The 115,343-nt window shown below is 70.3% G+C and carries 103 protein-coding genes, 2 tRNA genes and 2 pseudogenes (2 of these 107 running past the window's edge); 59 read left to right on the forward strand and 48 right to left on the reverse strand.

The features are described 5' to 3' along the window. The 3 genes from ACWEFB_RS19505 to ACWEFB_RS19515 form a co-directional block, all read left to right on the forward strand. Positions 1–1,220: the 3' portion of a PAS domain-containing sensor histidine kinase gene (locus tag ACWEFB_RS19505; RefSeq protein ID WP_326561787.1), read on the forward strand. The gene continues 241 nt to the left of window position 1, outside the view; 1,220 of the gene's 1,461 nt are visible here — the last part of the coding sequence; the start codon falls outside the window, past its left edge; its stop codon occupies positions 1,218–1,220. Between the two features lie 76 nt (positions 1,221–1,296). Next, positions 1,297–1,707: an ATP-binding protein gene (locus ACWEFB_RS19510; RefSeq protein WP_452287432.1), complete on the forward strand. Its 411-nt coding sequence runs from the start codon at positions 1,297–1,299 to the stop codon at positions 1,705–1,707. Positions 1,708–1,807: 100 nt separating this feature from the next. Then, positions 1,808–2,734: a DUF5926 family protein gene (locus ACWEFB_RS19515; protein ID WP_452287226.1), complete on the forward strand. Its 927-nt coding sequence runs from the start codon at positions 1,808–1,810 to the stop codon at positions 2,732–2,734. Positions 2,735–2,772: 38 nt separating this feature from the next. On the opposite strand, the gene ACWEFB_RS19520 is transcribed toward ACWEFB_RS19515, so the two are convergent. Next, on the reverse strand, positions 2,773–3,981 hold the full coding sequence (locus ACWEFB_RS19520) for an arginine deiminase (protein ID WP_452287228.1): 1,209 nt from the start codon (positions 3,979–3,981) through the stop codon (positions 2,773–2,775). Between the two features lie 159 nt (positions 3,982–4,140). Here ACWEFB_RS19520 and ACWEFB_RS19525 point away from each other — a divergent pair, with 159 nt between their 5' ends. The 5 genes from ACWEFB_RS19525 (at position 4,141) to pheA (ending at position 7,632) form a co-directional block, all read left to right on the forward strand. Beyond that, positions 4,141–4,881 (forward strand): hypothetical protein, encoded by a 741-nt coding sequence (locus ACWEFB_RS19525; protein WP_326561790.1) that lies wholly within the window; start codon positions 4,141–4,143, stop codon positions 4,879–4,881. Between the two features lie 183 nt (positions 4,882–5,064). Further along, a complete protein-coding gene (locus ACWEFB_RS19530; protein ID WP_326561791.1) occupies positions 5,065–5,526 on the forward strand; it encodes a PAS domain-containing protein in 462 nt (153 codons plus the stop codon). 75 nt (positions 5,527–5,601) lie between these two features. Continuing rightward, positions 5,602–5,991, forward strand: a complete 390-nt coding sequence (locus tag ACWEFB_RS19535) for an ACT domain-containing protein (protein WP_326561792.1) — start codon at positions 5,602–5,604, stop codon at positions 5,989–5,991. 86 nt (positions 5,992–6,077) lie between these two features. Beyond that, positions 6,078–6,665 (forward strand): hypothetical protein, encoded by a 588-nt coding sequence (locus tag ACWEFB_RS19540; protein WP_326561793.1) that lies wholly within the window; start codon positions 6,078–6,080, stop codon positions 6,663–6,665. A 10-nt stretch (positions 6,666–6,675) separates the two neighbouring features. Beyond that, on the forward strand, positions 6,676–7,632 hold the full coding sequence (pheA, locus tag ACWEFB_RS19545; protein ID WP_452287231.1) for a prephenate dehydratase: 957 nt from the start codon (positions 6,676–6,678) through the stop codon (positions 7,630–7,632). A gap of 53 nt (positions 7,633–7,685) precedes the next feature. Here the strand turns inward: pheA and ACWEFB_RS19550 are convergent, their stop codons facing one another. The 3 genes from ACWEFB_RS19550 to ACWEFB_RS19560 form a co-directional block, all read right to left on the reverse strand. Further along, positions 7,686–8,408 carry an AIM24 family protein gene (locus ACWEFB_RS19550; RefSeq protein WP_452287233.1) on the reverse strand — a complete coding sequence of 241 codons (723 nt, stop codon included), beginning with the start codon at positions 8,406–8,408 and terminating at the stop codon, positions 7,686–7,688. An 85-nt stretch (positions 8,409–8,493) separates the two neighbouring features. Next, a complete protein-coding gene (locus ACWEFB_RS19555; RefSeq protein ID WP_326561796.1) occupies positions 8,494–8,856 on the reverse strand; it encodes a metallopeptidase family protein in 363 nt (120 codons plus the stop codon). 144 nt (positions 8,857–9,000) lie between these two features. Beyond that, a complete protein-coding gene (locus ACWEFB_RS19560; RefSeq protein WP_452287235.1) occupies positions 9,001–9,432 on the reverse strand; it encodes an OsmC family protein in 432 nt (143 codons plus the stop codon). A gap of 144 nt (positions 9,433–9,576) precedes the next feature. Between ACWEFB_RS19560 and ACWEFB_RS19565 the strand changes: the two genes are divergently transcribed. From ACWEFB_RS19565 to ACWEFB_RS19580, 4 genes are all read left to right on the forward strand, one after another. After that, positions 9,577–10,350, forward strand: a complete 774-nt coding sequence (locus ACWEFB_RS19565; RefSeq protein WP_452287237.1) for a hypothetical protein — start codon at positions 9,577–9,579, stop codon at positions 10,348–10,350. Positions 10,351–10,491: 141 nt separating this feature from the next. Next, positions 10,492–11,751, forward strand: coding sequence for a serine--tRNA ligase (gene serS / locus ACWEFB_RS19570; protein WP_452287239.1), 1,260 nt, complete (start codon positions 10,492–10,494; stop codon positions 11,749–11,751). Positions 11,752–11,955: 204 nt separating this feature from the next. Then, positions 11,956–12,777, forward strand: a complete 822-nt coding sequence (locus ACWEFB_RS19575) for an HAD family hydrolase (protein WP_452287241.1) — start codon at positions 11,956–11,958, stop codon at positions 12,775–12,777. Further along, the gene (locus tag ACWEFB_RS19580) at positions 12,777–13,583 is read left to right on the forward strand and encodes an HAD family hydrolase (RefSeq protein WP_452287243.1); all 807 of its coding nucleotides are present in this window, start codon (positions 12,777–12,779) and stop codon (positions 13,581–13,583) included. Before ACWEFB_RS19575 ends, ACWEFB_RS19580 begins: the two co-directional genes overlap by 1 nt. A gap of 143 nt (positions 13,584–13,726) precedes the next feature. Here ACWEFB_RS19580 and ACWEFB_RS19585 read toward each other — a convergent pair whose 3' ends face one another. Continuing rightward, complete coding sequence (locus ACWEFB_RS19585) at positions 13,727–14,320, reverse strand: bacterial proteasome activator family protein (RefSeq protein ID WP_452287245.1); 594 nt, start codon at positions 14,318–14,320, stop codon at positions 13,727–13,729. A gap of 61 nt (positions 14,321–14,381) precedes the next feature. On the opposite strand from ACWEFB_RS19585, the gene ACWEFB_RS19590 reads away from it, so the two are divergent. Together ACWEFB_RS19590 and ACWEFB_RS19595 are read left to right on the forward strand one after the other, a co-directional pair. Continuing rightward, a complete protein-coding gene (locus ACWEFB_RS19590; protein ID WP_452287247.1) occupies positions 14,382–15,179 on the forward strand; it encodes an alpha/beta hydrolase family protein in 798 nt (265 codons plus the stop codon). A gap of 107 nt (positions 15,180–15,286) precedes the next feature. Further along, the gene (locus ACWEFB_RS19595) at positions 15,287–16,489 is read left to right on the forward strand and encodes an ABC transporter substrate-binding protein (protein ID WP_326561804.1); all 1,203 of its coding nucleotides are present in this window, start codon (positions 15,287–15,289) and stop codon (positions 16,487–16,489) included. 60 nt (positions 16,490–16,549) lie between these two features. On the opposite strand, the gene ddaH is transcribed toward ACWEFB_RS19595, so the two are convergent. After that, complete coding sequence (gene ddaH / locus ACWEFB_RS19600) at positions 16,550–17,383, reverse strand: dimethylargininase (protein WP_452287250.1); 834 nt, start codon at positions 17,381–17,383, stop codon at positions 16,550–16,552. Positions 17,384–17,442: 59 nt separating this feature from the next. Here ddaH and ACWEFB_RS19605 point away from each other — a divergent pair, with 59 nt between their 5' ends. Beyond that, positions 17,443–17,907 (forward strand): Lrp/AsnC family transcriptional regulator, encoded by a 465-nt coding sequence (locus tag ACWEFB_RS19605; protein ID WP_326561806.1) that lies wholly within the window; start codon positions 17,443–17,445, stop codon positions 17,905–17,907. Positions 17,908–17,937: 30 nt separating this feature from the next. Here the strand turns inward: ACWEFB_RS19605 and ACWEFB_RS19610 are convergent, their stop codons facing one another. Then, positions 17,938–18,420: a hypothetical protein gene (locus ACWEFB_RS19610; protein ID WP_326561807.1), complete on the reverse strand. Its 483-nt coding sequence runs from the start codon at positions 18,418–18,420 to the stop codon at positions 17,938–17,940. 205 nt (positions 18,421–18,625) lie between these two features. Here ACWEFB_RS19610 and ACWEFB_RS19615 point away from each other — a divergent pair, with 205 nt between their 5' ends. After that, positions 18,626–20,677, forward strand: coding sequence for a beta-propeller domain-containing protein (locus tag ACWEFB_RS19615; RefSeq protein WP_452287252.1), 2,052 nt, complete (start codon positions 18,626–18,628; stop codon positions 20,675–20,677). A 75-nt stretch (positions 20,678–20,752) separates the two neighbouring features. Here the strand turns inward: ACWEFB_RS19615 and ACWEFB_RS19620 are convergent, their stop codons facing one another. The 7 genes and pseudogenes from ACWEFB_RS19620 to ACWEFB_RS19650 all read right to left on the reverse strand — a co-directional run. Further along, entirely contained in the window at positions 20,753–21,931 is a 1,179-nt protein-coding gene (locus tag ACWEFB_RS19620) for a T3SS (YopN, CesT) and YbjN peptide-binding chaperone 1 (RefSeq protein ID WP_452287254.1), read from the reverse strand. A gap of 106 nt (positions 21,932–22,037) precedes the next feature. Continuing rightward, complete coding sequence (locus ACWEFB_RS19625) at positions 22,038–22,301, reverse strand: DUF6457 domain-containing protein (RefSeq protein ID WP_326561810.1); 264 nt, start codon at positions 22,299–22,301, stop codon at positions 22,038–22,040. Positions 22,302–22,350: 49 nt separating this feature from the next. Then, positions 22,351–22,974, reverse strand: a complete 624-nt coding sequence (gene mobA / locus ACWEFB_RS19630; RefSeq protein ID WP_452287256.1) for a molybdenum cofactor guanylyltransferase — start codon at positions 22,972–22,974, stop codon at positions 22,351–22,353. A gap of 98 nt (positions 22,975–23,072) precedes the next feature. Continuing rightward, complete coding sequence (locus tag ACWEFB_RS19635) at positions 23,073–24,212, reverse strand: DUF4192 domain-containing protein (RefSeq protein WP_452287258.1); 1,140 nt, start codon at positions 24,210–24,212, stop codon at positions 23,073–23,075. A gap of 180 nt (positions 24,213–24,392) precedes the next feature. After that, positions 24,393–24,725, reverse strand: coding sequence for a PCC domain-containing protein (locus ACWEFB_RS19640; RefSeq protein ID WP_452287260.1), 333 nt, complete (start codon positions 24,723–24,725; stop codon positions 24,393–24,395). Beyond that, positions 24,722–25,567 (reverse strand): hypothetical protein, encoded by an 846-nt coding sequence (locus tag ACWEFB_RS19645; protein ID WP_452287440.1) that lies wholly within the window; start codon positions 25,565–25,567, stop codon positions 24,722–24,724. The genes ACWEFB_RS19640 and ACWEFB_RS19645 overlap by 4 nt, the downstream gene beginning before the upstream one ends. Before the next feature lie 66 nt (positions 25,568–25,633). Further along, a pseudogene (locus tag ACWEFB_RS19650) lies at positions 25,634–25,771 on the reverse strand (helix-turn-helix domain-containing protein); the annotation flags it as partial. A 397-nt stretch (positions 25,772–26,168) separates the two neighbouring features. Here ACWEFB_RS19650 and ACWEFB_RS19655 point away from each other — a divergent pair. The 8 genes from ACWEFB_RS19655 (at position 26,169) to ACWEFB_RS19690 (ending at position 34,039) form a co-directional block, all read left to right on the forward strand. After that, on the forward strand, positions 26,169–26,432 hold the full coding sequence (locus tag ACWEFB_RS19655) for a hypothetical protein (protein WP_452287262.1): 264 nt from the start codon (positions 26,169–26,171) through the stop codon (positions 26,430–26,432). Further along, positions 26,432–26,716, forward strand: coding sequence for a hypothetical protein (locus ACWEFB_RS19660; RefSeq protein WP_452287264.1), 285 nt, complete (start codon positions 26,432–26,434; stop codon positions 26,714–26,716). Before ACWEFB_RS19655 ends, ACWEFB_RS19660 begins: the two co-directional genes overlap by 1 nt. Continuing rightward, positions 26,716–26,922 (forward strand): hypothetical protein, encoded by a 207-nt coding sequence (locus ACWEFB_RS19665; protein ID WP_452287266.1) that lies wholly within the window; start codon positions 26,716–26,718, stop codon positions 26,920–26,922. The genes ACWEFB_RS19660 and ACWEFB_RS19665 overlap by 1 nt, the downstream gene beginning before the upstream one ends. A gap of 185 nt (positions 26,923–27,107) precedes the next feature. Then, a complete protein-coding gene (locus tag ACWEFB_RS19670) occupies positions 27,108–27,998 on the forward strand; it encodes a fructosamine kinase family protein (protein WP_452287268.1) in 891 nt (296 codons plus the stop codon). 17 nt (positions 27,999–28,015) lie between these two features. Continuing rightward, positions 28,016–29,125, forward strand: coding sequence for a GTP 3',8-cyclase MoaA (gene moaA, locus ACWEFB_RS19675; RefSeq protein ID WP_452287270.1), 1,110 nt, complete (start codon positions 28,016–28,018; stop codon positions 29,123–29,125). A gap of 2 nt (positions 29,126–29,127) precedes the next feature. Continuing rightward, positions 29,128–29,394: a MoaD/ThiS family protein gene (locus ACWEFB_RS19680; protein WP_452287272.1), complete on the forward strand. Its 267-nt coding sequence runs from the start codon at positions 29,128–29,130 to the stop codon at positions 29,392–29,394. Between the two features lie 80 nt (positions 29,395–29,474). After that, positions 29,475–30,674, forward strand: a complete 1,200-nt coding sequence (locus tag ACWEFB_RS19685; protein ID WP_452287274.1) for a low temperature requirement protein A — start codon at positions 29,475–29,477, stop codon at positions 30,672–30,674. A 143-nt stretch (positions 30,675–30,817) separates the two neighbouring features. After that, positions 30,818–34,039, forward strand: coding sequence for a UvrD-helicase domain-containing protein (locus ACWEFB_RS19690; RefSeq protein WP_452287276.1), 3,222 nt, complete (start codon positions 30,818–30,820; stop codon positions 34,037–34,039). A gap of 36 nt (positions 34,040–34,075) precedes the next feature. Here ACWEFB_RS19690 and ACWEFB_RS19695 read toward each other — a convergent pair whose 3' ends face one another. Then, entirely contained in the window at positions 34,076–34,813 is a 738-nt protein-coding gene (locus ACWEFB_RS19695) for a prepilin peptidase (RefSeq protein WP_452287278.1), read from the reverse strand. Between the two features lie 234 nt (positions 34,814–35,047). On the opposite strand from ACWEFB_RS19695, the gene ACWEFB_RS19700 reads away from it, so the two are divergent. Continuing rightward, positions 35,048–36,067 carry an LppU/SCO3897 family protein gene (locus ACWEFB_RS19700; RefSeq protein WP_452287280.1) on the forward strand — a complete coding sequence of 340 codons (1,020 nt, stop codon included), beginning with the start codon at positions 35,048–35,050 and terminating at the stop codon, positions 36,065–36,067. Positions 36,068–36,213: 146 nt separating this feature from the next. Continuing rightward, positions 36,214–37,464 (forward strand): ATP-binding protein, encoded by a 1,251-nt coding sequence (locus tag ACWEFB_RS19705; RefSeq protein WP_363596074.1) that lies wholly within the window; start codon positions 36,214–36,216, stop codon positions 37,462–37,464. Between the two features lie 25 nt (positions 37,465–37,489). On the opposite strand, the gene ACWEFB_RS19710 is transcribed toward ACWEFB_RS19705, so the two are convergent. Further along, positions 37,490–38,029 (reverse strand): GNAT family N-acetyltransferase, encoded by a 540-nt coding sequence (locus ACWEFB_RS19710; protein WP_452287282.1) that lies wholly within the window; start codon positions 38,027–38,029, stop codon positions 37,490–37,492. 163 nt (positions 38,030–38,192) lie between these two features. On the opposite strand from ACWEFB_RS19710, the gene ACWEFB_RS19715 reads away from it, so the two are divergent. Together ACWEFB_RS19715 and ACWEFB_RS19720 are read left to right on the forward strand one after the other, a co-directional pair. Further along, positions 38,193–38,738, forward strand: coding sequence for a DoxX family protein (locus ACWEFB_RS19715; protein WP_452287284.1), 546 nt, complete (start codon positions 38,193–38,195; stop codon positions 38,736–38,738). A gap of 241 nt (positions 38,739–38,979) precedes the next feature. Further along, positions 38,980–40,431: a glycosyltransferase 87 family protein gene (locus tag ACWEFB_RS19720; protein ID WP_326561826.1), complete on the forward strand. Its 1,452-nt coding sequence runs from the start codon at positions 38,980–38,982 to the stop codon at positions 40,429–40,431. Between the two features lie 22 nt (positions 40,432–40,453). On the opposite strand, the gene ACWEFB_RS19725 is transcribed toward ACWEFB_RS19720, so the two are convergent. The 4 genes from ACWEFB_RS19725 to moaC form a co-directional block, all read right to left on the reverse strand. After that, the gene (locus ACWEFB_RS19725) at positions 40,454–40,891 is read right to left on the reverse strand and encodes a molybdenum cofactor biosynthesis protein MoaE (protein ID WP_326561827.1); all 438 of its coding nucleotides are present in this window, start codon (positions 40,889–40,891) and stop codon (positions 40,454–40,456) included. A 37-nt stretch (positions 40,892–40,928) separates the two neighbouring features. After that, positions 40,929–42,185: a molybdopterin molybdotransferase MoeA gene (locus ACWEFB_RS19730; RefSeq protein ID WP_452287286.1), complete on the reverse strand. Its 1,257-nt coding sequence runs from the start codon at positions 42,183–42,185 to the stop codon at positions 40,929–40,931. A 113-nt stretch (positions 42,186–42,298) separates the two neighbouring features. Beyond that, complete coding sequence (locus ACWEFB_RS19735; RefSeq protein WP_452287288.1) at positions 42,299–42,781, reverse strand: MogA/MoaB family molybdenum cofactor biosynthesis protein; 483 nt, start codon at positions 42,779–42,781, stop codon at positions 42,299–42,301. Beyond that, a complete protein-coding gene (gene moaC / locus ACWEFB_RS19740) occupies positions 42,778–43,269 on the reverse strand; it encodes a cyclic pyranopterin monophosphate synthase MoaC (protein WP_452287290.1) in 492 nt (163 codons plus the stop codon). The genes ACWEFB_RS19735 and moaC overlap by 4 nt, the downstream gene beginning before the upstream one ends. Before the next feature lie 702 nt (positions 43,270–43,971). Here moaC and ACWEFB_RS19745 point away from each other — a divergent pair. From ACWEFB_RS19745 to ACWEFB_RS19760, 4 genes are read left to right on the forward strand one after another with little or no spacing between them, the layout of a single operon-like run. After that, on the forward strand, positions 43,972–46,497 hold the full coding sequence (locus tag ACWEFB_RS19745) for a putative bifunctional diguanylate cyclase/phosphodiesterase (RefSeq protein ID WP_452287292.1): 2,526 nt from the start codon (positions 43,972–43,974) through the stop codon (positions 46,495–46,497). Continuing rightward, positions 46,497–47,864: a glycosyltransferase 87 family protein gene (locus tag ACWEFB_RS19750; protein ID WP_452287434.1), complete on the forward strand. Its 1,368-nt coding sequence runs from the start codon at positions 46,497–46,499 to the stop codon at positions 47,862–47,864. The genes ACWEFB_RS19745 and ACWEFB_RS19750 overlap by 1 nt, the downstream gene beginning before the upstream one ends. A gap of 3 nt (positions 47,865–47,867) precedes the next feature. Then, positions 47,868–48,494 (forward strand): phosphoribosyltransferase, encoded by a 627-nt coding sequence (locus tag ACWEFB_RS19755; protein ID WP_452287293.1) that lies wholly within the window; start codon positions 47,868–47,870, stop codon positions 48,492–48,494. A gap of 25 nt (positions 48,495–48,519) precedes the next feature. Beyond that, the gene (locus ACWEFB_RS19760) at positions 48,520–48,948 is read left to right on the forward strand and encodes a TFIIB-type zinc ribbon-containing protein (RefSeq protein WP_326561833.1); all 429 of its coding nucleotides are present in this window, start codon (positions 48,520–48,522) and stop codon (positions 48,946–48,948) included. A 1,143-nt stretch (positions 48,949–50,091) separates the two neighbouring features. Here ACWEFB_RS19760 and dnaB read toward each other — a convergent pair. After that, positions 50,092–52,908 carry a replicative DNA helicase gene (gene dnaB, locus ACWEFB_RS19765; RefSeq protein ID WP_452287295.1) on the reverse strand — a complete coding sequence of 939 codons (2,817 nt, stop codon included), beginning with the start codon at positions 52,906–52,908 and terminating at the stop codon, positions 50,092–50,094. Positions 52,909–53,320: 412 nt separating this feature from the next. Between dnaB and ACWEFB_RS19770 the strand changes: the two genes are divergently transcribed. Beyond that, a complete protein-coding gene (locus tag ACWEFB_RS19770; protein WP_452287297.1) occupies positions 53,321–55,819 on the forward strand; it encodes a hypothetical protein in 2,499 nt (832 codons plus the stop codon). A gap of 93 nt (positions 55,820–55,912) precedes the next feature. Here the strand turns inward: ACWEFB_RS19770 and rplI are convergent, their stop codons facing one another. From rplI to rpsF, 4 genes are all read right to left on the reverse strand, one after another. Then, the gene (gene rplI / locus ACWEFB_RS19775; protein ID WP_452287299.1) at positions 55,913–56,362 is read right to left on the reverse strand and encodes a 50S ribosomal protein L9; all 450 of its coding nucleotides are present in this window, start codon (positions 56,360–56,362) and stop codon (positions 55,913–55,915) included. A 14-nt stretch (positions 56,363–56,376) separates the two neighbouring features. Beyond that, the gene (gene rpsR / locus ACWEFB_RS19780) at positions 56,377–56,616 is read right to left on the reverse strand and encodes a 30S ribosomal protein S18 (RefSeq protein WP_007073789.1); all 240 of its coding nucleotides are present in this window, start codon (positions 56,614–56,616) and stop codon (positions 56,377–56,379) included. A gap of 44 nt (positions 56,617–56,660) precedes the next feature. Next, complete coding sequence (locus tag ACWEFB_RS19785; protein ID WP_452287301.1) at positions 56,661–57,209, reverse strand: single-stranded DNA-binding protein; 549 nt, start codon at positions 57,207–57,209, stop codon at positions 56,661–56,663. A gap of 82 nt (positions 57,210–57,291) precedes the next feature. Beyond that, a complete protein-coding gene (rpsF, locus tag ACWEFB_RS19790; RefSeq protein ID WP_121157770.1) occupies positions 57,292–57,582 on the reverse strand; it encodes a 30S ribosomal protein S6 in 291 nt (96 codons plus the stop codon). A gap of 860 nt (positions 57,583–58,442) precedes the next feature. On the opposite strand from rpsF, the gene ACWEFB_RS19795 reads away from it, so the two are divergent. Both ACWEFB_RS19795 and ACWEFB_RS19800 read left to right on the forward strand, forming a co-directional pair. Next, the gene (locus ACWEFB_RS19795; RefSeq protein ID WP_326561838.1) at positions 58,443–59,219 is read left to right on the forward strand and encodes a deoxyribonuclease IV; all 777 of its coding nucleotides are present in this window, start codon (positions 58,443–58,445) and stop codon (positions 59,217–59,219) included. Positions 59,220–59,232: 13 nt separating this feature from the next. Then, positions 59,233–61,755, forward strand: a complete 2,523-nt coding sequence (locus ACWEFB_RS19800) for a hypothetical protein (RefSeq protein WP_452287304.1) — start codon at positions 59,233–59,235, stop codon at positions 61,753–61,755. A gap of 109 nt (positions 61,756–61,864) precedes the next feature. Here ACWEFB_RS19800 and ACWEFB_RS19805 read toward each other — a convergent pair whose 3' ends face one another. The 3 genes from ACWEFB_RS19805 to ACWEFB_RS19815 form a co-directional block, all read right to left on the reverse strand. After that, a complete protein-coding gene (locus ACWEFB_RS19805) occupies positions 61,865–63,403 on the reverse strand; it encodes a glycosyltransferase family 87 protein (RefSeq protein ID WP_452287306.1) in 1,539 nt (512 codons plus the stop codon). A gap of 121 nt (positions 63,404–63,524) precedes the next feature. Further along, the gene (locus tag ACWEFB_RS19810; RefSeq protein WP_452287308.1) at positions 63,525–66,026 is read right to left on the reverse strand and encodes a transglycosylase domain-containing protein; all 2,502 of its coding nucleotides are present in this window, start codon (positions 66,024–66,026) and stop codon (positions 63,525–63,527) included. Positions 66,027–66,667: 641 nt separating this feature from the next. Beyond that, positions 66,668–67,129, reverse strand: coding sequence for a DUF5318 domain-containing protein (locus ACWEFB_RS19815; RefSeq protein ID WP_326561843.1), 462 nt, complete (start codon positions 67,127–67,129; stop codon positions 66,668–66,670). A 176-nt stretch (positions 67,130–67,305) separates the two neighbouring features. On the opposite strand from ACWEFB_RS19815, the gene ACWEFB_RS19820 reads away from it, so the two are divergent. Next, positions 67,306–67,953 (forward strand): helix-turn-helix transcriptional regulator, encoded by a 648-nt coding sequence (locus tag ACWEFB_RS19820; RefSeq protein WP_442792090.1) that lies wholly within the window; start codon positions 67,306–67,308, stop codon positions 67,951–67,953. Between the two features lie 20 nt (positions 67,954–67,973). Beyond that, positions 67,974–69,053: an inositol-3-phosphate synthase gene (locus tag ACWEFB_RS19825; protein WP_326561844.1), complete on the forward strand. Its 1,080-nt coding sequence runs from the start codon at positions 67,974–67,976 to the stop codon at positions 69,051–69,053. A 106-nt stretch (positions 69,054–69,159) separates the two neighbouring features. Here the strand turns inward: ACWEFB_RS19825 and ACWEFB_RS19830 are convergent, their stop codons facing one another. Beyond that, positions 69,160–69,666, reverse strand: a complete 507-nt coding sequence (locus ACWEFB_RS19830) for a methylated-DNA--[protein]-cysteine S-methyltransferase (RefSeq protein ID WP_452287311.1) — start codon at positions 69,664–69,666, stop codon at positions 69,160–69,162. A gap of 22 nt (positions 69,667–69,688) precedes the next feature. Next, complete coding sequence (locus ACWEFB_RS19835; protein ID WP_452287313.1) at positions 69,689–70,333, reverse strand: hypothetical protein; 645 nt, start codon at positions 70,331–70,333, stop codon at positions 69,689–69,691. A gap of 422 nt (positions 70,334–70,755) precedes the next feature. Here ACWEFB_RS19835 and ACWEFB_RS19840 point away from each other — a divergent pair, with 422 nt between their 5' ends. Next, complete coding sequence (locus ACWEFB_RS19840) at positions 70,756–71,313, forward strand: NADPH-dependent FMN reductase (RefSeq protein WP_452287315.1); 558 nt, start codon at positions 70,756–70,758, stop codon at positions 71,311–71,313. An 87-nt stretch (positions 71,314–71,400) separates the two neighbouring features. On the opposite strand, the gene ACWEFB_RS19845 is transcribed toward ACWEFB_RS19840, so the two are convergent. Then, positions 71,401–72,906, reverse strand: a complete 1,506-nt coding sequence (locus tag ACWEFB_RS19845) for a CCA tRNA nucleotidyltransferase (RefSeq protein WP_452287317.1) — start codon at positions 72,904–72,906, stop codon at positions 71,401–71,403. A 154-nt stretch (positions 72,907–73,060) separates the two neighbouring features. On the opposite strand from ACWEFB_RS19845, the gene murJ reads away from it, so the two are divergent. The 7 genes from murJ to ACWEFB_RS19880 all read left to right on the forward strand — a co-directional run bounded on the left by murJ (position 73,061) and on the right by ACWEFB_RS19880 (position 81,498). Next, positions 73,061–74,806, forward strand: a complete 1,746-nt coding sequence (gene murJ, locus ACWEFB_RS19850; protein WP_452287319.1) for a murein biosynthesis integral membrane protein MurJ — start codon at positions 73,061–73,063, stop codon at positions 74,804–74,806. A gap of 369 nt (positions 74,807–75,175) precedes the next feature. After that, the gene (locus tag ACWEFB_RS19855) at positions 75,176–76,774 is read left to right on the forward strand and encodes a protein kinase family protein (RefSeq protein ID WP_452287321.1); all 1,599 of its coding nucleotides are present in this window, start codon (positions 75,176–75,178) and stop codon (positions 76,772–76,774) included. A gap of 46 nt (positions 76,775–76,820) precedes the next feature. Continuing rightward, the gene (gene sigM / locus ACWEFB_RS19860) at positions 76,821–77,585 is read left to right on the forward strand and encodes an RNA polymerase sigma factor SigM (RefSeq protein ID WP_326561851.1); all 765 of its coding nucleotides are present in this window, start codon (positions 76,821–76,823) and stop codon (positions 77,583–77,585) included. Beyond that, positions 77,582–78,562, forward strand: coding sequence for a hypothetical protein (locus tag ACWEFB_RS19865; RefSeq protein WP_452287323.1), 981 nt, complete (start codon positions 77,582–77,584; stop codon positions 78,560–78,562). The genes sigM and ACWEFB_RS19865 overlap by 4 nt, the downstream gene beginning before the upstream one ends. Positions 78,563–78,747: 185 nt before the next feature. After that, positions 78,748–79,701 carry a thioredoxin-disulfide reductase gene (gene trxB, locus ACWEFB_RS19870; RefSeq protein ID WP_452287325.1) on the forward strand — a complete coding sequence of 318 codons (954 nt, stop codon included), beginning with the start codon at positions 78,748–78,750 and terminating at the stop codon, positions 79,699–79,701. A 37-nt stretch (positions 79,702–79,738) separates the two neighbouring features. Beyond that, positions 79,739–80,062, forward strand: coding sequence for a thioredoxin (gene trxA, locus ACWEFB_RS19875; RefSeq protein WP_326561854.1), 324 nt, complete (start codon positions 79,739–79,741; stop codon positions 80,060–80,062). A 272-nt stretch (positions 80,063–80,334) separates the two neighbouring features. Beyond that, complete coding sequence (locus ACWEFB_RS19880; RefSeq protein WP_452287327.1) at positions 80,335–81,498, forward strand: N-acetylmuramoyl-L-alanine amidase; 1,164 nt, start codon at positions 80,335–80,337, stop codon at positions 81,496–81,498. Between the two features lie 16 nt (positions 81,499–81,514). Here the strand turns inward: ACWEFB_RS19880 and ACWEFB_RS19885 are convergent, their stop codons facing one another. Next, the gene (locus tag ACWEFB_RS19885; RefSeq protein WP_326561856.1) at positions 81,515–82,180 is read right to left on the reverse strand and encodes a GNAT family N-acetyltransferase; all 666 of its coding nucleotides are present in this window, start codon (positions 82,178–82,180) and stop codon (positions 81,515–81,517) included. Positions 82,181–82,506: 326 nt separating this feature from the next. Here ACWEFB_RS19885 and ACWEFB_RS19890 point away from each other — a divergent pair, with 326 nt between their 5' ends. Together ACWEFB_RS19890 and ACWEFB_RS19895 are read left to right on the forward strand one after the other, a co-directional pair. Then, positions 82,507–83,823, forward strand: a complete 1,317-nt coding sequence (locus ACWEFB_RS19890) for an aminotransferase-like domain-containing protein (protein ID WP_452287329.1) — start codon at positions 82,507–82,509, stop codon at positions 83,821–83,823. Between the two features lie 82 nt (positions 83,824–83,905). After that, positions 83,906–84,847: a D-alanine--D-alanine ligase family protein gene (locus ACWEFB_RS19895; protein WP_452287436.1), complete on the forward strand. Its 942-nt coding sequence runs from the start codon at positions 83,906–83,908 to the stop codon at positions 84,845–84,847. 238 nt (positions 84,848–85,085) lie between these two features. Here ACWEFB_RS19895 and ACWEFB_RS19900 read toward each other — a convergent pair whose 3' ends face one another. From ACWEFB_RS19900 to rpmH, 9 genes are all read right to left on the reverse strand, one after another. After that, complete coding sequence (locus tag ACWEFB_RS19900; protein ID WP_452287331.1) at positions 85,086–85,982, reverse strand: hypothetical protein; 897 nt, start codon at positions 85,980–85,982, stop codon at positions 85,086–85,088. A gap of 1,828 nt (positions 85,983–87,810) precedes the next feature. Next, positions 87,811–88,845 (reverse strand): ParB/RepB/Spo0J family partition protein, encoded by a 1,035-nt coding sequence (locus ACWEFB_RS19905; protein WP_452287333.1) that lies wholly within the window; start codon positions 88,843–88,845, stop codon positions 87,811–87,813. A 27-nt stretch (positions 88,846–88,872) separates the two neighbouring features. Next, positions 88,873–90,285: an AAA family ATPase gene (locus ACWEFB_RS19910; RefSeq protein WP_452287335.1), complete on the reverse strand. Its 1,413-nt coding sequence runs from the start codon at positions 90,283–90,285 to the stop codon at positions 88,873–88,875. A gap of 789 nt (positions 90,286–91,074) precedes the next feature. Beyond that, the gene (gene rsmG, locus ACWEFB_RS19915; protein ID WP_452287337.1) at positions 91,075–91,983 is read right to left on the reverse strand and encodes a 16S rRNA (guanine(527)-N(7))-methyltransferase RsmG; all 909 of its coding nucleotides are present in this window, start codon (positions 91,981–91,983) and stop codon (positions 91,075–91,077) included. Between the two features lie 7 nt (positions 91,984–91,990). Next, a complete protein-coding gene (locus ACWEFB_RS19920; RefSeq protein WP_442792150.1) occupies positions 91,991–92,551 on the reverse strand; it encodes a R3H domain-containing nucleic acid-binding protein in 561 nt (186 codons plus the stop codon). A gap of 287 nt (positions 92,552–92,838) precedes the next feature. Next, a complete protein-coding gene (gene yidC, locus ACWEFB_RS19925; protein WP_452287339.1) occupies positions 92,839–93,888 on the reverse strand; it encodes a membrane protein insertase YidC in 1,050 nt (349 codons plus the stop codon). Continuing rightward, entirely contained in the window at positions 93,885–94,178 is a 294-nt protein-coding gene (gene yidD / locus ACWEFB_RS19930; RefSeq protein ID WP_326561862.1) for a membrane protein insertion efficiency factor YidD, read from the reverse strand. Before yidD ends, yidC begins: the two co-directional genes overlap by 4 nt. Next, positions 94,175–94,603, reverse strand: coding sequence for a ribonuclease P protein component (gene rnpA, locus ACWEFB_RS19935; protein ID WP_326561863.1), 429 nt, complete (start codon positions 94,601–94,603; stop codon positions 94,175–94,177). Before rnpA ends, yidD begins: the two co-directional genes overlap by 4 nt. Positions 94,604–94,638: 35 nt before the next feature. Next, positions 94,639–94,776 carry a 50S ribosomal protein L34 gene (rpmH, locus tag ACWEFB_RS19940; protein ID WP_091249168.1) on the reverse strand — a complete coding sequence of 46 codons (138 nt, stop codon included), beginning with the start codon at positions 94,774–94,776 and terminating at the stop codon, positions 94,639–94,641. Positions 94,777–95,433: 657 nt separating this feature from the next. Between rpmH and dnaA the strand changes: the two genes are divergently transcribed. The 5 genes from dnaA to ACWEFB_RS19965 all read left to right on the forward strand — a co-directional run bounded on the left by dnaA (position 95,434) and on the right by ACWEFB_RS19965 (position 102,228). Next, positions 95,434–97,332: a chromosomal replication initiator protein DnaA gene (dnaA, locus tag ACWEFB_RS19945; protein WP_452287341.1), complete on the forward strand. Its 1,899-nt coding sequence runs from the start codon at positions 95,434–95,436 to the stop codon at positions 97,330–97,332. A gap of 1,019 nt (positions 97,333–98,351) precedes the next feature. Further along, positions 98,352–99,485 (forward strand): DNA polymerase III subunit beta, encoded by a 1,134-nt coding sequence (gene dnaN, locus ACWEFB_RS19950; RefSeq protein ID WP_326561865.1) that lies wholly within the window; start codon positions 98,352–98,354, stop codon positions 99,483–99,485. Positions 99,486–99,524: 39 nt separating this feature from the next. Further along, positions 99,525–100,397, forward strand: coding sequence for a phosphogluconate dehydrogenase (NAD(+)-dependent, decarboxylating) (gene gnd / locus ACWEFB_RS19955; RefSeq protein WP_452287343.1), 873 nt, complete (start codon positions 99,525–99,527; stop codon positions 100,395–100,397). 6 nt (positions 100,398–100,403) lie between these two features. Next, positions 100,404–101,537, forward strand: a complete 1,134-nt coding sequence (gene recF / locus ACWEFB_RS19960) for a DNA replication/repair protein RecF (RefSeq protein ID WP_452287345.1) — start codon at positions 100,404–100,406, stop codon at positions 101,535–101,537. Further along, entirely contained in the window at positions 101,527–102,228 is a 702-nt protein-coding gene (locus tag ACWEFB_RS19965; RefSeq protein WP_452287347.1) for a DUF721 domain-containing protein, read from the forward strand. Before recF ends, ACWEFB_RS19965 begins: the two co-directional genes overlap by 11 nt. Positions 102,229–102,343: 115 nt before the next feature. Here the strand turns inward: ACWEFB_RS19965 and ACWEFB_RS19970 are convergent. Further along, positions 102,344–103,519 (reverse strand): annotated as a pseudogene (locus ACWEFB_RS19970) (MFS transporter); the annotation flags it as partial. Positions 103,520–103,712: 193 nt separating this feature from the next. Beyond that, positions 103,713–104,267, reverse strand: a complete 555-nt coding sequence (locus tag ACWEFB_RS19975) for a hypothetical protein (RefSeq protein ID WP_326561868.1) — start codon at positions 104,265–104,267, stop codon at positions 103,713–103,715. A gap of 496 nt (positions 104,268–104,763) precedes the next feature. On the opposite strand from ACWEFB_RS19975, the gene gyrB reads away from it, so the two are divergent. The 6 genes from gyrB (at position 104,764) to ACWEFB_RS20005 (ending at position 110,949) form a co-directional block, all read left to right on the forward strand. Then, positions 104,764–106,707 carry a DNA topoisomerase (ATP-hydrolyzing) subunit B gene (gyrB, locus tag ACWEFB_RS19980; RefSeq protein WP_452287349.1) on the forward strand — a complete coding sequence of 648 codons (1,944 nt, stop codon included), beginning with the start codon at positions 104,764–104,766 and terminating at the stop codon, positions 106,705–106,707. Positions 106,708–106,889: 182 nt separating this feature from the next. Next, positions 106,890–109,412: a DNA gyrase subunit A gene (gene gyrA, locus ACWEFB_RS19985; RefSeq protein WP_452287351.1), complete on the forward strand. Its 2,523-nt coding sequence runs from the start codon at positions 106,890–106,892 to the stop codon at positions 109,410–109,412. A gap of 3 nt (positions 109,413–109,415) precedes the next feature. After that, entirely contained in the window at positions 109,416–110,411 is a 996-nt protein-coding gene (locus tag ACWEFB_RS19990) for a DUF3566 domain-containing protein (RefSeq protein WP_452287353.1), read from the forward strand. A 175-nt stretch (positions 110,412–110,586) separates the two neighbouring features. Continuing rightward, positions 110,587–110,660 (forward strand) — tRNA-Ile (locus ACWEFB_RS19995). A gap of 41 nt (positions 110,661–110,701) precedes the next feature. Next, positions 110,702–110,830 (forward strand): DLW-39 family protein, encoded by a 129-nt coding sequence (locus ACWEFB_RS20000; RefSeq protein WP_211349269.1) that lies wholly within the window; start codon positions 110,702–110,704, stop codon positions 110,828–110,830. 46 nt (positions 110,831–110,876) lie between these two features. Next, positions 110,877–110,949: transfer RNA gene (locus ACWEFB_RS20005), tRNA-Ala, on the forward strand. Between the two features lie 40 nt (positions 110,950–110,989). Here ACWEFB_RS20005 and ACWEFB_RS20010 read toward each other — a convergent pair. Next, positions 110,990–111,772 (reverse strand): ATP-grasp domain-containing protein, encoded by a 783-nt coding sequence (locus ACWEFB_RS20010; RefSeq protein WP_452287356.1) that lies wholly within the window; start codon positions 111,770–111,772, stop codon positions 110,990–110,992. A gap of 110 nt (positions 111,773–111,882) precedes the next feature. On the opposite strand from ACWEFB_RS20010, the gene ACWEFB_RS20015 reads away from it, so the two are divergent. After that, a complete protein-coding gene (locus ACWEFB_RS20015; RefSeq protein ID WP_452287358.1) occupies positions 111,883–112,488 on the forward strand; it encodes a cadmium resistance transporter in 606 nt (201 codons plus the stop codon). Positions 112,489–112,567: 79 nt separating this feature from the next. On the opposite strand, the gene ACWEFB_RS20020 is transcribed toward ACWEFB_RS20015, so the two are convergent. From ACWEFB_RS20020 to ACWEFB_RS20035, 4 genes are all read right to left on the reverse strand, one after another. After that, positions 112,568–112,891 carry a transcriptional regulator gene (locus tag ACWEFB_RS20020; protein ID WP_452287360.1) on the reverse strand — a complete coding sequence of 108 codons (324 nt, stop codon included), beginning with the start codon at positions 112,889–112,891 and terminating at the stop codon, positions 112,568–112,570. Further along, positions 112,888–113,346 (reverse strand): hypothetical protein, encoded by a 459-nt coding sequence (locus tag ACWEFB_RS20025; protein ID WP_452287362.1) that lies wholly within the window; start codon positions 113,344–113,346, stop codon positions 112,888–112,890. The genes ACWEFB_RS20020 and ACWEFB_RS20025 overlap by 4 nt, the downstream gene beginning before the upstream one ends. An 82-nt stretch (positions 113,347–113,428) precedes the next feature. Further along, a complete protein-coding gene (locus ACWEFB_RS20030) occupies positions 113,429–114,856 on the reverse strand; it encodes an MFS transporter (RefSeq protein ID WP_452287364.1) in 1,428 nt (475 codons plus the stop codon). 128 nt (positions 114,857–114,984) lie between these two features. After that, on the reverse strand, positions 114,985–115,343 hold the 3' portion of the coding sequence (locus tag ACWEFB_RS20035; protein ID WP_452287366.1) for a peroxiredoxin-like family protein. Its footprint extends 223 nt past the window's final position; 359 of the gene's 582 nt are visible here — the last part of the coding sequence; its start codon lies off the right edge, out of view; its stop codon occupies positions 114,985–114,987.

Below are 115,343 nucleotides of genomic sequence, written 5' to 3' on the forward strand. Positions count from 1 at the left end.
CCGAACGGCTGCGGTCCGGTGCCCGGGTGCAGGACATGCGGGTCGACGCGCTCTCCTGGGAACTGGCCCACCAACCCGACCGGTCGGACCTGCGCCGGATGGTGGTGGCGCGGGCGGAGATCGGCGGGGTGATGATCGGGAGCCTGCACGCCCTCTATCCCGACGGTGACGACGACTGCGGCCCGGAACACCGGACCGTCCTGACGTACGTCGCCTCCTGCGTCGCGCACATGTACGGCGACCAGGCGGGTCTGCCCGTACACGGGGACGGGCCGGTGGTGGCCGCGCTCGCCGACGGGCTCGCCATCGCCGACCGGGACGGCTTCGTCCGGCTCTGGAACCCGGCGGCGGAACAGATCGTCGGGCGGACCGCGGCCCAGGCGCTCAACCACCCGCTGCCGTTCCCGCTGCCACCGCCGGGGCAGGTTCTCGACCACCGGCTGCCGGACGGTCGGTGGATCAAGATCACTTCGGGGGAGCTGCCCGGCACGGTCGCCTCCCGGGTGGTCACCTTCCGCGACGTCACCGACCAGTTCCGGCAGGACCACGACACCGACCTGTTCGTCGCCGTCACCAGCCACGAACTCCGTACGCCGGTGACGGTCATCAAGGGGTACGCCGACACCCTCACCGACCACTGGGACTCGCTCTCCGAACCGGACCGACGCCAGGCGGCACGGGTGATCGGGCAACGGGCCGGCGAACTGGCCCGCCTGGTCGACCGGCTCCTCTCGGCGGCCAACGACGCCGGTCCGGTGGGCGGTGCTTCCCCCGTACCGTTCGACCTGGTCGAGGCGCTGCGCGCCGCGGTCGCCGACCTGCCCGCGCACCTGCGCCGCCGACTGGTCCTCGCGCTCCCGGTGGACCTGCCCAAGGCGCTCGGCGACCGGGCCAGCCTGGCGACCGTGCTGACCGAGCTGGCCACCAACGCGGACAAGTACTCGCCCGCCGACTCCCCGGTGGAGTTGCGCGCCGAGGCCGACGGACACACGGTGGCGTTCCGGGTCAGCGATCGTGGCGTCGGCATCCGACCCGAGCATGTGGAGCGTGCGTTCGACCGGTTCTGGCAGGGCGAGTCCGGCGACCGCCGGCAGTACCCCGGCGCCGGGCTCGGCCTCTACCTGGTCCGCCGGATCGTCGAACGACAGAATGGATGGGTTTCCCTGCGACCTCGGGCCGGGGGCGGTACGGTCGCAGAGGTGCGGCTGCCCAGAGGGTGATCCGCACCGATGGATTCCGGCGGTGCTCCGAGGAGGCACGTCCGTGGTTACGGGGATCGCTGAACGCTCGTGGTGCGTGGTCGTGCCGCACCAGGCGAGCGGAGCACGGACGGCCCGGCAACGGCTGGCGACCGAGCTGTCCGGGGTCATCCCGGCGGAGTTGCTCGCCGACGTCGTCGCCGTCCTGGCCGAACTCGTCGGCAACGCGGTCCGGCACGCCGAGCCGCTGCCCGGCGGGGTGGTCCGGGTGGCCTGGCGCCTGCGTCACGGGCCCGGCACCGACGTGGTCGGAATCCGGGTCACCGACGGCGGCGCGACCACCTCCCCCCGGATCCGTACGGTGGGGTTGGAGGCGATCGACGGCCGTGGGCTGCACATCGTGACCGCCCTCACCACCCAGTGGGGCGTCGAACGGGACGGCCTCGGGCAGAGCGTCTGGGCCGAACTCGCCGCCCCCGCCGCGGACCGCCTCGTCGCGCTGTCCTGACCGTGCCGTCCCCTGTCCTGACCGTGCCCGGGACCGTCGACCGGCCGGTGGGGCACCGAGCGGCCCGGAGTCCGGCCCCGATCCTCTAGGCTGTCTCGCCGTGAGCAAGCGTCGAAAGCAAACCCGGTCCTCGGCCGTTGCCGGTTCGAACAGCACGCCGGACGGCGGCCAGCGGCCGGCGAAGGAGAAGCGGGAGAAGGTCCGCGACGTCTTCGTCCCCCGGCCGTTCGAGGGACTCGCCGACGAGGCGGAGTGGATCGCCCTGCGCGAACTCGTACCGGCCGCGTCGGCCCCGCTCCAGCTCACCCCCGACCTGGTCGAGCAGTACGGCGACCGCCCGGTGATGCTCTCCACCGTGCTGCCGATGGCGTGGCCGGCGATGACCAAGCCGGACGGGCGGGTCTTCATCGGCCTCCAGCGCCACGACCAGTCCGGTGACGTCTCCCGGGACCTCGCCGTCGCGCTGCTCGCCGCCCTGGACGCCGAACCCGGACAGCAGGTGTCGGTGCCGCCGCTGCCCGGCGTCGGTCCCCGGCTGCAGGACCTGCTGGTCACCGACCGGCTCGACATCACCATGCACGAGGGCTTCGACTTCTGGCTGGATCCCGACGCCGCCGACGACCCGACCGTGCAGGCGTCGCTGGAGCGAGCCAACGCGTCGATCTACCCGACCGTACGGCTCGCCGCCGCTCCTGCCGCGTACTGGTGCCGGGTGCCGGAGAAGAGCCACGTGCGCTGGGTGCTGCCCGACGACGAGGACGCCGCGCTCGACGCGCTGTCCCGGCTGAGCGCCGCCGGTGAGCTGACGCTCGGCGAGGGCACCCGGTTCGCCGGGATGTTCCGGGCCCACGGGCGGCTCGTACCGGTCTGGGACCTGCCCCGCGATCCCGAGGCGGACGAGTGGGAGACCCCGCTGGCCGACTTCGCCAAGCGGTACGCCGCCGCGCTCGCGGATCCGTCGCCGCTGGACGGTGCCGCCCGCCGCGCCCGCCAGGGCCTGGTCGGCCGCCAACTGACCCTGCGCTGACCCTGGCCCAGCGCTCGGCGATCCTCGCCCCGCCGCTGTCAGCGGGGTGAGTCGCGGACCAGGGGGCAGGACATGCACCGCGGGCCGCCTCGGCCCGAGCCGAGTTCGGAGCCGGCGATCCGGATCACCTCGATCCCGGCCCGTTCCAACTGGGCGTTCGTCTCCACGTTGCGTTCGTACGCGACGCAGAGCCGGGGAGCCAGGGCGAGGGTGTTGTTGCCGTCGTCCCACTGTTCGCGTTCGGCGGTCACCGGGTCGAGGCCGGTGTCGATGACCCGAAGCGTGTCCAGGTCCATCGCGTCGGCCGCCGCCCGCAGGAACGGCGCCGGCCCGTCGACCTGCGGCTCGCCGTCGGCGCCGTTGACCACGGTGTACGCCGTCAGGGTGTCGGCGACGTTGGCGTACATCAGAACCGTGTCGACGTCGACCATCGTGCAGACGGTGTCGAGGTGCATGGTGGCGCGTTCCTGCGCGATCGGCACCACCAGGATGGTGTGCGCGAGGTCGGCGGCGAAGACCCGGCGGGCCAGCCGTTCGGCACCGGCCGGTGTGGTCCGTTCACCGACGCCGACCGCGATCACCCCCGGGGCGAGCAGCAGCACGTCGCCGCCCTCGATCCGCTCCAGGCCCGGCTGGTAGACGAACGGCGTACCGCCGAACCGGGGGTGGTGCCGGTAGATCGCGTCGGTCAGCGAGGTCTCCCGCTGCCGTGCGGGCATAGTGAGACTCGTCACTGCGGCATGGTCTCGGATCCAGGTGGATGAATCTCTGGTGAAGAGAAGATTGGGCAACGGGTCGATGACGAAGTCGTGTCGGTCGAGCAAGGTGTAGACCAACCCGCCGGGCCGGTCCCAACTCGTACGGAGTTCCTCGTGCGCGAGCCCGGCGATGAGCACGGTGGCGAGCGCGGCCGGGTCGAGGTAGGTCAGATGGTCCGCCACCCGCCGCCGCAGCGTCTCACCGAGCCGGGGGTCGCCGAGCACCTGCTCGGTCACCTCGGCCCTGGCGTCGGGCAGGGCCAGCGTCTCGGCCAGCAGGTTTCCCAGGTAGAGGACCTCGACGCCACGGGACGCGAGGGCGGCGGCGAAGGCGTCGTGCTCCTCCTGGGCCCGTCCGACCCATGGGATGGCATCGAAGAGCAGCGAGCCGTTGTTGCGCGGGGTGAGCCGGGCGAGTTCGCCGCCGGGCCGGTGCAGGAGCACCGTACGAAGACGACCTACCTCACTGTCGACGTAGTGTGTCACCATCGAAGCGTAGGGCAGGACTTGTCACCATCCGGGAAAACGGGCTGGGGGTGAATATGGCATTCATCCATACTCACTCAGCGGTTCGTCTTGCAGAACCACCGGTGTGGCCACGTACGGTAGTGAAGACATAACCCGAGGGACCTTTTGCCGGAGGTCACGATGACTGTGTTTCCTGCGCGCCGAGCGGTACCCACCGCCCGAGCCCTACCCGCCCCGCCGCCGACCGGGCCGTCCGGGACGCTCGAAGCCGTTCGTCCCACCCCATTGGACTGGGCCCGCCGTCGCCGCGCCGAACGCGAAGCCCGCCGGGTCGAGGGAGCTGCCGCACGCGCACTCCACCAGCTCGACCACCTCGGTCCCTCCTGGCACGTGATCGACGTTCCGCGCGCGGAACTGGCCGGTGGCCACCCGATCGCCCTCGACCGCGGCGCGCGCGACGAGCGGGCCAGCTTCCTCGCGATCGGACCCAGCGGCCTGTTCGCGGTCACCATCGCCGACCACGGCCGGGCCCGCGTCATGATCGCCGGTGACGTGGTCCAGATCAACGGCAAGCGCCCGAACTACGTCGCCGAGGCACGCCGGGACGCCAAGCGGGCGAGCAAGGCGCTCTCCACCGCGGTCGGCCTGAACGTACCCGTCACCCCGGTGCTCACCTTCGTCGGTTCCGGCGTGATCAGTGTCTACGGCCTGCCGAAGGAGTGTCTGGTCGCGACCCACCGCGAACTGGACCGCCTCCTGGTGGCCGGCGGCACCCGGATCAGTGCCGCCACCGCGGAAAAACTCTCCCGGGTCGCGCAGGCGCCTTCCACCTGGTTGAACGGCCCCTACCGGTCCGCCGCGGACTACCGTTGGTACGAGGACGGCCGAACGGCCGCTGACAAGCGGGCCAGCCACCGGTAACGTCACCAGCCAACGTCACCTATCGGGGCGGGAGTCCGCTTTCGCCCCCGTGGCATCGCTCGGCCCTGCCCTGGACCGTGCGCTGTCATGGCTCGCCGTCGCGACGGCCCCACCGGGGGTAAGTACCGAACCGTCGCGGTCGGCTAGCGTGGGTCCGACTGGTGAAGTTGCATAGGAGGCGCGGTGGCCCACGTCGAACTCTCACTCACCGAGGCGTTCGTGCCACCCTCCACCGGGACCTCGGCGGATCACGAGTCCGACAGCTTCGCCAACTGGTCCGCCAGCGTCTCCCTGGCAGCCGAGGCATGTCTCCTCATCGACCTGCGTACGACGATCACCGCCATCTCCGACTCGTGCTGCACCCTGCTCGGCCTCAGCGCCCCGGCGAAGGTGGTCGGCCACCCGCTGCTCGACGGCGAACTGCGGTTGCTCGACTTCACCGCCGCCCGGGGCGAGTTGAACGAGCAGGAGGTCGACAAGATCCCGCCGCTGCTCGCGCTCAGCTCCGGCCGGCTCACCCGTGGCCTGCTCCGGGTCCAGGCCGGCACCAGTCCGACAACCGACGCGACGGTGGACGCGATCTCGACGCCGCTGCTGGTCGCAGGGGCGGTCGCCGGCTCCCTCACCTTCTTCGCCCCGGTCTGACCGGCCGACCCACTGTGTCGCTCGCCGCACACTAAGGAGTTGGGCGGTCGACCGGGCTCACCGTAAGGTGCCCTCATGTTGGATATCGCTCTGCTTCCGGAGGAGTACGCGGTGTGCCGGCTGCCGGCCGGCTCGTCGCTGCCCGCCGGGCTGCTGGGCGGTACGGCGGAGTCCGGCGTCCTCTCGGTGACCTGGACCGCCGACGAGGTGTCGATCATCTGTCGGGCCGACCGGGCACCGGTCGAGGCCACCGTCGAAACCCCGTGGCGCTGCCTACAGGTCGCCGGACCGCTGGACATGGCCCTGACCGGGATCCTGGCCTCGCTGGTCGTACCGCTCGCCGACGCCCGGGTCAACATCTTCGCGTTCTCCACCTACGACACCGACTACCTGATGGTGCCGGCGGTCCGACTCGCCGAGGCACTGGCCACCCTGACCCACGCCGGTCACCGCGTCTCCGGCTGAGCATCTATCTAGCGGCCGGTCCACAGGAATACCATGGGGCCCGGTCAACTGATCGGCTTCTCCGCCCCGGCGCAAGGAATCGGCCCGTGCTCCGCGCACCATCCTCACGTACCACCGTGGCCCGCCGGCTCGTCGCCAGCGGTCTGCTCGTCGGTGGCCTCGCCCTGGCCGGCTGTGGCACCCCGCCGGAATTGCGGAAACCGCCCGGCAGCGAGCTGCCCTCGCCGGCCACCGCACATCCCACCCCGACCGGCACCCCGGTCACACCGGGCACCCGCACCCAGACCCCCGGCACCTGGCCGACCCCCACCCCGCTGTTCGGCGAGAACACCGCCGTCGCATGCCAGGGCAAACCAACCGCCGACCAGGTGGTCGCCCTGCTCCGCCGCTCGTCCAGTGGGATCCCGCGCGGGGTCCAGTTGACCGTGCCGGCCCCCGGCCCGCTCTGCGCCGGCGACTGGCAGTACACCGTGGTCCAGGTCGGTGACCGGGGCCCATGGCAGGTGGTGTCGAAAGGACCGGCGACCGCACTGACCCTGGTCACCGCCGGGACCGACGTGTGCAGCATCCCGGTCCGTACGGGCGCACCGGCCGGCATCAAGACCGCCGCCTGCGAAACCCCGCCCCAGGTTGCCGGCGGGTACACCACGCCCCCGCCCACCACCGGTGCGTAGGCTGGACCGCATGCCCGGTGTACCACCGACCCGGTTCGTCTACCTCGGTCCCGAAGGAACCTTCGCCGAGCAGGCACTGCGTACCCTGCCGGCGGCCGTACGCGGCAGCCGTACCCCGGCGCGCAGCGTGCCGGAGGCCCTCGACGCGGTCCGGCTCGACGACGCCGACGCGGCGCTGGTGCCCCTGGAGAACTCGATCGGCGGCGCGGTCGGGGTGACCTTCGACGAGATCGTCGACGGCGACCCCCTGATGATCGCCCGTGAGGTGGTGCTGCCGGTCGAGTTCGTGCTGGCCGCCCGGCCGGGCCGGTCGCTGGACGAGATCCGTACGGTCGCCGCCCACCCGCAGGCGTCCACCCAGTGCCGTGGCTGGCTCCGGGAGCAGTTGCCGAACGCCACCGTGGTCGACGTGCTCTCCAACGGAGCTGCCGCCGCAGCCGCCGCAGCCGGTGAACAGGACGCCGCCATCTGCGCGCCGATCGGGGTGACCCGGCAACGGTTGGCCGTACTGGCCGAGAAGATCGCCGACCACGGCGACGCCGTCACCCGGTTCGTGCTGGTCACCCGGCCGAGCACACCTCCGCCGCCGACCGGCGACGATGTGACGTCGCTGGCCGTCTTCATCGCCCACGACCGGGTCGGTGCGCTGCTCGCGGTGCTGATGGAGCTCGCCGTACGCGGGGTGAACCTGACCCGGATCGAGTCCCGCCCGACCGGTGAGGCCCTGGGCCGTTACGTCTTCTTCCTCGACTGCACCGGGCACGTCGCCGACGACCGGGTCGGCGAGGCGCTGCGGGGACTGCGTCGGGTCTGCGCCGACGTACGGTTCCTCGGCTCGTACCCCCGGCACCGGTGGGGGGTGGCGCCGCACGAACCCCCGGTGCCGGCGCCACCGGGCCTCAGCGACGCCGACTACGCCGACGCGACCGCGTGGCTGACCCGGCTCCGGGCCGGCGAACTCGGCTGATCCCCGTGGCGGGGTGACCCGTACGGCCACCCCGCGCGCTCGTGCCGCCCGGTTCAGCTCAGCAGACCGCCGAGCAGGCCGCCCTGCTGTTCCTGCTGGCCACTGCCCTGCACCGGCGGCTCCTCCGACGGCTGCACGACCACGAAGCCCTGTCCGGCGAAGCTCATCGTGAACGCCTCCCCGGTACGCCGCCCGAGCAGGGTCCCGAGCCCGAGCTGCTCGGCCCGGTGGTAGCCGGTCTGCAGGCTCGCCGACCAGCAGACGGCCGCCTGCGGGTCGACGAAGGTCGGACCGTCGACGTTCAGCACCACCGGGGTGCCCTTGGTGGTGATCGCGATCCGGCCGTAGCCGGTGAACACGCAGTTGAACAGGCCGGACGACGAGGCCATCCCGGCGCCGCCGACCATCCTGATGTCGTACTGGAGGGTGGAGTCGAAGGCCAGGACGCTGGATCCGTTGATCGACAACGCGTCGCCGGGCTCGAGGTCGATCAGGTGTACGTCACTGGCGTAGTCGGCGAGGAAAACATCGCCCCGGCCGACGACCTTCATCAGCGGCACACCCTCGCCGGTGAGCTTCTGCTTGAGGAACTTGCCGAGGCCGCCGGAGCCGAGTGCCTGGAACTGCACCTGTCCCTGGTAGGCGACCATCGAGCCGACGCGGGCCATCGCCTCGCCGTTCAGCTCGATCTTCAGCATCTTGGAGTTCTGCAGCCGCAGGCCGGGCTGGTCGGACTCCTTCTCCAGGTTCTCCGCGGAGAACAGCGCGCTGCGCATGGGTGTTCCTCCTGGTAGGGGTTGTTGCCCGAGGGTAGGCACCGGACGCAAACGAAGGCCGGACGCAGGGCGCGAAAGGTGGGAGTCAGCCCCAGCCGAGGGCGTGCAGGCGCTCGTCGTCGATGCCGAAGTGGTGTGCGATCTCGTGTACGACGGTGACCGCGATCTCGTCGATCACCTCGTCGTCGTCCTGGCAGATGCGCAGGATCGGATAACGGTAGATGAAGATCCGGTCGGGCAGGACGCCCGCGTAGTCCCAGCCCCGGCTGGTCAGCGCGTGGCCCTCATAGAGCCCGAGCAGCTCGGGCCCGCCCTCGGGCGAGTAGTCCTCGACCAGGATCACCACGTTGCTCATCAGGCGGAGCAGCTCCGCGGGCACCTCGTCGAGTGCCTCGCCGACCAGCTCTTCGAAACGCTCGCGGCTCATCTCGACCGGCACGCTCACCATTGTGCCCGATCAACGCGGTGCCCACCGGGCGTCGAACACCGGGTACGGGTGAGCGCGGTGCCCCGGCAGCCGTACCCGTCGGTCTGCCGACGCGTACGGGCGTGCCGTGAACACCGCGCTCGGCGGCTCGGATCAGGTGCCGGGTCAGGCGGAGAGGCGGGCGACCAGGGAGATCTCGGCGCCCGGGGAGAGCAGCCGGGAGATCGGGCAGTTGGCCTTGGCGCTCTCGGCCTGCTTCTGGAACTCGGCCTCGTCGATGCCCGGCACGTCCCCGACGGTTTCGAGGTCGATCCGGGTGACGGAGAACCCGCCGTCGGTCTTGTCCAGGTGGACCTTTGCCGTGGTCTCGACCGAGGTCGGGGCGAACCCGGCGTCGGCCAGGCCCTTGGAGAAGGCCATCGAGAAGCAACCGGCGTGAGCCGCGCCGATCAGCTCCTCGGGGTTGGTCCCCTCGCCCTCCTGGAACCGGGACTTGAATGAGTAGTTCCCCTCGATCCCGCCGTTGCCGGTGCGGATCGTGCCGGAACCTTCGGTCAGGTTGCCCTGCCAGCGGGCGGAAGCAGTACGGATAGGCATGACCACGACGCTAGTGCAAACCGGCCGGCGATGCGACGAACCGGGGCGGGACCATGGACACAGCGTCGGCGGCGTTCCGGGGTGCGGTCAGGAAGCTGTGTCATGATGCGGCGAGGACCGCGCTTACCCGGAAAGGGCACGGCCATGTCCCAGGAGTACCCGATTCCCCGGCAGGATGTCCGGTCGGAAGGCGTCGCCATGGTGGAGTGGGGCGACCAGGACGAACCGCGCCGACCCCGCCGCCGTGGCGACCTGATGACCCGCCTCGCTCGGGACCCCCGGATGGTGCCGGTGGTCGCCGGGATCGGGGCGGTCGCCGTCTTCGCCTCGCTGGTCGGTGAGTGGACGATCATGCGGGTGCCGAACTTCGGGCCGGAGGGTGTCGGGACGGTCGGCCGTACTCCGGTCGGGGTCTCCGACTCGACCAACTTCGGGGCCGCGTACCTGTTCGGGGTCTTCGGCATCGTCTGCTGCCTGGCGCTGGTCATCTTCGGCACGACCGCCGTACGGCGCAACGTCCGGGTGGTCGGCCTGGCCATCACCGGTACGGTGCTCGGCGTACTCGTCGCCGCGTCGCTGACCCTGGACAACATCTCCCGGCTCGGGATCGGTGAGGACACCGGCCTGCGGATCGAGTACGGCCGCGGGCTGGTGATGGCGTACGTCGGCACGGCGCTGCTCGGGCTCGCCCTGTACCTCGCCGGTCGGCTGCTCGGCCCCGAGCCGACGCCGTCCGCGCCGCCGGTCGCCGGAGCCGACAGCCCCGAACAGGCGGATCCGGACCCCGATCCCGTCTTCTCCTGGCGCCGGCAGGCGAGCACGGGCACACCCGACGACGAGCTGGACGACGTGCCCCGGGACCTGACCGTCGGCCCGACCACCCCGTTCGCCTCGCCCGAGCCACCGGAAGCCCGCTGAGGCCGGTCGTCACGGCCCACCGAGGCCGGTCGCCGCAGTCGGGCCGGCCGCCGGGCGGCCACGTGCGGGATCACGCCGCCGACCGCGCCGGGCAGATATCGCGGTGAAGGTTGGCGGCCCTTCCCGGTAGGCTCACTTCCCGTGATTGACCTGCGTCTGCTTCGCGACGAACCGGAAACCGTCCGTGCCAGCCAGCGTGCCCGTGGCGAGTCCGAGTCGGTCGTCGACGACCTGCTCCGGGCCGACGAGCAGCGCCGAGCCGCAGTCGGGCGGTTCGAGGCGCTCCGGGCCGAGCAGAAACAACTCGGCAAGCAGATGCCCAGGGCCACCGGAGACGAGCGGACCGCGCTGCTGGCGCGTACGAAGGAGCTTTCGGGCGAGGTGAAGGCGGCCGAGGCCGCCACCACCGAGGCCGACGCGGCGCTGCGCCGGGCCCAGCTCGCGGTTCCGAACGTGGTCGAGGCGGGCGCCCCGGCCGGCGGCGAGAACGACTACGTCGTGCTGCGCGAGGTCGGCCAGCTACCGGTGATCGACAACCCGAAGGACCACCTCGAGATCGGCGAGGCGCTGCGGGCGATCGACATGGAACGCGGCGCCAAGGTCTCGGGCAGCCGGTTCTACTTCCTGACCGGGGTGGGCGCGCTGCTCCAGCTCGGCCTGCTCCAGCTCGCCATCGCCCAGGCCGTCGAGTACGGCTTCACCCCGGCCATCACCCCGGCCCTGGTCAAGCCGGAGTCGATGGAGGGGACCGGTTTCCTCGGCGCGCACGCGAGCGAGGTCTACCGGCTGGACGCGGACGACATCTTCCTGGTCGGCACCAGCGAGGTGCCGCTGGCCGCGTACCACTCGGAGGAGATCCTCAAGCTGGACGACGAGCCGCAGCGCTACGCCGGCTGGTCGTCGTGTTTCCGCCGCGAGGCCGGCTCGTACGGCAAGGACACCCGGGGGATCATGCGGGTGCACCAGTTCGACAAGGTGGAGATGTTCTCCTACTGCCGCCCCGAGCAGGCGCACGAGGAGCACCTGCGGCTGCTGGCCTGGGAAGAGGAGATGCTGGCCAAGGTCGAGATCCCGTACCGGGTGATCGACGTGGCAGCCGGCGACCTCGGATCGAGCGCGGCCCGCAAGTACGACTGCGAGGCGTGGGTGCCGTCGCAGGGTCGCTACCGGGAGGTCACCTCGACCTCGAACTGCACCACCTTCCAGGCCCGGCGGCTGAACATCCGCTACCGGGACTCGGACGGCAAGCCGCAGTTCGCCGCCACGCTCAACGGCACCCTCGCGACCACCCGGTGGCTGGTGCCGATCCTGGAGAACCACCAGCAACCGGACGGTTCGGTACGCGTACCGAAGGCGCTCCAGCCGTACCTCGGTGGACGGGACGTCCTCGAACCGCGCTGATCCGGGCGGACACCCGGTGTGTCGATGGCCGGCCCGGCCATCGGCACACCAGCCGCTGGTACGTGAGTATTAGCGCGGAAGTCATGGGCGCGTAGCACACCGCGAGATACGGTTGCTCCCCCGTCGCCACGGACAGACCCGTGGAACTGGACAAACAGCACCAGTTTCACCGGGCCGGCGGAGGAGGCGGGGCGAGGAGGAGTCATGCCGCGACCCGGACTACCCAAGCTGGTGGCCACCGACCTGGACGGCACCCTGGTGCGCAGCGACGACACCGTGTCGGCCTTCACCCACGAGGTGCTCGATCGGGTACGCGCCGCCGGCATCCCGGTGGTCGGCGCGACCGGACGTGGACCGCGCCTGGCCGAGTTGACCCGAAACGACATCCGGGCCGCCGACTTCCTGGTGATGGCCGGTGGTGGTTGGGTGGTCGACCAGACCGATCCGCTCGGGCCGGTGGTGCTCCGCGACGAACGGCTCTCCGGTGGTGTGCTGGCCGCCCTGCTCGCCACGCTGGAGGCCGAGGTCGGGCCGCTCACCGTGATGGTGGAGGCGCTGGACGCCACCGACGCGCCGCTCTGGGGCGACTACGACCCCACCTGGCCGTACCCGGAACGGTTCGAGGCCCGGTCCCGGCTCGACTGCTGCGCCACCGACGTCATCAAGGCCTTCGCCCGTACGCCGGGGCACGACGTGGACGCGCTGCTCGATGCGGCCCGACGGATCGTCCCGCCGGAACAGGCCGCGATCACCCAGGCCGGGCAGGGCTTCATCGAGATCAGCCCGCCCGGGGTGGACAAGGCCACCGGGCTGGCCGTGGTGGCCGAGTCGCTCGGGGTCGACCCGGCCGACGTGCTGGTCTTCGGCGACATGCCAAACGACCTGCCGATGTTCGAGTGGGCCGGCTGGGGCCGGGTGGCGGTCTCGAACGCCCACCCGACGGTCCGGTCGACCGCTGACGAGATCACCCTGCGCAACGACGAGGACGGGGTTGCGGTCTACCTCGACCGACTACTGTCGCACTGATGGATCAACCGCCCCGACTGATCGCCACCGACCTGGACGGCACCCTGCTCCGGGGGGACCGGACGGTCAGCGTACGGACCGCCGACGCGTTGGAGCTCGCGGCGGGGGCGGGAGCCCGGGTCGTACTGGTCACCGGTCGACCGATCCGCTGGCTGCAAGGGGTGTACGACCAGTTGCGGGAGGCCGTACCGGCGATCTGCGCGAACGGGGCCGTGGTGTACGACCCGGTCGAGGACCTGGTGCTGCGGGCCGACCCGCTCGCCCCGGACCTGCTCGCCGAGGTGGCGCGCCGGCTCCGGGCGGAGGTGCCCGGCGTACGCCTCGCGGTCGAGATCACCGACGGCCGGCAGATGCGGCACGAGGTCGACTGGCCGCTGCGGTGGGACGGCGACATGAGGGAGATCCGGAGCATCGAGTCGCCGGAGGAACTCTTCTCGGTGCCGGCGGTGAAGCTGCTCGCCCGCGCCGGCACCCAGGATCCGGACGTCTTCGTCAAGGTGGTGGCGGGGGCCGTGGCGGGGCTGGCCGAGGCGACCCATTCGTCGTCCTCCGGGCTGGTGGAGATCTCGGCCGCCGGGGTGACCAAGGCGGCGGGTCTGGCCTGGTTCTGCGCCCGGCACGGGGTGACCGCCGATCAGGTGGTGGCGTTCGGTGACATGCCGAACGATCTGCCGATGCTGGCTTGGGCGGGGCGGGCGGTGGCGGTGGCTAACGGGCATCCTTCTGTGTTGGCGGTGGCTGATGTGGTTGTGGGGTCGAACGATGCTGACGGGGTGGCTGTCTACCTGGAGTCGCTGTTTCGGTAGTGGGCGCGGTGGGGGGTTGGGGGCGGCGTGCACCACTCTGGGCGGTCAAGCTTGATCCCGACGTGGGGCACGCCGCCCCCAACCCCTCGGTGGTCGCTCCGACCGAGCTGGTGGCGCGACGCGCGGGGAATTACAGCGGGTAGTTAGAGGTACTGGCCGGTGTTGGGGTTTTCGCCGGGTTGGCCGGGGGTGCCGGGGATGAGGCCGGTGGGCTGGGCGCCGCTCGGCAGGGCCGGGCGACCGCCGCGCATCTGTTCCAGTTGGAGCCGGGCGGCCATCTGCTGGGCCACCAGGGCGGCCTGGATGCCGTGGAAGAGTCCTTCGAGCCAGCCGACCAGTTGGGCCTGGGCGACCCGCAGCTCGCCCTCGCTGGGTGTGGTGCCCTCCTCGAACGGGAGGGAGAGCCGCTCCAGTTCTTCCCGGAGTTCGGGGGCGAGACCATCCTCGAGTTCGACGATCGACCGCTGGTGGATCTCGCGGAGGCGCTGCCGGCTCGCCTCGTCCAGCGGAGCGGCCTTGACCTCCTCCAGCAACTGCTTGATCATGCTGCCGATCCGCATCACCTTGGCCGGCTGCTCGATCAGGCTGCCCGGATCCTCACCCTGCGCGTTCCCGCCGACCGGTACGGTGCCGACCGGCTGGCCGTCCGGCCCGACCACCACCACGGTGCCGGGGCGGCCGGCCTCGGGGCGACTCGACTCGTCATTCTCGTTCGCGGAGCGCGCGGCATCGGTCATGAACCCATTTTCGCGCAGTGCGGGCACCGCCCGCTCGCGGGGACCGGGATACGGTCTGGCCGTGCTTCCCGACCCCCGCTCGGTACTCACCCGGGCCGCCCCCGTACCCGATGCCACGGTTCGCTACGGCGACGGGCCTGATCAGCTCGCCGACGTACGCCTGCCGGCTGTGCTCGGTGGCCCGGCCCGGCCACTGGTGGTGGTGATCCACGGCGGGTTCTGGCGGGACGAGTACGACCGGGCGCACGTCTCGCCGCTGGCCGCGGACCTGGCTGCTCGGGGGTACCCGGTTGCGCAGCTGGAGTTCCGGCGTACCGGACAGGTGGGTGGTGGTTGGCCGGGAACCCTCGACGACGTGGCGGCGGGCGTGTCGGCGTTGCCGGAGCTGGTGGGCGAGGTGCTTGCGGCAGCCGGTCGGGAGGCGGCGGCGGTGGGGGCGCCGATTCTGCTGGGGCACTCGGCCGGTGGACATCTCGCCCTGTACTGCGCCCGGAGGGTGTCGGAGCGGGTGGGGGGCGTACTGGCGCTGGCGCCGGTGAGCGACCTGGCTGAGGCGTACCGTCTCGATCTTGACGGGGGTGCGGTGGCGGCGCTGCTCGGCGGCGGCCCGGAGGAGTTCCCGGACCGGTACGCGGCCGCCGACCCACACCAGCACGTACCGCTTCAGTCACCTACCGTGGTCATCCATGGTGGGCTCGACCGGCAGGTTCCGCCCCCGATGAGTCGGCGGTACGCGGCGGCGGCCGGGGCGAATTGCCAGTTGATCGAGCTTCCTGATTGCGAGCATTTCGGTCTCATCGATCCCGAATCGGCCGCCTGGCCGACCGTGACGGCAGCACTGCGCTCTCTCTACCGATGACGTCCCATTCCCTGAACAGATGATCGAGCGGCATTGACGCAGCGTCGCCAAACCGGTAGAACGCGGAGGGGCTTCGCCCGCCCATTCATGTTCGGGAGGAACGATCTGTGTCGCAAATGGACCGCAGGCAGGCACTCAAGCTCTTCGCCGCATTGGGCGGCACCGGGCTGGCCGCCGCGTGCAGCACCGACACCGGAACTGAGGCGGCGGACGGTCCGGTGAGCGACCAACCGGTCCGGATCGGCTTGATCGCCCCGCAGACCGGTGGCTACAAGCCCATTGGTGACGAGATCGCGAAGGGGTTCCAGCTCTTCCTCGAACTCAACGAGGGCCGGCTCGGCGGGCACCCGGTGGAGCTGATCCAGGCCGACGAGGGCGAGTCGGCGCAGACCGGCAAGGCTGCCCTGGACGGGTTGCTCAAGCAGAACGTGCTCGCCCTGACCGGGGTGGTGAACTCGTCGGTCATGCTCGGCATCCGGGATGCGGTCGAGCAGGCCAAGGTGCCGCTGGTCGGCTCGAACGCCTCGCCGGCCACGCTGCAGAGCGTCGTCTACATCTGGCGCACGTCGTACGTGAACGACGAGCCCGGACGCGCGCTGGCCCCGTACGTGGCGCAGCAGGTGCCGCGCGGGAAGAAGATCGTGATCATCGCGCCGGACGGACAGAGCGGCCGGGACGCGGTGGCCGGCTTCCAGCAGGGGTTCGGTGCCGCCGACCCGCGGATCTCCGGTTCGGTGCTCTGGACGGAGTTCTCCACCAACCCCGGCAAGGGCGCCTTTTCGGCCAAGATCGAACAACTGCGGGACCGCAATCCGGACGCAATCTTCTGCTTCTATGCCGGGGCCGCCGCGGTCGAGTTCCTCCGGCAGTTGCGCGGATCCGGCTACCGGAACCCGATCTACGCGCCGGGCTTCCTCACCGAGGGATCCGTACTCAGTGAGCTGAAGGCGGACGAGGCGGAGGGAATCGTCACCGCCCTGAACTACTCGGCGGACCTCAACAACTCGGCCAATCGACGGTTCGCGTCCGCGTTCCGCAAGGCACACGGGGCCTCCCCGACCACGTACGCGATGGCCTCCTACGACGCCGCCCAGGTGTTGAACAAGGCGATCCGGATCGCCGGGGTGAAGCCGACGCCGCAGCAGGTCAACCTGGCGCTGGGCAATGTCGGTCAGATCGACAGCCCGCGCGGGCCGTGGCAGTTCAACCAGCCCCGTACGCCGCAGCAGAAGTGGTACCTGCGCAAGGTCCAGCGGGACGGGCAGTTGCTCTCGAACGTGTTGATCAACGAGCTGGCCACCCTGGGCTAGCCGGACCGACCAGCGGTCGGGTGGGGGCGCGCGGGATCAACCCCCACCCGACCGTCCCGGTCAGTGCCGCAGTTCGGCGATGCAGCACTTGACGCTGCCGCCGCCCTTCTTCAGCTCACCCAGCTCGACCGGCACCGGGACGTACCCGGCCGCGGCGATCTTGCTGGCCAGACCGGTCGCCTCGCTGTTCAGGATCACGTGCCGGCCGTCGCCGACCAGGTTGAGCCCGAAGGCCAGGGCGTCGGTCTCGTCGGCGAGCACCGCGTCGGGGAAGAGCTGGGCGAGGACCTGCTGGGTGGCGGTCGAGAACGCCCCCGGGAAGTAGGCGACGTTCCGGTCGTCGAGCGCGGCCAGCGCGGTGTCCAGGTGGTAGAACCGGGGGTCGACCAGGCGCAACGAGACGACGGGTCGGCCCAGCACCTCCTGCGCCTCGGTGTGCGCGGCCACCTCGGTACGGAAGCCGTACCCGGCGAGGATTGTGCCCCCGTACGCCTCCGGCAGGTACGCGAAGTCGCCCTCGCCCTCGTTCGTCACGGTCGGTGCCACGTACCGCCAGCCCTGGGCCTGGTAGAACGCCCGGTGGGAGAAGGCCTCGGCGGTCCGCTGCTCGTACCTGAACCGGGCCCCGTAGGCGGTGCCGTCGACCACGAACGCCCCGTTGGCCGCGAAGACCATGTCCGGCAGGCCGGGCTCGGGGTCGAGTACGTGGACCGTGTGGCCGAGGCCGACCAGGGTCTCCCGCATCCGCTCCCACTGCTTGACCGCCAACTCGACGTCGACCGGCGCGGTGGGATCCATCCACGGGTTGATCACGTACTGCACCGCGAAGTACTCCGGTGCACACAAGAGATATGTCCGCTTTCGCGGGATCCGCCGCTGGTTCACGGATACCAAGAGTAGGTACGCTTGAGCAGCGTAAACAGCCGGATTTATTGCTTCTCAGAGGCGGAACGTTGCAGATAGACGAGATAGATCAGCGAATCATTGCGTCCCTGGTCGCGGACGCGCGCCAGTCGTACGCGGAGATCGGTAGCCGGGTGTCACTCTCCGCACCGGCGGTGAAGCGTCGGGTGGACCGGTTGCGCGCCGGTGGGGTCATCCGGGCATTCACCACCGTCGTCGACCCGGCGGCGGTCGGATGGACCACCGAGGCCTTCGTCGAGCTGTTCTGCACCGGCCGGACCACCCCGGCGCAGCTCACCGTCGCCACCCGGCGACACCCCGAGGTGGTCGGCGCGTACACCGTGTCGGGTGAGGCGGACGCACTGGTCCACCTGCGCGCCGCCGACATCACCCACCTGGAGCAGGCGCTCGAACGGCTGCGGGCGGAACCGTTCGTCACCTCGACCCGGAGCATGATCGTCCTGTCCCGCCTGGTCGACTCACCGACCGTGGTTCCCGCCCCGGCCGCCGGCTGACCGGAGCAGCGCTGGTGGGGACGGGTCGGATCAGCGCAAACCTGGGCCGGCGTCACTGCCACCCCAGCTCAGACCCCCGAGACCGGCCGCGCGATGGAAGCCGGGATGTTCGCGTACGTCCGCACAGACCTCCTCGTCCGGGCCGACGGCGCCGCAGAAGAGCGGTTCGATGTGGTTCCAGGTGTCGGCCCGGGAGAGCAGCGGCGCGTGTACGCCCACCTCGGGACGGAGCACGCTGAGCCCCTCGGCGTAGCTGACCGCGTGCGCTCGGGCCTCGTCCAGGGTTGCCGCGGGGAAGGTGAGATGCAGCGTGTACCGGGTGTGCATGGCCTGCTCGGGCCAGCTCGGACCGGACTGCCGGGGAAACTGTGGAGGGCGCTTGAGCGCGTGGGCCACCGCCGCCCGCACCGGCTCGGAGACGTCCGCCCCGTCAAGTACGGCAAACAGGTCCGCCTCACGCTCCGGTTGGGCATAGTGGGGCTTGTGCCAGTGTGGCGAGCGGTTGTCAATCACCAATACCTCCCGTACGCGCGCCTTAGCGTCCTTTGTCGATATTTCTCGTGAAACACAGTGACGAAGCAGTCACGAAGAGCATGCATGGGATTTCTCTCGGATGCAACGCCGCAAATCGGGCCAGGCCGGTGGCCCTCCCTGATCACCTCCGGGCAATCGCCGGCCGGAGCGGAACGCAAGCGACGCTCGCTACGTCGTACCGGCCATGACCCGAAGGCGTCTCGTTCGTCCCACCACCGTCATCGCCGGCTGTGCGCTGGTCGGCACGCTCGCACTGGTCGCCGCGAGCGGAACGACTCCCACCGCCCGTACCCTCACCCGCGACCCCGGCGTGCCGGCCGCCGGCTGGCAGCTCGTCGCCTTCGACTCCTGCGGTGACGCGCTGACCCGGCTCAAGTCGGCCGCGAAGGCGTACGTCGGGCCGTGGGGCTTCGGTGGCGGCGCCGTGTCGGTCTCCGACGCGGTGGCCGCCGGTAGCGCGCAGCGGGCAGCCGCCCCGGGCGCCGCGCCGCCTGCCGGGGCCGGTGCACCGGGCGCCGGCACCGCAAGCGACACCCCGTCGGGCTACTCCGGCACCAACACGCACGAGGTCGGCGTCGACGAACCCGACCTGGTCAAGACCGACGGCCGACGGATCGTCACGGTCTCCGGCGGGGTACTGCACGTGGTCGACCCGGCCACCCGGCAGCGGACCGGACGGCTGGAACTGTTCACAGGGGACGATCCCGGCAGGTGGAGCGAGAGCAACCTGCTGCTGCACGGAGACCGGGCCCTGGTCCTGGTCCGGGACGGTTGGGGTGGCGGGATGCCGATGCCGATGCCCGCCATCCGGCGCCCCGGCATCGTGCCCGGACCGGACGGGATGCCGCCGGCATCGGACGCGGTCGCCGGACCACGGTTGATCCTGGTCGACCTGGCCGGACCACCCCGGGTTCTCGCCCAGTACCGCACCGACGGGAGCCTGGTCGACGCGCGGCAGGTCGGTGCCACGGTCCGGATCGTGGTGCGGTCCGCACCGCGCCTGAGCTTCCCGTACAAGGAGTCCGACACCGACGCGCAGCGCATCGAGACCAACCAGGACATCATCGACGCGTCGACCGCGCAGTCCTGGCTGCCCCGGTACGAGATCACCACCGGCGGGACCACCCGAGCCGGTCAGGTCGGCTGCGAACGGCTGGTCCGACCGGCCAGCTACTCCGGTACGTCGATGGTGACCCTGCTCAGCTTCGACCTCGGCGCGGCCACCCTGAACGAGGGCGACCCGCTCACCGTGGTCGCCGACGGCGAAACCGTCTACAGCACCGGCGCCCGGCTCTACCTCACCAACGACCAGCGGTGGCAGATGCCGGGCGGACGGTCCGACAGGGGTTTCGCCCCCCAACCCCGGGACGAGACGACCGAGATCTACCAGTTCGACACCAGCGGAACCGGCACCCCCCGGTACCTCGCCGCCACCACCGTTCCCGGCTGGCTGATCAATCAGTACGCACTGTCCGAGTGGGACGGTCACCTCCGGGTCGCCACCACCACCGGCCAGTCCAGGGGTACGGACGCACAGTCCAGCTCGGCGGTGTACGTACTCCGTGCGGACGGTGGGGAGCTGACCGAAACCGGCCGGGTGACCGGGCTGGGCAAGGGCGAACGGATATACGCCGTACGGTTCGTCGCCGGCACCGGGTACGTGGTCACGTTCCGCCAGACCGATCCGCTCTACACAGTGGACCTGACCCGTCCGGCCGCTCCTCGGGTGGTCGGCGAGTTGAAGATCAGCGGGTACTCGGCGTACCTGCATCCGGTGGACGGGAACCGGCTGCTCGGCATCGGCCAGGAGGCCACCGACCAGGGCCGTACACAGGGCACTCAGCTCTCCCTCTTCGACGTCTCCGATCCGGCCCGGCCGAACCGGCTCGCCCAGCACCACGTCCGGCAGGGCAACTCGGAGGCCGAACACGACCCGCACGCGTTCCTCTACTGGCCGGCGGACCGCCTGGTCGTGGTCCCGCTGACCGCGTACGACAGCACCCGGGCCGAGGTCGGCGAACCGCCGACCCAGGGTGCGCTGGCCCTGCGGGTGACCGAGGGCGGGTTCACCCAGCTCGGGCTGGTCGAGCACACCCGTGAGGCAGGGTCGGAGAAGACCGGGATGATCCGGCGGTCGCTGGTGGTGAACGGGGTGCTCTGGACCGTCTCGGACGTCGGCCTGAAGGCCAACCAACTGTCCACGATGGATGCGGCAGGCTGGGTGGAGCTGTCGTAGCCGGGTTCGGGTTGCCGTAGCAGCGCCGGTCGACCGTCGGGTACGGCGGTCGACCGGTGTGTCAGCGTGCCGGGGTCAGAGGTACATCCCGGTACGGTGCTCGCCCGTCGCCCGGTTCGTCGGCTTGTCGCCCTCACCGAAGAAGCGCTTGCCGCCGAACTCCCCGTGCAGCCGGTCGTCGAGTTCGTCCGCGAGCCCGGTCATCACCTGTACGGCGAGCATCAGGTGGGTCGCCTGGAAGTTGCGCCCGAAGACCGGGATGGAGGCCCAGACCGTCTCGTTGGCGCAGTAGAGCCGACCGATCGGCATCCGATTGGTCAGCTCGGAGAGCTTCACGTAGAGCTGCTCGGTCGGCTCGATCTCGGTCAGGATCGGGGAGAAGACATCGACCAGCGGCGGGTTGTCCCGTACCCGGACGAACACCATGGCCGATCCGGCCCGGATGTTGATGTCGCCGTCGGAGTCGACCTGGAGCTGTTCGGCGTTCGACTTCATCATCGCGGAGACCACGGTGCGGACCCGCTCCTCGAGCGGGATGACCTCGTCACCGACCGCCTGGGCGGCCCGTGCGGCGGCCAGCGCCTCGTCCAGGTCCGCCTCGGTGCCTTCGCCGGACTCGGTGTCGTCGTCGGCGTCCGGGGTGAGCGCGGCACGGGCCGTACCGAGCGGTTGGACCGGGAGCGGCTCGTCGTCGGCGTCCTGGGCAAGGTAGACCAGGAACGCCGGGTGCGGGGCACCGTAGACGTCGCGCAGCGTACGGACCACGGTGGTGGCCAGCCGGCTCGCCTCCGTCGTACCGCTGCGCAGGCCGAAGTGCGGGCCGGAACCCTCGATCACACCGGGGGGCGACCAGCCGAGCGCGATCATCTCCGCGACCGCACCCCGGTTGAGCCGGAAGCCCTCGGGCAGGGCGGCGTTGCCGACCGCACGGGCGCCGATCCGGCCCTCGGCACCGGCCTCGATGCTGACCGAGTAGATGGCGTCACCGGTGCCGGAGGCGGTGGGGTCGAGGGTGACCTCGATCCGGGCACCGGGCGGCAGTTCACGCAGGGCGACCGCGAGCGCGCGGGCGAACTCCTGCCAGGCCTCGGTCACCTTCGCCTGCAGGTCGGCGGTGCTGGGCTCGTCGAGCAGGATGGATTCGTGGTGAGCGGGCCAGGCGTCGCCGGCCAGGGCAGGCTCGGCCGCAGCAGGCTCGATCGCCTCGGACCCGGTCGCCTCGGACCCGGTCGCCGAGGGGTGCTCCGCGTTCATGATCGCCTCCGTCCGTCAGGCACACACCCTACCCAGCGCGACGGTCGGTGGGCACGGCGCCGACCCGGATCGGACACTCTCCGGAGCTGAGCCGGGACTCATGCCCTCAGGCGGCGTTGTCCGATGCGGCGGGGCCGTCCGGCGGAGGCCAGGAACGGGCCAGCACGGCCAGCCGTTCGGCCGCCTCCGCCGGGTCCGCACCACGCCCGACCGCGATCCCCAACAGGTACGCGGTGACCGGCGCACCCGGACGCAACACCTGGTGGGCGACGTCCCGGGCCAGGTCGAGCACCACCGGGACGTCCGCCACGCTCGGGTCCAGCCCCAGTTCGGCGCAGGCCGTGGCCACCCAGTCGTCGAGCGTTCCCATCAGCCCACCGCCAGGATCCGGTGCGGCGGACTGGTCTGTTCGAGCACCGTCATCGTGTCCACTCCTCGGCCCGGCGTACATCGTCGTCAGTGTCGCAGTCGAACCAGGGCGGCGGCCCCGATCCGGTCCAGGAAATCTCGATCACGGTCAGCTCGGCCACCAGCGCCCGGATCGAGGCACCCGCCAGCGTCCCGCCGCGCTGCTGTGCGAGCCGGTCCAGGGCAACGGCCAGTGCGGTCGTACGCCACACCCCGCACAGCAGTTGCCGCCGGCCGGTGTCGTCGCGGTAGAGCACCCCGTCGGCGGTCGACCCGGCCAACCGTTCGACCAGCAGGGTGACCGCCTCGGCGGTCAGCAACGGCAGGTCGGCGGCGAGCAGTGCGACGTACTCCGGTGAAGTCGGCGCGTCCTGACCGGTGTCACCGACGAGCGCGGCCAGTCCGGCTGCGGTCGCGGCGACCGGGCCGCCACCGGGCGGGTCCTCGCGGGTGACGAGCACTCCGGGCGGCAGGTCGACGGTCGGGCCGACCACCACCCGTGGCGCTGCCGTGGCGACCGCCGCGAGCACGCGGTCCCGCATCGACCGGCCGTTGACCGGCACTGCGGGTTTGTCCACCCCGCCCATCCGTCGGGCCGCGCCACCGGTGAGCACCACCGCCGCCAATCCCACCATCGGCCCACCGTAACCGCATCCGCTCGGGTCGGCTCTCCATGCCGTGCCCTGCCGTGCCCTGTGCCGAGCCGAGCCGGGGCGGTTACGAGCCGTACCGGTCAGTCGGCGGTGCGGCGGGACGGTCGCCAGTCCCGGCGTCGCAACCTGGAGCGGCTCGGGCGGACGGCCCGTTCGGCGAGTCCGGCCGTACCGGGTCGGCGGGGTTTTCCCGTCCTGCCGCCACGCCGTCCGCGACGGGCCGGCGACGCCCAGCTCTCGTCCAGTGCGGACGGTGGCAGACCGCCGTTGAGAACGTCGGCCATCAACTGTGCCATCGAGTAACCGGGATCGTCGGCCAGTGCCCGCTCCACCGCCGCCGAGGCGAGCGCCCCGTTCCCGACCCGCCAGGCGGCGAAGGCGAGCAGCCCGCCCGGTGCCGCCGCCAGGCCGGGCTCGGCCCGACGGAGTACGTCACTCCAGAGCGCCACCTCCCAGTCCTGCGCCCCGATCCGCTCCCACGCGTGGTCGCGTACGTCCAGGTGGGTCAGGAGCAGGGTGAGCCAGGCGAGTTCGTCGTCGGGGAGGGTGCTCCCGGTCCGGTACCGTTCCTCGGCCAGCCGTACCGCCGCCGTACCGGCCGTGCGGATGGCCGCCATCCCGGTCGGGTCGCCGTCCGGGGCGGCGGAGAGCAGGTCGAGCAGCCGTTCCCGGGCGCGTACGGTGGCCCGGCTCATCAACTCGCGTGCCGCACCCTCGACCGAAGCGACCTGACCGGTCAGCGCGGCCCGGTCGGGGAGTGCCACGTGGCCGGCGAAGGTGGCGGCGGCGGCAACGGCACTGGTGGCCGGATCGAACGGGGTGCCCTCCGGCGGGCAGCACCTCGGTTCGTCGCACCGGTACGACCAGTAGCGGCCGTCGGTGACCCGGAGGGCGTCGAAGATCATCAGCCCGGCCCGCTGGACCGCCGCCTCCAACTCGTCCACGGCCGGGGTGACCCGCTGCGGTGGGCCGTACCCGATGATGGTGACCGCGTGGGCGCCCTGCCGGCGGATCACCGCGGCCAGGTATTCGGCGGCCTGACGCAGTTCGGGGCCGCCCGGGTCGGGCAGGTCACCACGGGCGACGAAAACGATCCGGGTGTCCCGCATGGCGAGCAGCACGAGGCTGTCGGCGGGATGGAATCCGAGCAGGTAGGGAACCGCGGAGATCAGATCGGCGGTCGAGCGTACGGTGAGCCGTGGTGGATCGGTCGAGGTCATGCCGGCAGCCTCGCGCGGGTGCCGGAGTGATCGGAAGACCCCCGGTTCCGACCTGTGGACGACACGCGGGGTTATCCACAGGCACACGGCGTAGTTTCCCTGCTTAGACCGAATGTCCGACCCACGGCTCGACCGTTAGCCAGGCTGGCGGACATGCCTGGCCGGACGGGCTGGATGCGCCTACAGCGGCAGGACGTAGGCGTTCACAAAGAAGTGCTCCACGTTTGCCCAGTGCAAGTGCCCGGCCTTCGCCTCGTCGCCCTCCCGGCCGAGCACGACGTGCAGGTGAACCTCGCCGTCTTTCACCTCGCCGGTCCCGGTCAGCTCAAACGGCTCGGCATACTCCGTGAGGATGTCCTTGGCGTAGTCGTCCGCTGTCATGGTCGAGATGCAGCACCCCTCAACGGCCCCGATGAGTGACACAACCGCACCATTCGCGACGCCCCGGGCCTGTAGCTCGGCCCTCAAGGTCGACATAACTTCCTGCCCAGGCTGTATGGAAATGAGGATCATCGGGGCCTTTCTGAGGTCGTCGTAACGGGGTCCGCACCGGCCAGCAGCGCCGCCATACTCCGGAGGTTCTCAGGTGCACTCTCGGTCCGCAGGGCGTCAGCGACGGCCGCCCTCACCGGCTCCCGGCTGGCGGCACCCGCCCTGTAGAGAAACACCGCGCTACACCATCGTGCCGCCGCATCACGGGGATTTCGCAACTCCTCGGCGAGCCGGGGCGCTGCGTCCGAGGGCATCGCGCCCGAGCCCCGCGCAAGCTGGCCTGCGACCGCCCATGGCAGCGACAGGACCCGGCTCGCGACCGCAGTCAGGTACAACGCCCGCATGTCGTCGTCCGCCCGCAGCGCTTCTATCACTCTGTCGGCTGTTTCCGGCGCTTCGATCTTCGCGAGGATGCCTGCCGCGTTCACCCGCAGCAGATCGGTACCGCCCACAGCCATCCACCGGCTCAGGGTCGCCTCGCTCGCCGGGTCATGCTCAACGAACTCGCGAATTACGAGGTCAGTCGCATGGCTGGTCTGGGCCGTTGCGAGTCGCCCGCTGGCGCCCGACGAGATCCCGTCGAAGACCCGGCACGCTAGGTGAAAGTCAAGCAACCCCGGATGGGGGAAGCGGACCGCACCGGCCACCGTACGGACAAGCTGACGCCGCCGGATGAGGTGGACCGTAGCCGGCCCTAGCTCCGCCGGTATCAGGCTCTCATGTAGCTCGCGCCCATCACCGCGCCAGATCTCCCATGCGATCCACTGGGCACACTCATCGAGGTCGACAATCGGCGCCGGGTCGGGCACGGCCACTGCGGCGATGGCAGCACCTGTCAGCGCGAGGAAGTCCTTCCGTCTCACGTCGTCCACGGTAGGCGACGAAGACCCATCGCGTGCCCGCCGTATTGCCCGCCGGTACAGGCCGACCGTGGCCGGCGTGACGGGCCGCTTCCCTGTCTCGATCCGCGATAAGTGGCTGGTAGATAGCCCGCCGAGGCGCGCAACCTCCGCCAATGTGAGGTCGGCCGCCCGCCGCGCCTGCCGTAGTTCTGCCCCTGTACTCATTCCCGCTCCGGTTTGCCGCAACTTTCTTGCCGCACGCGAGCAGTGCCTATCTCACCCTGCGAACCGCAATCCTGACAGAAGGTCAACCCCGACCACCACAAACGGTATGAGAGGAGCGACGGCATGTCGATGCTGAGACGGCGCAAACCCGCTACCCAAGGGCACCGCCGCGTCTGGCGCGGCTTCCGCCGGTACTGCATATGCGGCCTGCGCTGGCCGTGCATCGACCGGAAGACGCCACCGCAGGGCGTAAGTCGGCTCTACGGCGTCGCCCAGTTGCCTCGCCCGGCCTGGGCTTCCGAGCCGACAACGAACGTGGGGCCGTTGCTGACGCTCGGCCAGCGCATGGCATATCGCGTGCCTAGGAACGGAGGCCGCCATGCCAGGTAGGTCATTGGTGCGCGTCGGCGACCTCATCAACGCCGAGCGGGCCGACTACCGCCGGAGCAGCGCGCCTGCCCACCAGGACAGCATGGGGGATCTTCACCTGCGGGTGACGCACGTGCCGATGGACGCCGGGGCGTATGACACGGAGTGGCTCACCGTTCGCGGCATCGAAAAGCCGACGGGCCAGCCCGAGCAGCCCGAGGCGGTATTCGTGATCCGGCGCAGCGTGCTACTTGATTCAGAACCGGCCGCGCCGCGAGGTCGGCTGTGGTGATGGATGCTCGCCCGCCAGCGGACAGGGCCGTCGCCCACCACATCCCGATTCCAAAGCTGTGGATTTGCCGGATCGACGCCTACCCATGGCCCTGTGCCGATGCCCGCCTGAACCTGCTCGCGGGCTTCAACGGCCGGACGCTCGCCCTGAACCTCTACCTCGGTGCCCAGTTCGTAGAGGCGTTGGGTGACCTCTCGGCGATCGACCCGGCCACGGGCGACCCGCCAGACCCCCGCGTTCTATTCGAACGCTTTATCGGCTGGGCGAGCACCCGGCGACCCTGATGACCGAGCTTCGGAAGATCACGGTCAACCTGACCCCTCGCGCGGTGGACGCGCTCGACTACCTGGACGACATCAACCCGAGCAAGACTGACGCCGTGAACTGGTCGCTCGTGCTGGCCGCGAAGCTGGCAGAAATCGCCCCCGACGGGAACTTCGTGATCCTCCTCCCCGACAGTTCCCGGCACCGGTTCGTCCAACTGTCCTGACCCTCACACTGACCGGCCCGCCTCGGGGCGTGGTGTCTTCCCCGTGGACGACGCCCCGAGGTGGGTCTTCGACTTCGCCGGGGCTGGCTAGCGCCGAGGTGTTCGAGCCCGACGCCTGGTCCGACTGGCTGTCCGGGCGCGGGGCGCTTGTCGGCACTACGGTCAATCGGCGGTACGTTGCGCGGATGGACCTGGTCTACCTCCGGGCGCACCCGCAGCACCTGCCCACCTTCCTGACCCACCAACGGATCAGGGAGACACCGGTCGCCGGTGGTGACATCTGCGATGCCCGTCGACTCACCCTCGACGACGGTAACTCGGTCTTCGCCAAGAGCTGGCCCGAGAGCCGCGCGACGCCCGTACCCGATGGGTTCTTCGCCGCCGAGGCGGCCGGGCTGCGCTGGTTGCGGGCGGCCGGCGCGGTCCCGGTGCCCGAGGTGATCGCCGAGCTGCCGGACCTGCTCGCGCTGGAGTGGGTCGAGCCCGGCCCGCCGACCCCGGCGGCGGCTACCCGGTTCGGCCGGGAACTGGCCGCCCTGCACCGGGCCGGCGCACCCGCCTTCGGCGCCGGATGGAGCGGTTTCATCGGCGCGCTGCCGCAGTCGAACACCCCGTCGTCCGGGCCGTGGCCGACCTGGTTCGCCGAGCACCGGCTGGCGCCGTACCTGCGCCTGTCGGTCGACAACGGCGCCCTCGGACCGGCCGAGGTCGCGCTGGTCGAGCGGGTGATGAAAAACATCAACGGGTACGGCGGCGCCGAACCACCCGCCCGGATTCACGGTGACCTGTGGCCCGGCAACCTGCTATGGGGTGCCGACGGGCGGGCCTGGCTGGTCGACCCGGCGGCGCACGGCGGGCACCGGGAAACCGACCTGGCCCAGCTCGCGCTCTTCGGCGGTGCCCCCGAACTCCCCCGGATCCTCGACGGTTACCAGGAGATCTGGCCGCTGTCCGACGGTTGGCGGGAGCGGGTGCCGGTGCACCAACTGCACCTGCTGCTGGTCCACACCGCGCTGTTCGGTGCCGGTTACCGTACGGCGGTAAGCGCGGCGGCTGGCTCCGCGCTACATGGTTGACGGTATACCGTCGAACGATGGGCATCCCGGTTATCCAATCGACCGCCGTCGGCCCGGCGACCGGATCCGGACCGGAGACACCGACCGGACCGGAGACCGCGTCCGTACGGCCACCGCTGCGCACCCTCGTCGACCGGTACCAACGGGTCGCCACCGACCTGCGCGTCTCCCTGACCGACCGGTGCAACCTGCGCTGCACCTACTGCATGCCGGAAGAGGGGCTGCCCTGGCTCCCGCAGAGCCGACTGCTCACCGACGACGAAATCAGTCGACTGGTCCGGGTCGCGGTCCAGCTCCTCGGCGTGACCGAGGTCCGGTTCACCGGCGGTGAACCGCTGATCCGTCCCGGACTGCCCGCCATCGTCGCCGCCGCCGCCCGTCTGAACCCACGGCCGACGCTGTCGCTGACCACGAACGGGATCGGGCTGGAACGGCTCGCCGGCCCGTTGCGTACGGCCGGGTTGGACCGGGTGAACGTCTCGCTCGACACGATCGACGCCGAGCGGTTCCACACCCTTACCCGACGCAACCGGCTGCCGGACGTGGTGGCCGGGCTCGCCGCCGCGGCGACGGCCGGACTCACCCCGGTGAAAATCAACTCGGTGCTGATGCGCGGCGTCAACGACCGGGACGCGCCCGCCCTACTGCGCTTCGCCCTCGACCACGGCTACGAACTGCGGTTCATCGAACAGATGCCGTTGGACGCCCAGCACGGCTGGGACCGCTCGGAGATGGTGACCGCGGCCGAGATCCTGACCGCGCTGAAGGCCGAGTTCACCCTGCTCCCCGATCCGGTGGAGCGGGGCGGGGCACCGGCGGAGACCTGGCTGGTCGACGGGTTCACCGGGCTGGACGGACGCCCGGCGCGGGTCGGTGTCATCGGCAGCGTGACGCGGCCGTTCTGCGGCGACTGCGACCGGACCCGGCTCACCGCCGACGGCCAGGTACGCGCCTGCCTCTTCGCCACCGAGGAGTCCGACCTGCGCGAGGCGCTCCGGGGCGGGGCCGACGACGAGGAGATCGCCCGACGGTGGCGTACGGCCATGTGGGGCAAACGGGCCGGGCACGACATCGACGACCCGTCCTTCCTCCAACCGGCCCGACCGATGTCCGCGATCGGAGGATGACCATGACGACTTCCGAGATCTCCCCGACCATCACGGTTCGCTACTTCGCGGCGGCACGGGCGGCGGCCGGAGTCAGCGAGGAGTCCGCCCCGGGCGGGCTCACCCTCGACGCCCTGGCCGACACGCTGGGCATCCGGCACGGCGAGCGGCTGGCGAGCGTACTGAAGGTGGCCAGTTTCCTGGTCGACGGTGTGGTCCAACGCGACCGGGAGCAGCCACTGCCGGCAACCGGCACGGTCGACGTACTGCCGCCGTTCGCGGGCGGCTGAGAGTCCTCCCCCGCGTCGGTGCCCGCCGTCACTCGTTCGTCAGCACGTGGGGACGGGCTACGGGAGACAACGGTGGGGTGATGGCGACTGACCGCGCCGTCGACCTCGTACGGGAGCCGGACGAGCCGCAACGCGCCACGTTCATCGAACTCCTCTTCGACGTGGTGTTCGCGTTCGCGCTGACCCGGGTGTCCCAGCAACTGTTGGACAGCATCGACTCGGGTCGCCGGATCGAGTGGCTTCCCGTCGCCGAGACCCTGGTGCTGTCGCTGGCGGTATGGAACGTCTGGGTCTTCACCTGCTGGATCACCAGCAGGTTCAACCGGCTCTCCGCGACGATTCACGTCACCATCTCCGCGCTGATCCTCGGCAGCCTGCTGATGGCGGTCGGTCTGCCCGGGGCGTTCGACGACCGGGGGTTGCTGTTCGCCGGGGCGTACGTGGGGTCGCAGCTCGGTCGGCCGCTGATCATCATGCTCGCGCTGGGTAACCATCCGAGGCGGCGCAACCAGGTCCGGATCCTGTGGTGGGCGGTCGGATCCGGGGTCTTCTGGATCGTCGGGGCGCTGCTACCGGCTCCGGTCCGGCTGCTCCTCTGGACGGTCGGCGTCGGAATCGACTTCCTGGGCGTCCTGCTCGGCTGGCCGGTGCCGGGGCTCGGTCGTGAGCACAACGCCTGGTGGCGATTTGCCGGCGAACACCTCGCCGAGCGGTACCAGCAGTTCTTCATCCTGGCGCTCGGCGAGTCGATCCTGTTCACCGGGCTGACGTACGGCGACGGCCGGCTCACCTTCGGCCGTACGCTCGCGTTCCTGTTCGCTCTCGGCAGCACCCTGCTGCTCTGGCACGTCTACTTCTACCAGGCCGGGAAGGCGCTGCCCGACGCGATGGGCCGGGCCGACCACCCCGGCCGACTCGGCCGATCGTCCAACTACACCCAGTACGCGCTCGTGGCCGCCGTACTCGTCACCGCGGTTGCCAACGATCTGGCCATCAACGACCCGTTCGGGGATCCTCGCCTCGCCTTCGTCGCCGTCACCCTGGGTGGGCCCGCGGTCTTCCTGGCCGCACGGCTGCGATTCGAGTGGGAGGTGTTCGGGCAGCGCACTCTCGCCCTGGTCATCGGGCCGGTGCTGCTCTGTGCGCTGATCCCGGTGATGCTCCACCCGCCGAAACTGGTCGCGAGCATCGTCGCCGCCGGGGTCCTGGCCTCGGTGGCCGCCGTCGAACTGGTACACCGTAAGCGGGTCGGCCGCGCCGAACCGGCCCCACCGTTCTGACCCGGACACCGCATCGCTCTGACCCGAGCAGCGCATCACTCTGACCCGGACACCGCATCGCCCCGACCCGAACACGGCATCGCGGATCTCACGCTTGTGCGTGGCGCCACGCGCGGGCGGACCGGCCCATGACAGTATGCGGCGTGCTTCCGTTCAGCGCTGCACCTTCCGGCGGCCCCGCCTCGACCGCCGGCTCCTTCGTCGCGGACCTGCACATCCACTCGAAATACTCGCGCGCCTGTAGCCGGGACCTGACGCTGCCGAACCTCGGCTGGTGGGCCAAGCGCAAGGGCATCAGCGTGCTCGGCACCGGCGACTTCACCCACCCCGCCTGGTACGACCACCTGCGCGAGACGCTGCGCCCGGCCGAACCCGGGCTCTACCGGCTCAGCCCGGACGCGGAACGGGACATCGCCCGCCGCCTGCCGCCCCGGCTGTCGAGCGTGGCCGAGGCGAACCCGGTCCGCTACCAGCTCAGCGTCGAGATCTCCACGATCTACAAGCGGGACGACCGGACCCGGAAGGTGCACCACCTGATCTACCTGCCCGACCTGGACGCGGTCGCGCGGTTCAACGCCGTACTCGGGCGGATCGGGAACATCGGGTCCGACGGGCGGCCGATCCTCGGGCTCGACTCCCGCGACCTGCTGGAGATCGTCCTCGAGGCGAGCCCCGACGGTTACCTGGTCCCGGCGCACATCTGGACGCCGTGGTTCTCCGCGCTCGGCTCCAAGTCCGGCTTCGACGCGATCGCCGACTGCTACGCCGACCTGGCCGAACACATCTTCGCGGTGGAGACCGGCCTCTCCTCCGACCCAGCGATGAACTGGCGGGTCTCCAGCCTCGACCGCTACCGCCTGGTCTCGAACTCGGACGCGCACTCCCCGGCGGCCCTGGCCCGCGAGGCCACCGTCTTCACCACCGACGTGGACTACTACGCGATCGGGTCGGCGATGCGTACCGGAGACGGGCTGGCGGGGACCATCGAATTCTTCCCCGAGGAGGGGAAGTACCACGCGGACGGACACCGGCTCTGCGGTGTCAACTGGGCACCGGAACGGACCCGGCAGGCGGGCGGGCTCTGCCCGGAGTGCGGCAAGCCGCTCACCGTCGGGGTGCTGAGCCGGGTCGAAGACCTCGCCGACCGGCCGGACGGACACGTACCGGCGGGCGCGCCACGGGTGAACCACCTGGTCCAGCTCGCCGAGATCCTGGGCGAGATCAACGGGGTGGGGCCGAAGTCGAAGACGGTCGAGGGGCAGCTCAACAACCTGGTCGCCGCGCTCGGCGCCGAACTCGACATCCTCACCGCCGTACCCCTGGACGACCTGCGGCAGGCCGGTGGGGAACGGATCGCCGAGGCGATCGACCGGCTGCGCCGGGGCGAGGTACGCCGGATCCCCGGCTACGACGGCGAGTACGGCGTGATCAGCCTCTTCGAACCGGGTGAACTGCGCGGAGCGGGTGCGGCCGGCGAACCGGAGGCGCTCTTCGACGTACCCGTGTCGGTGCCCCGGCCCCGACCGGCGGCGGAGTCTGCGCCCAAGCCCCGGACCAAGCCCGCCGCGAAGGCCGCCGCCGAGCCGAAACGTCGACCGGCCCGGACCGTGCCCGCCCCGGCCCCGCCGATCGCCCCGCCGCCCTCACCCCACGAACCCTTCGAGCCGATGCTCGCCGGGATGGAGGAGGTCGGCACCGGGCTGCTCGACCGGCTCGACGCGATGCAGCGGGTGGCCGCCTCGGCACCCGGCGGGCCGCTGCTCATCGTCGCCGGTCCGGGCACCGGGAAGACCCGTACGCTGACCCACCGGATCGCGTACCTCTGCGCGGAGCTGAACGTCTTCCCGGAGCACTGCCTGGCGATCACCTTCACCCGGCGGTCCGCCGAGGAGTTGCAGGCCCGGCTCGACGGGTTGCTCGGCCCGGTGGCCGAGGACATCACCGTGGGCACCTTCCACTCGCTCGGCCTGTCGATCCTGCGGGAGCACCCGGCCGCCGCCGGTCTGCCGGAGAACTTCCGGATCGCCGACGACACCGAGCGGACCGCCGCGCGGGCCGAGGCCGGCGAGGACGAGGCGACGTACGTCAAGCTGCTGCGCGGCCAGGACCTGGTCGACCTGGACGAGCTGGTGACCCTGCCGGTACGGCTGCTGCGCGATGATCCGGAGCTGGTCCGGGAGTACCGGGACCGCTGGCGGTGGATCTTCGTCGACGAGTACCAGGACGTCGACGAGGTCCAGTACGAGCTGCTCCGGCTGCTCGCACCGCCGGACGGCAACCTCTGCGCGATCGGCGACCCGGACCAGGCGATCTACTCGTTCCGGGGCGCGGACGTGGCGTACTTCCTGCGGTTCTCGGAGGACTTCGTCGACGCCCGGCTGGTCCGGCTCACCCGCAACTACCGCTCGTCGGCGCCGATCCTGGCCGCCGCGGTCCAGGCCATCGCCCCGACGTCGCTGGTCCGGGGCCGACGGCTGGATCCGGCCCGGCTGGATCCGGAGGCACCGCTGGTCGGCCGCTATCCGGCCGCCTCGATCGCGGACGAGGCGAACTTCGTCGTACGGACCGTCGACGACCTGGTCGGTGGTCTGTCGCACCGGTCGTTGGACTCGGGCCGGATCGACGGTCGCAACTCGACCGTCTCCTTCTCCGACATCGCGGTCCTCTACCGCACCGACGCCCAGGCCGCGACGATCGTGGACGCGCTGGTCCGAGCCGGGGTGCCGGTGCAGAAGCGCTCGCACAACCGGCTGCGCGACCGGCCCGGGGTGGCGGTGATCGCCCGCGAGCTGCGGCACGCCGACGGGCTCGGCGGCTCCCTGGCGGCCCGGGTACGGCTCGCCGGTCAGGTGCTCGCCGAACGGTTCGCGATGCCCACCCTGGACGCGCCCGGCGGCATCGGCCCGGAGGAGATCCGCAACGCCGTCGACCTGCTCACCCCGCTGGCCCAACGGTGCGGCGACGACCTGCCGCTGTTCCTGTCGCAGCTCGCCACCGGTGCCGAGGTCGACGCCCTGGACCCGCGCGCCGAGGCGGTCACCCTGCTCACCCTGCACGCCGCCAAGGGGCTGGAGTTCCCGGTGGTGTTCCTGGTCGGCTGCGAGGACGGGCTGCTCCCGCTGCGTTTCCCCGGCCGCCCGCCGACCGACGACGACGTGGCCGAGGAGCGCCGGTTGTTCTTCGTCGGGCTCACCCGCGCCCAGGACCGGCTCTACGTCAGCCACGCGGCCCGACGGGTACGGCACGGTCAGGAGCGGGACTGCGTACCGACCCCGTTCCTGGACGCGATCGACCCGGGCCTGTTCGAGCGCTTCGGCGACACCGAGCCGCGCCGCCCCAAGGACCGCCAACTCCGCCTCCTCTGAGCCGCCGCCCCCGTCCAGCCTCCGGCGGGCCCGTCCTCAGCCTTCGAGGAGGATGGCGAGCAGGGCGCCGGCGAGCAGGGCGGGGCCGAAGGGGAGCGGTGTGTCCCGGTCGGCGCGCCGGCCCAGTAGCAGGACGAGCGCCGCGGTGCCGTTGATCAGGTGGGGTAGGACCAGACCGAGCAGGAGCGCCGGCCAGCCGTACCAGCCCAGCGGCAGGCCGAGTACGGCAGCCAGTTTCACGTCGCCGAAGCCGAGCCGGGCGCCGGGCAGGAGCGCGAGCAGCACGTAGACCACGCCGCTGGCGAGCCCGGCGACCAGGGCGCGTACGAGTGGGTCCGGGGTGCCGAGGACCAGCGCGGCGCCGGCGAGCCCGAGCAGGGCGGCCACGGCGGCGAGCGCCACCAGTGGGTCGGGCAGCCGCAGGCAGGCCAGGTCGACGAAGGCCAGCGGCAGCCCGACCGCGGCCACCGCGAGCACCGCCGGCAGCGCCGGGTCGAACCCGGTGTCGGTGGCGAGAGCGGCGGTGAGCAGGCCGAACACGGCCGCGCCGAGGGCGGCAAGATATCCGGTACGGGAACCCAGACGCGCGCCGCAGCCCGGGCAGCGCGCGTCGGGGCGTATCCAGCCGGGCAGGCCACGCGGGAACGGGCGGGTGCACACCGCGCAGGCCGACCGCGGCGGCGATCCCGACTCGACGGCGAGCCGATGGACCAGCCACGGTGTGCTCGCCCCGACCACCGCCCCGAGTGTGACGGCGGCGAGCACGGCGAACATGCGCTCGGATGTTAACGCCGGACCACCACGCCGGGCGACCCCCGAGTCGACTGGGTGACACTCCCCCGTCGTCGGTAGCTTCCGGGATGGTACGGATCCGGCAAAGCCGACCGACTCGGCGAGTTGGCGCGGTTGGGGGAGGTGAGCCGGTCGGGGCGTCGCGATACGGTGACCTGAGCATCGCCGTCGCCCGCGGGTGGCCAGCCTCTTTCTCTCGTGCCAGGAGGACCGTCCATGTCTAACTACGGACCGCCCGGCGGGCCGTACCCGGGCCAGCCGCCGTACCCCGGCCAGGAGCCGGAGCCATGGCCCGGTCAGCAGCAGGGCCCGCGAGGCCAGCAGAGGCCCGGACAGCCGCACCCCGACCAGCAGGGTCCGTATCCGGGTCAGCAGGAGCCGTATCCGGGGCAACAGGGGCCGTGGCCGGGGCAGCAGCAGGACGACCCGTACCGCCGGCCGCAGGCCGACCCGTACCGGCAGCCGGGAGGCCAGCAGCCGGGTCCCGGGTATCCGCAGGAGCCGTACCGGCAGCCGCAGGACCCGTACCGGCAGCCACGCGACCCGTACGCCCAGCCGCGCGACCCGTACGCCCAGCCGGCCGATCCGTGGGGCGGCGGCCAGGAGCAGTGGGGTGGCGGTCCGACCTCGGTCCCGCCGGGCGGCCCCGGCTCGCCGAGCGGCTATCAGGACTACCGCGACCAGGGCTACCGCGACCAGGGCTACCCGCCGGGTTATCCCGCGCCGGGACCGGATCCCGAGTGGACCACGGCCAGCCCGGTGCCGCCAAAGCGGGGCAACCGGGGGATGACCGCGGTCCTGGTGACGCTGGTGGTGCTGGTCCTCGGCGTCGGCGGGGCGGCCTTCTGGTGGCTCGGGCGCGACAGCGGCGGGTCGGACCCGGTGCCGAACGCGGGCGCGACCACCCCCGCCACGGACCCGAGCGCCCAGGCGCCGGCCGAGCCGAGTGCCGATCCGGCGCAGGGCGCCCCGGCGCCGGAGTCGTCGACCGACGCGCGGCTGGTCAAGGAGGGCCAGTGCGTGAAGAACGAGGGCGACGCGAGCGGCAAGCCGAAGCTGGCCATCACCCAGTGCGCACCGAAGACGTACGAGGTGCTGCGGCGCTTCGACGGGGCCACCGACGGTGAGAACGACGCGAAGACGAAGTGCGCCCCGGTCGAGGGCTACACCGAGTGGTACTTCTTCAACAGCGAACTCGACGTCCTCGACTTCGTACTCTGCCTCAAGTCCCGCTGACCGGGCCGGGGTCACACCCGATTGTGGAAACTAGGACTGTCTAGCGGAATTGCTAGACAGTCCTAGTTTATTCACGAGACGACACGCCGTAGCGGGATCTACCTATTTCTAGCCCAGTGGCTAGACGTGCCGATACGGTGCAATGCGTGGATCCGGTCCGCAACCCGTACGCCCCCGGCGCCGGCCAGCGCCCGCCCGAACTCGCCGGCCGGGGGCGGGAACTCGACGTCTTCGACATCGTCCTCGAACGGGTCGCCCGAGGGCGCCCGGAACGCAGCCTGATGCTCACCGGCCTGCGCGGTGTCGGCAAGACCGTACTGCTCAACACGCTGCGGTCACAGGCCATCGGGCGACTCTGGGGCACCGGCAAGATCGAGGCCCGGCCGGACCAGTCGCTGCGCCGACCGGTGGCCGCCGCCCTGCACATGGCCGTACGCGAACTCGCCCCGCACCACCGGGCACCGGACCGGATCGACGGCTTCCTCGGCGTACTCAAAGCGTTTGCCCTGCGTGGCGGACCTGCCGCCGGCAGCGGTCGCGGTGCCGCCGCCACCAAGCTGCGCGACCGCTGGCAGCCCGGCATCGACGTGCCCGCCGCCAGCGGTCGGGCCGACTCCGGCGACATCGAGATCGACCTGGTCGAACTCCTCACCGACGCGGCCAGCGTCGCCACCGACGTCGGCACCGGCATCGCCGTTTTCATCGACGAGATGCAGGACGTCAACCCCGAAGACGTCTCCGCCCTCTGCGCCGCCTGCCACGAGCTGTCCCAGATCGGTGCGCCGCTGATCGTGGTCGGCGCCGGGCTGCCGCACCTGCCCGCCGTGCTGTCGGCGGCCAAGTCCTACTCGGAGCGGCTGTTCCGCTACCAGCGCATCGACCGGCTCGACCGGATCGCCGCCGACCAGGCCCTCTGCGCCCCCGCCGAACGGGAGGACGTCGAGTACGAGCAGAAGGCGCTCGACCTGCTCTACGAGAAGTCCGGCGGTTACCCCTACTTCGTCCAGGCGTACGGGAAGGCGACCTGGGACCACGCGCCCCGCTCCCCGGTCACCGCAGCCGACGTACGGGTCGCCGCACCGGAGGCGGAGGCGGAACTGGCGGTTGGCTTCTTCGGCTCCCGGTTCGAACGGGCCACCCCGGCCGAACGCGAGTACATGCGGGCGATGGCCACGTTGTCCCTGGTCGCCGGGGAGGAAACCGGCGTGGAGCGCGACGACATGGACGCGGCCGTACCGACCGCGGAGATCGCCCGAGCGCTCGGTCGGAAACCGGCGAGCCTCTCCCCGGCCCGAGACGCGCTGATCAAGAAGGGGCTCATCTACTCGGGTGAGCGGGGCACGGTGGCGTTCACCGTGCCGCACTTCGGTCGCTACCTGCGTACCCAACCGGCCTGAGGCGCCCGCTGCCGGCCCGGAGCAGTCAGACCCGGGACCAGGGCAGGGGGTAGTTGACCTCGCCGCTGAGCACCGCGCCGTCACCGCTGACCGACGGCGGCAACAGCAACGCCTGCCAGGGCGCACCCAGCCCCGACCAGGGACTGGTCAGCTCGTATCTCGCCGCCGGCACGAACCCGAACCGGCGGTAGTACGCCGGATCGCCGAGCACCACCACCAGCCGCTCACCCAGGTCGGTCGCGGCAGCGAGCGCGGCCTGCACCACGTCGGTGCCGTACCCCACCCCGCGCCGCTTCGGCAGCACCGCCACCGGCCCCAGCGCCAACGCCGGCACCGCACCCGGCTGCACCATCACCCGGGTGAGCAGGGCGTACCCGACCACGTCGCCATCGACCTCGGCCACCATGGACAGCTCCGGCAGCCACGCGTCACTGTCCCGGAGCGCCTCGACCAGTCGCACCTCGGCCGGCACCGGCCGGTCCGGGGCAGCGAAGGCGGCAGCCACCACCCGACGGATCGCCGGTTCGTCGGCGGGCCCCTCGGGTCGCAGCCGTACAGTCGTCACGCCTGGCGACGCTACCGGTACGCAGACCCCGTCTGCATTACGATTCGCCGACCAAATACCTGATCAAGGCTGGTCACAGCCCTGTCGGGCAGTCGCGGGCGGCGTACGGCCAGTCCGGCAGTTGCGGGGGTAAAGGGGGCGCCGAGCGGGTAAGACTGGACTCATGAGACCCGTACGTACCGTCGCCCGGACCCTGCTGAGCGGCATCTTCGTGGTCAGCGGCGCACAGTCGGTCGCCACCCCCAAGCCGTTCATGGCTCGGGCACAGCGGGTGACGGACCGGGTCGCCCCAATCATGGCCCGCACCAGCCCCCGACTGCCGACCGATCCGGAGACGCTGGTCCGGGTCAACGGGACGGTCCAGCTCGTCGGCGGGCTGATGCTCGCCACCGGTTACTTTCCCCGTACGGCCGCGGCCGTCCTCGCCGGCACCCTCGTACCGACCACGCTGGCCGGGCACGCGTACTGGCAGGAGGACGATCCCGCGCAGCGGCGCCGCCAGCGGACCGAGCTGCTGAAGAACCTGGGGCTGTTCGGCGGTCTGCTGCTCGCCGCGGTCGACAACGAGGGCAGGCCCGGTTTGCGTTGGCGCGCCGGACACGCGATCGTCGACAGCCGGCGGTCGGTGAGTCGTACCGTGCGACACGCCCGACGGGGTACACGGATCGCGGCGACGTCCGCGCGAGCCGCGCGCCGGCTGCCGGGGTGAGCTGCGGCAACCGTTTGAGCTGCGTCGATATCGGGGCGTGTCCCCTCCGGTACGACGGAAACGGCGAATCACCTGAAACAGTCGCCCTGCGTTAACGTGGTGGAAATGTCGCGAACTAGTGTGGGATCGGACACGGTCGGATAACGCAGTAGGCAATCACATGGTGCTCCGCTCTAGGCTCCCATCAGGACCTGGGCGCGATTTCGGAAAGTTCGACAACTTGTACGGGGGTGGCCACACCATGCCGGCGACCGTCGGGAGACGGCTGGACCGACTTGCCCCAGTCCGCCGTGTCACACGTGGGATCGACCGTCGAACCGTCGCTCGGCTCGGCCTCATAGCCGCGACCTGGTACGCCGCCTGGCTGTCCATTGACGCGTTCGGACGCCCGTACAACTTCTTCGACATGAAGATCTACCACGGCGCGATCGTCTGGTGGGCCAGCGGCAACGACCTCTACGGTTTCATCGCGCCGATGACCACGCTCGGCTTCACCTATCCACCGTTCGCGGCCCTGATCATGCTGCCGATGGCCTGGTTCCCGGTCGGCGCCGCCGGTTGGCTCAACGTGTTCGCCAGCCTCGCCGCGCTCACGGTTGTCCTCACCGCACTGTTGCGACCGACCGTCGAACGACTCGGCTGGTCGCTCTGGTTCGTCGTCGGCATCGCCGTACCGCTCGCGGTGGCAATCGAACCGGTACGGGAAACCCTCGGCTACGGCCAGGTCAACCTGCTCCTGTTCGGGCTCATCATGGCCGACCTGGTGGCCCTGCGATGGCGGGCCCGGCGCGGGATCCGTACCGGCTGGACGGACCGGCCGCTGCGCCGGTTCTTCTTCAGCGGTGCCTGGGCCGGTGTCGGCATCGGACTGGCCACCTCGGTCAAGCTCACCCCGGCGCTGTTCATCCTGTACTTCCTGCTGACCCGGCAGTGGCGCGCCGCGATGACCGCGATCGGCACCACCATCGGCGTGATCCTGGCGACCTTCGCGATCGCCGGCCGCGAGTCGATGACCTACTTCACCAGCGTGATCTGGCAGACCGAGCGGGTCGGTGCGGCGGACATGACGCCGAACCAGTCGCTGGCCGGGGTGCTCGCCCGCCTCTACGACTCGATCGAGACCCCGGGCCTGCTCTGGCTCTCGTTCGCCCTGGTCATCCTCGCGATCGGACTCTCCCGGGCGGGCAACGCGCACGCCGACGGCGACGAGTTGACCGCGTTCACCCTGGTCGGGCTGACCGCCAACGTGATCAGCCCGGTCTCCTGGTCGCACCACCTCGTCTGGGTGGTCCCTGCGGTCATCGTGCTCGCGGACAACGCCCTGCGCCGCCGCCGCGCCAGCCGTGGCCTGCTGCACCGGATCGGCCCACCACCGTCCCAGAACAACCTGATCGGCGTCGCCGGTCTGCGCTCACCGATCTGGTTCCCGACCCTGACCGGGCTCCGGCACGGGGTCGCCGCGGTCGGCCTCTACCTGCTGTTCCTGATCTCGCCGATCTGGCCGTACGAGCACAAGCTGCCCGAGGTGTCGCACTACCAGGACGGCCTCTTCGGGGCGCTGATGGAGAACTCGCTCGCGTTGGCGCTGATCGTGCTGGTCGCGACGCTGCCCTGGCGTCCCGGCGCCGAACCCGCGTTCTACACCGAGCGGCGCCGACCGGGATCCGTCCCGCTGCACCACGGCCAGCACTGACCGCCGCAGCGGTTACGGCCCCTCAGGGGCAGTTGACCCACTCTTCGGTGCCGTCGGCGAACACCTGCCGCTTCCAGACCGGCAACTGCGCCTTGACCTCGTCGACCAGCCGGGCGCAGGCGGCGAACGCGGCGGCCCGGTGCGCGGTGCTCACCGCCGCGACCAACGCCACGTCGCCGATCTCGAGCGGTCCGACCCGGTGGGAGACGGCAACCGCGTGTACGTCGGGGTCGGCGGCGATCTCGGCGGCCACCGCCCGCAGCACGTCGATCGCGCTGGGGTGGCCCTCGTACTCCAGGCGGGTCACCGCGCGACCGTGATCGTGGTCGCGGACCACGCCCTGGAAGGAGACCACCGCACCGGCCCGACGGTCCGCGACCGCGGCCTCGTGCGCGGCCAGGTCGAGCGGTTCGGTGGTGACCGCCACCTCGGTGACGCCCTCGGCAGTCGGCGCGCTCACGGAACCCACCTTCCGTTCCCGGCCAACGGGCCGGTGGTCATGATCTCACTCCGGACAGCAACGGCAACGGTACAACCGGAACCCGCGTACCCGCCTCGCCGTCACCGCCCGGTTCGATCACCGCGAAGCCGTCCGCCTGCGCCAGCCCGCGCAGCATCGCCGATCCGACGTGCCGGACCGGGGTGGCGGTGCCGAGCACCGGATCGATCCGGACCAGGGCCAGGTGGGTGTAGTCCCCCCGACCGGCGATCGGCTCCGCCAGCGTGACGTACGGCAGCAGCGGCATCGGTCGCCCCTGCAAACCGGCCAACAGGGGTGCGACCAGCGAGACCAGGGCGACAACGGCGGACTGCGGGTTGCCGGGGAGCCCGGCGACGTACCGGTTGCGTCCGTCCGGGCCGGTGACCCGGGCCAGCAGCATCGGGAATCCGGGGCGGACCGCCACGGTGTTGACCACGTACTCGGCGCCGAGTTCGGCCAGTGCCGGGTGCAGGTGGTCGACCGGCCCGTGCATGGTTCCGCCGGTGGTGCAGATCAGGTCGACGCCGGCCAGCGCCTGCCGCAGCGCGGCCACGTGTGCCGGCAGGGTGTCCGCGACCGGCCCGATCACCGCCGCCGGTGCGACCGTGGCGCCGTACCGCCGCAGCCAGGCCGGTACGGCCGGACCGAGGCTGTCGCGTACGCGGCCGGCCTCGGGTGGGCCGGCGGTGAGCAGTTCGTCGCCGAAGACCAGGACGGCGGCTCGGGGTGCGGGATGCACCCGCAACCGGTCGTAGCCGCAGGAGGCTGCCAGCCCGACCACGCCCGGCCCGACCGGGCTCCCGGCCGGGAGCAGTTCCTCCCCGGCGTACGCCTCCTCACCCGGCGCCCGCCACTCCGGTCCCGTACGCGGTGTGCCCGCGACCCGGCCGTCGGCGGTCCGGGTGGACTCCTCGATCCGCAGGACCTCGTTCGCACCGGCCGGGAGCATGGCCCCGGTCGCGATCTCCACGGTGGTGCCGTCCTCGGTCAGCGACGGCGGGGTGCCGCCGGCCAGGACCCGCCCGACGACCCGCCAGGGTCCGTCGCCCCGGACCGCCCAGCCATCCACGCTGGAGGTCGGGAACGCGGGCAGGTCGGTCAGCGTGGTGAGGGGTTCGGCCAGGGTCAGCCCGTCGGCCTCGGCCAGCGGGACGTCGACGGGCGCCACGGCGTCGGCCCGGCCGGCCGCGTAGACCCGGGCGCGGGCCTCGGCCCAGCCGACCGGTGGGCGGTCGGCGCCCCGATCCGTGGCGACAGCGGGTTCGACGCTCATCGGGCCGGCCTCGACCGGCGGAATCTCGCACTCACCGATCGAGCCTATCGTCGTACGCGGCCGGCTTGGTCCGGGTCCTGAGTCCCGGGCGGTCCCGACGGCACCCGCCGGACTCAGGCCGGCTGCGGGTGGTCGCCGCCGCGTAGCTGGTCGACGGTGTGGGCGAGGATCGGCCCGAGTACGGCGAGCCCGTCCTTGGCGCCGCCGGTGGATCCGGGCAGGTTCACGACCAGCATCCGCCCGACCACCCCGGCCAGTCCCCGGGACAGCGCTGCGGTCGGCACGGCCGCCCGGCTGTGTGCCCGGATCGCCTCGGCGATGCCGGGGATCTCGTAGTCGAGCACCGCCCGGGTGACCTCGGGTGTCCGGTCGGTCGGTGTGACCCCGGTGCCCCCGCTGGTGAGGACGACGTCGATCCCGTCGGCGAGGGCCTGGCGCAGAGCCGCGCCGACCGGTTCGCCGTCGGGGACGACCACCGGCTCGTCCACCTCGCACCCGAGTTCGCGCAGTCCGGCGACCAGGCGGGGGCCGCTGGTGTCGGCGTACACGCCGGCGGCGGCCCGGTTGGAGGCGACCACCACCCGTGCCCGGATCACGGGCGGTCCGCCGGTCGGTCCCAGTCCCCGGTCTTGCCGCCCTCTTTGCGCAGCACCCGTACGTGTTCGAGGGATGCGGCGGGGTCGACGGCCTTGACCATGTCGATCAGGGCGAGCCCGGCGGTGGCGACCGCGGTGAGTGCCTCCATCTCCACCCCGGTCCGGTCGGCGGTCCGTACGGTCGCGGTGATCTCGACGGTCGAGCCCTCCGGCGCGAGGTCGACGATCACCCCGTGCAGTGCGATCGGGTGGCAGAGCGGGATCAGGTCGGGGGTCCGTTTGGCGCCCATGATCCCGGCCAGCCGCCCGACCGCCAGGGCGTCTCCCTTCGGCAGCCCGTCCTGGCGCAGCAACCGGACGACCTCGTCGGTGGTCTGGAGCCGGCCGGCGGCAATGGCCCGGCGTCCGGTCACCGGTTTGCCGGACACGTCGACCATCCGGGCCGCGCCGGCCCGGTCGACGTGGGTGAGGTGTTCCGAGGTGGTCACGTACGCGAGCCTATCGACCGTCGCCGTCCATTCGCGAGGACCGCGCCGCCCACCCCGGTCTCGATGATCGGGTACGGCGATCGAAGCTGATCGACCGCTACTACCCGCGTTCCCGATCGCGCCGATCGTGGTCGTCCCAGGGTTGGAATTGACTAGTCCGTCGAATCGAGAGAACATCCGCCGATGGCACCCGCGCGGGGATGTCCGGGGCGGTACGGCAGTCGACCGGGGGACGGATCGGCGCCGGTCGGAGCAGGTCTGATCTACCTGGCCACAGCGAGGTGGCAGGCGAATGCGGTCAGTGGGCCCGCATCAGCACCGGGGTGTCAACGGGTGTGCGGAGTCACGATTCCGGGGCCCCAATCCACAAATAGGAAATATGACGCCGATCAGGCAGTCGCATAAGCATTCAGTTTCCATATCGGGACGCAAAGTAGCAAACTAGGTGAGGATTAGCGGATACTGCGCATATCGACACCTAACGGTATATAACTGACGCCTCATCTCATACGATTCTCACGTCGAACAACAGCGATCGAAGCGCCGGACCCCCTCCCGCTTCATCGGTACGACAAGAGAGGACGTGCGGAGATGCGCAGCACCGACTGGCTCTGAGCAGAGGTATCCGACAACCACTACGAGTCGTAGGCTGGCGAGACATACCGTCACGAGAGAAACACCGAGTGGCGACAAAGGACTGGTATGACTCGGACTGATCAGGACGACACTGGGACCGATCGGCGGCTGGTGCTGCTTGTCGGTCTCGTCGTCATTTGTGCGGGTATAGCCGCAGCGATCAGCATCCGCGAGATACTCGGTCACGGCCTTCCGACACTCAACGACCTCGGCACCGCCGCCAAACTGACCTTCCTGGTTGTCGTCGGCGCAACGGTCAGCGTCCGGATTCGGATCCGGTCGACGCCGCACGGCATCTCCTGGACCGAGGTCGCGATCCTCACCGGTCTCGCGCTCGCACCCGTCCCCTGGGTCATCCTCTGCGCCGGACTCGGCGTGGGCATCGCGCGGGCGATCGTCCGACTGGCCCCGTTGAAGCTCGCCTTCGGCGTGGCGAAGGACATGCTCCTCGCGACCGCCGCCGGGGTGGTCTTCCTGCTCCTCGACTGGTCCTGGTCAGCCGACCGCCCGCTGCAGGAGCGGATCGTGCCGCTGGTCGCCGCCTACCTCGTGGTCGTGGTGCTCGACGAGGCGTTGACGCTGCCCGTCATCTCGCTAGCCAGCCGGGTCAGCCTCCGCCGGCTCTTCTCCGGCCACTGGGACCTCAGGTTGGCCAGCGTCGTCGCCCGCCTGCTGGTGATCCTGGCCATCATGCTGATCCTGCAGGCCGACACGAGCATGCTGCTGATCATCCCGCCACTCGTACTCAGCCTGCACCTGGCGTACTCGTCCCGCCTGCGCAGCCGGGACGAACGGCACGCCTGGCAGCGGTTGGCCCGCGCCACCGACGCGCTCAACGACGTCGACCTCGGACAGGTGCTCCGGACCGCCGTCGACGGTGCGGCAGAACTGTTCGGCGCCGACCGGGTGGAGGTCGTACGCGACGACGGCGGGCGGACCGTACGGGGCGACGGCGGCACGATCACCTCCGACGGCAACGGCGGCGAACCGCTGCCCACTGGCGGCACCACCATCACCACCCCGCTGCAGGGCCACGACGGCATCGAGATCGGACTGCTCCGCCTCTGGTTCCCCGGCCCGGTCCAACTCTCCGAACGCGAGTGGTACACGCTGCGCACGTTCGCCTCCGCGCTCTGCACCGCGATCCGCAACGCCTCCGCGTACGCGGAACTGACCCGGGTCGCCGACGAACACGCGCACGCGGCGTCACACGACGTACTCACCGGCCTGGCCAATCGGCGCCACCTGCTGGAGCGGGGCACCGAACAACTGAGCCTGCGGCACGCCGACGGGGTCGCCGCGGTGCTGCTGATCGACCTGAACCACTTCAAGGAGGTCAACGACACCCTCGGCCACCCGTCCGGCGACCGGGTGCTGATCGAGGTGGCCGACCGGCTGCGGGCCGTCGCCGGCCCCGAGGACCTGGTCGCCCGGCTCGGCGGCGACGAGTTCGCCATCCTGATCACCGGCCTCCCCGCCCCGGCGGTCGCCACTCACCGGGCCGAGAAACTGCTGGCCGTCCTCCACGAACCGATCGAGCTGGACGGGATGCGGATCAGCGTGGAGGCCAGCGGCGGGATCGCGGTCGCACCCAACAACGGCGGCATGTCCGAGTTGCTCCGCCGCGCCGACGTAGCGATGTACCAGGCAAAACGGAGCGGCCAGCGGCTCGCCGGTTACGTGCCGAGCCGCGACACCGCCGACCTCGGACGGCTCACCCTCAGCGGTGAACTGTCCCGCGCGGTCGCCGAGCGGGAGTTCACCGTCGAATTCCAACCGATCGTCGACCTCGGCACCGGCGTGGTCGTCGCCGCCGAGGCGCTGGCCCGCTGGCAGCACCCGACCCACGGGACCATCGACCCGCTGCGCTTCCTGGACGCGGTGGAGCGCTCCGGCCTGCTGCCGGCGTTCGCCGCCGCCGTACTCGACCAGTCGATCGTCGCCGCCGGGGACTGGCACGCGGCCGGATTCGACCTGCCGGTGGCGGTGAACGTCTCGCCACGCAGCCTGCTCGACGCCAGCTTCCCGGAGGTCGTACTGGCCCGGCTGCACGCCCACGACCTGCCACCCGAGCGCCTGGTCCTCGAACTCACCGAAAATCTCACCCTCAGCCAGCTCGAGGTGGTCGACCGGGTCCTCGGGCAACTACGGGACGCCGGTGTCCGGCTCGCCCTCGACGACTTCGGCACCGGCTACTCCTCGCTGTCGGTGCTGTCCCGGATCCCGGTGCACGAGTTGAAGATCGACCGGACCTTCGTGATGGCGATGGAAACCTCGGCCGAGGCGGTCGCGGTGATCCGATCCACCGTCGACCTCGGCCGCAGCCTCGACCTGGAGGTCATCGCCGAGGGGGTGGAAAGCGAACCGCAGCGGCTGGCGCTCTGGGAGCTGGGCTGCACCGCCGGACAGGGCCACCTCTTCGCCCGCCCGATGCCGGCCCCCCGGATGCTCGCCGCGCTGCGCCGGGGAGCCGAGGGCCGCCCCGGCGCGCTCGCCCCGCCACTGCACGACGAGGGCGCGGTGATCCGGCTGTCACCCGGACGACGCACCGGCACCCGACAGACCGACCGTCTGCCACACTTGCCCGCGTGATCTCCCCGGACCCGCCCGGCCGCGTCCACCGGTTCTGGCGCCGGCTCGACGGTGCCGCCGACGGCCTCGCCGCCGACCTGGGGCTCTACGCCGCCTCGGCCGTCTTCGCCGCCGTCACCGCCGCCACCTCCACCCTGCTCCCGCACCGGGCCTGGGGAACCGTGGCCACCGCCGGCTACCTGCTGGCGACCCTCGCCGTCATCGCCCAGCTCATCGCCCGCCGCCGGGGTACGACCCGGCTGACCGGGACCGCCGCCCGCGCCGCGCTCACCGCGGTGACCTGGGTGACCACCGCGCTGGTACCGATGGTGTGGCAGAGCGTCGAGCGGGCCGGTGGACGTACCGACCGGGCGCAGGAGGAGGTGGTCGTGATCGAGCACGCCGGCATCCGCCTGCTCGACCACGGCACGCCGTACCTCGGACCGGAGGCGATCAGGGCGCTGCCGGCCGGCGAGCAACTGCTCGGCTACACCCCGTACCAGCCGGGGATGGCCCTGTTCGGGCTGCCGAGGGCGATCGCCGGAGACGGTTGGTGGACCGACGCCCGGATCTGGTTCGCCCTGGTCACCGCCATCGCCCTGGTCGTCGCGGTGACGACGCTGCGGCGTACCGGAATGGGGCCGAGCCGGGCCGCCGCCGACCCGGCACGGCCCGACGGACCCACCGCCCGCGACTCGGCCCTGGTACGCGCCGTGCAGCTCGCCACCGTCCTGCCGATCTGCGCGCTGACCCTGGCCACCGGCGGAGACGACCTGCCGGTCCTGGCGCTCTGCCTGCTCGCCCTCGCCTTCGGCGCCAACCGGCGGTTCGGTGCCGCCGGGGTGGCGATCGGGCTCGCCGGTGCGCTGAAGCTCTTCGCCTGGCCGGTCGCCCTGGTGCTGATCGGGTACGCCGCCACCAGGGGCTGGCGGACCGCCGCACGGCTGGCCGCCGGGGCGATCGGCCTGCCCGTCGCCGCCCTGATCCCGGTCCAACTGGTCGACTCGTCCGCCCTGGTGGAGAACGTGCTCCGGTTCCCCCTCGGGCACGGGGTGGTGAGCAGTCCGGCCCAGTCACCGTTCCCCGGCTACCTGATCGCCTCCGCGTTGCCCGCCGGCCGGGTGATCGCCGCCGCCCTGCTCGTCGGGGCCGGGCTGCTGATCGCCGTACGACTCGTCCGCCGTCCCCCGCGTACGGCCGGCTCGGCCGCCCTGATCTGCGGGTACGGGCTGCTCGCCGCGATCGCCCTGATGCCCTCGACCCGGTTCGGCTACCTGCTCTACCCGATCGCGTTCCTGGCCTGGGCACCCGCCCTGTGGCTCGCCCGGCCCGAATCGCTTTTCTGCGGTGACCACCGGGCGGGTCGCGGCGACGAGGCGTACACCTGAGGCATGACCATCTACCGGGACCGGGCCGATGCGGGCCGGGCCCTCGCGGACCGGTTGGCCGGGCTCGCCGGCCGGCCCGATCTCATCGTCCTCGGCCTGGTCCGGGGCGGGGTCCCGGTCGCCGCCGCGGTGGCCGAGCGGCTGGCCGCACCACTGGACGTGCTGGTCGTCCGCAAGCTCGGCCTGCCCCAGGCCCCCGAGGTGGCCTTCGGGGCAGTGGGGCCGGGCGGTGTCCGGGTGCTCAATCCGGAGATTGCCGACCGGCTCGACCCGGACCGGACAGCGGAGGTGGTGGGCCGGGAGATGGTGGAGCTGGAGCGCCGGGAGCGGCTCTACCGGGCCGGTCGGCCGCCGCTGTCGCTCGACGGGCGTACCGCCGTGATCGTGGACGACGGGCTCGCCACCGGCGCCACCGCGCGGGCCTCGGTGGCGGTCGCCCGCCGGCTCGGCGCGCAACGGGTCGTGGTGGCGGTCCCGGTCGGTTCGGTGCAGGCGTACGCGGCCCTCGCCGAAGAGGCCGACGAGGTGGTCTGCCTGCAGCGGCCGGAGGACTTCGGCGCGGTCAGCCGCTTCTACGAGGACTTCCACGAGGTGCCCGACGAGGAAGTCACGGCCACGCTCAGTGGGTGATAGTGACTTCACCCGGTACCTTCGAGTGATGCATCTGACATGTCCGAAGTGCCAGGGCGACATGCGCCAGTACGAGCGCAGCGGCGTCACCGTAGACCAGTGCAGCGAATGCCGTGGAATTTTCCTTGACCGCGGCGAGCTGGAGAAGCTTTTCGAGGCCGAGTCGAACTGGCAGCAGCAGCAGGGTGGCGCGCCGCGCCAGCCTTCCGCCGCGCCGGCCGGCGGTTACGCACCGCCGCCGCCTCCGCCGGGCGCCGGTTACCCGCCGCCCCCGCCCGGACCGGGACAGCACCAGCCCGGTTACCCCGCCCCCGGCCACGCCCCGCCGCCGCCGGTCACCCACGGCTACCCGCCGGCTCCGGCGTACGGACAGCACCAGGGGCAGCACCAGGGTTACCACGGGCACTACCGGCAGAAGAAGCGCAAGAGCTTCCTGAACGAGCTCTTCGACTGACCGTCGGTAACGACTCGCCCGGTTGACGAATGAGGTGTCGGCCGGGACCGGGGAGAAATCCCGACGGTCCCGGGCGGCACCTCGACTGGTTTCGGAACGGTCTTCGGACCGTCCGGGTCAGACGATCGCCATGTCGACGAAGCGGGACAGGTGCAGCTGCGCCGCGACCGTCACCGTGTCGGTCGGCCCGTTACGGTGTTTCGCGACGATGAAGGGCCAGTTACTTCATTTCCATCAGCTGTGCGGCTGCTTGTGCCTTACGAGGAAGTGCGGTGACCGCACCCGAGTACAACAACTCAATAATCCTAACGGCGGATCTCCCCGTAGTTCCGACCCCATAAATGGTCTTGTGGGGCCGCACTGACAAGCTCGCTACGGCTCGCATCTCGAGAAAATGCACAAACGCCGAGAGAAGTGCGCTTCTTCCCACGAGCCTGAACTGTGGCCGCATGACTGAACTACCCTTGGATCTCGGGTACGCCCCAATAGAACCATCGCCATCGACTACGCCTCGCCAGAAGTCCCGCGACGCACTGAGCTCTGCGTCAATTATTTCGTCGTATCGGCCCAGTGATATAAGCCGCTCCGCAAGCCGCTGTGAGCGGACTGAGAACTGGCACGATGAGTGTGTGCGCAGGGAAGTGGAGATGGCACTAGTGGAGCCCAGAAAAGCACGGAGGGCCAGGAGATGACTTTGGTCCCGTTCGGCCAGACCAAGGGAAATCTGTGGCAAGTGACCGCTACGGAAATGCACCGAACCATCGGCGAAGAGGAACCCTATCCAGTACATCGACTCGGCGGTTAGCTGATCAAAGGCCTCATGTCGAAGAGTGTGAACCACTTTACGGATTTCCACACCACGACGAAGCAGAATGCCCCGAATGGACGGCTCGGCTACGCCGTACGAGGCAGCTACCTGCCCAATGCTCTCCCCTGATATGTACCGTTCGACGGCGGCCGACCGCTGAGCCACCGTTAGCTTTCCCATGGGTCGAGCCGGCCTGCCTCGACGACGCAACAGACCTCGGATTGCCTGCCGGGTAACCCCGTGCATCTCGGCGATTTTGGTAATGCACTCACCTGCGTCGGCCCGGTAGAGAACCTCGACCTTCTGCGAGGCCGTTAGTCGGACAATAGGAGCGCTCATACAATCGCCATATCCACGAACCGCGAGAGATGAAGCTGCGCCGCAACTGTCACAGTATCCGTCGGTCCATTTCTGTGTTTCGCTACAATAAAGTCCGCCTCACCGGCGCGCGGCGACTCCTTGTCGTAGTAGTCGTCGCGGTGCAGCAGGATGACAACGTCCGCATCCTGCTCAATTGACCCAGATTCGCGTAAATCGGACAGTTGTGGTCGCTTGTCCGTACGTTGCTCCGGTCCGCGGTTCAGCTGGCTGACCGCGATGACCGGGCACTCGACCTCCTTGGCCAGCAGCTTCAGCCCCCGGGACAGCTCCGCGACCTCCTGCTGGCGGCTCTCCGTCTTCTTCGGCGAACTCATCAGCTGGAGATAGTCGACCACGATCATTTTGAGGTCGTGCCGCTGCTTGAGCCGGCGCGCCTTGGCCCGGATCTCCATCAGGTTCATGTTCGGGGTGTCGTCCACGAACAGCGGGGCCTCACTGATCTCGCCCATGCACCGGGCCAGCTTGGTCCAGTCGTCGTCGGAGAGCTGCCCACTGCGCAGCACGTGCAGCGGTACGCGCGCCTCGGCCGAGAGCAGTCGCATGACGATCTCGACCTTGCTCATTTCGAGCGAGAAGATCGCCGCCGCCTGGTTCACTCGAATAGCAGCATTTCGGGCAAAGTCCATAGATGCGGTGCTGTTGTGCGTGGGGATCATCGTCTCGCCAGCAAGGTACAGGTGGTCCTCGTTGTCGACGGTGACGCAGCGGACCGGCACGCTGGGAACCGGACGCACGGCAACGATGAACCGGGAGCCGCTGCGGACCTCCGAATCGGTTCTGCGTCGAGTTCGGTGCGTTTCCTGCTTCCGTCGCAGACGGAACATGACGTCGTTGGTCGAGAAGTTCAACGTGTACGCCGTCGACGACTCGGGCGCGCGTCCCCGTACCTTCTTCTCGTTCGCCGTGCACCGGTACCCGAGGCTGACGACCAGTTCTCGGACGTCGTATGCCAGCCGCCGAGATGTCGAGACGTACTGGATGTTTCCGGCGGGAGCGACCGTGCCGTCAGTATCGAGCAGCCCCGCCAGAAGTGCTCGACGCTGGGCTTCGGATGCCCGGAGGTAACTCTGGGGAATGTGCTTGTTGTTGAGCACGCCGATCGACTGCAGCATCCCCCCGAAAGACCCGAACGTACGGTGACAGTCCTCGCACCGCCGGCTACCACTGCGCTTCTCGATCGATATGGATCGCTTTTCGCAGGTAGCGCAACTGGAGGGGATGGCCGGCAGTGGCGGCGGGCTGATCGCGTAGAGCATCGGGGTGGTTTGGCGGACGAGAAGACCGGACTCCTCGATGTAGGTCGCTATTTCGGGATCGGCACTGGTGAAGCGACCACCAGCACTGTGACCGTCCCCGAGCCACACCCCCAACGCGTACGGAGGCACGAGAAGTTCTTGCTCCGGAAGTACCAGCGGGGCGCAGTTTTCAACCGCGTGGTTGAGACGTTGATCAGCAGTGTCGGTGCGCAGGGTGGCAGCGATGTGCTCGGTTGTAACCACGCTCTGCTGTGCCGCCTGGTCCAGCGTCTCGACCCAGCCCTCGGCGCGATCCAGCAAGCTCGAATACAACACCCGTGCGGAGTACGTTTGAGCGGGACGGCCTCGTCGCCCCGTCCCGACAGATGATCGGACCGACTGGACCGGCAGGCCACGCACCACGCGTTGAAGGGTGCTCTTGAACTCCGGGCCGACCAGAGCAAGCGCTTCCTGGACGGAAAGGTCCGAATCCGGTGCTGTCGCGTGCTCCTGGTAGACGCACCGCAACCCGGTCAGGGCATCGCCGGACCAGCCGATCTGCCGGCGGATACTGCCGCTGCGGCGGCTTGCCCTGGTTGTTGTTTTCCACAGGTGCTCAGCGTCCGCGACGATGACCGACCCGTCGGAGAACTCGACCTCGTAGCACGGCCGGTCGTGCATCACCTCGAAAGCGGCCGTCACAACGGTTGGCCGGCCGTCGGCACCCAACAGCTGATCACCCTCGCGCACCGTCCCCATGGTCGTCCACCCATCTGGGGTCGGCAGCGGCGTGTCGAGCGCCAGCGCCTTGCCCAGACCGGGTCGACCGGCAACGATGATCAACTGGCCGGGGTGCAGGCCGTTGAGCAGGCGGTCCAAATCGCTGAAGCCGGTGGGTACACCGGTCATCATCCCGCCCGAGGCACCGACCGCCTCGATCTCGTCGAGCGTGGGCTGCAGCATGTCGGCGAGGACCGCGAAGTCCTCGTTCACCCGCCGCTCGGTGACGTCGTACACCGCCTGCTGGGCCAGGTCGACCACGTCGTCGACGTCGCGCCCGCCGCCGGCCGCGGAACCGTACCCGAGCTGGACGATCCGGGTCCCCGCCTCGACCAGCCGGCGCAGCACCGCGCGCTCACCGACGATCCGGGCGTAGTAACCGGCGTTCGCGGCGGTCGGCACGCTGGCGATCAGCGTGTGCAGGTACGGCGCACCACCGATCCGGCCCAGGTCACCGGAGTCGGCCAGGGCCGCCGCCACGGTGATCGAGTCGGCCGGCTCTCCCCGCCCGTACAGGTCGAGGATGATGTCGAAGATCGTGCCGTGTACGGGCCGGTAGAAGTCGTTGGTCTTGAGGATCTCGACCACGTCGGCGATGGCGTCCTTGGACAGCAGCATCCCACCGAGCACGCACTGCTCAGCCGCGATGTCCTGCGGCGGGGTCTTGTCGAACTGACCGTCTCGCTGGGGCGGTGGCCCTCCGGCGGGTGGCCCCGTCGACCTGGCCTCCGCGCGTATGTCATCGCTGACCGACACCGACTCCCCCCTCCGCTGGACCGGCTGTCTCTGAGCGATACCGCCGAGGTACGACAAGTTTTCGCTTGCTGTCCGACCGACCGGGCTGGCCGGAGGACGTCGCGTCAGGGGCGGGGATCCGCTGTTAACCATACGAAAGTCGAGGTCAGGACCCCAAACGCGGCGGTGGACGAGCCTCGGGACAACCTGTGGACAGTGGGCACCAGGGTGTGCGCGGCCCTGTGCACAGGCTGTGCATAACGGCTGGGGAAGGTAACCTGTACCAGCCGTGACTTGGGCGTACTCCGTCCCCACGGTGTGGAGGAAAGAAAAACCCAGAAGATCCGTCCGAGCTGGCAGGATTATGCCGACATCGACAGATCCGTCTGGACGGTCGATTGCTATTCGATCTCAGAAAGGTCACGCTCCGACCGTGGACTATCGGGACTGGGGGCGCGGTGAGCTCACCCGCCCCGTGCGGCGACCAGCCGACGCCTGGGTCGATGATGGCGATCCACGCCCCGGTGACCCCTACTCACACACCGGCGACGGTTACGAACCCACCGGTCGCCGTCGTGGCGCGCACCGCAGTGACCCGGAGCGGTACACCCCGAGCTGGGCGCGGGAGTCCGCCACCGAGGCGCGGGACGACTACGGCCGTACCGATGACAACGCCCGCTACCGAGACGATCCGGAGCCGGGTCGGCGCTGGGCGAACGACACCGGCAGCACCGCGCGCGACACCGGCACCACCGCGCGCGACACCGGATCGGCGCGTACGACCGGGTCCGGCACGGACAGTTCGGCAACGGACTACTGGACCGCTCCGACCGGTTGGCAGGGCACCGAACCGACGCGTGGTCGACGGCGACGGGCCGAGCCGGACGACCGGCCGGCGGACGGTGCGGGTCGACACGCGGACAACAGCGACAACCGGGCCGGTGACAGCCTCACCGACCGCCGGGACGGCGACGGATACGACCGCCAGCGGCGCAGCCGCTCCGAACGTACGCAGACGACCGACAGCACCTGGAGCGACTCCGGGGTGGGCACGGACGACACCCGTACCGGTGGTTCACGGGCCGGCGGCACCCGGCGGCGTTCCGATCGCCGGAGCCGGGACTGGTCGGACGACGCGGCGCCCCTGGACGGTCGGGACGGTTCCGCCGGCACCAGCCGGTGGAGTTCCGGCAGCGACACCACGATCGGCGGTGAGCAGCGGCGGAGCCGGACGACCGGGGACTCCCGGTCGGGCCGTTCGGCGGATGCCGCCCGCTGGGAGCGGTTCGACGACACCGGCGTCTGGGACCGGGACGACCTGGACGCACAGCTCGGCGCGACGGATCGCACCGACCGGGCGAGCCGGGCCGGTCGGACGGCGCGTGGCGGCACCTCGGCGGAACCGCGCCGCGCAGACCGGACCGAGCGGGCCGACCGGTCGGACCGAGCCGACTCCACGGGCCGCGCGGACCGGGCAGGCCGAGCAGACCGGGCGGGCCGAGCCGACTCCACGGGCCGCGCCGACCAGGCCGGTGCAGACCGGGCGGGCCGAGCCGGATCCACGGGCCGAGTCGGTCGCGTGGACCGAAGCGACCGGGCAGGCGGAGCCGAGCCCACGGACCGGCCGGGCCGGGCAGGCCGAGCCGAGCCCACTGACCGGGCAGACCGGGCGGGCCGAGCAGGCCGAGCAGGCCGGGCCGAGTCCACGGACCGGACAGACCGGGCAAGCGGAGGCGGCCGAGCAGTCCCCACGGAGCGAGCAGGCCGCGGGGACCGAACGAAGCGGGCGGATCGGGCGGGCCGGGCGGACCGGGCCGGGCGCGCGGACCTGCGGGCGGTGCCCGAGCCGGACGACCGGGTACGGCCGACGCGGTCCGAGCCGCCGGAGCCGGTGACCGACGAACCCTCGACGGGTCGGCGCAGCCGTGACAGGTTCACCGAGACCGGCCAGTGGAACCGGGTGACCGACACCGGTGACCGGCGTCGGGAGGCCGAGTCGCGGCACCGGGCGGCCGACACCGGGCAGTGGGACCGGTTCGACGACACCGGCGTCTGGGACCGGTTCGACATCGACAACCCGGATGCCGAGGATGGCACCGGGGTCTGGAGTTCGTTCAGCGAGACCGGCCGGTGGGATCGGTCCACGGACACCGGGCAGTGGGACCGGTTCACCGACACCGGCGTCTGGGACCGTAGCGAGCTGGCTGCGCTGGACGAGCCGGATCGGCGGGACACCGGTGCAACCCCGCCCTGGCGCGACCGGGACGCCTTCTGGTCGGGCACCCGCCTCGCCGGCGATGACCCGCGCTGGATGGAGACTCCCACCTCCGCGCCACGATCTCCGGCGGTGGCGTACCCGCGTCCGCCCCGGACCAGACCGCCCGGCCCGTCGGCGGCGCCGACAACGGGGGCCCGGCCCGCACCCACCGTCCCGGTCGAACGGCGTACCGGGCGAGGTGGACGGAGCACCCAGACCACCCGTGGAGCGGGGAGCGGGCAGATTCCGCAGTCCGGACTGGCGAGCCTGCCCGGGCGGAGCAATCGGCCCGAGCGGAGGATCGAAGAGGACCTGCTCGACACGGAGCCCGGCAGTCATCTCGCCGCGGTGCTCTACACCGCCGCCTGGTACGCCGTACCGGTGCTGGTCTTTTTCGTCTGGCTGGTGACCCTGGACAACAGCGTGCCGGCCGGTTGCGTGACCGATCCGACCGGTGGCGGATGTGACTCCGAGCGGGCGCAGGCGCTGGCCTCGATCCTCGGTGCCGCGCCGCGCTTCGGTGCCGCGCTGATGGGCAGCCTGGTGGTCGCGCTGCTGCTGCGCTGGGTGAGCCGATCCTGGCGACCGGCCAGCCTCGGGCTCGCCTCGGCGGTTGTCGGCGGTGGGCTCTCCACGGTGCTGTACAGCGTGGTCACCGGTCAGCAACTCGGCTGACCCCGGGACCGCCGCCGGCCCCGGTCCCGACTCCGGTGCTCCAACGAGTGAAGGCCGCACCCGAGGGTGCGGCCTTCACTCGTCAGTCCCGAACTAGCGGCTCTGCACCACGTTCAGGTCGAACTTGGCGGTGACCTCCGGGTGCAGCTTGACCCGCACCGGGTACGCACCGACCGATTTGATGTGGCCGGGCAGTTCCAGCCGGCGCCGGTCGAGGACCGGGCCGCCGGCGGCCTTGACCGCGTCGACGACCTCGGCCGGGGTGACCGAGCCGAAGAGGCGGCCGCCTTCGCCGGCACGCGCCTTGAGGCTGATCTTGAGGCCCTGGAGCTGGCCTGCAACCTCGGTGGCGTGGCCGAGGTCGCGGATCTCACGGGCCGAGCGGGCCCGCTTGATGACCGAGACCTGCTTCTCCGCACCCTTGGTCCACACGATGGCGAAGCCCTGCGGCAGCAGGTAGTTACGGCCGTAGCCGTCCTTCACCTCGAGGACGTCGCCCGGGGAACCGAGACCGGACACTTCCTGCGTCAGGATGACCTTCATATCGGCGTCTCCTCTCAGCGGGCCGTGGCCGTGTACGGCAGGAGCGCCATCTCACGGGCGTTCTTGACCGCACGGGCGATCTGGCGCTGCTGCTGGGAGGTAACCCCGGTCACCCGCCGAGCGCGGATCTTGCCGCGATCGGAGATGAACTTCCGCAGCAACGCGGTGTCCTTGTAGTCGATGTAGGTGATCCCGTCCTTGTCGAGCGGGTTCACCTTCTTCTTCGGCTTGCGCAGTGCCGCAGCCTTTGCCATTGACCTTGCTCCTGGTTTGCGATCTCGAGTACTCGGCGGTGCCATCAGAAAGGAGGCTCCTCATCGAAGTTTCCGCCGCCCGAACCAGAGGCCGAGGAGGACGGGGCTGCCGTGGCCCAGGGGTCGTCGAAGTTTCCTCCGCCACCCTGCTGGCCACCACCGCCACCGCCACCGCCGGAGGCACCGAAGCCGCCACCGCCGCCACCGGAGCGCGACATCTTCTGCACCTTCGCCGTGGCGTACCGCAGCGACGGGCCGATCTCGTCGACCTCCAGCTCGATGACGGTGCGCTTCTCACCCTCGCGGGTCTCGTAAGACCGCTGGCGCAGCCGACCCGAGACGATCACGCGGGCACCCCGCTGCAGCGACTCGGCGACATGCTCCGCTGCCTGCCGCCATACGGTGCAGGCAAGGAAGAGCGGGTCCCCGTCCTTCCACTCGTTCGTGCCCCGGTCCATGAACCGGGGCGTCGAGGCGATCCGGAACTTGGCGACCGCCGCACCGGACGGGGTGAAACGCAACTCGGGGTCATCGGTCAGGTTGCCGATGACCGTAATGGTGGTATCTCCTGCCATGGCCAACTCCTCGCGCACTCATAAGCCTCCGCCGTAGGCTGCCAGAGCAGTACGACAGAGCGCTTGAGGCTGATCCGGGCGTGCCGGGAAAGAATGCGCGTCAGCGCGTTTCCGGCCGGATGACCTTGGTGCGCAGCACGGACTCGTTGAGTCGCAGCTGACGGTCCAGCTCAGCCACCGCCGCAGGGGATGCCTGCAGATCGATGACGGCGTAGATGCCCTCGGCCTTCTTGTTGATCTCGAACGAGAGGCGCCGACGGCCCCACACGTCGAGCTTCTCCACCGAGCCACCCGCGGTGCGGATCACGTTGAGGTACGTGTCCAGCGACGGGGCGACGGTGCGCTCCTCGAGGCTTGGATCGAGGATGACCATGATCTCGTAATGACGCAAGACGTGCTCACCTCCTATGGGCTAACGGCCACGGTCCTTCCGTGGCAGGAGGTCGTGCGTCGTTGCCCGGTGACCGGCGGGGGGACCCGTGGTTACACAGACAACCTGACCAGGATACCCGGTGACGTACGGAGACGTTCACCGGGCGTACGGGGTGTTGACAGGCCCCCTTCCCACCGAAGATCGATGGGAAGGGGGCCTTCCTTGCAGAGCCGCGGGGCGCCCTATCCGCATTCTTTGGGTGGGACCTGGGGAGGAACGACCACACCGATGAGGTTGGATAGGAGGCGCCCCGCGGAGCCTACTGAGTTGTCATCTTACGCCACAACCGTCCGTGTTGCTCGTTGAGCGAGGATAGCCCGAATTGCCCCAACACTGACGCCCAGCACGCAGATCGTGGCGATGAGCGCGAGCAGCCGGGTCAATCCGGCGTCCCGGACCGGTTCGGCCGGCACCATCGGCTGCTCCACCGGACTGGCGGGGCGGGCCGACGGTGCAGCACTCCCCTCCGCCGCGCCGGGCCGCGCGACGGAGGGGGGCCATGGATCAACGTCAGTCGTACGTCCGACCGCCGGCGCCATCGCGACCTGCCCACCCACCGCAGCCGCCAGCGGCGGCGCGCCGGCGAACAACGCGGCCACAACCACGGTGGCGCGACGGTGTCGGAGCAGCGACGGCACTTCTTCGTCCCTCGGGTCGGCAGCGGTTCCGGCCCTGATCCGAACACCGGACCAGGAGTCTCACCACTGCTAACGACCGGTCCGGCAGGCGGTAACGCAGCCCGCTCCGAGGCACCGCAGCGCGCCAGCCGTCGGCTGCCGCGCTGCCGGCGTGGGCACACGGGACGTAGGCTCGCCCTCATGCGTATCGGAGCCCACGTCGATTCTGCGGACCCGCTGGACGAGGCCACCCTCCGCAAGGCGGACACGGTGCAGTTCTTCCTCGCCGATCCCCAGGGCTGGAAAGCACCGGAACCCAGGGCGGACGCCGACCGGTTACGGGCCGCCGAGGTCGACGTCTACATCCACGCGCCGTACGTGATCAACGTGGCGACGTTGAACAACCGGATCCGGATCCCCAGTCGCAAGCTGCTGGTGGAGCACGCCAACGCGGCGGCGACGGTGGGCGCCCGTGGACTCATCGTGCACGGCGGACATGTGAACAAGGGCGACGACATCGCGAAGGGTTTCGACAACTGGCGGAAGACCTTCGCGTACGCGGCCGAGTCCGGTGGGTTCGCCACCCCGGTGCTGATCGAGAACACCGCCGGTGGCGACAACGCGTGTGCCCGCCGGTTCGACTCGCTCGCCCGGCTCTGGGACGCGGTCGGCGAGTACGGCGTCGGCTTCTGCCTGGACACCTGCCACGCCCACGCCGGTGGTGAGGACCTGCTCGACATCGTGGACCGGGTGAAGGCCATCACCGGCCGGATCGACCTGATCCACGCCAACGATTCCAAGGACGGATTCGACTCCGGCCGCGACCGGCACGACAATCTCGGGCAGGGAAAAATCGATCCCGACCTGGTGGTCGCCGTCATCCGCGCGGCCGGCGCCCCGGTTGTCGTGGAGACACCGGGCGGGGCCGACGGCCAGGGCGCGGACATCGCATACCTGCGCGACCGCGTGGGCCGGTAGGAAAAGCAGGCTGATGACAACGGACCAGTCGAACGCCACCGACGTGCCCGCCGACGCGGCGGCCCAAGCGACCACCGGCACCGACGAGTCGGCCACCAACCCGGCCGGCTCCACCAGCACCGGATCCGGCCGCGGCAAGCCCGCCAATGGGTCGGACGCCGCAGGCAAGACCGCCAATGGGTCGGACGCCGCAGGCAAGACCGACCAGCCCGGGACGGCGACCAGGTCCGACGCCACCAATCAGCCGGACCCGAACAGCAAACCCAACACGAACGCCGGGACCGGACGACGCAGCAGGTCGAACGCCGGCAAGCCGGGTCCGGACGCGGACAGCAAGCCGGACGCCGGCAAGCCGGACACGAAGACCGATCCGGACGCGACCAGCAAGCCGGGTCCGAAGGCCAGCGCGGCCGCGAGCAGCAAGCCGGGCCCGAGCGACGGGCCAGAGCGCCCCGGTACGACCAGCCCCGCCAAGAAAGGCGAGAAGGCTGGCGCAGAAAGCGACGCGAAGGCTGGCGCAGGAAGCGGCGGGAAGGGTGCGGCCAAGAGCGGCGAGAAGCCCGGCACCGGTGCCGGTTCTGCGGCGACGGCTGCCGAACCGACGGTGATCGACCTCGGCGTGATCAAGCCGAACGCTCCGGCACCGGGGCCCCGCCCGCCGTGGTGGCGGCGAACCTGGCCGCTGCGCCGGGCAGGCGCCACCGTACAGCTCAAGCCGCCGGCCGAGGCGAGCGCGGCCGATCAGCCCGAGGGCGATCCGGTCGATCGGTGGTCGGCGTTCGCTCCGGCCCCGGAGCCGACACCCGGTCGGTTGAGCCGGATCACCCGGGTCCTGGTGCACGAGTGGACCCTGGCCGGCCTGGCCAGCCTGGTGCTTGCCGTCGTACTGACCTGGCCGACGTTGCGCTATCCCGCACACACGATTCCGCAGGACATCTGGGACCCGACCCTCCAGGCCTGGCAGATGTCCTGGTCCGGGCACATTCTGATGACCAACCCGGCGCTGCTCTGGCAGTCGAACGCGTTCTACCCGGAGTCGTGGAGCTTCGCCTTCTCCGACACCCTGCTCGGGTACGCCCCGGCCGGGATGATCGGGCACGGGCCGGTTGCCGCGTTGGTCCGCTACAACATCATCTTTGTGCTGGCCCACGCCCTCGCCACCGTCGGCGCGTACGCGCTGGTGCGCCAGCTCGGGGCGGGCCGGATCGGGGCGGCGGTCGCCGGGGTGGCGTTCGCGTACCCGCCGTGGCTGCTCTCCCAGGCCGGGCACCTGCACATCATCTCCAACGGTGGCATTCCGCTGGCGCTGGCGATGCTGGCCCGGGGACACGGCTGGTCGTTGCGGCACGGCTTCCGGCCCGAGCGCAAGCACGCCGGCTGGGCGCTCGGCGGGTGGCTGGTCGCCGCCTGGCAACTCAGTCTCGGCTTCGGCATCGGCCTGCCGTTCGCGTACCTGCTCGCGGTGATCTTCATCGTCTCCGCGGTGACCTGGTTCGTCCGGCGTACCTGGTTCTGGCCGGAGCGCCGACCGCTCGGCGTACGGCTGCTCCTGGCCGACTTCTGGGGTGCGGTGATCTTCGCGGGGATCGGCGTACTGCTCGCCATCCCGTACTTCCGGGTCGCCGAGCTGCACCCGAACGCCAAACGTACGGTCGGCGACCTCGCCCTCTACTCGCCACCGCCGAGCGGTTTCGTCGTCGCGCCGCAGGAGTCGCTGCTCTGGGGCCGGCTGCACGAAGCGGCGCGGGCCGGGTTGCCGTGGGCCCCGGAGAACACGCTCCTGCCCGGGTTCGTGCTCTACGCGCTGGCCCTCGCCGGCCTGTTCTTCTCCATCTGGACCATCCGGCAGCGCCTGCTGCTGTTGGCCGGGGTGCTGGTCAGCGGCATCCTGACGCTGGGTACGGAGTTCTTCGGCGGCCGGTTCACCTACCTCCCGCTCTTCGAGCACCTGCCCGGTTGGGACGGGCTGCGCACCCCGGGCCGGTTGATGATCTGGACCACGCTGCTGCTCGGGATACTCGCCGCCGGATCGGTGAGCGCGTTCGCCAAGCGGGCACGGGAGATCTCGGCGGCGGAACGGATCCCGCCTCGGCCCGGCCCGCTGCTGCGTCTGGCCACCCTGCTGCCGCTGGTGCTGGTGCTGGCCGAGGGGCTGAACTCGACCCCGACCCCGATCGTCCCCGCCCAGCCGGCGGCGATGCGTACGGTCGACGGGCCGGTCCTGGTGCTCCCGTCGGACCAGGGCACCGACCAGCACGTGATGCTCTGGTCGACGAGCCGGTTCCAGGACGTGGTGAACGGCGGCAGCGGGTTCACCCCGGACTCCCTGGCGCAGGCACGCGAGCGGACGCAGGCGTTCCCCGACCAGGAGAGCGTCGACTACCTGCGCGGGCTCGGGGTGAAGACGGTTGTCCTGCTCAGGGACCGCGCGGTCGGTACGCCCTGGGAGCGCGCCGCCGACCAGCCGGTGGACCAGTTCAACATCAGGCGTGAGGACAGCGGCGACACCGTCGTCTTCCACCTCGACGGAAGCTGACCCCGGGACCCGAGCCTGTGCTCGGCCCCGGCCGGAACGAAAGCGGCCCGGTTCCCCCGAAAGTTCGGGTGGACCGGGCCGCTTCGACTTCTGCCCCTCGGTGTGCCCGCTAGGCCACCGGCACCGGCTCGTCGGACGTGGGCGGTTCGGGGGAGGCACCGGAGTCGGCCGCCTTCCGTCCCGTACGCCATCGGGTGAACCACGGTGCGTCCGCCGCGCCGTCCAGTACCCCGCCGTCGGGGTCGTCGTCGTAGGTGGCGCGTACGGGGTCGAGTTCGGGGCGGAGGATCTCCCGCACGATCAGCCCGCAGAGTACGGCCACGGTGGCCAGCCGGAGGGTGGCGGCGAGCACGAACACCCCCTCCGGGAAGACCTGTTTGCCGGAGGCGCCGAGCAGTTCGCCGTAGAAGGCGACGAAGTAGCAGACCTCGGCGAACTGCCAGGCCAGGAACGCGCCCCAGCGGGGCCGGGCGAGCACCAGCAGCGGCAGCAGCCAGAGCGTGTACTGCTGGGACCAGACCTTGCTGAAGATGAGGAACGCGGCCACCACGAGGAAGGCGAGTTGGGCCAGCCTCGGCCGGCGCGGCGCGAGCACCGCCAGCAGGGCCACGCCGACGCAGGCCAGCCCGAACAGGACGTACGTCAGGTAGTTGAGGGTGGGGTCCACGTGGTTGCTGAGCCACTGGAACGGTCCCTGGTCACCGGGGTTGCCGCTGTTCCACTTCCCGTCCAGGTAGCGACCGATGTACCAGAGCGTGCCCCAGTCGATCGGCCGCTCGGTGTTCAGCTCGAAGAACCGGTTCCAGCTCTCCCGGTAGGGGATCGCCACCGGGAGGTTGACCGCGACGACCGTGACGACGGCGGTGCCGGCGGCTATCAGCGCCTGTTTCAGCCGGTTCGCTCGGACGGCCAGCACTATCAGCGGGCCGAAGATGAACAGCGGGAAGAGCTTCGCCGCGCCGGCCAGGCCGAGCAGGATGCCGGCCGCGACGGGTCGGCGCCGGGCCCAGGCGTACATCCCGAAGGCGGCCAGGCCGATGGCGAGCAGGTCCCAGTTCACGGTGGCGGTGACCAGCAGCGCGGGTGACAGGGCGAACAGCGCCGCGTCCCAGGGTCGGCGGCGGCGCAGCGACAGCAGCATGGCCACGGTCGCGACCGCCAGGGCGCTGAGCACGATCGCGTTGACGTTGTAGAACCACATGCCCTGGTTGAGGCCGGGACGGGACTCACCGAGCGCGTGTACGGGCAGACCCAGGGCGCCCATGAAGTAACCGGTCACCACCGGGTACTCGACCGGGTGGTCCGCGTAGGGCACCTTGCCCTCGTTGAGGCCCTCGGCGTAGTAGAGCGCGAGCACGTCGGTGTAGCAGAGCCGGGTGTACTGGACGTTGTTCTGCCACGCGCCGTCCTGGCAGGGCGACTTCTGCACCCAGTGCAGGGCGAGGGTGAGGCAGGTCAGCGCCAGCACGATCCGGGCGGCGCTCCAGAAGACGACGCCGCCGCGTCCACCGCCGCGCGGTCGGCCGGCGGCGTGTTCGCCCATCGGCCCGCCGATCGCCTCGGCCAGTCCGCGGACGAAGCCGTCCGAGCGGGAGGGGTGGTCCACCTTTTCAGGCTCGTCGATGCCTGCCGTCGACTGCGCGCTCATGAACAGGCATCCTGCCGTACGCGACCGTCATCCGTCCCGCCCGGTCCGCCCGTGTCGGCGGCCGGGTACGGAAATGGGCCGGCGGCCGGGTGATTACCCGGCCGCCGACCCGTCAGATCGATCAGTTCCGCGTACGCGGGGTGGGGGTCACGGTTCCGCCACCACCGCCGCCACCGCCCTCGGGTCGACCCGGGTTGTTGGGCTGGCCCGGTTGGTTCGGGTCGTTGGGCTGGCCCGGTTGGTTGGGCTGGCCGGGCTGGTTGGGCTGACCCGGCTGGTTCGGCTGGGTCGGGACGGTGCCCGGCGGGCAGAAAATCGGGATCGGGTTGTCGCAGGTCACCGGCGGCGGTGGCGGTGCGACACCGTTACCGGCGTCCGGGTCACCGAAGTCCTTCGGCGGGTCGGCGAACTTCTCCGTCTTCTTGCCCTTGAGGGCGGCGTTCATGAAGTCTTTCCAGATGTCGGCGGGTAGCCCGTTGCCGCCGATCGCCGACTTGTTCTTGTCCTTGATCGCCTTCAGGTCACCGACGTTGCCGACCCAGACCGCGGTCGCGACCTGCGGGGTGGCGCCGACCATCCAGGCGTGGGCGTTGTCCTTGCTGGTCGGGCTCAGTTCCCAGGTGCCGGTCTTGCCGGTCGCGGGACGGTTGCCGGACAGGGTGTCCTTGTTCGCCGCGGGGATCTTCTCCAGCACCGCGTTGACGCTGTCCGCCACCTCGGTACGGATCCTCTGCTCCACCTTGATCTGCTCGCCGCCGACCTTCGTCCATTCGCCGGTGTCCTTGTTCTTCTGCTCGACCTTCGCGATGAAGTGCGGCTTGCTGTACTTGCCCCGGGCGGCGAGCGTGGCCACACCGGTGGCGTGGTCGAGCACGGTGATCGCGTACTGGCCGTAACCGACGTAGGTGTCGAACGGGGAGTCCTTGCCGGAGCCCTTGAGCAGGTCGTACGGCTTGCCGTCGTCGGTCCACATGGTGGTGACGCCGGCGGCCTTGGCCATGTCGACCACCTTGTCCACGCCGATCTTCTCGGTCACGTGGTAGAAGGGCACGTTGTACGACTGGACGGTGGATTCCAACAACGAGCAGTTCTTGGCACAGCTCGCGTTACGACCGGCGTTCTGCACACTCGGGCCGTTGCCACCGACCTTGAACGGCGACGCGTCCCAGTGCGAGTCGACCGCGATACCGGCTTCCAGCGCCGCCGCCAAGGTATAGATCTTGAAGGTCGAGCCCGGCGGATGGCCACCGGTGAGTGTGCCTTCCATGTTCTTGCCGGCGTAGTCGTGACCGGTGCCGTTGTCACCACCGAAGTAGGCCAGCACCCGCCCGGTCCCCGGTTCGATCGCCACTGCGGCGGCCATCAGGTTGTCCGGCTGGTCGCTGAGTTCGGAGCCCTTGGCCTTGCGCCAGGCGGCGGCCTCCAGCGCCTTCTGCATCTTGCCGTCGATGGTGGTGGTGATCTTGTAGCCGCCGTCCCGGATCTCCTTGACACAGGCCTCGGCGCTGGAGCAGATCTTCTTTTCCACCATCTCGTCGCGCACGTAGTTGACCACGTTGCCGACCGGGGTGTTGATGCCGCACTCGGTGGCGCAGGCGGTGTTGGGCGGGAAGACCTGCGGGTACTCGACCGGCCGCTGGTCGGCCGGCAGCCACTTCTTCTCCACCATGCCGTTGAGGACGTAGTTCCACCGGTCCTTGGCAGCCTCGGGGTTGTCCGCCGGGTCGTAACCCTTGTGCCCGGTCACCTCGTCCGGCTGCGGCTGCTTGATCACGGCTGCCAGCACCGCGCCCTGGGCGGGGGTGAGCTTGTCCACCGGTACGTGGAAGTACGCCTGCGCCGCCGCGTCGATCCCGTACGCGCCCCGACCGAAGTAGATCGTGTTCAGGTAGAACTTCATGATCTCGGGCTTGCTGTACCTCTCGTTCAGCTTGGACGCCAGCACCGCTTCTTTGATCTTCCGGCCGTAGCCGCCGCTGAGTTCCATGGCGTTGCGGGCGTACTGCTGGGTGATCGTCGACGCGCCCTGCTTGGTGCCGCCGGTGAAGTTGTTCCAGGCTGCCCGGGCGATACCCACGTAGTCGAGACCGCCGTGGGTGTAGAAGTTGCGGTCCTCGGCGGACGCGACCGCCTGCTCGACGTAGTCGGGGATCTGCTCGATCGTGACGAAGTTCCGGTTGTACTCGCCCATCTTCACCAGTTGGGTGGTGCCGTCGCTGGCGTAGATGGTGCTGGAGAGCGGGAGCGCCAGGTCCTCCGGCAGCACCACCGTGGTCGAGTAGTACGTCGTGGCCACGACGCCACCACCGGCGAGCATGATCAGTACGGCGAAACCGGCGATGAGCCAGTTGATCCGCTTACGAATCTTGGCCTTGCGCAGCGACTCGGGGTCGGTGCCGCCCCGCCGGCCGCGCCGCCCGGGACCGTCCGGTCCACCGGGGCCACCGGGTCCGTTCGGACCACCCGGTCCACCGGGACCGCCCGGACCGGCTGGTGAGATCGGGCGGACGCTGGCCCGACCGGCGATCCCCGCGCTGCCGACCGAAGCGGAACCGACCGAAGCGGAGCCGACGCTGGCCCGCCCGACCCGCGCCCGACCGGCTCCGACGGAGGCCGAGCCCACGGAGGCGGAACCGACGGAGGCCGACCCGACCGAAGCCGAGCCCACCGAGGCGGAACCGACCGAAGCCGAACCTCTCGACGCCGTTCCTCTGGCTCCGGGACCGGCGGGGGCCGATCCCGAGGCGACCGGGCCGCCCGGGGGCGCGCTGCGCGGGCCGGAGCCGGGGCCACCTACCGAGGCGGAACCGACCGAGGCCCGTCCACCGGCGGCAGGGCCGACCGAAGCGGAACCGCGTGGCGCGGACGCCGCTCGGTTGTTGCCGTTCGAGCCGCCGTTGGCCGACCAGCCGGCACCGGCGCCATCCGGCGCGGCCGAGCGGTAGGTCGGGGAGGCGTCCGGAGCCGGACGCCGGTACGGGTCGTCCGCCGTGGGTCCGGGTTCGCCGTTGGGCCCTGAACCATGGGCCTGACCGCGTGCGGAACTGGGGTCGCCGTACGAGTTCATCTGTCACACCCTGCCGGTCGCAGTGGGGCGCGCCAGCGCCACCACCGGGTTGCCGTGAGCTAGGACACGCTGCAAGCCTGACCGGGATTGCCCATTGCCTGCAGCCATTTCGGGAATAACCGGACTTATCCGGTTAGAAATCCGCCACTCGCCCTGACTGGTCAAGGAAACCGTGCTAGGGGCCGGGGGCGGTGGGTTCACCGTTGCGCCTCACGCCTTCGACGAGCTGTCGGGGTCCGGGAGCCCGTGGCTGCCATCGCCTCGCCGCCACCGGCGTCACCCTGATCGGTCGCCAGACCGTCCCGCCCGAGCAGATACTGCTCGACGAGGTGGTTCCAGTTGCAGCCCTGGCAGACCTCGACCACATACACCTGGAATTCACGCACAGTCATGGCGAGCACGGGTAGCTCCGCCAACCTGCGTGCCTGACCGGCGGACTGCTTGAGCTCATCGCCGTAAATGTAGTGGACGTGCGTGAGATTCTCGCGCCGGCAGATCGGGCACCGCACCTCGGTCGGCTCGCCGTGGAAGTGAGCGGCGTTCTTCAGGTACGGAGACGCGTCGCAGACCTCGTAGGTGCCGACCCGTCCGGCGTAGACCTCGCGCAGCACCGCCCGCTTCTGGAGCGAGTAGTCCACCACCCGGCGCTGCGTACGCATGCGGTGAAGGGTACGCGGTTCGGCCCGGCGAGGCGACCACCGTCACACCCTGTGACGACACGCATGCCGATCCGGGGTTTGCCCTTGCCGCGCCGGGGGTCTACGGTGCGATGTATCGGGCCGATACATCGGGTGGATTACCGGAGCACAAGCGGGGAATGGAGGACTGGCACCTGATGCTTGAACTCGCCATTCTCGGCCTCCTCCAGGAGTCCCCTATGCACGGCTACGAGCTGCGCAAGGAACTCGCCGCCAAGCTCGGCGCCATCCGCGCGGCGATCAGCTACGGCTCGCTCTACCCGACGCTACGCCGGCTGCAGGCGGCCGGCTGGATCGTGGAGGCGGCCGAGACCTCGGTCACCACCGAGGTGGTTCCGGCACTGACGAGTCGCCGGGGCCGGGTGGTCTACAAGATCACCGCAGAAGGCAAGGAGCGGTTTGCCGAGCTCATCGCGCAGACCGGCCCGGAGACGTACGAGGACACCGGATTCGGGGTGCACTTCGCGTTCTTCGCCCGTACCGACCAGGCAACCCGGCTACGGATCCTGGAAGGTCGCCGACGCAAGATCGAGGAACGTCGCGAAGGTCTGCGCGACGTGCTGGGCCGGGCGGCCGAGCGCCTCGACGCGTACACACTCGAACTTCAGCGCCACGGGCTGGACGCCTGCGAACGCGAAGTCCGCTGGCTGGAGGAGCTCATCGCAAACGAGCGCTCCGGCCGGTCCCCGGCGGCACCCTCCGGTGCCGGCGGGACCCCATCAACCGAGATAAGCCCGTCTCCGCCTGGACGACAGCAGTCCAGCAATGAGCCGGAGCGGCCGTGATAAAGAAGGAGGCAAACGCGATGGGCTCCGTCCGCGTCGCCATCGTCGGTGTCGGAAACTGCGCCTCGTCCCTGGTACAGGGCGTGGAGTACTACCGCAATGCCGACCCAAACGACCGCGTGCCGGGTCTCATGCACGTTACCTTCGGCGACTACCACGTCTCCGACGTGGAGTTCGTCGCGGCGTTCGACGTGGACGCCAAAAAGGTGGGCATGGACCTGGCCGAGGCAATCGTGGCCAGCGAGAACAACACCATCAAGCTGGCTGACGTGGCGCCGACCGGCGTCACCGTCCAGCGCGGTCCGACCCTGGACGGGCTGGGCCAGTACTACCGGGAGATCGTCCAGGAGTCCGACCGCGAGCCGGCCGACGTCGTGCAGGCACTGCGTGACGCCCGGGTCGACGTGGTCGTCTCCTACCTGCCGGTCGGCTCCGAGCAGGCGGACAAGTTCTACGCCCAGGCGGCGATCGACGCCGGCTGCGCGTTCGTGAACGCGCTCCCCGTGTTCATCGCCTCCGACCCGGCGTGGGCGCAGAAGTTCACCGACGCCGGTCTGCCGATCATCGGCGACGACATCAAGAGCCAGGTCGGTGCGACGATCGTGCACCGCGCCCTGGCCAAGCTGTTCGAGGACCGCGGGGTCGAGCTGCTGCGCACGTACCAGCTCAACTTCGGCGGCAACATGGACTTCATGAACATGTTGGAGCGCACCCGCCTGGTCTCCAAGAAGATCTCGAAGACCCAGTCGGTCACCTCGCAGATCCCGCACGAGATCAACAAGGGCGACGTGCACATCGGCCCGTCGGACCACGTGCCGTGGCTGGACGACCGCAAGTGGGCGTACATCCGGCTCGAGGGTCGCTCCTTCGGCGACGTACCGCTGAACGCCGAGCTCAAGCTCGAGGTGTGGGACTCGCCGAACTCCGCGGGTGTCATCATCGACGCGGTTCGCGCCGCGAAGATCGCCCTGGACCGGGGCATCGGCGGGCCGATCCTCTCGGCCTCGTCCTACTTCATGAAGTCCCCGCCGGTGCAGTACTCCGACCACGACGCCCACCAGTCGGTCGAGGACTTCATCGCGGGCACCGTCGAGCGGTAGTCAGCCCGCGGTGAGCACCAGACGCTGAGCGACGTTCAGCACTTCGAGGGCCGGGTCCGTTGGATCCGGCCCTCGCTGGTTCTCGGTCCGCCCCTCGCTGGTCGACTCAGCCCCAGGCCCGCTGCAACGCGACACCGGCCTCGATCTCGAGCAACTGCCGCTTGCGGGGCAACCCGCCGCCGAAGCCGACCAACTTGCCGCCCGCCCCGACGATCCGGTGGCACGGCACGATGACCGGGATCGGGTTGCGGTTGCAGGCAACCCCGACGGCTCGGGCCGCACCCGGATCGCCCAGGGCGGTGGCCACCTCGCCGTACGTGCGCATCTCCCCGTACGGGATCGCCGACATCTCCCGCCAGACCGCCCGTTCGAAGTCCGAGCCGCGACGGACCGAGAGCGGGACGGTGAAGTCGGTCAGCTCACCGGCGAAGTACAACCGGAGCTGGTCGACCGCCGCCCGGCGCCACCGCCCATCCTGTGCGGCTGGCGCCTCCGGTTCCGTCGCGGCGGGAACCGCGCCGTCGACCGGGCCGAAGTGCACGCCGCAGATCCCCTCGTCGTCGGCGGCCACGGACAGTTCACCGATCGGTGTGTCGAGCACGGTCCAGCGCATCGCCCCATTATCCAAGGCGAGGTCAGACCCGGTCGAGCTGCTCGGCGAGGCGGGCCGCGACGGCCCGAACCCCGCTCTCACCTCCGGGATCGGGCAGGTTGAGCGTGGAAACCAGCGAACCCCGCCGTACGACCACGAAGTAGGAGACCGTCGCGGGCGCGTCGGCGGTCACGATCCTGCCCCGCACCAGCAGCGCCGCGTCACCGGCGAAGTCCGAGTCGAGCAGGCTGAACGAAACCTGCCCGCCGTACGCCGGATAGCTCGCGCACGTCTCCAGCACCCGGCGTACGTCCTCCACCGCCCGCGTGGCCCAGTCCGGCTCGTACGCCTCGACCACCTGGAGGGCGGCGGCCCGGGGTGACGCGCGCAGGTACTGGCGGGCGACGCTGTCGCGCCGGTGTCGCTGCGCCGGGAAGTCCGCGTCCCGGTACGCCGGGCAGTCCTCCTGTGCCCACGGCCAACGGGTGCCGTCCGCCGAGGTGGTGCCGGTGGTCCAGTCGCCGCCGAGCGCCTCCGCCCCGAGCAGCGCCGGCTCGACCGCGGCGGGACCGCTCGCCGGCCCGTCCGCCGCCGGTCCGCCACCGCAGGCCGACAGGGTCATCCCGGCCAGCGCGAGCAGTGTCACGACGAGCGTCGACACCGCCCGCATCGGCGCGATCGGCATCATCCGCTTCTCCCGGTGGTTGACCACGCCAGTAGGACGCGGCCCCCCGGAGCCGGCGTTGCATCCGCCGCGCCACCATCGACGCCACGGATCGGCGGCCGGCCGGCGGGCAGCCCGGACGCCGTTCCGGTCCGGGGCCTGGACCCGACCGGGTCGGGCCGCCGTACGCACCGGCCGTTCCGTGCCGTGACCAGGGGAGTCGTGACGCTTGACGGAAGGCCGGACCTGCGCGGGTCGGGCATGCGATGCTGGCGCCAACCGGACCTTTCGCCCTACGGCTACGCCAGACCGGTGGTTGCGTGGGCACACGATCCGGGTACCCGTGAGTCGTGCGTCACGTCCGATGATCCCACCAAGGGTGACGTGTCATCCTGGCTAAGGCGCTGTCTAAGGATGACACGTCACCCTAGTAAAGGAAGATCTCAATGACCAAGGTAGCCATCATCCTCGGCAGCACCCGGCCGGGTCGTAACGGCGAGGCTGTCGCACGCTGGGTCTACGACCTCGCGAGCAAGCGCACCGACGCCGAGTTCGAGTTGGTCGACATCGCGACCTTCAACCTCCCGCACCTCGACGAGGCAATCCCGCCGTCGATGGGCCAGTACGCCAACGACCACACCAAGGCGTGGGCCTCGAAGATCGCGGAGTTCGACGCGTACATCTTCGTCACCCCGGAGTACAACCACTCCACCTCGGGTGCGCTGAAGAACGCGATCGACTACCTGTACGGCGAGTGGAACAACAAGGCGGCCGGCTTCGTCAGCTACGGCTCCCTCGGCGGCGCCCGCGCGGTCGAGCACCTCCGCCTGATCATGGCCGAGCTGCAGGTGGCGACCGTCCGCGCCCAGGTCGCGCTCTCCCTGCACAGCGACTTCGAGAACTACAGCGTGTTCAAGCCGGCCGCGATGCACGACGACGCGCTGAACACCGTGCTCGACCAGACGGTCGCCTGGGGCCGCGCGCTCGAGACCCTGCGCAAGTAATCGCCACACCCCGGTACAACCAGAACGGGGCGGTGTCCGGACCGGACGCCGCCCCGTTGCCGTGACCGCCTGCGCGGTGACCCGTTCTCAGCCCGCGAGGCCCTGGTCCCGCGCCCAGCGTTGCAACTCCGCCTCGGCCTCGTCCCGGTCCATCGGCCCACGCTCCAGGCGCAGCTCCTTGAGGTGGCGCCACGCCTGCCCGACCAACGGACCCGGCGGTACGCCCAGCAGCTCCATGATCGCGTTGCCGTCCAGGTCGGGCCGGACCCGAGCCAGGTCCTCCTCCGACTGGATCCGGGCGATCCGCTCCTCCAGCGCGTCGTAGTCCCCGGCGAGCTGCCGCGCCTTGCGCCGGTTACGGGTGGTGCAGTCCGACCGGGTCAGCTTGTGCAGCCGCGGCAGCAGGTCACCGGCGTCGGCGACGTACCGCCGGACCGCCGAGTCGGTCCACTCGCCCCGGCCGTACCCGTAGAACCGCAGGTGCAGCCCGACCAGCGCGACCACCTGCGAGATCACGTCCTTGGGGTAGCGCATCGCCTTCATCCGCTGCTTGGTCAGCTTGGCCCCGACCACCTCGTGGTGGTGGAAGCTGACCCGCCCGTCCGGGCCGACCGCCTTCGTCGCCGGCTTGCCCGCGTCGTGCATGAGCGCGGCCATCCGCAGGATGAAGTCGCAGCCGTCCTCCTCCAACCGGACCGCGTTGCTGACCACGGTCAGGGTGTGCTCGTACACGTCCTTGTGCTGGGCGTGCTCGTCGATCTCCAGCTTCAGCCCGGACAACTCAGGCAGGAACCGGTCGGCCAGGCCGGTGTCGACCAGCAGCCGCAGGCCGGTGATCGGATCCGCGCCGCAGAGCAGCTTGGTGAACTCGTCCCGGATCCGCTCGGCGGTGATCCGGTCCAGGTCGGCCGCCATCGCGACCATCGCGGCGTGCACCTCCGGCTGCACGGCGAAGCCGATCTGGGCCGCGAACCGGGCCGCGCGCAGCATCCGCAACGGGTCGTCACCGAAGGACTCCCGCGGCGTTCCCGGCGTACGGATCAGCCGGGCGGCCAGGTCGGCGAGCCCACCGTACGGGTCGGTGAACACGTGTCCGGGCAGGCTGACCGCCATCGCGTTGATGGTGAAGTCCCGCCGCCGCAGGTCGTCGACCAGGTTCGTGCCGTACTGGACCACCGGGTTGCGGGTGATCTGGTCGTACGACTCGGCCCGGAAGGTGGTGATCTCCAGCCGCAGTCCCTCGCGCTGTGCGCCGATGGTGCCGAACTCGCGTCCGGTCTCCCAGGTCGCCTCGGCCCAGCCCCGGAGCACCCGCAACGTGTCGTCCGGATGGGCGTCGGTGCAGAAGTCGAGGTCGTCGCCGAGCCGGCCGAGCAGCGCGTCCCGGACCGAGCCGCCGACCAGGTGCAGTTCGTGACCGGCACGGGCGAATCGGCGTCCCAGCTCGTCGGCGACGGGGGAAACCCGCAACAGTTCGGCGACGGCGTTGCGTTGGACGGTGGTCAACCCGGCCTCGGAGGGCTGGGGCGCGGCTGGTCCAGCGGCGGGTGCTGCGGCTGGTCCGGCGGCGTCGGGAGCGGAGGTTTCGGACATGGGAACGCCAGCCTATCGGTCCGACCCGGGTCGTACCCCGGCGGGCGGACCAGCCGGATCGGACTCGGCGCGGCGGGCGATCACACCGGTTGACTAAGGTCTGAGCAGTATCGGTTGGGCACGCCTGCCCGCCGTACCGGTTGGGGAGGCAGACATGGGCGACGGGCTGTACCGCAGCGCGAACGCCATGCCGCACGGAGTCCCGCCGCCCGCGGACGGTGCGACCCTGATCTCGATCGAGTCCCTGGACCAGCCCATGGTCGAGACCACCGCGCCGGCCCCGGAGCCACCGGGTGAGGGAAACGCCGCCGGCAACAGCGCGGTGATGGCCATCGGCAGCCTGGTGAGCCGTGGTACAGGCTTCCTCCGCACCGTGGTTCTCGGCGCCGCACTGGGCACGTTCGCGGTCGGCAACGCCTACACCACCGCCCAGATCTTCCCGGGCATGGTCTACGAGTTCCTGCTCGGCGGGATCCTGACCAGCGTGCTGGTCCCGGTACTGGTCCGGCGCCGCAAGGCCGACCCGGACCAGGGCCAGGCCTACGCCCAGCGCCTCCTCACCCTGGCGGTGCTCGCCCTGGGGGTGGCGGCGGTGGTCGCCGTGCTCGCCGCCTCGCTGCTCACCCGGTTGTACGGCAGCGACCAGACCAGCCAGGAATTCCAGGACCTGGTCACGAGCCTCTCGTACCTGATGCTGCCGATGATCTTCTTCACCGGCCTCTCCGCGCTGATCAGTGCGGTGCTCAACGTCCGGGGCCACTTCGCCGCCCCGATGTGGACCCCGATCCTGAACAACGTGGTGGTGATCGCCACCTTCGGTCTCTACATCGCCATCTTCGGCGCGAAGGTGATCCCGCCCGAGGAGATGACGACCGGCCGGATCGCGCTCCTCGGCGGTGGCACCCTGCTCGGCGTGATCATCCAGGCCGCGGGCCTGCTGCCGGCGCTGCGCAAGGTGGGCTTCCGGTGGCGCTGGCGGTTCGACTTCCGCGCCCTCGGCCTGCGCGAGCTGGGCCGGCTCGGCGCCTGGATGATCTGCTACGTCGCGGTCAGTCAGATCGGCCTCGCGGTCCTGTTCAACCTGCTGAACCGGGCCGGAGACGCCGACGAGGCCGGGCCGCTGATCTACAACAACGTCTTCCTGCTGGTGATGATGGCGCACGGCATCGTGGCGGTGTCGATCCTCACCGCGTTGATGCCGAGGATGAGCGCGGCAGCCGCCGAGGGCCGGTACGCCGACGTCGTCGCCGACCTGTCCCGGGGAACCCGGGTCGTCACCGCGGTACTCGCCCCGATCGCGGTCTGCTACGCAGTGCTGGCCAACCCGATCGCGGTCGTGCTGTTCCGGTACGGCGCGTTCAGCGCCAAGAGCGCCACGGCGACCTCGGTCGTGCTGCTCGTCGGTGCGCTGGCGCTGATCCCGTTCGCGGTGAGCCAGCTCTTCACCTTCGCCTTCTACGCGCTGCCGGACACCAAGACGCCGGCACTGATCAACATTCCGGTGGTGGGAATCCGGATCGTGGTGCAGATCGGGCTCTTCGCCGCGTTCAGCGCCTCGTTCGCCGCCGCCGGGCTGATGCTCGGCAACGCGGTGTCGTACCTGGCGGCGGTGGTGATCACGGCGATGCTGCTGCGCCGCCGGATCGGCCGGCTCGGCCTCGGCGAGATCATGAAGACGCTCGGCAAGGTGCTGGTCGCCGCGCTCGCCTCGGCCCTGGTCGGGTGGCTCGTCCTGCAACTGCTGCCGGGCGACTCGACGCCGAGCCGGCTGGAGGCGATCATCCGGCTGATCGTCGCCGGTGGTCTGATCGGCGTCACCTATGTCGGGCTCGCCATGCTGCTGCGGATCCGCGAGATCAGCGAGGTGGTCCAGCTCGTACGACGGAAGGTCGGTCGCTGATTGTCACGGCACGGCTGGGGACGACCTGTGGAAAACCGAGGGATGTCGGTGGATGACCGAACACCGGGTTGTGGACAACGGCAGATCTCCACCGGTGCCGGACCGAGCGGGTGGGCCACACCGGTGACCCTCGCGCAAGTAGTTGAAATCAACCGATAGATTAGGAATTGCCGGTGCCATCAAGGCGGATGACACCGGTCGTACTTGGACTGTTCGGCATACTCCCGGCACCGGGTCGGGTACGCCCGCAAGATGACATGTCGGGGATGAGTCCATCCCAGGTAAGGTCGCTCTCGACAGGTGCGGAGAGCGCCTACGCTATGGAATGGCGCCCAGCGTCCGGTCCACCGGCGATAGAGCGGAAAACCAATGCCCAGCAGCACGGGTCCATCGATCGCGACAATCATCGAGGGAGGACGGGTGACCCAGGTCGGCGAAGGTCAGGAGGCGGACGAGGTCACTCCGCCCGTTATGGCCTTCGGTGCCCCCGCCGTCGGTGAGGTCCTCGCCGAGCGGTACGAGTTGGCCGAGCACATCAACGACGACAGCGCCGGCCGCCAGGTCTGGCGGGGTGTCGACGTGGTGCTCCGCCGGCCCGTGGCCGTGGTGCTCCGGTACCCCGGCGGCGACTCGGCGATGGAGATGCTCCAGGCCGCGGTGACCGCGAGCCGGGTGATCCATCCCAACCTGGTCGGCGTCTACGACGCCATCGACGAGGACGAGCGGGCGTACGTCGTACGTGAGTGGGTCGACGGCCACTCGCTGCGGGAACTGGTCGCCGACGGCCCGCTCGAACCGGCCCGCGCCACCAGCATCGCGCACGCCGTCGCCGGTGCCATCGCCGCCGTACACGCCACCGGGATGGTGCACGGCAACGTCCACCCCGGCACCGTGATGGTCGGTGACGACGGTCGGGTGGTGCTCGCCGACGCACGGGCCGACGGCAACGACACCATCGAGACCGACGCCCGCGCGGTCGGCGGTGTGCTCTACTTCGCCCTCACCGGGGCCTGGCCGCACGTCGAGGCCAACCTCTCCGGCGGCCGGGGCCGTTCCGCCCTGCCGGACGGGGTCCGGGACGCCAACGGCGCCCTCGCCGCACCCCGTCAGGTACGGGCCGGCGTGCCTGCGTACCTCGACGACCTGACCATGGACCTGCTCGACCCGCAGCTCGCGGTCCCCTCGGTCGACGTGCTCGCCGCCGAACTCGGCCGGCTGAACGCCGCCGCCGAGGAGCAGTACCTGGACAACAGCGGCCCGCTCCGGTTCGCCACGCACGACGAGGACAACACCGGCGCCCCGGCCGCACCCGCCGGTACGCGCAACATCGTCGCCGGGGTCGCCGCCCTGTTGGTGATCGCCCTGATCGGCCTCTACTTCGGCATCAACGCGCTCTCCGACAGGGACGGCACCAACACCGCCTCGCCGAGCGCCCCGCCCGGTGCCACCGCCCCGGCCGGCGGCACCGACGCGCCGACGACGCAGCCGCAGAAGATCCCGATCGACGGCAACAGCGTCCGGATCGTCAGCACCGGCACCGACCGGGGTCAGGAACTGAACGGCGCCGCGGCCGTGGTGGACGGTGACGTCAACAAGGGTTGGGAGTCCGACTCCTACGACGGCCCGCAGTTCGCCGGCCTGAAAACGGGCATGGGCGTCCTGATCGACCTGAAGGAGCCCCGGGCCATCAAGGACGTCCAGGTGGTCCTCGCCAACGGCGGTGCGACCGCCGAGCTGAAGAGCGGCACCACCACCCTGCCGTCCAGCAAGGCCTCGGACACCCAGCTCGTCACCAGCTACACGATCATCGGCGAGCCGCACGAGCGGGCCGGGGCGAACATGACCTTCAGCGCGTTCCAGCCCGACCAGAAGTACCAGTACCTGCTGTTCTGGGTCACCGACATCGCCAAGAACGCCAAGAACGAATACCGGCTCGGCATCCAGGAAATCACGGTCCGGGCACCATGACCGGCGGGCCGGCGCGCTGCCTCCGTCCACCGGAACGGACCGGATCATGACCGGTCTTCCGGTGCCGGACGATACGGGCAGCGCCCCGGCCGAGACCGCCGGTTCTTCCGGCCCGCTGACCGAGGTCAGCGACGCGGAACTGCTCCGCGCGCACGTCGACGGCGACCGGGACGCCTTCACGACCCTCTTCCACCGGCACCGGGACCGGCTCTGGGCGGTGGCGATACGCACCCTCGGCGACCGGGAGGACGCCGCCGACGCACTCCAGGACGCCCTGCTCTCGGCCCACCGGGCGGCCGCCCGCTTCCGCGGCGACGCCGCGGTCACCACCTGGTTGCACCGCATCGTGGTCAACTCCTGCCTGGACCGGATCCGGCGCCGGCAGGCGCACCCGACGGTTCCGCTGCCCGACGGATCGCGGACCGACGAGACCGGCCGGTGGACCGGCATCGAGCCGGCCGCACCGGCCCCCGACCACGACACCGCCCTCGTCGTCCAGCAGGCGCTGGCCAAGCTTCCGGCCGAGCAGCGGGCGGCGATCATCCTGGTCGACGTGCAGGGCTACCCGGTCGCCGAAGTCGCGATCATGCTCGGCGTTGCCGAGGGGACGGTGAAGAGCCGCTGCGCCCGGGGCCGGGCCCGGCTCGCCCTGATCCTCGGCCACCTGCGCCCCCGTGGACCGGCCGTACCGGCGCCGAACAGGGCGGACAAGGACGTGCCGTCGGTCACCCGGGGGAACCCGGCGGCCGGTGGCGGCGTCCGATCGGGGTCGAGTCATTCCGGGCGCGACGGCATCCAGGAGGAACAGTGACCGCGGGCCAGTCCAGCGAGGTCGACCTCGACCTGCTGGCCGACTATCTCGAGGGGGTCCTGACGGACACCCCGGAAGAGGCTGCGGTCGCTCGCCTGATCGAGGCGGACCCGGAGTGGGCAGCGGCGTACGCGGCGCTGACCCTGGCGTTCGACTCCGTCCAGGAGGACCTGGCCGGCTGGGCGGCCACCACCGAGCCGATGCCGACCGAGATCACCGACCGGCTCACCGCCGCGCTCGCCGACGCCGGGCCGCTCGGCCAGCCCGGCATCCCGACCCAGTTCACCGAGCAGACCCCGCTGGGCGAGCAGACCGAACGCCGGCTCAGCGTCGTACCCGGATCGGACAACCGGGCGCACGACGGCCGGGACCGCTCCGCGCGGGCGGCCCGTCGGCGCCGGTCGCGCCTGGCCGGCCTGGTGGCGGTCGCCGCCGCGGCGGTCGCGTTCGCGGGCTTCGGGCTCAGCCGGCTCGGCCTGTCCGACACCGCGTCCGAGGACACGGTCGCAGGGGCTCCCGCTCCGGCGGTGGCGCCGCAGTTCGCACCGCCCGCGGCGCGTCAGCTCATCGCGACCGGCACCGACTACGCGGCCGTCACCCTGCCCGGGGCAGTGGCCAACCGGCTCCAGGGCAACGTCGAGGAACGCACCGGGACCGACGCCGCCAGCCCGCCCGACCCCAGCTCGCCCGGCACCCTCGGTGCCGCCCGGGAGCCGGGCGACGGCCCGCAGGCCGCCGGTCTGGCCCGGCTGGCCGACCGGGACGCGCTCACCGCCTGCCTCGAAGCGATCGCCCTCGCCCACGGCCGTGGCCCGATCACGTTCAACCTGGTGGACTACGCCGCCTTCGAGGGCACCCCCGCGCTCGTACTCGGCCTCACCGACGGCACCGGCGCCCGCTGGGCCTGGGTCAGCGGCGCCGACTGCGGACAGGGCGGGTCGGGTCCGGACACCCGCTACCAGGCCCAGGTAGGGTGAATCGACTCCTCACGGCTGTTTGGCCGTCAGCGTGACGTGACCCACCGGATGGCCGGCTGGGGAATTTCCCCTTCGTAAGATGACGTTCTGCTCAACAGTTGCCGGTCGTCGGATCGTCGGCCGGCCGCTGGCCGGTATCGATGGACCACGCCGGTTGGCGACACACAGACTCTCGGGAGACGGCAGTGGACGAGGTCCGCAACCTCATCATCATCGGCTCGGGGCCGGCCGGATACACGGCCGCCGTGTACGCCGCCCGGGCCAACCTCAAACCGCTGATCATCGAGGGTGTGCAGTCGGGTGGCGCCCTGATGACCACCACGGAGGTGGAGAACTTCCCCGGCTTCCCGGACGGGATCCTCGGGCCGGAGCTGATGGACTCGATGCGCAAGCAGGCCGAGCGGTTCGGAGCCGAGTTCCTCACCGACGACGTCAGCCGGGTCGAACTCACCGACACCGGTGAGCCGGGTTCCGCCGCGGTCAGCACCGTGTACGTCGGCGAGACCGCGTACCGGGCCAAGGCGGTCATCCTCACCACCGGCTCCGCCTGGCGCCCCCTCGGCGTTCCGGGCGAGCAGGAGTACCTCGGCCACGGTGTCTCGTCCTGTGCCACCTGTGACGGCTTCTTCTTCCGGGGCCAGGAGATCGTGGTGGTCGGCGGTGGCGACTCGGCGATGGAGGAGGCCAGCTTCCTCACCAAGTTCGCGGCCAAGGTGACGATCGTGCACCGGCGGGACAGCTTCCGGGCCAGCAAGATCATGGCCGAGCGGGCGCTGAGCAACGAGAAGATCCAGGTCGAGTGGAACAGCCAGGTCGAAGAGGTCCTCGGCGCCGACGGCAAGGTCACCGGGGTACGGCTGCGCAACGTACACACCGGTGAGACCAAGGTGCTCGACGTCGCGGGCGTGTTCGTGGCCATCGGTCACGACCCGCGCAGCCAGCTCTTCCAGGGCCAGGTCGACATGGACGAGAACGGCTACGTACGGGTGAACGCACCGGGCACCACGACCAACGTGCCGGGCGTCTTCGCCGCCGGAGACCTGGTCGACCACACCTACCGCCAGGCGATCACCGCCGCCGGCACCGGCTGCGCCGCGGCGCTGGACGCCGAACGCTTCCTCGCCACGTTGGAAGTCTGAGACAACCGAAAGCGCACGCCCGGAGGAGGGTCTTTTCATGGGAACAACCAAGGCGGTCACCGACAAGAATTTCGTCAGTGACGTGCTCCAGTCGGAGAAGCCGGTACTGGTCGACTTCTGGGCCGAGTGGTGCGGACCGTGCCGGAAGGTCTCCCCGCTGCTGGAGGAGATCGCCCGCGAGATGGGCGACCGGGTCACCATCGTGAAGCTCAACATCGACGAGAATCCCGAGACCGCCATGGCCTACCGGGTGATGTCGGTGCCGACCCTCACCATCTTCAAGGGTGGCCAGCCGGTGCAGTCGGTGGCCGGTGCCCGGCCCAAGAGCGACCTGGTCAAGCTGATCGAGGCCGCGCTCTAAGGGCAGAAACACTCTCTCGTTCGCGCCCGTCACCGGACCCCGGTGGCGGGCGCGTTCCGTTGACCCGCAGGCGGTCTGCCACGTAGCCGCGTCAGCGTCGATGTCGTCGGCATCCGGTCAACCCAGGGCGGCGGCCACCGGGTCACGGTACGCTCCGGAAGCGTTCTCAGGAGCAGACGGCAGCCGGCGAACAGGACACCGCCGGACGATCAGCCCGACTCGCCCCCGCCGGCAGGCCGACCGAACACAGCACCCGCAGAGGGAGGTCGTTTGTGCGTCCGGTCCGACGTGGTGACCGAGGTCCCGCGGTCACCGAGATCAGAGGCGTCCTCCTCGGCATCGAACTGCTCACCCCCGACGCGTCGGCCAAGACCGACGAGTTCGGGCCGGACATCGAGCAGGCCGTACGCGCCTTCCAGCAGAGCCGTGGGCTGAGCGTCGACGGCCAGGTGGGCGCCGAGACGTGGCGCGCGCTGGACGCAGCCCGATGGCGGCTCGGCGCCCGTACCCTGTACCACTCGATCCCCGAACCGCTCACCGGCGAGGACGTACGCACGCTGCAGGAACGGCTGCTCGAAATGGGCTACGACGTGGGCCGGGCGGACAGCATCTACGGCGCACAGACCGCCCGCGCGGTCGCCCAGTTCCAGCGGGAGGTCGGACTCTCCCCTGATGGCACCTGCGGACCGCACACCATGCACGCCCTGCGCCGGCTGGGCCGCAAGGTGGTCGGCGGGCGACCGCAGCTCCTCCGCGATTCCGACGCGATCCGGCAGTCCGGCCCCAACCTGATGGGCAAGGTCATCGTCATCGACCCCGGCCACGGAGGTTCGGACCTCGGCGTTGTCGTAGCCGACGGCTCGTTGCGCTGGGCCGAGGCGGAACTCGCCTACGACCTTGCCAACCGGCTGCGCGGACGGCTCGTCGCCGCCGGCATGCGGGTGCACCTCACCCGGGGCCCGACGCCCGGCGCCGTGCTGCCCGACCTGGCCCGCGCGGAACTCGCCAACGAACTCGGCGGCGACCTGTTCATCTCGCTGCACACCGACGGACACGCCAACCCCGAGGCGGACGGGGTGGCCACCTACCACTACGGCACCGACAACGGGGTCACCTCGACCGTCGGGGAACGGCTCGCAGGCCTGGTCCAACGGGAGATCGTGGCCCGGACCGGGATGCGGAACTGCCAGGTGCACGCAAAAACCTGGGAACTGCTCCGGCTAACCCGGATGCCGGCCGTACGGGTCGAGATCGGCTACCTCACCTCGCCCGTCGACCTGGCCCGGCTGACCAACCCCGGGTTCCGGGACCACGTGGTCGAGGCGATGGTCGCCGCCGTACAGCGGATGTACTTCCCGGTCGAACAGGACGTGCCGACCGGCTCGATCGACGTGCGCGAGCTGCGTGCCGCGGTGGCCGCCGGAGCGCTCAAGTAGGGGCTCCGGCGCCCGCTCAGCCCGCCGTGGTGGTGGTACGCGTGGCCGGGCGGACCGGCCGGAGCAGGCTCTCCGGGCTCATCGACCCGAGCAGCTTCTCCAGGGCGTACTCGACGTCGGACTTCCAGGAGAGCGCGGTCCGCAACTCCAACCGCAGCCTCGGGTAACGGTGGTGCTGGCGTACCGTCTTGAAGCCCACGGAGAGGAAGTAGTCCGCCGGGGCGACACAGCTCCCGGCCTCGTCACCGGCCTCGCCGAACTTCGCGTCCCCGAACGCCTCGATCGCCTTGATCCCGCGTTTGGTGAGGTCACGGGCGACGCCCTGGACCAGCATCCGGCCGAGCCCACCGCCGGCGAAGGCTGCCACCACGTGCGCGGTGGTCAGCAACGCGGCATCGGCCGAGACCGGCGAGGTGGGAAACGCCATCGACCGGGGCACGTACGCCGGTGGCGCGTACATGGCGAAGCCGGCCGGCATCCCGTCCACGTAGACGAGCTTGCCGCAGGAACCCCACTCCAGCAGGGTCTGGGAGACCCAGGCTTCCTTCTCCAGACCCGGATCACCCGCCGCGCAGGCCCGGTCGGCGGCCACCGGATCGAGTTCCCAGTAGACGCACTGCCGGCACGGGCGCGGCAGATCTTCGAGCGTATCGAGGGTGAGACTGACCAGACGTCGCGACATCGCCGTATCCCCAAAAATCCGGTCGGAGGCCTAAAGACCGCGAAAAATCGCCACAGCCGCGCCTTGCCCCCAACGATCGATCGTACGCCGTAACTTCGCGGCACGGGAGAGGTCGGGCTGAGCAGTACGACCCGGGTCGCGGGTCGGGCCGCCGACCGGTGTCCGGGATGTGGACCACGGGTCGGCTGTACGGCCGTAACGCTCGGCCGAGGATTACGATCGAATTAACGGTGCCGTGTGGCCTAGGGTTGCTCGGCACCCTGCGATCAGGGATGTCATGACCGACGATCAGTGCTGTCATGACCGAGCGCAGCGAGGGAGAGGCCATGACCGGCACGACGCTCGACGACTATACCGACCGCTATGCCCGCCGGGTCCGGGGCATGACGGCATCGGAAATCCGAGCGCTCTTCGCCGTCGCGAGCCGACCCGAGGTGGTGTCACTCGCCGGCGGTGCCCCGTACATCGCCGCCCTGCCGCTCGACGCGGTCGGTGAGATGCTCGGCCGGCTCGGCGCCGAACAGGGCACCACCACCCTCCAGTACGGCATCGGCCAGGGCATGCTCGACCTGCGCGAACGCATCTGCGAGGTGATGACGCTCTCCGGGATCGACGTCGGGTGCGGCGCATCCCCGGAGGACGTGGTGGTCACCGTCGGCGGCCAGCAGGCCCTCGACCTGGTGGCCAGGCTCTTCCTCGACCCCGGCGACGTGGTGCTCGCCGAGGGACCCACCTACGTCGGCGCCCTCGGTGTCTTCCAGGCCGCCCAGGCCCAGGTCGTGCACGTCCCGATGGACGAGGACGGGCTGATCCCCGAGGCGCTGGAACTGGCCATCGCCGAGGTCGCCCGGACCGGCCGGCGGGCGAAGTTCCTCTACACCATCCCGACGTTCCAGAACCCCACCGGTGTGACCCTGACCGACGAGCGGCGGGAGCGGGTCCTCGACATCTGCGAGCGCGCCGGGCTGCTGGTGGTCGAGGACGACCCGTACGGCCAGCTCAGCTTCGACGGGGACGCACCGGCGCCACTGCGGGCTCGACGCCGCGACGGCGTCTTCTACCTCAGCACCTTCTCCAAGACCTTCGCGCCGGGGCTGCGGGTGGGCTGGATCCTCGCCCCGCACGCCGTACGCGACAAGCTGGTGATCGCCAGCGAGGCACAGATCCTCTGCCCGAGCGCGTTCGCCCAGTCCGCGGTCACCAGCTACCTGAGCACCATGCCGTGGCGCGAGCAGCTCAAGACGTACCGGGAGGTCTACCGGGAACGCCGCGACGCGATGCTCGACGCCCTCGGGGACCTGATGCCCGCCGGTACCACGTGGACCGAACCGGGCGGCGGACTGTTCGTCTGGGCCACACTCCCCGACGGCCTGGACTCCAAGGCGATGATGCCGAGGGCGATCGCCGCCCGGGTGGCGTACGTGCCGGGCACCGGTTTCTACGCCGACGGGACCGGCACCGGTCACATGCGACTCAACTTCTCCTTCCCGCCCCCGGAGCGGATCCGCGAGGGTGTGCGCCGGCTGGCCAGCGTGATGGAGCAGGAGATGGCGATGCGGCAGGTGTTCGGCACGGTCAGCCGGCCGGTGAACGGCCGTCGTGGGCAGGCCGGCGCGGACGCACCAGGTCCCGACTTGGCATGATCTCGGCATGAGTACGCCGCCTGCCGACTCCGGTCCCCCCACGAACGAACCACTGTTCCCCACCGCGCACGCCATCACCGACATGCGCGTACTGGTGCTGGCCGGCGGTCTGTCGTACGAACGCGACGTGTCGTTGCGCTCCGGACGCCGGGTGCTGGACGCGCTGCGCAGCATCGGGGTGGAGGTGGAACTCCGCGACGCCGACGTGGCTCTGCTGCCCGCGTTACAGGTCGACCCGCCGGACGCGGTGGTGATCGCACTGCACGGGGCAACCGGCGAGGACGGTTCCCTGCGCGGCGTGCTCGACCTCTGCGACGTGCCGTACGTCGGTTGTGACGCCCGCTCCTCCCGGCTCGCCTGGGACAAGCCGTCCGCCAAGGCGGTGCTGCGGGAGGCAGGCATCCCCACGCCGGACTGGGTGGCGCTGCCGCACGACCGCTTCTCCGAACTCGGTGCGGTCGCGGTCCTGGACCGGATCGCCGACCGGCTGGGACTGCCCCTGATGGTCAAGCCGGCGCAGGGCGGATCGGGCCTGGGCGCCGCCGTGGTCCGGGACGCCGCGGCGCTACCGGCCGCGATGGTCGGCTGTTTCGCGTACGACTCGACCGCGCTGGTCGAGCGCTACGTGCCCGGCATGGACGTGGCGGTCTCGATCGTCGACCTGGGCGACGGTCCCCGCGCACTGCCCGCCGTCGAGATCGTCCCCCGCAACGGCGTGTACGACTACGCGGCCCGCTACACGGCCGGACTGACCACCTGGCACGCACCGGCCCGCCTGGCACCCGTGGTGGCCGCCGAGGTCGCCGACACCGCCCTGGCCGCGCACACGGCGCTCGGCCTGCGTGACCTCTCCCGGGTCGACCTCATCGTCGACGAGGCCGGACGCCCGCACGTGCTGGAGGTCAACGTCTCGCCGGGGATGACCGAAACCTCGCTGCTGCCACTCGCGGTGCAGGCCGCCGGACTCGATTTCGGCAAACTGCTCGGCTCGCTCGTCGCCCGCGCGGTCGGCCGACGGCGCTAGCGGCGGGCTCCGCACCGACGTCGACCGCCCGCATCGGTCCCGCCCGGCCCTGCCCTGTTTCGTTCCCGTCCGGTGCTGTTCCTGCTCCGGTGCTGTTCCTGCTCCGGTGCTGTATCTGCTCCCGCGCTGTCCTGCTAACGCCCAGTCCGGTCCACGGGTTACCCCGCGCGACCTGGCGACCAGGCGGCACCGGGTGCCCGGTGCCCGACCCGATCCCCGAGGTCTCGCGGATGGCTGGTCACCCGGCTGACCGATCAACCGGCCGTTCGGTCTGATCCTGCTGTTCCGTCCTGCCGTCCTGCTCGGTCTCGTCGTCCTGTTCCGTCCCGGTGGCCTGCCCGGTCTTGCCGGTCTGCTCCGGTGGGGCCTCGGCGTACGCGACCAGGGAGCCGTCCGTCACCGATCGGTCCGCCGGACCGTTGTCCGAGGTAGCTCCATCCGGCGCGGTGCCGGTCGGGGCATCACCTTCGACATCGCCGCTCGAGCTTGCCGGCTCCAGCTCGACGTCTTCCAATCCCAGGCTGGCTGCCGCCTGCTGGGTCAGATTCGACGGCGCCTGCCATTGGATTCGTGGTGGCGCCGCCAGCGGTCGCCCGCCGAACTCGGCCAACCAAGCCGCGACGTGGGCGAGGTTCTCCCGCCAGGTCGACTCCGGGATCGCCGGCAGGATGGCGTCCCACAGCGACAGGAAGGTACCGCGCAACTGCAGCCGGCCGTACGGCCTCGCCAGGAACCACATGTGCAGGTGAGCCGAGCCATCGCCCCACCGGTTGACGTGTACCCGGGCGACGCCGTCGAGGGATCGAATGGCTCGCTCCAGGCGCACGGTCATCACACCGAGCTCCGCTGCGAGCAGGTTGGGTAGGTCACCCAGGTCGAGATGCGACCGGGATTCGAGAATGAGCACCATCGGCAGCCCGGTCGGGCGGTCCATGGCACGTACCCGCCAACGCTCACTCACCCAGATGTAGGCGTCATCCGGGGCGTTGCAGGAGAGGCATTCGGCCGAACCTTCGCCCTTGCGAGCCGGCTCGACGTCGACCGGGTCGTCGAGATGCTTGACGCGGAGGTCGCCTTCGAAGGGAAACGAGGGCCACTTGGCGAAGTCTGGTACGGAAAGAGGGGTGTGGGACACGACGCTGACCCTAACCGAGTTACAGACGACTGTCCCTCCCCATCTCGGCCCCCGCCCGGTACGCAGAGCGGGCTGACCACCGGCCCTGGTCCGGCGTGACTCGGTACGCCCCGAGCGGCTGGTCAGCACCGCTCGGGAACAGGACCCAACAGGGCCCGGAGCCGGGTCGAAGTCGCCGATCGGGCCCGGCAACCCCTCGGTACCGGTGCCCCGAGGGCCTGGTTTTCGGTCCGTCATCCACAGGGCTACACCCCGTTTCACGCGCGGTTTCACGTGAAACGGGGTGGGGCTGTGGACAAACCCTGTGGATTACTTCGGACGCTCGGTCGATCGGCACGCGCGACGCTCCCGTCGCCCGGTTTCCACCCGTCGCCACGGCCGCGATCCAGCCCCTCCTCGCCCTATGAACAACCTCGGCGGGCCAGTGAAATCTCCCCTGGTCGGCGTCCCGACTCAACCACCGGCCGTCGATCCCCGGAGGACCGCGCCGTCACCGCTCATGCCGTCCGGCCGTCTTCCCGTGCTCGCGTTGTGGCGTTGTGGCGTCGCCAGGGTCTAGCCATCCCGTTGGAAGGGGGTGGCGGGCGCCTCGGCCTGGCTCGCTGGACATGACACGGCCGGCCACCCGGAGTTGCACTGCGCCGTGGCGGGGACAGTTCCGGACGCGCTGCCCTGTTCTGGCTTGTGCTGTTCCGTTCAGCTCTCCCACCCGTCTCGACCTGTTCCGTCCGGCGAAGGTCGGCGGCTGGAGGTCGAGGATCGGGCGACTGACGGCGCGCGCGGCGACGGGCGCGCCTTCCTCGTACTGATCTACGTCTGGCGCCATGGACGCCTCAAGCCAGACGTGTTGCCCCGGTCGCCGGCCAGGGTCTCGCCCCGAACTCAACCTGCCGGCACGAGGACGGCTACGCCGCAGCCCCGGTCCGTGGCCCCTCGCGCCAGCCCCTCGGCGGTCACCATGGTCACCACCCCTGTCGCCCGTCACGCCACACACCCCCCTCATCCTGCCCAGCACCTGCGTCCTGGGGCGAGGCGTGGCGCGGGTGCCGATGGCCGTACCGCCCGACGGCCCGACCGCGCGGGACACCACGGAGTCTCCGGTCGTACTGAAGTCAGACCAGGTGTGCACATCCACAGCGGCCGAACCGGCGGCGGGGACCAAGTCGCGCGCGGCGGCCCTTGCCGCATGGCGTCGACCACGGCACGGCGTCGCGTCACTGGCGCTCGTCGCGGCCCCGGCGGGGAGTGCCACTCCAACCACGCGTATCGGCATCCGGCGTGTGCGGCGTCCCCCGGTGGTGAGCGATGCCGGAAGACTCGGGACTGTGTCTCGGCATCGCAGCGCCATCGGAGACTGGTCGGGTCGCTCACCGACCGGCGGAATCACCGTCATGACCCCGCACGGATCGCAGGCCGGAACTCCAGGGCCACGCCCAGCCCCCGAACCGGCCGACGTTGCAGGACGATCCCACTCGCCGGGCTCGGCGTCGCCGCACGGTTTCACGTGAAACAGACCTGGCGTGAAACCGGCCCGGCATGGCGCAGGCCCCGCGTGGAACGGGCCCCGCGTGGAACGGGGCTCGCTGTGGAGCGTCGGCACCCACTGACGGCAACGCCTTCCGTAGGACGGACGAGCCGCCCTGGCCATCCGTCCACGGGCCGAACCGGAGAAGCAGCACCTCCGTGGTCGGGCAGGACGACACCTCCAAGCGGGGCCGAGGCAACACCACCGGTGGCCGGGTAAGCGGGCGGCGTACCCGGAGAAACGGCGATGGCCGCGGCACCGCCGGAATCGGCGGGCGCGGCCATCTGACCAGCTCGGGATTGGTCAGCCGGCGGCGTCCTGTTCCTCCATGCCGATGATGCCCACGATGCGTTCCAGGTCGTCGACCGAGGCGAACTCGATCGTGATTTTGCCCTTGCTCCGGCCGATGTCCACCTTGACCCGGGTGTCGAAGCGATCGGACAGCCGGTCGGCGAGATCGGTCAGCGCCGGGGCGTGCGGCTTGGCCCGCCGAGTCGCGGGGGTGCTCTTTGTCGCCGCCCCCTCGGAGATGGCCAACTGCACGAGCTCTTCGGTCGTACGTACCGAGAGCCCCTCGGCAACCACCCGAAGCGCGAGTGCCTCCTGCGCTTCCGACTCGTCGAGACCCAGGAGGGCGCGGGCGTGACCGGCGGACAGGACGCCTGCGGCCACCCGCCGCTGCACCTGTGCCGGGAGGTTCAGCAGCCGGATCGTGTTGGAGATCTGCGGCCGGCTGCGGCCAATCCGGCGGGCGAGTTCCTCGTGCGTGGCCCCGAACTCCTCCAGCAACTGCTGGTACGCGGCCGCCTCTTCCAACGGGTTCAGGTTTGCACGGTGGATGTTCTCCAGCAGCGCGTCCCGCAGCATCGCGTCGTCGCGGGTGTCCCGGACGATCGCCGGGATGACCTCCCGGCCGACCGCCTGCGCTGCCCGCCACCGCCGCTCGCCCATGACGAGCTCGTACTGCTCGCCGTCGAGGCGCCGTACGACGATCGGCTGAAGGAAGCCGACCTCCTGGATCGAGGTCTTGAGTTCCTCCAGTGCCTCCTCGTCGAAGACCTGCCGGGGCTGCTTCGGGTTGGGCACGATCGAGCCGACCGGGATCTCCGCGAAGTGCGCCCCCGGTACGGGCGCCAACTCGGGTCCGGAGCCGTTCGCTCGTTCCGGCTCGAACGGTTCGGGCGCGTCGGCGAATTCCCTCTCGTCGGGAACCTGGTCGGCGGCCTCTATCCGGTTCGGGACGTCATCGGCCGTCGCCACCCCGGACGCCGGTAGCGGGGAGGTGGGAATCAACGCCCCAAGACCCCGACCGAGCCCGCCCCGCGGACGGTTCTTCATGCCACGCCTCCCACCGAATCAACCGACCTAAGCATTCCGGCCGACGGGGTCTTTGACCCCCCGCTCCGCAATCTCCTGAGCCGCCTCGAAGTAACTCGTCGCGCCCCGCGAACCGGGATCGTAGGTCATCACCGACTGACCGTAACTAGGAGCCTCCGACACCCGGACGTTGCGTGGGATGACCGCCTGGAGGACCTTGTCGCCGAAGTGGTTGCGGACATCCTGCTCCACGGCGTCCGCCAGTCGGGTACGCCGGTCGTACATGGTGAGCAGGATGGTCGAGACGTCGAGGGTGGGGTTCAGGTGCTGCTTCACCAGGTTGATGTTGTTGATCAGCTGGTTGAGCCCCTCCAGCGCGTAGTACTCGCACTGGATCGGGATCAGCACCTCCTGGGCGGCGACCAGGGCGTTGACCGTCAGCAGGCCGAGCGAGGGCGGGCAGTCGATGAACACGTAGTCGAACTGACCGGGGTAGGCGTTGATGGCCCGGCCCAGCCGCGACTCACGGGCCACCACGGAGACCAGCTCGATCTCGGCGCCGGCAAGGTCGATCGTCGCCGGTACGCACCAGAGGTTCGGAATGCCCTCGACCGCCTGGGCCACCTCCGCCAGGGGCACGTTCTCGATCAGGCAGTCATACACATCCGGGATGCCGGCGTGATGCGGAACGTTGAGGCCGGTCGAGGCATTGCCCTGCGGGTCGAGGTCCACCACCAGCACCCGGTTACCGTGCAGCGCCAGCGCTACAGCCAGGTTGACCGTGGTTGTGGTCTTGCCGACGCCGCCCTTCTGGTTCGCGACACACATGATCCGCGTCCGGGTGGGGCGGGGCATGCTCACCTCGCCACTCGGGTTCAGGATTTGCACGGCGCGCATTGCCTCCATAGCCAACGGGGGATCATCCTCTTCCCGAGACGAAGTTTCACGTGAAACGTACGCGTCCCTACCCGGATCTTCCGGGAAGGGTCCGGTGACGGGCGAGTGCGTGTCTGGCGGGTCGACCCCCGCCGGCTCCGACTGAACGGGCGCGCCGGCATTGGGCTGCACCACGGGACCACCCACTCCCGACGACTGGTACGACGAACCGGCCGACGCCGGTACGGGTTGCTCCGGTACGGCGGGCCCCTGCTGGAGCGCTCCGCCCCGCTCGGCCGCCGGCCCGTCGGGCTGCTGGCGCTCTGCCATCAGCCGCCCGGGCACCGATGCTTCTGCCGCCGCGGTTCCGGTCTCGAAGTGAACGGTCACCCGGTCGATCCGTGGTTCCGTGGGGCCGTACTCCTCTACTGGGCTCGTCGCCGGGTCGGCCCCGTGCGGTGACCGGGCTCGACTTCCGGCCGACCAGCCCTCGTACTCGGTTTCACGTGAAACATCAGGGCCATCGGATTGATAGCGCCGGGCTTCGGTTATCCCTTGATCGTCATACCTACCGTTGTCATGCACCGTGTCATCCCTGCCAGCTTCGGACGGGTCGGCACCGCCAGCGCCCACGAACTTCGCGCTTTCGGGTTGTAGCCTACGGCCCGGCGAGAAACGGCAGGGGCCCACAGGGCCGCCGGCCGCCGCCCGGTCCACACTATCGACGCGCGGCCAGCCTACGGCCGATGGGCCGGGGAGACCATGGCTGGCAACAAGGTCCACCGCCGAGGTCATCAGAAACACCCCTCCGACCGAGGCAACCAAGGCAGGAACAACGATCGGCTTACGCGTTCCGATCGGTCTGCCCCGGCGGTTCGGTCACCGGGACCCCGAAGTTCGTCCCGGCGAGCTTTTCAGCTCGCCGACCCGGGCCCTTGACGCGGTGATTCACGCCGTCGCCCCCTTTCTGACTCCGGTCGGGCTTGACCGTGTGGCCCGCCGACCACTGGGGCACCGCCCCTCCAGACAGGAGGGTGCCGGGCCAGGTGCGGCCGGACCTCGTCGACGGCGACCCGGACCCGGACCCACCCCAGGCTCGCCATCGCAGCAGCAGGCCACCCGTCCGTCGAGGCCGTCGGGCTCCGGACGGTCCGGGTCGGCCAACGCCGGCCGATCAGTAGCGCGGCACAGCGAATGTCGCAGGCCGGACCCAGGTTCACGAGCATCGGTCAAGCCCGACGCCACCGCCGCGCGGCTGGAGGCCGGCACCGCCGACATCGTCCAGGAGTCGACCCAGGGTCAGCAGAAACGGTGAAGCCCGGCTCTGGGTCGACAAGAACCAGAGCCGGGCTTCACGGGTACGGAAGGACGGGGTCAGCGGCCCCGAGCCCGGCCACCGCCACCACGCCGGCCAGACTCCGCTCTGGCGGCTGCACGGCGCTTGGCCAGAGCGTCGCGCAGCGCCGGGCCGACCAGACGCTCACGCACGATCTCCACCACGGTCGTCGGCGGGTCGACCAGCCCCACTCCGCAGTGCCGAACCTGGGGGGCCGCACCACCGAGCCGGGCGACGGCCTTCCCGTACTCGGCGACCTCGTCGGCCGCCGAGGATCCCTTCAGGGCGAGGACCCGGCCGCCCAGGGTGGTCAGCGGAAGACACCACCCGGCGAGCCGGTCGAGCGGTGCCACCGCTCGTGCGGTGACGATGTCGGCCGGGACACCGGCGGGTCCACCGCCGGCCAGCTCCTCGGCACGCGCGCGAAGGACCGTCACCGACGAGTCAAGGCCGAGGGCGGTCACCGCCTCGGTCAGGAAGGCGGTCCGCCGGGCCAGCGGTTCGACGAGTACGACCGACAGGTCCGGTCGTGCGATCGCGAGCACGATGCCGGGCAGACCGGCACCCGAGCCGACGTCCAGCACGGAGGATCCGGTCGGGATGAGTTCGGCGACCGCCGCGCAGTTGAGCAGGTGCCGGTCCCAGATCCGAGGTGCCTCGCGTGGGCCGATCAGGCCGCGGAGCACCCCGTCGGTGGCCAGCAGTTCCGCGTACGCGGTCGCCAGGTCGAGGCGGTCGCCGAAGAGCGTACGAGCGGCGTCGGCCAGGTCGTCCGGTAGCGACACGTCCGGCGGACCGGGTTCACCGGCCGCCGGTGCTGTGGACGGGTTCGAAGCGGCGGGGAGGCCGGCAGGGTCCAAGCCGTCCGGGGCGGTGGACGAAGACGGCCCGGGCGGTGTGTCACCACCCGGGCCGGCGGCGGCGTGAGCCGCAGGGTCGTACGTCATCACCCGGTCAGGCAACCGGACGGACAACGATGCGACGGCTGGGCTCGACGCCCTCCGACTCACTCTCGACACCGCTGATCGCGTTCACCACGTCGTGTACGCACTTGCGCTCGAACGCGGACATCGGTTCGAGGCGTACCGGCTCGCCGTGTTCCTTGACCTTCTCCACCGCGTTCTTCGCCACCGCGGCGAGTTCCTTGCGCCGGGTGGCGCGGTAGCCACCGACGTCGAGCAGGAGCCGGCTCGGCGTACCGGTCTGGCGGAAGACCGCGAGCCGGGTCAGCTCCTGGAGCGCCTCCAGCGTGGCGCCGCGCTGGCCGACCAGTGGTTGCAGCCGGCCTCCCACCACCTCGACGACCGGGCGACCGGCCGACACCAGCTCGTCGATGTCACCGTCGTAGTCGAGGATGTCCAGCAGGCCCTCGACGTAGTCCGCGGCGATCTCGCTCTGCCGGAACAGGTCGGCGTCGGTGGTCGCGGGCTTGGCGGCGGCCTCGGCACGCACCTCGGTACCGCCCTCAGCGGTTTCCTCGTCGGTGTCGTCGTCGTCATCGGACTCGACCGTGATCGGGTCCGTCTCCTCTTCGAGGGTCTGCTGCTCGGCGCGCGGAATGCTGGTGTCGGTCACGGTCTCATCTCCGTACTCGCTCGGCCGGACCTGTACGGTCCGCTGATTCCCGGGCCCGGCGGGAGGTCGCCGAGTGCCACGGGCACGTCTTCTCGGGCAGTTTCGCCCGCTACCGCGACGGCGCGCGGCGGAATCCGGTTGTCCGGCGCCGGGCGCGCTGGCGGCTGCCTGGACTCCGGATTCCTGGGGGCTGCCGGCGGGGTGGGTACCGCCGGCAGCCCGATGACTCAGCCCTGACGCTTGGCCGGGCGACCCTTCTTCGGGTTGACCGGCTTGGCGCCCGGCTTGGGGGCGAGCGCCTTGGTGTCGACGGCGGGCTTCGCTTCCGGCTGGGCACCGTTGGCCTTGGTACGGCCGAAGAGACCGCTCGGCTTGGCCGCGGGTGCCGCCTTGCTGCCGGTCCCCGGACGGTTGCCGGTGCCCGGACGGTTACCGGTCCCGGCGTTACGCGAGCCGGAGCCGGGCAGGCCGGGCAGGCTCGCGGTGGGCGGCGGCGGGTACTTCCGCAGCACCCACTGCTGCTGGCCGAGGGTGAAGAGGTTGTTGGTCACCCAGTAGATGATCACGCCGATCGGGAAGATCGCGCCGGAGATGAGCAGCGAGGCCGGGATGCCGTAGAGCATCAACCGCTGGATCATCCGCTGCTGCGGGTCCTGGGCCCAGCCGGTCTTGAGGATCATCTGACGGCTGGTCAGGTAGGTGGTCGCGATCATGATGAGCACCAGGATGCCCGCCATGATCTTCACGGTGGTCGGGTTCGCGCCGAGGGCGCTCATCTCAGCCGCGGTCGAGCCGAACCGGCCGGAGATCGGGGCGGTGAACAGCTTCGCGTTGGACGCGCTGTTGAACTGGTCCAGGCTCCAGCCGTAGATCGTCGGCTGCGGGTTGTCCGGGTTGAGCCGGCGGAGCACGTGGAAGAGGCCGAGGAAGACCGGGATCTGCAGGAACATCGGAAGGCAACCCATGAGCGGGTTGGCCTTCTCCTTCCGGTACAGCTCCATCGTTTCCTTCTGGAGCGTCTCCCGGTCACCCTTGTGCTTCTCCTGCAGCGCCTTGATCTGGGGCGCGAGGGCTTGCATCGCCCGCTGCGACTTGATCTGCTTGACGAAGACCGGGAAGAGGATCACCCGGACGGTGATCACCAGGAAGATGATCGAGAGGATCCAGGCCCAGTTCGTACCGAGGGCCGCTGTCGCCGGTACCCCGATGGTGTCCCACGCGGAGTGCCAGATCAGCAGGATCCACGAGATCGCCCAGTAGATCCAGTCGAGACTCAATTCGGGGCTCCAGTCACATCGGCATGTCGGCGGCCGCCCGGCTCCGGCACCGGGTCATATCCACCAGGGTGGAAAGGGTGGCAGCGCGACAGCCGCCAGACCGCGAGGCCGGATCCCCGGAGGGCACCGTGCCGCGTCACCGCCTCAAGGGCGTACGCGCTGCACGACGGGTAGAACCGACAGCGGGCCGGCAGCGCCGGGCTTATCCAACGACGGTACGCGACGATGGCTCCTGCCAGCACACGGGCACCGAGTGTGCTGGCTCGGGACCTCCCGGTCACCCCGCTCATTCGGGTCGCCGCCCCGAGCGTCGGGGCCGCCGGGCGGCGGCGAGAGCCGCGTCCAGGTCGGCTGCGAGCCGGTCGTACGTGAGGTCGGCGGCGCCGGGCAGCGCTCGTACGACGAGGGTTGTCCCAGCCGGGAGCGTGGTCAACCGCTCCCGCACCAGGTGCCGCAACCGGCGGCGGACGCTGTTGCGGACGACCGCCCCGCCGACGGCCTTGGAGACGACAAAACCGGCGCGGGCCGGCGCGGAGTCCTGCTCCGTGCCGGCCGGACGCACCGGCTCTGGCGTTGCTGTTTCGGGCCCGACGGACGGCGAAGCGGACGGCAGGTCGAGGTGGACCACGACGGCGCCCCTACCGGCACGCCGTCCGCCGCGGACCGCAACGGCGAACTCGCCGCTACGCCGCAGTCGCTGCGCGGCCGCCAGCACGACGTCTACATCCCCGGGGCCGGGCCGATCGGCCCTCAGGCCGACAGGCGGTCACGGCCCTTGGCGCGACGGGTCGAAAGGATGGCGCGGCCGGCGCGGGTACGCATGCGCAGCCGGAAGCCGTGGGTCTTCGCGCGCCGGCGGTTGTTCGGCTGGTAGGTGCGCTTGCTCACGTCAGGCTCTCCGTCTTCGTACGAGCCCCGGTCGGTCGACTACGGGGTCGGATGGTGGTCCGCCGTCGACCACCGAGCGGGTGGCCTACGGGCGATGCTGCCCGGTGGTGCACGGACCGGCGAGGCGCGGGGTGGCGACCGCGGACAGCAAGCACCCATCACCCTAGCAGAGGGCGAGAGAGCAGCCGCTAAAGCCTACGCACGGGCGCAATGACCGTCAAACACCCCGGAGGCCGTGCCAAAAAATCAGCCAGGATCGGACGACCGGGTCGTAAGCGGTAGTTTTCCCCGATGTTCGGCCTACCCGCACCGGTCCGACGGTTGAAGCGTTGTGGAGAACGCTGTTAGCGTGCCCGTTTGCCGGTGAGCGTCAGGGGGCTCGGTGCCGCCGCCGTGCAAAACTGGACAAGCTAGTCGATCGTTCGACAGGTGAACCCGCGTCAGCGCTGATTCAGCCGGGGGCAGGTAGGACACAGGTCCGGCGGGGAGCCACAATCAGTCGATACACAGGTTGTGGATAACTTGTGGACGACGGTTCGGTCAACCGCAGGGCATGCCAGGTCGTGCCTGTTCGAGAGCGGTAGCAGGCCCGGAACGGTCGACTGGCAGGACACCAGCGGCGGCCGGGAACGCAGAGGCGATGGGGGTGGCGCGACGGTGGCCGACACGATCGACCTTGCCGCGGTGTGGCTGGCCGCAACCGATGATCTTGCCGATGAAATTATCTCGGCGCAACAGCGCGCGTACCTCCGACTCACCCGCCTGCGCGCCATCGTCGAGGACACGGCACTGCTCTCGGTCCCGGACGCGTTCACCCGCGACGTCATCGAGTCCCGGCTCCGCCCGGCGATCACCGACGCTCTCTCCCGGCACCTAGGTCGGGCCATCCAGGTCGCGGTCACGGTCCGCCCCCCGGAGGACGGCCAGGGACGACCGACCGGAACGCTGTACGGCAGCGGCACCCCGAACCCGGCCCCGAGCGGCTACGCCCCGGCCCCCGGCCCGAGTGCCTACGGTCCGCCACCGGAGGGGCCACGGGACAGTGCGCCCACCGGTCCGGTCGAACGCGTACCCACCGGCTCCGCCCAGTACCCCGCCGCACCGGTCGAGCCACCCCGGATGGGCCTGATCCCGAGCAGCCGCGACGGGGGTCAGGACACCCTCTTCGGCCCCGGCTACCCGGACCACTCGGGTTATCCCGAGCAGCAGTACCCCGACCAGGCGTACCCGGACGGCTCCTACGCCGACCACGGCCGGCCGCCGGCGCCGCTGCAGGAGCGGCGCAACCTGGACGACCGTGGTGTGGAGCGGGGACCGGGTGGTCCGCACGCCCTCGACCCCCGACAGGTGGAGCACCGCTACCGGGACGACTCGATCGGCGGGCACGGCGATCCGGGGCCCCGCGGTCTGGCTCGCGACAACGGCACGGACAGCGGCCCCGGCCGAGGCGGTTCCCCGATGGACCACCGGACCGGTGGCCGGGACGACCGCCGGCTCGGCGGCGGCATGGACAGCGGGAGCAGCGGGGGAAACCGGCTGAACCCGAAGTACATGTTCGAAACCTTCGTCATCGGCTCGTCCAACCGGTTCGCCCACGCCGCCTCCGTCGCGGTCGCCGAGTCGCCGGCCAAGGCGTACAACCCGCTCTTCATCTACGGCAGCTCCGGGCTGGGCAAGACCCACCTGTTGCACGCCATCGGGCACTACGCCACGACGCTGGGCAACGCCCGCTCGGTGCGGTACGTCTCCACCGAAGAGTTCACCAACGACTTCATCAACTCGCTGCGCGACGACAAGACCAGTGCGTTCCAGCGCCGCTACCGCGACGTCGACATCCTCCTGATCGACGACATCCAGTTCCTGGAGAACCGCGAGCGGACCCAGGAGGAGTTCTTCCACACCTTCAACACCCTGCACAACGCGAACAAGCAGATCGTGATCAGCTCCGACCGCTCGCCCCGGGACCTGGCGACGCTGGAGGACCGGATGCGTACCCGGTTCGAGTGGGGCCTGCTGGCCGACATCCAGCCGCCGGACCTGGAAACCCGGATCGCGATCCTGCAGAAGAAGGCCGCCCAGGAGCGCATGTACGCCCCGCCGGACGTACTGGAGTTCATCGCGTCGCGGGTCTCGAACTCGATCCGGGAGTTGGAGGGCGCCCTGATCCGGGTGACCGCGTTCGCCAGTCTGACCCGGGCCACGGTCGAGCTGTCGCTGGCCGAGGAGGTCCTGCGGGACTTCATCCCGGACGGCTCCGGCCCGGAGATCAACGCCGACCAGATCATGGTCTCCACCGCCGACTACTTCGGGGTGAGCCTGGAGGACCTGCGCGGTCAGTCCCGGTCCAGGGTGCTGGTCAACGCCCGCCAGGTGGCCATGTATCTGTGCCGCGAGCTGACCGAGCTGTCGCTGCCCCGGATCGGTCAGGCGTTCGGTGGTCGGGACCACACCACGGTGATGCACGCCGACCGCAAGATCCGCCAGCAGATGGCCGAGCGGCGTTCGCTCTACAACCAGATCGCCGAGCTGACGAACCGGATCAAGCAGAACACCTGAAGCGGGTCCCGCCGACTCCGGACCCGCAACGGGCGCCGGGCTTCCCACGCCGTGACCGACCCCGCCGATAGCTAACGGATACGTCGGCGCTCGCCCGCGTACGCCCCCCACGCGCTCTGCCACTGCTCTGGGGAGACCCCGAGGGCTGTGCCATGGCACCGATCCGACCGAGGCCGCCCGCCCGTGCCGGGACCGGTTGGGTCATCCGGCCGGGTGATGTCGTCCGCCGATCGGGTGAGATCCAGTAGCCCCACCGGTCCCGTCGGAGGCGCTTGCACGGATCCCGCTCGGCCCGGATGCGCCGCCGCCCGTTGATTTCCGACCCTCGGCGACGAAGGACGGCCTCCTCGGCGGGCCCGGGGACGGCGGTCGGCGGTGGACGGGCGGAAGTTGTCCACACCTTGTTATCCACCGTCGGTGGACAACCGGTAGTGCCGATCTACCTGGCTATCCACAACCTGTGGACAACTTCTGGGGAAACCGCTGTGGACAGACACGCTCCGTAGTCGAGTTATCCACGGACGCCGGCTCGCTGTGGACCGGCTGTTGAAGGTTCTGGGGACAACGATGATCGATGGGGATTCGACTGTCCCCAGGCTTGGGGAGAAACCCGGTGGAGAACCGGTGGACAACCGGTGGACAACCGTGGACAACTGCGGGCCGGCGACCGGCTGTGGATCGCGAGCCGGGTTTTACCCCAGGTTTTCCCCAGCAAACCCACCGGTGGATAATCCTCTGGCCAGGCCAAACGCCGCTCATCCACAGTTTGCACAACACCGATGAAGACGATGAGTTTTATCTCTAAGACAACAAAAACCAATCATCACCGTTGGGCATTCTGTGGATTCAGCTGATCGACCCCACCAGAGCCCGGCACCGGGTGCCGAAACACCGGGGTCGGGCGCACAGCCGATGCCATCGCCACCTAAGGTGCGATGGGGATCCGCACGGTTGGCCGGGCGGGCAGGCACCACCCGGCATGAGACAGTGGTCGCTGACGTCGACGCGGAGGCAATGGCATGAAGTTCCGAGTGGAGCGCGACGCGCTCGCCGACGCCGTGGCCTGGACGGCCAAGAGTCTGCCGAGCCGGCCATCGGTCCCGGTGCTCGCCGGTGTGATGCTGCGGGTCGCCGAGGGCAGCCTGCACGTGTCCGGCTTCGACTACGAGGTCTCGAGCCAGGTGACGGTGGACGTACAGGCCGACGCGGACGGCGCGGCGCTCGTCTCCGGCCGGCTGCTCGCCGAGATCACCAAGGCGCTGCCGGCCAAGCCGGTGGACATCGCCGCGGTCGGCTCGCACCTGGAGCTGGTCTGCGGCAGCGCCCGGTTCACCCTTCCGACCATGCCGGTCGAGGACTACCCCACGCTGCCGGAGATGCCCGCCAGCGCCGGCACCATCGACGCCGCCGCGTTCGCCTCGGCGGTCAGCCAGGTCGCGATCGCCGCCGGGCGCGACGAGACGCTGCCGATGATGACCGGGGTACGGATCGAGCTGAACGGCAGCACGCTGGCGATGCTCGCGACCGACCGGTACCGGCTCGCCCTGCGGGAGATGCAGTGGCAGCCGGACGACCCGGAGATCAGCCTCAACGCGCTGGTGCCGGCGAAGACCCTGCACGACACGGCGAAGACGCTCGGCCCGACCGGTGGCCAGGTGGTCATGGCACTGGCCCAGGGCGCGGCCGGCGAGGGAATGATCGGCTTTGCCGGTGGCACCCGGCGTACCACCAGCCGGCTGCTGGACGGCGCCAACTACCCGCCGGTCCGGTCGCTCTTCCCGAGCAGCCACAACGCCGAGGCGCGGGTCGCGGTCAGTGGGCTGATCGAGGTCGTCAAGCGGGTCTCGCTGGTCGCCGAGCGGACCACCCCGGTGCTGCTGAGCTTCAGCTCGGACGGCCTGGTGGTCGAGGCCGGCGGCACCGAGGACGCGCGGGCGAGCGAGGCGATGGAGGCGACCTTCACCGGTGAGCCGTTGACCATCGGCTTCAATCCCGGCTACCTGATCGACGGGCTGCAGAACCTGGGCGCCGCGACGGCGGTCTTCTCGTTCGTCGACGCCTTCAAGCCCGCGGTGATCTCCCCCTCCGGGGAGGACGGGGAAGTCATTCCCGGCTATCGCTATTTGATCATGCCGATCCGGGTCACCCGCTGACCCGAATCGGTAGAACGTAACTCATAAGGGGACACGGAAATGCAAATCGGCCTGGTAGGTCTCGGTCGGATGGGCGGCAACATGCGCGAACGGTTGCGCGCCGCTGGACACGAGGTGGTCGGTTTCGACCGTGACCCCGCGGTCACCGACGTTGCCGGTCTCGCCGAGCTGGTCGAGAAGCTGGCCGCCCCCCGGGTGGTCTGGGTGATGGTTCCGGCCGCGGTGACCGAGGCGACCATCGACGAACTGTCCGGGGTCCTGGCGTCGGGCGACATCGTGATCGACGGCGGCAACTCCCGGTTCAGTGACGACGCCCCCCGGGCGGAGAAGCTGGACCGCTTCGGCATCGGGTACGTCGACGTCGGCGTCTCGGGTGGCGTGTGGGGCCGGCAGAACGGCTACGGACTGATGGTCGGCGGCTCCCAGGAGCACGTCGACCGGCTGATGCCGATCTTCGAGGCGCTCAAGCCCGCCGGTGAGTTCGGTTTCGTGCACGCCGGCCCGGTCGGCGCCGGGCACTACGCCAAGATGGTGCACAACGGCATCGAGTACGGCCTGATGCACGCGTACGCCGAGGGCTACGAGCTGATGTCCGCCTCCGAGCTGGTGACCAACGTTCCCGGCGTGATCAAGTCCTGGCGCGAGGGCACGGTGGTCCGCTCCTGGCTGCTCGACCTGCTCGACCGGGCCCTCGACGAGGACCCGGAGCTGGCCAACCTGCGCGGCTACGCGGAGGACACCGGCGAGGGCCGGTGGACGGTCGAGGAGGCGATCCGCCTCGCGGTGCCGATGAACGTGATCGCCGCATCGCTCTTCGCCCGGTTCGTGTCCCGCCAGGACGACTCGCCCGCGATCAAGGCGGTGGCCGCGCTGCGCAACCAGTTCGGCGGCCACGCCATCCACAAGAACTAGCGCCCGGTGTACGTCCGCCGGCTCGAACTGGTCGACTTCCGCTCGTACCAGCGGGTCGAGCTGGACCTCGAGCCGGGCGGGAACGTCTTCGTCGGCCCCAACGGGGTGGGCAAGACGAACCTCGTCGAGGCACTCGGCTACGTGGCGACCCTGTCCAGTCACCGGGTCGCCACCGACGCCCCGCTGGTACGGGTCGGCGCGAGCGCCGCGGTGCTGCGGTGCGCGATCGTGCACGACGGCCGGGAGCTGCTGGTCGAACTGGAGATCGTGCCGGGCAAGGCCAACCGGGCCCGGCTGGGTCGGTCACCGGTCCGGCGGGCCCGGGACGTACTCGGCGCGCTGCGGCTGGTGCTCTTCGCTCCGGAGGACCTGGAGCTGATCCGGGGCGATCCGGCTGAACGGCGGCGCTACCTGGACGACCTCCTGGTCACCCGGCAGCCGCGCTACGCGGGGGTCCGGGCCGACTACGAGCGGGTGGTCAAGCAGCGCAACGCGCTGTTGCGGACGTCGTACCTGGCCCGCAAGACCGGGGGTTCGCGGGGCGGCGACCTCTCCACCCTCGACGTGTGGGACGCCCAGCTCGCCCGGCACGGTGCGGAGCTGCTCGCGGGTCGGCTCGACCTGGTCGCCACCCTGGCGCCGCACGTGACCAAGGCGTACGACGCGGTGGCCGCCGGTCGTGGCGCGGCCGGGATCGCGTACCGACCGTCGGTCGACCTGACCGAGCCGGTGCCGGACCGGGCAACGCTGGAGGCTGCGTTGGCCGCCGCCCTGGCCGAGTCCCGCCCCAGCGAGGTGGAGCGGGGCGTCACGCTGGTCGGGCCGCACCGCGACGAACTGGCCCTCACCCTGGGTCCGCTGCCGGCCAAGGGGTACGCCAGCCACGGTGAGTCCTGGTCGTACGCGTTGGCGCTGCGGCTCGCCGCGTACGACCTGTTGCGGTCGGACGGGATCGAACCGGTGCTCGCCCTCGACGACGTGTTCGCCGAGTTGGACGCCGGCCGCCGTGAGCGGTTGGCCGAACTCGTCGGTGGCGCCAGTCAGCTACTGGTCACCTGCGCGGTTGACGACGACGTGCCGTCGCGGTTGCGGGGTTCCCGGTACGCGGTGACGGACGGGACGGTCCGCCGTGCCGACTGACCCGAACCCGAACCCCAGCCCGGGTCGGAAGCCGGCTGCGAAGGCGGCCCCGAAGGCGAAATCGGGCACGAGGTCGACACCGGCCAAGGACCCCACGACGGGCTCCGGCCCCGCGTCGGCAGCCGCCGGGGCGGGGGCGACGGCGGAACAGAGCGGTCCGGAGCTGGCTCGGGCCGTACTCGATGCGGCCCGGGCGCGCCGGGAGACGAACCGGGCCCCACAGCGGCGCCGGACCGGCGCGGACGCCGACGGGGTGACCGGCGACGACCGGGGCGTGGGCCGCGACGGCCAACCCCGGCGGCGGCTACGGGGTTACTCCGGCCCCGGCCCGGACCCGCGCGACCCCCAACTGCTCGGTACGGTGCTCGCCCGCCTGGTCAAGGCCCGTGGCTGGCAGCAGCCCACGGCGGAGGCGACGGTCTTCGGGGCGTGGGAGAAGGTGGTCGGCCCGGACGTGGCCAAGCACAGCCGCCCGATCAAGCTGGAGAACGGCGAGCTGACGGTCGAGGCGGAGTCGACCGCGTGGGCGACCCAACTGCGGCTGCTGGCTGGCTCGCTGTTGAAGCGGATCGCCGGCGAAGTCGGCCATAACGTGGTCCGGAAGTTGCATATCCACGGTCCGACAGCGCCGTCGTGGTCGCGTGGGCCGCGACGGGTACGGGGGCGTGGCCCACGGGACACATACGGCTGACCGCCGCCACGCCCCGTTGCCGGGCCGCCGCCCGACCGACGGTGATCGGCGTCGGTGGCGCGGACACGGCCGGTACGGTCCGGGCCCGTTGACGGCTCAGCGCCAGCCCGGCCGCCACCGTGGCGAGCGCCGCGAGCGCGCCGGCCAGTACCAGCGTCTGGCGCGGCCCGAGGTGTTCGGAGAGCCAGCCGAGCAACGGTGCACCGACGGCGGCGGAGATGGCACCGGTGACGCCGACCGCGGCGAGTACCCGACCGCGCATGGCGCCGTCGGTGTCGAGTTGGGCCCGGGTGCCGACGGTGGTGTCGATGAGGACGGCGGTCGCCGCGATCGGCAGGATGAACGCCGCGAAGCTCCAGGTGCCCGGTGCCAGTCCGGCCAGGATCTGCATCAGGCTGGCGAGCACCCCGGCGCCGACCAGGATGCCGTACCCGAGTTCGCGTCGCTGGGCGGCGACCAGCGCGCCGACCACGGTGCCGACCGCGAAGACGGTGGAGAGCAGCCCGTACCCCGAGGCTCCGGCGCCGAGCGGGCCGTCGCTCATGGCGGCCATGGTCACCTGGTAGTTGCGCCCGAGGCTGCCCAGTACGAAGGCGAGCGCGAGCATGATCAGCACCACCGGCTGCCCCCGCAGGTACGCGAACCCGGCCCGTACGCCGCCGGTGTCCCGTGTCTCGATGCCGTTCGGTTCCGGCTCGGGGGTGTGCAGGTCCCCCCGCCGGATGGAGAGCAGTGCCAGCACCACGGCGGCGAAGCTGATCGCGTTGATCAGGAACAGCGGGGCCGGGCCCGAGGCGGCGACCACCACCGCGCCGACGCTCATGCCGAGGATTCGGCCGGCCGAGTTGGTGAGCGAGCCGAGGGCGAGGGCGTTGCCGAGGGTGGACCGGTCGACCAGGGTGGAACCCCAGCGACCCATCACCGGCCCCTCGATGGCGGAGACGGCGCCACTGACCAGCGAGATCGCGTAGATCACCGGCAGCCCGCCGGTGTGTGACCAGGCCACGGCCGCCAGCCCCAGGGCGAGCCCGGTGTGCATGACCTGGGTGCCGACCAGCAGTGGCCGGGCCGGTAGCCGGTCGGCGAGCGCGCCACCCCAGGTGCTGAGCAGCAGGGTGGGTACGGCCTGGAGCAGCACCGCCCAACCCATCGAGGTCACCGACCCGGTCGCCTGGAGCACGAACCAGTTGATGCCGAGTACCTGCATCCAGGTCCCGATGATCGACACGAAGCCGGCACCGGCCCAGATGCGGTAGTTGCGATGGCGCAGAGCAGCGAATGTGGCGCGCATGGTCGCGAGCCGACCCCCCTCGGACGGCGGCGACGTAGCGCACCAGGTCCCGGACTCCGTCGCCGGCTCTCGGCGACGTGCAATCCTGGCTCAGGGGGTAGCGGATCGCTTACTTCTAGTGATGGAGTTCATGTCCGGCCACGCTCGTCCTGACCTTGGCAAACGCCGGCCGATCAGCTACCGGGCAGTAATATCAGGAGTCGGCGTAGACGGCGAACCCACGGTCGGCGCAGCGTCGGTAGAAGCCGGCGAGCACGCTCAGCTCCGACCGTACGAAACTCCACTGCGGGGCGGCGCCGGACTCGTCGCGCAGGGCGTCGAGGCGGTTGTCGAGCCAGCGCAGTTGCTGCTCGGCGAGGCGCCCGTCGGCGAGCGCGGATCGGAGCACGGCACCGACAGTGTCGAAGGTCACCAGATCGCCGTACTGGCGGTGGCCGTCGACGAACCGTTCGAGGCCGCCGGCGATCCAGGCGCAGCCGTCGGGGTCGATCACCGGGTCCTCGTCCTCGGCCGCCGCCTCTGTGGCGTAGAGCACACCATCGAGGCCGAGTAGGAGATCAACAAGCTCGGTGTACGCGGTCGCGCGTACCGTTCCGGTCTTGGCGATGTGCCCGGCCAGCGCGGCGGTCGGCGCGGCCACCTCGGGCGCGTCGGCGAGGTCGCCGAAGTCCACGAAGTCGGCCGGGGCCACCGGATCGTAGAAGCGGCCGGTACGCGGCCAATGCACCGCGACGTTGTCCAGCCCCATCGGGCGTCACCTTCCTGAGCACGTACCGAACCGGCCGTCCGAGGCACGGCGACAGCGACGCAAAGTTACGGCACGGCGAGCCGTTCGCGCGACCCCCGTGCCCAAGATCCGCCTCCGGATCGAGCGCGGCGGCGCGGAGCGGCCTTGATCCGACCGGTGGCGTGTGGGGGGAGTCGCGGTAGGCGGGGTGCGGCCGGCTACGGGGCCCTCAGGTGGGTCCGCAGGGGTGCCGCGTACTGGTTCTGTCGTCTCGGCACAGTAGGATTGACATCGAGACGAGGACACGGTGTGGAGCGACGACGCGGGCCAGGTTGGCCTGGGCCACCAGTCCGCACCGGGTCCGAGCCGATCGCGAACCGCGGGCATCCGCGGCGACCGGCGCTTTCGGCCGTATCCGCAGATCAATCGTGGTGCCGGCCTGTGCGCTGAGTCGCGTGCCCGCCAAACCCGCGCCCGCCGCGCCCTGGTGCCCGGATGGTGCGAGAAAGTGGCCAAGGTGGCAACGCAGGACAAGCAGGAATACGGTGCCGGGTCGATCCAGGTGCTCGAGGGCCTGGAGGCGGTTCGCAAGCGGCCCGGTATGTACATCGGATCAACCGGCGAGCGCGGTCTGCACCACCTGGTCTGGGAGGTCGTCGACAACGCGGTCGACGAGGCCCTCGCCGGATACTGCGACACCATCGAGGTGACGCTGCTCGCCGACGGCGGCGTGCGGGTGGTCGACAACGGCCGTGGTTTCCCGGTAGACCTCCACCCCACGCTGAAGAAGCCGGGCGTCGAGGTGGCGCTGACCATCCTGCACGCGGGCGGCAAGTTCGACGGCAAGGCGTACGCGGTCTCCGGCGGCCTGCACGGCGTGGGTGTCTCGGTGGTCAACGCGCTCTCCGTCCGGATGGCGCTGGAGATCCACAAGGACGGCTTCGTCTGGCGGCAGCAGTACCACAACTCCAAGCCGACGCCGCTGGAGAAGGGCGAGAGCACCAACCTCACCGGCTCCTCGGTGGCGTTCTGGCCGGACCCGACGATCTTCGAGACGATCGAGTTCACCTTCGAGACCATCTACCGCCGGCTGCAGGAGATGGCGTTCCTCAACCGGGGACTGACCATCCAGCTCCGCGACGAGCGGGTCCAGGAGGACGACGGCAAGCCGCGCGAGGTCACCTTCTGCTACAAGGGCGGCATCTCCGACTTCGTCCGGCACCTGAACGCCTCGAAGAGCCCGATCCACAAGACGGTGGTCGAGTTCGGGGCCGAGGAAGAGGGCATGTCGGTCGAGATCGCCATGCAGTGGAACGAGTCGTACGGCGAGTCGGTCTACACCTTCGCCAACACGATCAACACCCACGAGGGCGGTACCCACGAGGAGGGCTTCCGGGCCGCGTTGACCGGTGTGGTCAACAAGTACGGCACGGAGAAGAAGTTTCTCAAGGGCGACGAGAAGCTCTCCGGCGAGGACGTACGGGAGGGGCTGGCCGCGATCATCTCGGTCAAGCTGTCCAACCCGCAGTTCGAGGGGCAGACCAAGACCAAGCTGGGCAACACCCCGGTGAAGAGCTTCGTGCTCCGGGTCTGCAACGAGTGGCTGGTGGACTGGTTCGAGCGGAACCCGGCCGAGGCCAAGCTGATCATCACCAAGGCGACCCAGGCCTCCCGGGCCCGGATCGCGGCGCAGCAGGCGCGCAAGCTGGCCCGCCGCAAGTCGCTGCTGGAGTCCGGTTCGATGCCGGGCAAGCTGGCCGACTGCCAGTCGACCGACCCGCGCGAGTCCGAGGTGTTCATCGTCGAGGGTGACTCCGCCGGTGGCTCGGCGAAGCAGGGGCGTGATCCGCGTACCCAGGCGATCCTGCCGATCCGCGGCAAGATCCTCAACGTGGAGAAGGCCCGGATCGACCGGGTGCTGAAGAACAACGAGGTCCAGGCGCTGATCACCGCGCTGGGCACCGGCATCCACGACGACTTCGACATGGAGAAGCTGCGGTACCACAAGGTCGTGCTGATGGCCGACGCGGACGTGGACGGCCAGCACATCCAGACCCTGCTGCTGACGCTGCTGTTCCGCTTCATGCGCCCGCTGGTCGAGATGGGTCACGTCTACCTGGCCGCTCCGCCGCTCTACAAGATCAAGTGGAACAAGAAGGGCGACGACGCCCAGTACGCGTACTCCGACCGGGAACGGGACGGGCTGATCGCGCTGCGGCAGCAGAAGAAGCCCAACGCCAGGCCGGACGACATCCAGCGGTTCAAGGGTCTGGGCGAGATGAACTACCCGGAGCTTTGGGAGACCACGATGAACCCGGCAACGCGTACGCTGCGTCAGGTCACGCTCGACGACGCTGCAACCGCTGATGAGCTATTCAGCGTCCTGATGGGTGAGGACGTGGAGGCACGACGGTCGTTCATCCAGCGAAACGCGAAGGATGTCCGGTTCCTCGACATTTAAGGCTGTTCCCGTACGTCGGGATCTTCCTGATTGTGTCCTGGTTTCCGGGTGACCGACGGTGGACATCAGGATGACCAGTGGGTGCACGGAGACTTGCATCCACATGGTTATCCACAGTTTCGACGGTTTCCACAGCCGTTATCCACAGGTAAAGCGGCTAATTAGTCTGATAAGGGTTGACAGTGACGGATACTCCCGAGTCCTTCGATAGCGAGCCGGTCGATCCGGCCGCCGCCAGCGCGGCGGTGGTCCAGCACGACCGCATCGAGCCGGTGGGGCTCGAGGTGGAGATGCAGCGGTCCTACCTCGACTACGCGATGAGCGTGATCGTGGGCCGTGCCCTGCCGGACGTACGGGACGGACTCAAGCCCGTACACCGCAAGATCCTCTACGCCATGTTCGACTCCGGCTACCGTCCGGACCGCGGGTACGTGAAGTGCTCCCGGGTGGTCGGCGACGTGATGGGTCAGTTCCACCCGCACGGTGACTCGTCCATCTACGACGCGCTGGTCCGGATGGCCCAGCCCTGGTCGCTGCGCTACCCGCTGGTCGACGGCAACGGCAACTTCGGTTCGCCCGGCAACGACCCCGCCGCCGCCATGCGGTACACCGAGTGCAAGCTCGACCCGCTGGCGATGGAGATGCTCCGGGACATCGACGAGGACACCGTCGACCTCCAGGACAACTACGACGGCCGGGCCAAGGAACCGACGATCCTGCCGTCCCGGATCCCGAACCTGTTGCTCAACGGCTCCGAGGGCATCGCGGTCGGCATGGCCACCAAGATCCCGCCGCACAACCTGCGGGAGATCGGCGCGGCGGTGCAGTGGTGCCTGGAGAACCCGGACGCCGACGAGGCCACCACGCTCGACGCGCTGATCGAGATCGTCAAGGGTCCGGACTTCCCCACCTACGGGCTGATCGTCGGACACCAGCCGATCCAGGACGCGTACCGGACCGGCCGCGGCTCGATCCGGATGCGCGCCGTGGTCGACGTGGAGGAGGACAAGAAGGGGCGGGCCTGTCTGGTCGTCACCGAGCTGCCCTACCAGGTCAACCCGGACAACCTGGCCGAGCGGATCGCGGAACTGGTCAAGGAGGGCAAGCTCGCCGGGATCGCGGACATCCGGGACGAGTCCTCCGGGCGTACCGGTATGCGGATCGTCCTGGTGCTCAAGCGCGACGCGGTCGCCAAGGTGGTGCTGAACAACCTCTACAAGCACACCCAGCTCCAGGAGACCTTCGGCGCCAACATGCTGGCGCTGGTCGACGGGGTGCCGCGCACGCTCAACCTGGCCCAGTTCATCCGGTACTACGTCGAGCACCAGATCGAGGTGATCCGGAGGCGGACCGCGTACCGGCTGCGCAAGGCCGAGGAGCGGGCGCACATCCTGCGCAGTCTGGTCAAGGCACTGGACGCGCTCGACGACGTGATCGCCCTGATCCGGCGCTCGCCCACGGTCGAGGAGGCCCGGCAGGGGCTGGTCCAGCTCCTGACGATCGACGAGATCCAGGCGACCGCGATCCTCGACATGCAGCTCCGGCGGCTCGCCGCACTGGAGCGCCAGAAGATCATCGACGAGTTGGCGAAGATCGAGCTTGAGATCGCCGACTACAAGGACATCCTGGCCAAGCCGGAGCGGCAGCGGAAGATCGTTTCCGAGGAGCTCGGCGAGATCGTGGCGAAGTGGGGCGACGAGCGGCGTACCAAGATCCTGCCGTTCGACGGCGAGGTCTCCATGGAGGACCTGATCGCCCGCGAGGACGTCGTGGTCACCATCACCCGCACCGGTTACGCCAAGCGCACCAAGGTCGACCTGTACCGGTCGCAGCGGCGCGGTGGCAAGGGTGTCAGCGGCGCGACCCTGCGCCAGGACGACATCGTCAGCCACTTCTTCGTCTGCTCCACGCACAACTGGATGCTCTTCTTCACCAACAAGGGCCGGGTCTACCGGGCCAAGGCGTACGAGCTGCCGGAGGCGAGCCGTACGGCGAAGGGCCAGCACGTGGCCAACCTGCTCGCCTTCCAGCCGGACGAGCAGATCGCCCAGGTCATCCAGATCCCGGACTACCAGGTCGCGCCGTACCTGGTGCTGGCGACGCAGAAGGGCCTGGTCAAGAAGACCAAGCTGGAGGAGTTCGACTCCAACCGCTCCGGCGGCATCATCGCGATCAACCTGCGCGATGAGGACGAGCTGGTCGGCGCGGCACTTGCCGGACCCGAGGACGATCTCCTGCTGGTGTCCAAAAAGGCACAGGCGATCCGGTTCAACGCCACCGACGAGGCACTGCGGCCGATGGGTCGCGCCACCTCGGGCGTGATCGGGATGCGCTTCACCGACGACGACGTCCTGTTGGCCATGGAAGTGGTCACCGACGGGATGGATGTCCTGGTGGCAACGAACGGCGGGTACGCAAAACGTACGCCGATCGAGGAATATCCGGTGCAGGGCCGGGGAGGAAAGGGTGTGCTGACCGCGAAGATCACCGAGCGACGTGGTGGACTGGTCGGCGCAGTGGTGATCAGCCCGGACGACGAGTTGTTCGCGATCACCAGTAACGGCGGCGTCATCCGGACTCCGGTGAAGCCTGTACGCCGTACACGCGATCGGAACACAATGGGGGTCAAGCTCATGGACCTCCCGGATGGTGTGACGATCGTGGCCATTGCTCGCAATGCCGACGAGCCTGACGAACAGGACTAGTTGATGACGGAGACACAGGCGAAGTCGGGGAGCGCGGGGACCTCGGCCAACCCGGTCGATGAGGAGGCCGCCGCGGGCGGCGCACCAGCGACCGGCCGCGCGGCCGTCGGCCGGGCGGTAGTCCCCGCCGACGCACCGTCGCCGAAGTTCACCCGGGCCCCCGGCATGCCACCCCCGCCGGACCAGCCCGGCGGGGAGGCGGGCAGCCGCCCGACCGAGGCATCCGGCACCGAAGGCGGGTCGCCCTCGACACCGTCCTCCGGAGCGGCGGCCAGCGCTGCCGCGTCGGCCGGTGGCCCGTCCGCCGACCGACCGGGCGGCCAGAACCGGCCGGGCGCGCAGAGCAGACCGTCGATGCCGGGCAGCTCCGGCCCGCCGGCATCCGGGCAGTCCGCTCCGGGGCAGACCATGCCGGGCATGTCCGTGCTGGGTCAGCCGGCCCAGGGGGCGCCCACGGGTGGACCGGGTGGTTCGGGTGGCTCGGACGAGGGGCGGGCGACAGGATCGGCCCGGCCCAACCCGACCGGTGGCCCGGCCCGTACGTTCGGCGGCGCCGCCGCGGTCGGTGCGGCCCGGGTCAGCGAGGCCGTACGTTCGGCCCGCAGCGCGGTCGGTTCCGCCGCTTCGCGGGGGCCGCGACGGGCCCGGCTGAACCTCAAGCGCATCGACCCCTGGTCGGTGATGAAATTCTCGTTCGCGGTGTCGCTGGTGCTCTTCGTCGTCGTGATCGTGGCGACCTCGGTGCTCTACCTCGCGTTGGACGCGATGGGCGTGTTCGAGAGCGTCAACAGCAGCCTGACCGACCTGATCAACGCCGGTGGTGGGCAGAGTGACAACGCCCTGAAGATCACCGCCAAGGGCGTGATCCTCAGCTCGGCGTTGATCGGGCTGGTGAACGTGGTGCTGTTCACCGCGCTCGCCACGCTCGGTGCGTTCGTCTACAACGTCTGCGCCGACCTGGTCGGTGGGATCGAGTTGACCCTCGCCGAGCGCGACTGACAACGTGCCGACGCCGGGGCGCCGCAGATATTGCGGTGCCCCGGCGTTTCGCATTCGGTAGCGTCTGCGACGACCGCAGGGTTACCGGCGCACGATTCGTTGTCGCAGGTCAGCCTGGGGGTCAGCCCCCGAGTTGGGACCTGGCCCGTAGGTACGGTAACCTTGCTCGTCGCACGGGGCTATAGCTCAGTCGGTTAGAGCGCAGAGCTGATAACTCTGAGGTCGCTGGTTCGATTCCAGCTAGCCCCACTTTCAGATCGTCCGACAGCAGTCGAGCGTGAGGGACTGTCATGTTCAAGAAGCTTCTGATCCTCGCCAGCGTTGTCGGCGTGGCGGCCCTGATCGCCAAGAAGGTCAAGGAATCCAACGACGAGCGGGCGCTGTGGCACGAGGCCACCACCGCACCGGACCTCCGGTAATTCGCTCGACCTGGATCGCCCGACCCGGCGGCGTCAGCCGCCTTCCGGGGCCATAGCTCAACTGGCAGAGCACTGCCTTTGCAAGGCAGGGGTTAGGGGTTCGAGTCCCCTTGGCTCCACCGATCACCACTCTGACCAGGGCTTTAGTCGGCCCCGAAGTCATCCGGCAACGCTCAGTCCCGATCCTGCTGCTGCTGGGGGTGCGCGGATGAACCGCCGGTCATGGCTGCTGACTTCGGCGATGGGGCCGGCGGCGCGTAGGACGACGTCCAGCACGAGGTCGGGATCTGCCAGGTAGGCCCCGCTGGCCCATGCCGCATTCGGCTCGATCACCGCCCAGCGACCGTCGACGACTCCCACATCCACCACGATGGCGGTGGGCAGGGTATGGCCGAACCCGGCCAGCAGGTCGGCACCGAAGGCGAGCGTATCGGCGGACGGAGGTCCGAGGCGGAGCCTGCCCTGCTCGGCGTACTGACTGGCGGTGTGGACCGCGCCGTCGAGCAGGTGTAGCCGGTACTCGGCGGTGAAGTCGACGATGTCGCTGACGAGTACGGGGGTCTGCCGGTCGATCGCGTCGGGGCCGGGCAGACGGGAGCCATCCGTATAGATCATCGCCCGGATGCTCTTGTCGTTCGGCGACTTGATGAACGCCGGTCGGCGCAGTTCGTAGGCTTCGCCGGCCGTGACCAGGGTGATCTCCCGGTGGGTGAGTTCCCTGGGTAGTCCGGTCAGCCAGTCCGGCGGCGCTTCCAGGGGAGCGATACCGAGGATCGGTGCGACGGCGTCGGCGAATGTCGGCCCCGCGTGGAGGTGGTCGGCTCGCATGCCGCCCGGTACCTCGAAGGTCGGCAGTTGGACGGTGTGAATCCCTCGTCCATGGGCCGCGTCCCGCAGGTTCTGGGCGGATGCGGTCAGTCGCGGTGGCAGGACGAGCGTCACGGACGAGGATCCTGCCGCATCGGCCGGGATGGCACCGCCCCCCGCTGGCTCAATCGGCCAGACGACTACGGCTTCTCGCTGTCGCCCGGCGGACTCGTACGCTGTCGGCCGTGGGAGATCTCGCGAGCACCTTACTGACGGCGGTCGGTGTGTTCGCGGGTACGAACGTCGACGACATCATCGTGCTCACGGTGCTGTTTCTTTCCGCGCGGGCCAGCGGGCTGCCGAGGGTGTGGCAGGTCTGGGCAGGCCAGTACGCCGGGATCGGCGTACTGGTGGCGGTGTCGGCGGTCGCGGCCCTGGGGTTGACGATCGTGCCGGACGAGTGGGTGGGCCTGCTCGGGCTGCTGCCCTTCGCGTTGGGCGTACGCGGCCTGATCGTCGCGATCCGGGCCCGTGGGCAGGACGAGGCGCCGGGAGCGGCGGTCGCGACCGGACTGGTCTCGGTGGCCGGGGTGACGATCGCCAACGGTGCCGACAACATCTCCGTCTACACCCCGCTGTTCCGTACCGTCGGGTTGACCGACAGCCTGGTCTCCGTGGCGGTGTTTGCCGCACTGACCGCGGTGTGGTGCCTGGTCGGCTCCTGGCTCGGCTCGCACCGGCAGGTCATCGCGATCGTCCGGCGGTACGGGCACTGGATCGTTCCGGGGGTCTTCATGCTCATCGGCGCGGTCATCGTCATCGAGTCCGGGGTGATCGGCCACCTGCGGTGATCTGGCCGGCGGCAGCCGGGTCCCCGCCCCGCCCAGGGGCACGCTCGCCGGCCAGTGCCGGTGTCCGGCGAGCCTGCCGTCAGGCCCCGGCCGGGCCGGAGTGCGTGCCGACGATCGCCTGTAGGGCGGCGACGTGGGCCCGGTACGCGGCCCGCCCCTCCGGGGTGAACTGGAGCCAGACCCTGGGTCGGGTCTCCCGGACCGCCTTGCGCTGGGTGACGTAGCCCGCCTCGGTCAGGACCGTCACGTGTTTGCTGAGTACGGAGGCGCTGACCGACAGCCGTTCCTGGACCACGCCGAACTCGATTTCGGCGACGCTGTCGAGCAGCGCGCAGATCAGCAACCGGTTCGGCGCGTGGATGACCAGGTTGAAGCCGCCCGGCTCCGGGGCCAGGGTGGTCATGCCCCGGCCCGCAACTGGCGGCGGTGCCACCAGCCCAAGGCCAGCACCGCCCCGGAGTTGAGGACGGCGGCGACGATCCAGGCCCAGGGGCGGCCGGAGTCGTCCAGCCATGCGGCGGCGAGCGTCACGAGCACCAGCGGCGTCGTGGCGAGGATGATCCATCGAGCGTTGATCTTGCCGACCTGCGGTACGACTCCGGCCCGGTCGAAGAAGACCCGCACCATTGCGCCCATGGCGGCGACCAGCACGAGCGTGACCACGATGGTGGCGGCGGTGGGCAGTAGTTGGCTCAGGGTGGTCCCGCCCAGCATCGCCGCGACGGCTGCGAAATACCAGTTCGGTGCGAGTCTGCGGCCGAGCGAGGACTGGGTGTCCTTCACCTGCTGCAGGGCTGCGGCGGCCTCCGCCGGGGTGGGGCGGTGGGCGGTCGGGTCGAGGGGTGCATCACTTGCCATGACGGAAAGTCTGGCCGAGACTTTCCGTCATGGCAAGTGAAGACTTTCGGTAGCGGAAACTCGGGAAGGTCCCGCGTCGCGGTTATGCGGCGACGGCCGCCTCGGCGACCTGCTCGGCGTCGGGCCGCAACTGCGGGGTGGCGAGCGAGACCACGAGGTTGAGGATGGCGAACGCGGCGGCCACCATCAGTCCACGGTGGAAGCCCTCGACCAGGGCCTGCTGCTGGTCGAGCCCCTGGGCGACCGCGTCGGTGGTGCGGGTGATGGACAGGGTGGTGACAATGGCCAGCCCCAGCGCGCCGCCGACCTGGTAGACGGCGGTCACGACGCCCGAGGCTGCACCCGCCTCGTGGTGTGCCACGTCGGCCACGGCGGCGATCTGGGCCGGTACGCCGACGCCGAGGATGCCCAGTCCGAAAAGGACGAAGCCGGGGAGCAGCTCGGTGGCGTAGCTGCCGGTGGCGCCGGCCTGCGAGAGCAGCAGCAGACCGGCGACGCTGAGCACCGCGCCGGCGAGTTGGAGCGTACGGGTGCCGATCCGGTGCACGAGCTGGGTGGAGAGGGCGGCGCCGACGATCGCGGCGGCACCCATGGGCAGGAAGTGCACGCCTGCGGCCAGGGGCGAGTCGCCGCGTACCTGCTGGAGGTAGATCGCGGTCAGGAAGAACATGGCGAGGAAGCCGGCGCCGTTGAGGGCCAGGGCGGCGCTGGAGACGCTCAGGGCGCGGGAACGGAACAACCGCAGCGGTACGAGTGGCGCGGCGGATCGGGCCTCGACCGCGATGAAGGCGATCAGGAGCGCGATTCCGCCGGTGAGGAAGCCGACGACCTCGAGTGAGCCCCACCCGCTCGCCTCGGCGCGTACGACGCCGAAGACGACGGCGAGCAGGCCGCCGGTGCCGAGGATCGCGCCCGCCACGTCGAAGGTCCGGTTGCCGTGCTCGTTGTGGCGGATGTCCCGGACGAAGGTCGGGATGATCGCGACCAGGGCGATCACGATCGGCACGTTGACGAAGAAGACCCAGCGCCAGCTCAGCGAGTCGACGAGCAGGCCACCGGCGACGACGCCCAGGGTGCCGCCGAGCCCGGCCAGACCGCCCCAGACGCCCATGGCGATGTTCCGGGCCCGCCCGTGCGCGAAGGTCACGGTGAGGATGGCCAGCGCCGCCGGCGAGAGCAGCGCGCCACCCAGACCCTGGACGGCTCTCGCCCCGATCAGGAGCCCCGGCGAGGTGGCGAACCCGGCCAGCAGGGAGGTCACCCCGAACAGGACGAGTCCGCCGACGAACACCCGGCGAGGTCCGAGCAGGTCGGCGGCGCGACCGCCGAGGAGCAGGAAGCCACCGAAGAGCAGGGTGTACGCGCTGATCACCCATTGCAGGTTGTCGGTGCTGAAGTTCAGGTCGGACTGGATGTCGGGCAGTGCGACGTTCACGATCGTCACGTCGAGCACCACGATGAACTGGGCGAGTGCCAACACCGCGAGGGTGGCCCAGGGACTGCGTCGCATTGCGTACCTCATAGGGGAGCCGGCGGCTGATACGTGTACAACGTAGGTATACGACGTACGCTTACAACGTAGACCTGGTCTACGCCGTACACAGGCCTGAGGCTCGAGCTATGAGCAAGGACACAGGGTCAGCGGCGTACGTCCACGTGGGCGAGGTCGAGCAGTTCGTCCACCGACCACTGGTCGTAGGCGTGGGAACCGTACTTACTGGCGATCAGCCGGCCGTCGGTGTCGATCAGGAAGTCGGCGGGGAGGCCGATCCGGCCGTTGGGCTGGCTGGTCGAGGGCAGGGGTTTGCCGTGCCGGACGACCGCCACCAGGTCGAGCGTGATCGAGCGGAGGATCGGGCCCCAGACTCGCGGGTCGAGGAGGGCTCGGGGTGCCACCTCCACCCCGAACGTGCGGTACCACCGCCGGTCCGGGTCGGCGATCACCCCGAACGGAAGGTCGGCGGTGTGTGCGCGCAGCTCGTCCGCGTCGGAATGGA

Source organism: Micromonospora sp. NPDC004704, from assembly GCF_053601675.1.

Excerpts from the sequence above, each read along its gene's own strand:
- ACWEFB_RS19520 (WP_452287228.1), bottom strand. The coding sequence starts at position 3,981 with ATGGTGACACACTACGTCGACAGTGAGGTAGGTCGTCTTCGTACGGTG.
- ACWEFB_RS19525 (WP_326561790.1), top strand. The coding sequence starts at position 4,141 with ATGACTGTGTTTCCTGCGCGCCGAGCGGTACCCACCGCCCGAGCCCTA.
- ACWEFB_RS19535 (WP_326561792.1), top strand. The coding sequence starts at position 5,602 with ATGTTGGATATCGCTCTGCTTCCGGAGGAGTACGCGGTGTGCCGGCTG.
- pheA (WP_452287231.1), top strand. The coding sequence starts at position 6,676 with ATGCCCGGTGTACCACCGACCCGGTTCGTCTACCTCGGTCCCGAAGGA.
- ACWEFB_RS19550 (WP_452287233.1), bottom strand. The coding sequence starts at position 8,408 with ATGCGCAGCGCGCTGTTCTCCGCGGAGAACCTGGAGAAGGAGTCCGAC.
- ACWEFB_RS19555 (WP_326561796.1), bottom strand. The coding sequence starts at position 8,856 with ATGGTGAGCGTGCCGGTCGAGATGAGCCGCGAGCGTTTCGAAGAGCTG.
- ACWEFB_RS19560 (WP_452287235.1), bottom strand. The coding sequence starts at position 9,432 with ATGCCTATCCGTACTGCTTCCGCCCGCTGGCAGGGCAACCTGACCGAA.
- ACWEFB_RS19565 (WP_452287237.1), top strand. The coding sequence starts at position 9,577 with ATGTCCCAGGAGTACCCGATTCCCCGGCAGGATGTCCGGTCGGAAGGC.
- ACWEFB_RS19575 (WP_452287241.1), top strand. The coding sequence starts at position 11,956 with ATGCCGCGACCCGGACTACCCAAGCTGGTGGCCACCGACCTGGACGGC.
- ACWEFB_RS19580 (WP_452287243.1), top strand. The coding sequence starts at position 12,777 with ATGGATCAACCGCCCCGACTGATCGCCACCGACCTGGACGGCACCCTG.
- ACWEFB_RS19585 (WP_452287245.1), bottom strand. The coding sequence starts at position 14,320 with ATGACCGATGCCGCGCGCTCCGCGAACGAGAATGACGAGTCGAGTCGC.
- ACWEFB_RS19615 (WP_452287252.1), top strand. The coding sequence starts at position 18,626 with ATGACCCGAAGGCGTCTCGTTCGTCCCACCACCGTCATCGCCGGCTGT.
- ACWEFB_RS19620 (WP_452287254.1), bottom strand. The coding sequence starts at position 21,931 with ATGAACGCGGAGCACCCCTCGGCGACCGGGTCCGAGGCGACCGGGTCC.
- ACWEFB_RS19625 (WP_326561810.1), bottom strand. The coding sequence starts at position 22,301 with ATGGGAACGCTCGACGACTGGGTGGCCACGGCCTGCGCCGAACTGGGG.
- mobA (WP_452287256.1), bottom strand. The coding sequence starts at position 22,974 with ATGGTGGGATTGGCGGCGGTGGTGCTCACCGGTGGCGCGGCCCGACGG.
- ACWEFB_RS19635 (WP_452287258.1), bottom strand. The coding sequence starts at position 24,212 with ATGACCTCGACCGATCCACCACGGCTCACCGTACGCTCGACCGCCGAT.
- ACWEFB_RS19640 (WP_452287260.1), bottom strand. The coding sequence starts at position 24,725 with ATGATCCTCATTTCCATACAGCCTGGGCAGGAAGTTATGTCGACCTTG.
- ACWEFB_RS19660 (WP_452287264.1), top strand. The coding sequence starts at position 26,432 with ATGGATGCTCGCCCGCCAGCGGACAGGGCCGTCGCCCACCACATCCCG.
- ACWEFB_RS19665 (WP_452287266.1), top strand. The coding sequence starts at position 26,716 with ATGACCGAGCTTCGGAAGATCACGGTCAACCTGACCCCTCGCGCGGTG.
- ACWEFB_RS19670 (WP_452287268.1), top strand. The coding sequence starts at position 27,108 with ATGGACCTGGTCTACCTCCGGGCGCACCCGCAGCACCTGCCCACCTTC.
- moaA (WP_452287270.1), top strand. The coding sequence starts at position 28,016 with ATGGGCATCCCGGTTATCCAATCGACCGCCGTCGGCCCGGCGACCGGA.
- ACWEFB_RS19680 (WP_452287272.1), top strand. The coding sequence starts at position 29,128 with ATGACGACTTCCGAGATCTCCCCGACCATCACGGTTCGCTACTTCGCG.
- ACWEFB_RS19685 (WP_452287274.1), top strand. The coding sequence starts at position 29,475 with ATGGCGACTGACCGCGCCGTCGACCTCGTACGGGAGCCGGACGAGCCG.
- ACWEFB_RS19695 (WP_452287278.1), bottom strand. The coding sequence starts at position 34,813 with ATGTTCGCCGTGCTCGCCGCCGTCACACTCGGGGCGGTGGTCGGGGCG.
- ACWEFB_RS19700 (WP_452287280.1), top strand. The coding sequence starts at position 35,048 with ATGTCTAACTACGGACCGCCCGGCGGGCCGTACCCGGGCCAGCCGCCG.
- ACWEFB_RS19715 (WP_452287284.1), top strand. The coding sequence starts at position 38,193 with ATGAGACCCGTACGTACCGTCGCCCGGACCCTGCTGAGCGGCATCTTC.
- ACWEFB_RS19720 (WP_326561826.1), top strand. The coding sequence starts at position 38,980 with ATGCCGGCGACCGTCGGGAGACGGCTGGACCGACTTGCCCCAGTCCGC.
- ACWEFB_RS19730 (WP_452287286.1), bottom strand. The coding sequence starts at position 42,185 with ATGAGCGTCGAACCCGCTGTCGCCACGGATCGGGGCGCCGACCGCCCA.
- ACWEFB_RS19745 (WP_452287292.1), top strand. The coding sequence starts at position 43,972 with ATGACTCGGACTGATCAGGACGACACTGGGACCGATCGGCGGCTGGTG.
- ACWEFB_RS19755 (WP_452287293.1), top strand. The coding sequence starts at position 47,868 with ATGACCATCTACCGGGACCGGGCCGATGCGGGCCGGGCCCTCGCGGAC.
- rplI (WP_452287299.1), bottom strand. The coding sequence starts at position 56,362 with ATGAAGGTCATCCTGACGCAGGAAGTGTCCGGTCTCGGTTCCCCGGGC.
- rpsR (WP_007073789.1), bottom strand. The coding sequence starts at position 56,616 with ATGGCAAAGGCTGCGGCACTGCGCAAGCCGAAGAAGAAGGTGAACCCG.
- ACWEFB_RS19795 (WP_326561838.1), top strand. The coding sequence starts at position 58,443 with ATGCGTATCGGAGCCCACGTCGATTCTGCGGACCCGCTGGACGAGGCC.
- ACWEFB_RS19800 (WP_452287304.1), top strand. The coding sequence starts at position 59,233 with ATGACAACGGACCAGTCGAACGCCACCGACGTGCCCGCCGACGCGGCG.
- ACWEFB_RS19805 (WP_452287306.1), bottom strand. The coding sequence starts at position 63,403 with ATGAGCGCGCAGTCGACGGCAGGCATCGACGAGCCTGAAAAGGTGGAC.
- ACWEFB_RS19815 (WP_326561843.1), bottom strand. The coding sequence starts at position 67,129 with ATGCGTACGCAGCGCCGGGTGGTGGACTACTCGCTCCAGAAGCGGGCG.
- ACWEFB_RS19820 (WP_442792090.1), top strand. The coding sequence starts at position 67,306 with ATGCTTGAACTCGCCATTCTCGGCCTCCTCCAGGAGTCCCCTATGCAC.
- ACWEFB_RS19825 (WP_326561844.1), top strand. The coding sequence starts at position 67,974 with ATGGGCTCCGTCCGCGTCGCCATCGTCGGTGTCGGAAACTGCGCCTCG.
- ACWEFB_RS19830 (WP_452287311.1), bottom strand. The coding sequence starts at position 69,666 with ATGCGCTGGACCGTGCTCGACACACCGATCGGTGAACTGTCCGTGGCC.
- ACWEFB_RS19835 (WP_452287313.1), bottom strand. The coding sequence starts at position 70,333 with ATGATGCCGATCGCGCCGATGCGGGCGGTGTCGACGCTCGTCGTGACA.
- ACWEFB_RS19840 (WP_452287315.1), top strand. The coding sequence starts at position 70,756 with ATGACCAAGGTAGCCATCATCCTCGGCAGCACCCGGCCGGGTCGTAAC.
- ACWEFB_RS19845 (WP_452287317.1), bottom strand. The coding sequence starts at position 72,906 with ATGTCCGAAACCTCCGCTCCCGACGCCGCCGGACCAGCCGCAGCACCC.
- murJ (WP_452287319.1), top strand. The coding sequence starts at position 73,061 with ATGGGCGACGGGCTGTACCGCAGCGCGAACGCCATGCCGCACGGAGTC.
- ACWEFB_RS19855 (WP_452287321.1), top strand. The coding sequence starts at position 75,176 with ATGCCCAGCAGCACGGGTCCATCGATCGCGACAATCATCGAGGGAGGA.
- sigM (WP_326561851.1), top strand. The coding sequence starts at position 76,821 with ATGACCGGTCTTCCGGTGCCGGACGATACGGGCAGCGCCCCGGCCGAG.
- trxA (WP_326561854.1), top strand. The coding sequence starts at position 79,739 with ATGGGAACAACCAAGGCGGTCACCGACAAGAATTTCGTCAGTGACGTG.
- ACWEFB_RS19885 (WP_326561856.1), bottom strand. The coding sequence starts at position 82,180 with ATGTCGCGACGTCTGGTCAGTCTCACCCTCGATACGCTCGAAGATCTG.
- ACWEFB_RS19890 (WP_452287329.1), top strand. The coding sequence starts at position 82,507 with ATGACCGGCACGACGCTCGACGACTATACCGACCGCTATGCCCGCCGG.
- ACWEFB_RS19895 (WP_452287436.1), top strand. The coding sequence starts at position 83,906 with ATGCGCGTACTGGTGCTGGCCGGCGGTCTGTCGTACGAACGCGACGTG.
- ACWEFB_RS19905 (WP_452287333.1), bottom strand. The coding sequence starts at position 88,845 with ATGAAGAACCGTCCGCGGGGCGGGCTCGGTCGGGGTCTTGGGGCGTTG.
- rsmG (WP_452287337.1), bottom strand. The coding sequence starts at position 91,983 with ATGACGTACGACCCTGCGGCTCACGCCGCCGCCGGCCCGGGTGGTGAC.
- yidD (WP_326561862.1), bottom strand. The coding sequence starts at position 94,178 with ATGAGCGGGGTGACCGGGAGGTCCCGAGCCAGCACACTCGGTGCCCGT.
- dnaN (WP_326561865.1), top strand. The coding sequence starts at position 98,352 with ATGAAGTTCCGAGTGGAGCGCGACGCGCTCGCCGACGCCGTGGCCTGG.
- gnd (WP_452287343.1), top strand. The coding sequence starts at position 99,525 with ATGCAAATCGGCCTGGTAGGTCTCGGTCGGATGGGCGGCAACATGCGC.
- ACWEFB_RS19975 (WP_326561868.1), bottom strand. The coding sequence starts at position 104,267 with ATGGGGCTGGACAACGTCGCGGTGCATTGGCCGCGTACCGGCCGCTTC.
- ACWEFB_RS19990 (WP_452287353.1), top strand. The coding sequence starts at position 109,416 with ATGACGGAGACACAGGCGAAGTCGGGGAGCGCGGGGACCTCGGCCAAC.
- ACWEFB_RS20000 (WP_211349269.1), top strand. The coding sequence starts at position 110,702 with ATGTTCAAGAAGCTTCTGATCCTCGCCAGCGTTGTCGGCGTGGCGGCC.
- ACWEFB_RS20020 (WP_452287360.1), bottom strand. The coding sequence starts at position 112,891 with ATGACCACCCTGGCCCCGGAGCCGGGCGGCTTCAACCTGGTCATCCAC.
- ACWEFB_RS20025 (WP_452287362.1), bottom strand. The coding sequence starts at position 113,346 with ATGGCAAGTGATGCACCCCTCGACCCGACCGCCCACCGCCCCACCCCG.
- ACWEFB_RS20030 (WP_452287364.1), bottom strand. The coding sequence starts at position 114,856 with ATGCGACGCAGTCCCTGGGCCACCCTCGCGGTGTTGGCACTCGCCCAG.